The 112752-nt window shown below is 72.0% G+C and carries 105 protein-coding genes and 2 pseudogenes (1 of these 107 only partly in view); 47 read left to right on the top strand and 60 right to left on the bottom strand.

Translation table 11 applies throughout. The features are described 5' to 3' along the window. The 4 genes from OG393_RS31855 to OG393_RS31870 all read right to left on the bottom strand — a co-directional run. A protein-coding gene (locus tag OG393_RS31855; RefSeq protein WP_327378168.1) for a nitric oxide synthase oxygenase crosses the window boundary here: on the bottom strand, nt 1-680 show its 5' portion. Its footprint begins 526 nt before the window's first position; the window shows 680 of its 1206 coding nt (coding positions 1-680); its start codon is at nt 678-680; its stop codon lies off the left edge, out of view. Between the two features lie 209 nt (nt 681-889). Continuing rightward, on the bottom strand, nt 890-1660 hold the full coding sequence (locus OG393_RS31860) for an SDR family NAD(P)-dependent oxidoreductase (RefSeq protein WP_327378169.1): 771 nt from the start codon (nt 1658-1660) through the stop codon (nt 890-892). Further along, on the bottom strand, nt 1660-1905 hold the full coding sequence (locus tag OG393_RS31865; protein ID WP_327378170.1) for a DUF397 domain-containing protein: 246 nt from the start codon (nt 1903-1905) through the stop codon (nt 1660-1662). Before OG393_RS31865 ends, OG393_RS31860 begins: the two co-directional genes overlap by 1 nt. Next, a complete protein-coding gene (locus OG393_RS31870) occupies nt 1902-2735 on the bottom strand; it encodes a helix-turn-helix domain-containing protein (protein WP_442817384.1) in 834 nt (277 codons plus the stop codon). Before OG393_RS31870 ends, OG393_RS31865 begins: the two co-directional genes overlap by 4 nt. Before the next feature lie 126 nt (nt 2736-2861). Here OG393_RS31870 and OG393_RS31875 point away from each other — a divergent pair, with 126 nt between their 5' ends. Next, nucleotides 2862-3419 carry an ATP-binding protein gene (locus OG393_RS31875; RefSeq protein ID WP_327378171.1) on the top strand — a complete coding sequence of 186 codons (558 nt, stop codon included), beginning with the start codon at nt 2862-2864 and terminating at the stop codon, nt 3417-3419. Between the two features lie 139 nt (nt 3420-3558). Here the strand turns inward: OG393_RS31875 and OG393_RS31880 are convergent, their stop codons facing one another. Both OG393_RS31880 and OG393_RS31885 read right to left on the bottom strand, forming a co-directional pair. After that, complete coding sequence (locus OG393_RS31880; RefSeq protein ID WP_327378172.1) at nt 3559-3816, bottom strand: hypothetical protein; 258 nt, start codon at nt 3814-3816, stop codon at nt 3559-3561. After that, nucleotides 3803-4084, bottom strand: coding sequence for a DUF6400 family protein (locus tag OG393_RS31885; RefSeq protein WP_327378173.1), 282 nt, complete (start codon nt 4082-4084; stop codon nt 3803-3805). Before OG393_RS31885 ends, OG393_RS31880 begins: the two co-directional genes overlap by 14 nt. A gap of 212 nt (nt 4085-4296) precedes the next feature. On the opposite strand from OG393_RS31885, the gene OG393_RS31890 reads away from it, so the two are divergent. Further along, a complete protein-coding gene (locus OG393_RS31890) occupies nt 4297-4422 on the top strand; it encodes a hypothetical protein (protein ID WP_327378174.1) in 126 nt (41 codons plus the stop codon). 306 nt (nt 4423-4728) lie between these two features. Continuing rightward, a complete protein-coding gene (locus OG393_RS31895) occupies nt 4729-5304 on the top strand; it encodes a hypothetical protein (protein ID WP_327378175.1) in 576 nt (191 codons plus the stop codon). Between the two features lie 52 nt (nt 5305-5356). Here the strand turns inward: OG393_RS31895 and OG393_RS31900 are convergent, their stop codons facing one another. Further along, the gene (locus OG393_RS31900) at nt 5357-6916 is read right to left on the bottom strand and encodes a glycerol-3-phosphate dehydrogenase/oxidase (protein ID WP_327378176.1); all 1560 of its coding nucleotides are present in this window, start codon (nt 6914-6916) and stop codon (nt 5357-5359) included. Then, nucleotides 6913-7512, bottom strand: a complete 600-nt coding sequence (locus tag OG393_RS31905; RefSeq protein ID WP_327378177.1) for a TetR/AcrR family transcriptional regulator — start codon at nt 7510-7512, stop codon at nt 6913-6915. Before OG393_RS31905 ends, OG393_RS31900 begins: the two co-directional genes overlap by 4 nt. Nucleotides 7513-7587: 75 nt before the next feature. Here OG393_RS31905 and OG393_RS31910 point away from each other — a divergent pair, with 75 nt between their 5' ends. Both OG393_RS31910 and OG393_RS31915 read left to right on the top strand, forming a co-directional pair. Continuing rightward, on the top strand, nt 7588-9183 hold the full coding sequence (locus OG393_RS31910; protein ID WP_327378178.1) for an FAD-binding oxidoreductase: 1596 nt from the start codon (nt 7588-7590) through the stop codon (nt 9181-9183). 29 nt (nt 9184-9212) lie between these two features. Continuing rightward, nucleotides 9213-10094, top strand: a complete 882-nt coding sequence (locus OG393_RS31915; RefSeq protein WP_327378179.1) for a diacylglycerol/lipid kinase family protein — start codon at nt 9213-9215, stop codon at nt 10092-10094. An 87-nt stretch (nt 10095-10181) separates the two neighbouring features. On the opposite strand, the gene OG393_RS31920 is transcribed toward OG393_RS31915, so the two are convergent. Genes OG393_RS31920 through OG393_RS31955 form a run of 8 tightly spaced genes read right to left on the bottom strand, consistent with a single transcriptional unit; the run spans nt 10182 to nt 18337 of the window. Then, complete coding sequence (locus OG393_RS31920; protein ID WP_327378611.1) at nt 10182-11600, bottom strand: NADH-quinone oxidoreductase subunit N; 1419 nt, start codon at nt 11598-11600, stop codon at nt 10182-10184. A 5-nt stretch (nt 11601-11605) separates the two neighbouring features. Further along, nucleotides 11606-13111 (bottom strand): complex I subunit 4 family protein, encoded by a 1506-nt coding sequence (locus tag OG393_RS31925; RefSeq protein ID WP_327378180.1) that lies wholly within the window; start codon nt 13109-13111, stop codon nt 11606-11608. A gap of 3 nt (nt 13112-13114) precedes the next feature. Beyond that, nucleotides 13115-14974, bottom strand: a complete 1860-nt coding sequence (locus tag OG393_RS31930) for an NADH-quinone oxidoreductase subunit 5 family protein (protein WP_327378181.1) — start codon at nt 14972-14974, stop codon at nt 13115-13117. Next, complete coding sequence (locus OG393_RS31935) at nt 14971-15276, bottom strand: NADH-quinone oxidoreductase subunit NuoK (RefSeq protein ID WP_327378182.1); 306 nt, start codon at nt 15274-15276, stop codon at nt 14971-14973. The genes OG393_RS31930 and OG393_RS31935 overlap by 4 nt, the downstream gene beginning before the upstream one ends. Then, entirely contained in the window at nt 15273-15833 is a 561-nt protein-coding gene (locus tag OG393_RS31940; RefSeq protein WP_327378183.1) for an NADH-quinone oxidoreductase subunit J, read from the bottom strand. The genes OG393_RS31935 and OG393_RS31940 overlap by 4 nt, the downstream gene beginning before the upstream one ends. Then, complete coding sequence (locus OG393_RS31945; protein ID WP_327378184.1) at nt 15830-16717, bottom strand: NADH-quinone oxidoreductase subunit H; 888 nt, start codon at nt 16715-16717, stop codon at nt 15830-15832. The genes OG393_RS31940 and OG393_RS31945 overlap by 4 nt, the downstream gene beginning before the upstream one ends. Then, nucleotides 16710-17990, bottom strand: coding sequence for a hypothetical protein (locus tag OG393_RS31950; RefSeq protein ID WP_327378185.1), 1281 nt, complete (start codon nt 17988-17990; stop codon nt 16710-16712). The genes OG393_RS31945 and OG393_RS31950 overlap by 8 nt, the downstream gene beginning before the upstream one ends. After that, complete coding sequence (locus OG393_RS31955) at nt 17981-18337, bottom strand: NADH-quinone oxidoreductase subunit A (RefSeq protein WP_327378186.1); 357 nt, start codon at nt 18335-18337, stop codon at nt 17981-17983. The genes OG393_RS31950 and OG393_RS31955 overlap by 10 nt, the downstream gene beginning before the upstream one ends. Nucleotides 18338-18516: 179 nt before the next feature. On the opposite strand from OG393_RS31955, the gene OG393_RS31960 reads away from it, so the two are divergent. Continuing rightward, nucleotides 18517-19656, top strand: coding sequence for a winged helix DNA-binding domain-containing protein (locus tag OG393_RS31960; RefSeq protein ID WP_327378187.1), 1140 nt, complete (start codon nt 18517-18519; stop codon nt 19654-19656). A gap of 124 nt (nt 19657-19780) precedes the next feature. Here the strand turns inward: OG393_RS31960 and OG393_RS31965 are convergent, their stop codons facing one another. The 4 genes from OG393_RS31965 to OG393_RS31980 form a co-directional block, all read right to left on the bottom strand. Further along, nucleotides 19781-20197 carry a peptidase inhibitor family I36 protein gene (locus OG393_RS31965; RefSeq protein WP_327378188.1) on the bottom strand — a complete coding sequence of 139 codons (417 nt, stop codon included), beginning with the start codon at nt 20195-20197 and terminating at the stop codon, nt 19781-19783. Further along, nucleotides 20190-21149: a hypothetical protein gene (locus OG393_RS31970; protein ID WP_327378189.1), complete on the bottom strand. Its 960-nt coding sequence runs from the start codon at nt 21147-21149 to the stop codon at nt 20190-20192. The genes OG393_RS31965 and OG393_RS31970 overlap by 8 nt, the downstream gene beginning before the upstream one ends. 264 nt (nt 21150-21413) lie before the next feature. Next, nucleotides 21414-21569 (bottom strand): hypothetical protein, encoded by a 156-nt coding sequence (locus tag OG393_RS31975; RefSeq protein WP_327378190.1) that lies wholly within the window; start codon nt 21567-21569, stop codon nt 21414-21416. A gap of 138 nt (nt 21570-21707) precedes the next feature. After that, a complete protein-coding gene (locus tag OG393_RS31980; RefSeq protein WP_327378191.1) occupies nt 21708-22244 on the bottom strand; it encodes an ArsR/SmtB family transcription factor in 537 nt (178 codons plus the stop codon). Nucleotides 22245-22977: 733 nt separating this feature from the next. Between OG393_RS31980 and OG393_RS31985 the strand changes: the two genes are divergently transcribed. Together OG393_RS31985 and OG393_RS31990 are read left to right on the top strand one after the other, a co-directional pair. After that, nucleotides 22978-23724, top strand: a complete 747-nt coding sequence (locus OG393_RS31985) for a hypothetical protein (RefSeq protein ID WP_327378192.1) — start codon at nt 22978-22980, stop codon at nt 23722-23724. Between the two features lie 35 nt (nt 23725-23759). After that, nucleotides 23760-24095 (top strand): GntR family transcriptional regulator, encoded by a 336-nt coding sequence (locus tag OG393_RS31990; RefSeq protein ID WP_327378193.1) that lies wholly within the window; start codon nt 23760-23762, stop codon nt 24093-24095. A gap of 179 nt (nt 24096-24274) precedes the next feature. Here OG393_RS31990 and OG393_RS31995 read toward each other — a convergent pair whose 3' ends face one another. Next, nucleotides 24275-24685 carry a PPOX class F420-dependent oxidoreductase gene (locus OG393_RS31995; RefSeq protein WP_327378194.1) on the bottom strand — a complete coding sequence of 137 codons (411 nt, stop codon included), beginning with the start codon at nt 24683-24685 and terminating at the stop codon, nt 24275-24277. A gap of 162 nt (nt 24686-24847) precedes the next feature. Further along, complete coding sequence (locus OG393_RS32000; RefSeq protein WP_327378195.1) at nt 24848-26101, bottom strand: VanZ family protein; 1254 nt, start codon at nt 26099-26101, stop codon at nt 24848-24850. A gap of 663 nt (nt 26102-26764) precedes the next feature. On the opposite strand from OG393_RS32000, the gene OG393_RS32005 reads away from it, so the two are divergent. Beyond that, a complete protein-coding gene (locus OG393_RS32005) occupies nt 26765-27046 on the top strand; it encodes a hypothetical protein (RefSeq protein ID WP_327378196.1) in 282 nt (93 codons plus the stop codon). A gap of 144 nt (nt 27047-27190) precedes the next feature. On the opposite strand, the gene OG393_RS32010 is transcribed toward OG393_RS32005, so the two are convergent. Further along, nucleotides 27191-28000: an alpha/beta fold hydrolase gene (locus OG393_RS32010; RefSeq protein ID WP_327378197.1), complete on the bottom strand. Its 810-nt coding sequence runs from the start codon at nt 27998-28000 to the stop codon at nt 27191-27193. A gap of 138 nt (nt 28001-28138) precedes the next feature. Here OG393_RS32010 and OG393_RS32015 point away from each other — a divergent pair, with 138 nt between their 5' ends. Beyond that, on the top strand, nt 28139-28753 hold the full coding sequence (locus OG393_RS32015) for a TetR/AcrR family transcriptional regulator (protein ID WP_327378198.1): 615 nt from the start codon (nt 28139-28141) through the stop codon (nt 28751-28753). 346 nt (nt 28754-29099) lie between these two features. On the opposite strand, the gene OG393_RS32020 is transcribed toward OG393_RS32015, so the two are convergent. Then, complete coding sequence (locus OG393_RS32020) at nt 29100-29750, bottom strand: DUF4360 domain-containing protein (RefSeq protein ID WP_327378199.1); 651 nt, start codon at nt 29748-29750, stop codon at nt 29100-29102. A 450-nt stretch (nt 29751-30200) separates the two neighbouring features. Then, nucleotides 30201-30740 carry a dihydrofolate reductase family protein gene (locus OG393_RS32025; protein WP_327378200.1) on the bottom strand — a complete coding sequence of 180 codons (540 nt, stop codon included), beginning with the start codon at nt 30738-30740 and terminating at the stop codon, nt 30201-30203. 564 nt (nt 30741-31304) lie between these two features. Between OG393_RS32025 and OG393_RS32030 the strand changes: the two genes are divergently transcribed. From OG393_RS32030 to OG393_RS32050, 5 genes are all read left to right on the top strand, one after another. Continuing rightward, nucleotides 31305-32792 carry an aldehyde dehydrogenase family protein gene (locus OG393_RS32030; protein WP_327378201.1) on the top strand — a complete coding sequence of 496 codons (1488 nt, stop codon included), beginning with the start codon at nt 31305-31307 and terminating at the stop codon, nt 32790-32792. Between the two features lie 16 nt (nt 32793-32808). Beyond that, nucleotides 32809-34335 (top strand): GMC family oxidoreductase, encoded by a 1527-nt coding sequence (locus tag OG393_RS32035; RefSeq protein WP_327378202.1) that lies wholly within the window; start codon nt 32809-32811, stop codon nt 34333-34335. Continuing rightward, the gene (locus OG393_RS32040; protein WP_327378203.1) at nt 34335-35387 is read left to right on the top strand and encodes a quaternary amine ABC transporter ATP-binding protein; all 1053 of its coding nucleotides are present in this window, start codon (nt 34335-34337) and stop codon (nt 35385-35387) included. Before OG393_RS32035 ends, OG393_RS32040 begins: the two co-directional genes overlap by 1 nt. 52 nt (nt 35388-35439) lie before the next feature. Then, nucleotides 35440-37422 (top strand): ABC transporter permease, encoded by a 1983-nt coding sequence (locus OG393_RS32045; protein ID WP_327378204.1) that lies wholly within the window; start codon nt 35440-35442, stop codon nt 37420-37422. Between the two features lie 63 nt (nt 37423-37485). Next, nucleotides 37486-38454: an ABC transporter substrate-binding protein gene (locus OG393_RS32050; RefSeq protein WP_327378205.1), complete on the top strand. Its 969-nt coding sequence runs from the start codon at nt 37486-37488 to the stop codon at nt 38452-38454. A 133-nt stretch (nt 38455-38587) separates the two neighbouring features. Here OG393_RS32050 and OG393_RS32055 read toward each other — a convergent pair whose 3' ends face one another. Beyond that, nucleotides 38588-38860 (bottom strand): hypothetical protein, encoded by a 273-nt coding sequence (locus tag OG393_RS32055; protein WP_442817385.1) that lies wholly within the window; start codon nt 38858-38860, stop codon nt 38588-38590. A 218-nt stretch (nt 38861-39078) separates the two neighbouring features. Between OG393_RS32055 and OG393_RS32060 the strand changes: the two genes are divergently transcribed. The 8 genes from OG393_RS32060 (at nt 39079) to OG393_RS32100 (ending at nt 46292) form a co-directional block, all read left to right on the top strand. Beyond that, nucleotides 39079-39222 carry a hypothetical protein gene (locus OG393_RS32060; RefSeq protein ID WP_327378206.1) on the top strand — a complete coding sequence of 48 codons (144 nt, stop codon included), beginning with the start codon at nt 39079-39081 and terminating at the stop codon, nt 39220-39222. A gap of 9 nt (nt 39223-39231) precedes the next feature. Then, a complete protein-coding gene (locus OG393_RS32065) occupies nt 39232-40053 on the top strand; it encodes a DUF6042 family protein (RefSeq protein WP_327378207.1) in 822 nt (273 codons plus the stop codon). A 791-nt stretch (nt 40054-40844) separates the two neighbouring features. Continuing rightward, nucleotides 40845-41504, top strand: coding sequence for a DNA alkylation repair protein (locus tag OG393_RS32075; protein WP_327378612.1), 660 nt, complete (start codon nt 40845-40847; stop codon nt 41502-41504). Nucleotides 41505-41968: 464 nt separating this feature from the next. Further along, nucleotides 41969-43483: an ATP-binding protein gene (locus tag OG393_RS32080; protein ID WP_327378208.1), complete on the top strand. Its 1515-nt coding sequence runs from the start codon at nt 41969-41971 to the stop codon at nt 43481-43483. Between the two features lie 2 nt (nt 43484-43485). Next, complete coding sequence (locus tag OG393_RS32085; RefSeq protein ID WP_327378209.1) at nt 43486-43893, top strand: roadblock/LC7 domain-containing protein; 408 nt, start codon at nt 43486-43488, stop codon at nt 43891-43893. Beyond that, nucleotides 43890-44249, top strand: coding sequence for a DUF742 domain-containing protein (locus OG393_RS32090; RefSeq protein WP_327378210.1), 360 nt, complete (start codon nt 43890-43892; stop codon nt 44247-44249). Before OG393_RS32085 ends, OG393_RS32090 begins: the two co-directional genes overlap by 4 nt. Further along, nucleotides 44230-44847, top strand: a complete 618-nt coding sequence (locus OG393_RS32095) for a GTP-binding protein (protein WP_327378211.1) — start codon at nt 44230-44232, stop codon at nt 44845-44847. The genes OG393_RS32090 and OG393_RS32095 overlap by 20 nt, the downstream gene beginning before the upstream one ends. Continuing rightward, nucleotides 44844-46292, top strand: a complete 1449-nt coding sequence (locus OG393_RS32100) for a cytochrome P450 (RefSeq protein WP_327378212.1) — start codon at nt 44844-44846, stop codon at nt 46290-46292. The genes OG393_RS32095 and OG393_RS32100 overlap by 4 nt, the downstream gene beginning before the upstream one ends. Nucleotides 46293-46373: 81 nt before the next feature. Here the strand turns inward: OG393_RS32100 and OG393_RS32105 are convergent, their stop codons facing one another. Then, the gene (locus OG393_RS32105; protein WP_327378213.1) at nt 46374-47396 is read right to left on the bottom strand and encodes a terpene synthase family protein; all 1023 of its coding nucleotides are present in this window, start codon (nt 47394-47396) and stop codon (nt 46374-46376) included. A gap of 1020 nt (nt 47397-48416) precedes the next feature. Between OG393_RS32105 and OG393_RS32110 the strand changes: the two genes are divergently transcribed. Then, the gene (locus tag OG393_RS32110; protein ID WP_327378214.1) at nt 48417-49055 is read left to right on the top strand and encodes a hypothetical protein; all 639 of its coding nucleotides are present in this window, start codon (nt 48417-48419) and stop codon (nt 49053-49055) included. Between the two features lie 135 nt (nt 49056-49190). Further along, on the top strand, nt 49191-49865 hold the full coding sequence (locus OG393_RS32115; protein WP_327378215.1) for a class F sortase: 675 nt from the start codon (nt 49191-49193) through the stop codon (nt 49863-49865). A gap of 137 nt (nt 49866-50002) precedes the next feature. Here OG393_RS32115 and OG393_RS32120 read toward each other — a convergent pair whose 3' ends face one another. The 4 genes from OG393_RS32120 to OG393_RS32135 all read right to left on the bottom strand — a co-directional run bounded on the left by OG393_RS32120 (nt 50003) and on the right by OG393_RS32135 (nt 54974). After that, the gene (locus OG393_RS32120; protein ID WP_327378216.1) at nt 50003-50896 is read right to left on the bottom strand and encodes a hypothetical protein; all 894 of its coding nucleotides are present in this window, start codon (nt 50894-50896) and stop codon (nt 50003-50005) included. Between the two features lie 622 nt (nt 50897-51518). Then, nucleotides 51519-52526, bottom strand: a complete 1008-nt coding sequence (locus OG393_RS32125) for a hypothetical protein (RefSeq protein WP_327378217.1) — start codon at nt 52524-52526, stop codon at nt 51519-51521. A 679-nt stretch (nt 52527-53205) separates the two neighbouring features. Next, entirely contained in the window at nt 53206-53811 is a 606-nt protein-coding gene (locus tag OG393_RS32130) for a GNAT family N-acetyltransferase (protein WP_327378218.1), read from the bottom strand. After that, on the bottom strand, nt 53808-54974 hold the full coding sequence (locus OG393_RS32135; RefSeq protein WP_327378219.1) for a ThiF family adenylyltransferase: 1167 nt from the start codon (nt 54972-54974) through the stop codon (nt 53808-53810). The genes OG393_RS32130 and OG393_RS32135 overlap by 4 nt, the downstream gene beginning before the upstream one ends. Nucleotides 54975-55201: 227 nt before the next feature. On the opposite strand from OG393_RS32135, the gene OG393_RS32140 reads away from it, so the two are divergent. The 4 genes from OG393_RS32140 to OG393_RS32155 all read left to right on the top strand — a co-directional run bounded on the left by OG393_RS32140 (nt 55202) and on the right by OG393_RS32155 (nt 63093). Beyond that, on the top strand, nt 55202-55639 hold the full coding sequence (locus tag OG393_RS32140) for a hypothetical protein (protein ID WP_327378220.1): 438 nt from the start codon (nt 55202-55204) through the stop codon (nt 55637-55639). A gap of 113 nt (nt 55640-55752) precedes the next feature. Beyond that, the gene (locus OG393_RS32145) at nt 55753-55974 is read left to right on the top strand and encodes a hypothetical protein (protein WP_327378631.1); all 222 of its coding nucleotides are present in this window, start codon (nt 55753-55755) and stop codon (nt 55972-55974) included. Nucleotides 55975-56203: 229 nt separating this feature from the next. Then, nucleotides 56204-56800: a hypothetical protein gene (locus tag OG393_RS32150; protein ID WP_327378221.1), complete on the top strand. Its 597-nt coding sequence runs from the start codon at nt 56204-56206 to the stop codon at nt 56798-56800. Further along, nucleotides 56800-63093 (top strand): type IV secretory system conjugative DNA transfer family protein, encoded by a 6294-nt coding sequence (locus OG393_RS32155; protein WP_327378222.1) that lies wholly within the window; start codon nt 56800-56802, stop codon nt 63091-63093. Before OG393_RS32150 ends, OG393_RS32155 begins: the two co-directional genes overlap by 1 nt. Before the next feature lie 22 nt (nt 63094-63115). On the opposite strand, the gene OG393_RS32160 is transcribed toward OG393_RS32155, so the two are convergent. After that, the gene (locus tag OG393_RS32160) at nt 63116-63463 is read right to left on the bottom strand and encodes a trypco2 family protein (RefSeq protein ID WP_327378223.1); all 348 of its coding nucleotides are present in this window, start codon (nt 63461-63463) and stop codon (nt 63116-63118) included. Between the two features lie 412 nt (nt 63464-63875). On the opposite strand from OG393_RS32160, the gene OG393_RS32165 reads away from it, so the two are divergent. Both OG393_RS32165 and OG393_RS32170 read left to right on the top strand, forming a co-directional pair. Further along, complete coding sequence (locus tag OG393_RS32165; protein WP_327378613.1) at nt 63876-64451, top strand: AMIN-like domain-containing (lipo)protein; 576 nt, start codon at nt 63876-63878, stop codon at nt 64449-64451. 173 nt (nt 64452-64624) lie between these two features. Further along, nucleotides 64625-65719 carry a barstar family protein gene (locus tag OG393_RS32170; protein WP_327378224.1) on the top strand — a complete coding sequence of 365 codons (1095 nt, stop codon included), beginning with the start codon at nt 64625-64627 and terminating at the stop codon, nt 65717-65719. A gap of 133 nt (nt 65720-65852) precedes the next feature. Here the strand turns inward: OG393_RS32170 and OG393_RS32175 are convergent, their stop codons facing one another. The 5 genes from OG393_RS32175 to OG393_RS32195 form a co-directional block, all read right to left on the bottom strand. Next, on the bottom strand, nt 65853-66839 hold the full coding sequence (locus tag OG393_RS32175; RefSeq protein WP_442817386.1) for a carbohydrate ABC transporter permease: 987 nt from the start codon (nt 66837-66839) through the stop codon (nt 65853-65855). Continuing rightward, nucleotides 66836-68185, bottom strand: a complete 1350-nt coding sequence (locus tag OG393_RS32180; RefSeq protein ID WP_327378225.1) for an ABC transporter permease — start codon at nt 68183-68185, stop codon at nt 66836-66838. Before OG393_RS32180 ends, OG393_RS32175 begins: the two co-directional genes overlap by 4 nt. Before the next feature lie 10 nt (nt 68186-68195). Further along, the gene (locus OG393_RS32185) at nt 68196-69527 is read right to left on the bottom strand and encodes an ABC transporter substrate-binding protein (RefSeq protein WP_327378226.1); all 1332 of its coding nucleotides are present in this window, start codon (nt 69525-69527) and stop codon (nt 68196-68198) included. 93 nt (nt 69528-69620) lie between these two features. Continuing rightward, a complete protein-coding gene (locus OG393_RS32190; protein ID WP_327378227.1) occupies nt 69621-71324 on the bottom strand; it encodes a glycoside hydrolase family 13 protein in 1704 nt (567 codons plus the stop codon). Between the two features lie 213 nt (nt 71325-71537). Continuing rightward, on the bottom strand, nt 71538-72815 hold the full coding sequence (locus OG393_RS32195; RefSeq protein WP_327378228.1) for an ABC transporter substrate-binding protein: 1278 nt from the start codon (nt 72813-72815) through the stop codon (nt 71538-71540). A gap of 168 nt (nt 72816-72983) precedes the next feature. Here OG393_RS32195 and OG393_RS32200 point away from each other — a divergent pair, with 168 nt between their 5' ends. From OG393_RS32200 to OG393_RS32210, 3 genes are read left to right on the top strand one after another with little or no spacing between them, the layout of a single operon-like run. Then, nucleotides 72984-73490 carry a PadR family transcriptional regulator gene (locus OG393_RS32200; protein WP_327378229.1) on the top strand — a complete coding sequence of 169 codons (507 nt, stop codon included), beginning with the start codon at nt 72984-72986 and terminating at the stop codon, nt 73488-73490. Next, complete coding sequence (locus OG393_RS32205; protein WP_327378230.1) at nt 73487-74254, top strand: ABC transporter ATP-binding protein; 768 nt, start codon at nt 73487-73489, stop codon at nt 74252-74254. Before OG393_RS32200 ends, OG393_RS32205 begins: the two co-directional genes overlap by 4 nt. A 2-nt stretch (nt 74255-74256) precedes the next feature. Continuing rightward, nucleotides 74257-76617 carry an ABC transporter permease gene (locus tag OG393_RS32210; RefSeq protein ID WP_327378231.1) on the top strand — a complete coding sequence of 787 codons (2361 nt, stop codon included), beginning with the start codon at nt 74257-74259 and terminating at the stop codon, nt 76615-76617. Nucleotides 76618-76747: 130 nt separating this feature from the next. Here the strand turns inward: OG393_RS32210 and putP are convergent, their stop codons facing one another. The 3 genes and pseudogenes from putP to OG393_RS32225 all read right to left on the bottom strand — a co-directional run bounded on the left by putP (nt 76748) and on the right by OG393_RS32225 (nt 82630). After that, nucleotides 76748-80326, bottom strand: coding sequence for a sodium/proline symporter PutP (gene putP, locus OG393_RS32215; protein WP_327378615.1), 3579 nt, complete (start codon nt 80324-80326; stop codon nt 76748-76750). Between the two features lie 225 nt (nt 80327-80551). Continuing rightward, nucleotides 80552-80931 (bottom strand): annotated as a pseudogene (locus OG393_RS32220) (enoyl-CoA hydratase-related protein); the annotation flags it as partial. A gap of 100 nt (nt 80932-81031) precedes the next feature. Further along, on the bottom strand, nt 81032-82630 hold the full coding sequence (locus tag OG393_RS32225; protein ID WP_327378232.1) for an MDR family MFS transporter: 1599 nt from the start codon (nt 82628-82630) through the stop codon (nt 81032-81034). A gap of 217 nt (nt 82631-82847) precedes the next feature. Here OG393_RS32225 and OG393_RS32230 point away from each other — a divergent pair, with 217 nt between their 5' ends. After that, entirely contained in the window at nt 82848-84644 is a 1797-nt protein-coding gene (locus OG393_RS32230) for an AfsR/SARP family transcriptional regulator (RefSeq protein WP_327378233.1), read from the top strand. Nucleotides 84645-84750: 106 nt separating this feature from the next. On the opposite strand, the gene asnB is transcribed toward OG393_RS32230, so the two are convergent. Next, nucleotides 84751-86631 carry an asparagine synthase (glutamine-hydrolyzing) gene (asnB, locus tag OG393_RS32235; RefSeq protein ID WP_327378234.1) on the bottom strand — a complete coding sequence of 627 codons (1881 nt, stop codon included), beginning with the start codon at nt 86629-86631 and terminating at the stop codon, nt 84751-84753. Between the two features lie 107 nt (nt 86632-86738). Then, nucleotides 86739-87161 (bottom strand): DUF6069 family protein, encoded by a 423-nt coding sequence (locus OG393_RS32240; protein ID WP_327378235.1) that lies wholly within the window; start codon nt 87159-87161, stop codon nt 86739-86741. 216 nt (nt 87162-87377) lie between these two features. Here OG393_RS32240 and OG393_RS32245 point away from each other — a divergent pair, with 216 nt between their 5' ends. The 3 genes from OG393_RS32245 to OG393_RS32255 all read left to right on the top strand — a co-directional run bounded on the left by OG393_RS32245 (nt 87378) and on the right by OG393_RS32255 (nt 90210). Then, a complete protein-coding gene (locus OG393_RS32245) occupies nt 87378-87833 on the top strand; it encodes a MarR family winged helix-turn-helix transcriptional regulator (RefSeq protein ID WP_327378616.1) in 456 nt (151 codons plus the stop codon). A gap of 250 nt (nt 87834-88083) precedes the next feature. Then, nucleotides 88084-89124: a hypothetical protein gene (locus tag OG393_RS32250; protein WP_327378236.1), complete on the top strand. Its 1041-nt coding sequence runs from the start codon at nt 88084-88086 to the stop codon at nt 89122-89124. An 84-nt stretch (nt 89125-89208) separates the two neighbouring features. Then, nucleotides 89209-90210 carry a beta-ketoacyl-ACP synthase 3 gene (locus OG393_RS32255; RefSeq protein WP_327378617.1) on the top strand — a complete coding sequence of 334 codons (1002 nt, stop codon included), beginning with the start codon at nt 89209-89211 and terminating at the stop codon, nt 90208-90210. A gap of 394 nt (nt 90211-90604) precedes the next feature. On the opposite strand, the gene OG393_RS32260 is transcribed toward OG393_RS32255, so the two are convergent. Genes OG393_RS32260 through OG393_RS32280 form a run of 5 tightly spaced genes read right to left on the bottom strand, consistent with a single transcriptional unit; the run spans nt 90605 to nt 93592 of the window. Further along, entirely contained in the window at nt 90605-90922 is a 318-nt protein-coding gene (locus OG393_RS32260) for an antibiotic biosynthesis monooxygenase family protein (protein WP_327378237.1), read from the bottom strand. After that, on the bottom strand, nt 90919-91245 hold the full coding sequence (locus tag OG393_RS32265) for an antibiotic biosynthesis monooxygenase family protein (protein ID WP_327378238.1): 327 nt from the start codon (nt 91243-91245) through the stop codon (nt 90919-90921). The genes OG393_RS32260 and OG393_RS32265 overlap by 4 nt, the downstream gene beginning before the upstream one ends. Further along, the gene (locus OG393_RS32270; protein WP_327378239.1) at nt 91238-91987 is read right to left on the bottom strand and encodes an SDR family NAD(P)-dependent oxidoreductase; all 750 of its coding nucleotides are present in this window, start codon (nt 91985-91987) and stop codon (nt 91238-91240) included. The genes OG393_RS32265 and OG393_RS32270 overlap by 8 nt, the downstream gene beginning before the upstream one ends. 48 nt (nt 91988-92035) lie before the next feature. Beyond that, the gene (locus OG393_RS32275; RefSeq protein ID WP_327378618.1) at nt 92036-93082 is read right to left on the bottom strand and encodes a methyltransferase; all 1047 of its coding nucleotides are present in this window, start codon (nt 93080-93082) and stop codon (nt 92036-92038) included. A 54-nt stretch (nt 93083-93136) separates the two neighbouring features. Continuing rightward, nucleotides 93137-93592 carry a DUF1772 domain-containing protein gene (locus OG393_RS32280; protein WP_327378240.1) on the bottom strand — a complete coding sequence of 152 codons (456 nt, stop codon included), beginning with the start codon at nt 93590-93592 and terminating at the stop codon, nt 93137-93139. Between the two features lie 214 nt (nt 93593-93806). On the opposite strand from OG393_RS32280, the gene OG393_RS32285 reads away from it, so the two are divergent. Next, nucleotides 93807-94253 carry a DUF1772 domain-containing protein gene (locus OG393_RS32285; protein ID WP_327378241.1) on the top strand — a complete coding sequence of 149 codons (447 nt, stop codon included), beginning with the start codon at nt 93807-93809 and terminating at the stop codon, nt 94251-94253. Between the two features lie 31 nt (nt 94254-94284). Beyond that, on the top strand, nt 94285-95025 hold the full coding sequence (locus tag OG393_RS32290) for a SchA/CurD-like domain-containing protein (protein WP_327378242.1): 741 nt from the start codon (nt 94285-94287) through the stop codon (nt 95023-95025). 77 nt (nt 95026-95102) lie between these two features. Here the strand turns inward: OG393_RS32290 and OG393_RS32295 are convergent, their stop codons facing one another. The 10 genes from OG393_RS32295 to fabG all read right to left on the bottom strand — a co-directional run bounded on the left by OG393_RS32295 (nt 95103) and on the right by fabG (nt 102369). Next, nucleotides 95103-95537, bottom strand: a complete 435-nt coding sequence (locus OG393_RS32295) for an SCP2 sterol-binding domain-containing protein (protein WP_327378243.1) — start codon at nt 95535-95537, stop codon at nt 95103-95105. Nucleotides 95538-95568: 31 nt separating this feature from the next. Then, on the bottom strand, nt 95569-95901 hold the full coding sequence (locus OG393_RS32300; protein ID WP_327378244.1) for a putative quinol monooxygenase: 333 nt from the start codon (nt 95899-95901) through the stop codon (nt 95569-95571). After that, nucleotides 95898-96368, bottom strand: a complete 471-nt coding sequence (locus OG393_RS32305) for an SRPBCC family protein (RefSeq protein WP_327378246.1) — start codon at nt 96366-96368, stop codon at nt 95898-95900. The genes OG393_RS32300 and OG393_RS32305 overlap by 4 nt, the downstream gene beginning before the upstream one ends. Before the next feature lies 1 nt (nt 96369). Then, nucleotides 96370-96624: an acyl carrier protein gene (locus OG393_RS32310; RefSeq protein WP_327378247.1), complete on the bottom strand. Its 255-nt coding sequence runs from the start codon at nt 96622-96624 to the stop codon at nt 96370-96372. Between the two features lie 81 nt (nt 96625-96705). Continuing rightward, on the bottom strand, nt 96706-97929 hold the full coding sequence (locus OG393_RS32315) for a ketosynthase chain-length factor (RefSeq protein WP_327378248.1): 1224 nt from the start codon (nt 97927-97929) through the stop codon (nt 96706-96708). Beyond that, the gene (locus OG393_RS32320) at nt 97926-99191 is read right to left on the bottom strand and encodes a beta-ketoacyl-[acyl-carrier-protein] synthase family protein (protein WP_327378249.1); all 1266 of its coding nucleotides are present in this window, start codon (nt 99189-99191) and stop codon (nt 97926-97928) included. The genes OG393_RS32315 and OG393_RS32320 overlap by 4 nt, the downstream gene beginning before the upstream one ends. Further along, on the bottom strand, nt 99188-99613 hold the full coding sequence (locus tag OG393_RS32325; protein ID WP_327378250.1) for a cupin domain-containing protein: 426 nt from the start codon (nt 99611-99613) through the stop codon (nt 99188-99190). Before OG393_RS32325 ends, OG393_RS32320 begins: the two co-directional genes overlap by 4 nt. A 38-nt stretch (nt 99614-99651) precedes the next feature. Further along, on the bottom strand, nt 99652-99972 hold the full coding sequence (locus tag OG393_RS32330) for a TcmI family type II polyketide cyclase (RefSeq protein ID WP_327378251.1): 321 nt from the start codon (nt 99970-99972) through the stop codon (nt 99652-99654). Nucleotides 99973-100091: 119 nt separating this feature from the next. Beyond that, nucleotides 100092-101618, bottom strand: a complete 1527-nt coding sequence (locus tag OG393_RS32335) for a peptide MFS transporter (protein ID WP_327378252.1) — start codon at nt 101616-101618, stop codon at nt 100092-100094. A 10-nt stretch (nt 101619-101628) separates the two neighbouring features. Continuing rightward, nucleotides 101629-102369, bottom strand: a complete 741-nt coding sequence (gene fabG / locus OG393_RS32340) for a 3-oxoacyl-ACP reductase FabG (RefSeq protein ID WP_327378253.1) — start codon at nt 102367-102369, stop codon at nt 101629-101631. A 109-nt stretch (nt 102370-102478) separates the two neighbouring features. On the opposite strand from fabG, the gene OG393_RS32345 reads away from it, so the two are divergent. Beyond that, on the top strand, nt 102479-104866 hold the full coding sequence (locus tag OG393_RS32345) for a multicopper oxidase family protein (RefSeq protein ID WP_327378254.1): 2388 nt from the start codon (nt 102479-102481) through the stop codon (nt 104864-104866). Here the strand turns inward: OG393_RS32345 and OG393_RS32350 are convergent. Continuing rightward, on the bottom strand, nt 104827-105855 hold the full coding sequence (locus OG393_RS32350; RefSeq protein ID WP_327378255.1) for an acyltransferase domain-containing protein: 1029 nt from the start codon (nt 105853-105855) through the stop codon (nt 104827-104829). The genes OG393_RS32345 and OG393_RS32350 overlap by 40 nt on opposite strands. Nucleotides 105856-105952: 97 nt before the next feature. On the opposite strand from OG393_RS32350, the gene OG393_RS32355 reads away from it, so the two are divergent. The 3 genes from OG393_RS32355 to OG393_RS32365 all read left to right on the top strand — a co-directional run bounded on the left by OG393_RS32355 (nt 105953) and on the right by OG393_RS32365 (nt 108495). Then, nucleotides 105953-107569, top strand: a complete 1617-nt coding sequence (locus tag OG393_RS32355; protein WP_327378256.1) for an acyl-CoA carboxylase subunit beta — start codon at nt 105953-105955, stop codon at nt 107567-107569. Then, nucleotides 107566-107787, top strand: a complete 222-nt coding sequence (locus tag OG393_RS32360) for an acyl-CoA carboxylase epsilon subunit (protein WP_327378257.1) — start codon at nt 107566-107568, stop codon at nt 107785-107787. The genes OG393_RS32355 and OG393_RS32360 overlap by 4 nt, the downstream gene beginning before the upstream one ends. A gap of 516 nt (nt 107788-108303) precedes the next feature. Continuing rightward, nucleotides 108304-108495 carry a transposase gene (locus OG393_RS32365; RefSeq protein ID WP_327378258.1) on the top strand — a complete coding sequence of 64 codons (192 nt, stop codon included), beginning with the start codon at nt 108304-108306 and terminating at the stop codon, nt 108493-108495. Between the two features lie 101 nt (nt 108496-108596). On the opposite strand, the gene OG393_RS32370 is transcribed toward OG393_RS32365, so the two are convergent. Further along, on the bottom strand, nt 108597-108902 hold the full coding sequence (locus OG393_RS32370) for a hypothetical protein (protein ID WP_327378259.1): 306 nt from the start codon (nt 108900-108902) through the stop codon (nt 108597-108599). Between the two features lie 230 nt (nt 108903-109132). On the opposite strand from OG393_RS32370, the gene OG393_RS32375 reads away from it, so the two are divergent. The 3 genes and pseudogenes from OG393_RS32375 to OG393_RS32385 all read left to right on the top strand — a co-directional run bounded on the left by OG393_RS32375 (nt 109133) and on the right by OG393_RS32385 (nt 112406). Next, a complete protein-coding gene (locus OG393_RS32375) occupies nt 109133-110119 on the top strand; it encodes a S41 family peptidase (RefSeq protein WP_327378260.1) in 987 nt (328 codons plus the stop codon). A 173-nt stretch (nt 110120-110292) separates the two neighbouring features. After that, nucleotides 110293-111497 (top strand): annotated as a pseudogene (locus OG393_RS32380) (IS256 family transposase). A gap of 504 nt (nt 111498-112001) precedes the next feature. Beyond that, nucleotides 112002-112406: a hypothetical protein gene (locus tag OG393_RS32385; protein WP_327378261.1), complete on the top strand. Its 405-nt coding sequence runs from the start codon at nt 112002-112004 to the stop codon at nt 112404-112406. A gap of 73 nt (nt 112407-112479) precedes the next feature. Here OG393_RS32385 and OG393_RS32390 read toward each other — a convergent pair whose 3' ends face one another. Further along, complete coding sequence (locus OG393_RS32390) at nt 112480-112716, bottom strand: hypothetical protein (RefSeq protein WP_327378262.1); 237 nt, start codon at nt 112714-112716, stop codon at nt 112480-112482. Nucleotides 112717-112752 lie beyond the last annotated feature (36 nt).

A 112752-nucleotide genomic window follows, 5' to 3' on the forward strand; every position in this document is an offset into this window, starting at 1 on the left:
GGCAGCTCGTAGGGCTCCGGCCGCGCGCCGGGACGTTCCCGCACCATCAGCGGCAGGGGCTGGAAGGCGGCTTCGGACCGCTTCCAGCCCAGCGTGCGGGCGTACGCGGTCAGGGCGGCGCTGTGGGGGTCCCCGCACCAAGGGCCTTCGGGCGTGCGGTGTCCCGCGTAGCGGACCAGTTGGTCGTTGACGATCCTGGGCGCGGGCCGCTCGGGTCTGTCCGGCGCGAAGACCGAGATCACCGGACGGATCCGCCCGCCGTTCGCCGCTGTCCTCAAGTGCTCGAAGCACTGGGCCGCCACGCCGTCGGCGGAGGTGACGTGCCTCAGGTCGCGCACGACCAGACCGCGCCAGTAGAGCCGGCCTATGCAGCGGGCCGCGTTGCGCCAGGCGACGCGAGCGCCGAAGCGCAGTTCCTCCGGCGTGTGCTCGTACACACCGGTGCGGTCGATCGCGTCCCGTACGTCGCGGACTCTGTGCTCCACGTCTCCGGCGAGCGGCTGTTCGCGATGGAACTGGCGGATGAAACTCTCCGCCTGGTGCCGGTCCGTGAACTCCTGCGGTCGCGCGGGGCGGACGTCCGCCGCGGGGGCCGGGGTGTCGTGCGGGGCGCCGGACAGGGACGGGCACCCGCCGGGGGCGGGTGCGGACTTGCGGAAGCGGCTCAGATCGAAGACCACGATGTTCCTCCCGCGCCCATGAGTACCCGATGTGTGCGGGCGGGTGCGGAGAGTGGCGACTCTTCGTGTGGTGAGCGCGGCGCGCTGGTAAGGTGCCCGGCTTCAGGCGCTGTTATGGCGGTCACCGGCTTCTCGGAAAGCGGGCCGCGGGCCCGCGCTGTGCCCGCCCGGTCTTCCGGAGCGCCGGTCGGGCGGGCCGCACCCCGCGCTCAGTGCACCGAGAGCCCGCCGTCCACGAACAGCGCCTGCCCGGTGACGTAGCCGGAGGCCCGGCTCGCCAGGAACACCGCGGCCCCCTCGAAGTCCTCGGCCAGCCCGTTGCGTCCGACCATGGTGCGGGCGGCCAGCCCGGCGACCTGTGCCGGGTCGGACGCGAGGCGCTCGTTGAGCGGGGTCAGCACGAAGCCCGGCACGAGCGTGTTGACCGTCACCCCGCGCCCCGACCAGGCCTCGGCCTGCGAGCGGGCCAGCGACTCCAGGCCGCCCTTCGACACCCCGTACGCGCCCGACCGCACGAACGCCCGGTGCGCCTGCTGCGAGGTGACGTGGATGATCCGGCCGAAGCCGCGCTCGGCCATCCCGGGCCCGAAGCGCTGCCCGAGCAGGAACGGCGCCTCCAGGTTCACCGCCATCGTCCGGTCCCAGACCTCCTCGGAGAGCTCGGACAGCGGCGGACGCAGGTTGATCCCGGCGGAGTTGACGAGGATGTCCGGCTCGCCGTACACGGCGGCGGCCTCCTCGGCGGTGGCCCGCACGCCCGTACGGGTGCCGAGGTCGCCGCTGACCCAGGCCGCGGTGGCGCCGGCCTCGGTCAGCTCGTCGACGGCCGCCTTCAGCTCGGCCTCGCGCCGGGCGACGATCACGACCTTCGCCCCGGCCCGGGCCAGGGCGCGGGCGACGGCCTTGCCGATCCCCGAACTGCCGCCGGTGACCAGCGCGGTGCGCCCGGTCAGCGAGAACAGCTCGTCCAGATAGGCCATCAGATCCGCTCGCAGCGCGCGACGAACGCGCTCCAGGCGGCGGGCCCCAGCGCGAGCCGCGCGCCCTCGGGACGCTTCGAGTCGCGGACGTGCACGGTGCCGGGACAGGCGGCCACCTCGACGCAGTCGTCGCCGGAGCCGCCGCTGTAGCTCGACTTGTGCCAGGAGAGCGCCACTTCGACGCAGTCGTCGCCGTCGCCGCCGCTGTAGCTGCTCTTGAACCAGACCAGGTCGGTGCTGCTCATGTCGCTCCTCGCATCTGCCGCAACAGGCTCTGGGAGTCTTCCAGCGTAAGAGCCTGTGACCGCATCCTGGCATACCGCATCTGGAGGATGCCGACGTCTTTCGCCTCGGCGAGCAGCAGCCCGGCCCGCTGCCCCTCGCAGTACCCGTACCAGCGGTTCTCCTGGGTCTCCAGGAGGCGCATCGGCCCGTCCAGTCCCGCGTGGTGCCCCCGTCCCTGCGCCATCACCTGGATCTCGACGTTGCGCCGCTCGGACATCCGCAGCACGTGCTCCAGCTGGGCCCGGTGCACCTCGGGGCCGCCGGTCGGCCGGCGCAGCACGTGCTCCTCGATGATGAAGCTGTAGGCGGTGTTGGGGCGTTCGGTGAGCAGCTCCCGCCGCGCCGCGCGGGCCACCAGCTTCTCCTCGACCTCCGCGTCACCGAGCGGCGGTAACTGCTGCTCGAACAGCGTCCGCGCGTACGCGTCGATCTGCAGCAGCCCCGGCACGAGCCGGTTCTCGTACGTGTACAGGCACAGCGCCGCCGCCTCCAGGCGTGCCCAGCGCTGGAACCAGCTGGCCAGCCCCGGCTGCCGCGACAGGTGCTTCGCCGCCGCCCGCACCACCCCGAAGGCGTCGAGCAGCGCCTCCGCCCGCTCCACGAACGTGGGCGACGGGAAGCGCCGCCCCTGCTCCACCGAGGCGATCGTCTCCCGCGAATAGCGCACCTGCGCGGCGAACTCCTCCTGGGTCAGCCCCGCCCGCCTGCGGAACACCTTGACCACCTCCCCGAAGGCCCTCAGGCTGTCCGAGGTCTCCGGCTCCGCGACTCCGTCGGTCGTCGTCATCATGCGCACCTCCCACCCCGCATGCTCACGGACCGTGAGGAGTACTGTCCACCCTCCGGACTCGTACGCTCACGCAGCGTACGAGTTTCTGACCTGGGAACCCGCAGCCCGCCGCGCCACATTGGCCCCATGGCCACCCAGCAGACCCGCCAAGAGGCGGTTACCGTACGTGTGTTCACCCAGCGTTTCAGCTCCACCCCGCGCGGCGCCCGGCTGGCCCGGCGGCTCGCGCTCCACCAGCTCGACCGCTGGGGCCTCCCGCACGGCTGCCCGGTCTCCGACGCCGCCGCGCAGATCGTCGCCGAACTCGCCGCGAACGCCGTCACCCACGGGCGCGTGCCCGGCCGGGACTTCGAGCTGGCCCTCGCGTACCGGCCGGGCGAGCGCCTGCGCATCGACGTCTCCGACACACGCACCGAAGCCCGCCCCGGCCCGGTCCGGCCGACGGCCCCGCTCGCCGACGGCGGCCGGGGCCTGGCCCTCGTCGAGGCGCTCGTCGGCCGCTGGGAGGTTCTCCCACGCGTGCCCGTCGGCAAGACGGTCCGGGCGGAGCTGTACCTGGACGAGCGGGCGGCCTCGCCGGGCCGGACGCAATCGGGTGCGACGGCCTCGTGCCGAGCGGCGAGGGGTGTCCGCGACGAGGAGCCGGCAGGCCCGGAGGGTCAGCCGCTTGATGATCGATTCTGAGCGAGGAGCATGGGTCCGCTCTTGTGGCGCGTCCGTTCGCGGGGCGGCACGCGCTGCTCGGGCGGGTGGGCAGGACTCCCCGCGCGGACCGGTGGCCGCCCTCGCCGACGCCGTGGCCGTTCTCCGCACGGAACCGTGCTCAGCGGCGCGACCAGCCGCTGGTGACCCGGTCCCAGAGGGAGCGCGTGGCGCCGAAGCCGCTCTCGTGCACCCAGATGTGCGTGCACGCCGGGCACTGGAGGTGCAGCAGGCTGCCCGTGTTGGACAGCAGGTAGCGCCAGTGGTCGGAGCACGTCAGCCGCCGGCCGCAGGGTTCGCAGCCGTGCCCGTCGTCGCACGCGGGGCAGGCCACCCAGGCGCGGCGCCCCCGGTCCGCCTGCGGGTCAAGCGGCAGCATGCCCGCCCCCGCGCCGGGGGAGCACACCGGCCGCGACGAGCTCCTCGTAGAGGCGCCGCTGGTCCGCGTCGAGTCCGGAGTACAGCAGGTCGTACGCCGCCTCCTCGCCGCGCAGTACCTCGATCGGATCCCAGTCGGCGCCGACGGCGTCCAGGACGTGGACCTGTCGGAGCGCTTCCTGGGAGGTGAGGTCGAGGGTGAAGTCGACGAGCGAGAGGTCCGGGCGAGCGGACCCCTCAGGGTCGGGGGAAAGCGGAGAATGAGCCATATGGGCAACTTAGGTAACCCTTCATTCCCGCGGCAAGAGGGGGTGGGAGAAGTCACAGCCGCCACTTCACGCCCGGCGGAGGCCCCGAGGTCCCCGCGGGCGATTCAAACGCGCGCGGGCCGTCTTGTCGATGACACGCCTCGGCCGTTGTTCCGGCGCGTTCTCCTCGTTGTCATGACGACCGGCTTTTCCCTCGCCCGCCGGAGGCGTCGTTGAGCGTTCTCACCATCCTCGCCTGGGCCGCCGTCGTCCTCGCCTGCTGGCTCGCCGCCGGAGTGGCCGTCGTCGCCCTCTGGCACGTCTTCGTCCGCCGTCACAAGGACGGGGGCCCGCGCTGACCCGGTGGCTCCTGGCGACCTGACCAAGGACCCCGGCCGCGCCGGAGGCGGTCTCCCTCGCCGATCCGGTTCGGCCGGTCCAGGAAGACGGCGGGCCGCGGGTGCTGTCCGGCATCGGCGTGTGGCTCGACGGGGGCCGCGGCGCTGCTCGGCGCGCGGGCGTGGTCCCGCGGCAACCTTTCCCCGCCCGGCGGCAACGTGACGGTGCGGCGGAAGTCCGTCATGGCTCCGCCGGCCCTCCGCGCGCCCACCTGCCGGACCGGGAACGGATGCTCGCCCGGATCGAGCGGGGCATGGACGCCGCGGATGCCCCGCTTCGCGCGGCGCGTCCCGCACGCCCCGGCCCGTGGCCGCGGGTCCTCCTCCCGGGGCACGGCACCACACGGGACACCGCGGACCGCCCTCCAGCCCCCTCGCCTCCGGTCCGCCGCGGCCCCCCTCCGGCACGCCCCCCTCCTCCCCGGCGTCCCCGCCCGCAGCACGGCCACGCCGGCCGGGCGCACGAGCGGACCACTCTCCTCCGGTGGCTCCGTCAACCCCTACCGCAACGCCTACTGGGCGCAGAGCGACATCAGCGTCGAGACCGCGGCACCGTTGACCGCCCTCACCCTCGAGGTCGGCATCGCGCAGACCGGAGGGGTGGCCCTCACCGGCGCCTGGCGCACCCTGCCGGAGGAGGACTTCGCCTTCACCAGCGAGGAAGCCGGCGGCGTCCTGGTCTGCACATGGAGCCTCAAGGCGGGCCGCACCGTCCCGGCGGGGAAACACGTCTTCGCCGTCCAGTACGACCACGCCAGGGGCGGCCGGGACTCCGGCGGGGACACGTACACCGCGACGGGAGCCACCGCGGCAAAGGCGTACACCGTCGGCGGAGGCTTCTGAACCCGCTCGGTGCCCCGCGCCTCTCCCGGGCGCGCCGTTCCGGCGCCCGGGTCTACCGCCGGTCGGCCAGTGCCTCCCGGGCCGCGGCCTCGGCCGTGGCCCGGTCCGCCGCCACGAGACCGATGCGGGTGCGCCGGTCGAGGAGATCGGACGTGTCGAGCGCTCCCTCGTGGCGGACGGCCCACAGCAGTTCGGCCGCGGTGACGGGGTGGCCGGGGACGACGGGCCGGGCGAGCGCGGGGTCACCGAGGCCGAGGGCGTGCACGGCGGGAGCCTCGCTGCCGTAGCGGCGTACGAGACGCGCCGGGACGTCGAGCCGGGCGAGGGCGGCCGGCCGGGCGGCGCCGACCAGGGCGACGGAGGCGGTGCGGCAGGGGCCGGCGGTGAGCCGACGGCCGGCGACCACGGTGTCGACGGCGTCCTGGGCCATGCGCCGGTAGGTGGTGAGCTTGCCGCCCACGACGGTGACGATCCCGTCGGGCGAGGTGAGCACGGCGTGCCTGCGCGAGATGTCGGCGGTGCGGCCGCCCGGCCCGTCCGCGTCCAGCAGGGGGCGCAGCCCGGCGAAGGCCCCGATCACGTCGGCCCGCCGGACGGTGACGTCGAGGGCGGAGCCGAGCACGTCGAGGAGGAAGCCGATGTCGGTCTCGGGTACGTCGGGTACGTCGGGGACGTCTCCGTCGACGGGTTCGTCGGTGAGGCCCACGTAGACACGTCCGTCTCCCTGCGGCAGGACGAGGACGAAGCGGTTGGTCTCGCCCGGGATCGGGATGTGCAGGCCGGCGGAGAGCCGGCCGAGGTCCTCGGAACGCAGCACGAGGTGCGAGCCGCGGGAGGGGCGCAGCCGGACGTCCTCTACGAGGCCGCCCGCCCACACGCCGGTGGCGTTGACGACGGCGCGGGCCCGGATGCGCAGTTCCTGTCCGCTCGTCTCGTCGCGGACGAGCGCCCCGTCGCCGGTCAGTTCGAGGGCGCGCACGCGGGTGAGGACGTGCGCGCCGTGCGCGGCGGCGGTCCGGGCGATCGCGGTGACGAGCCGCGCGTCGTCGGTGAGCCGGCCGTCCCAGGAGAGCAGCCCGCCGCGCAGACCGGTGGGGCGCAGGGCCGGAGCCAGATGACGGGTCTCGACGGCGGACAGCGTGCGGGGTGCGGGCAGGGTGGAGCGGCGGGTGCGGGCGGAGGCGCGCAGCAGGTCGCCGGCGAGGAAGCCGGCTCGGGCGAGGGCGGCCTGGCCGCGGCTGACGAGAGGGGTGAGGGGCAGGACGAAGGGCTGGGCGCGGACCAGGTGGGGGGCGGTGCGTTCCATGAGGATGCCCCGCTCGACGGCGCTCTCGTGGGCGACGTCCAGCTGTCCGGTGGCGAGGTAGCGCAGGCCGCCGTGGACGAGTTTGGAACTCCAGCGGGATGTTCCGAAGGCCAGGTCGTGGGCGTCGACGGCGGCGACGCGGAGCCCGCGGGTGGCGGCGTCGAGTGCCACTCCCGCGCCGGTGGCGCCGAGACCGACGACCAGGACGTCGACCTCGGCGCCGTCGGCGAGCCGGGCCAGTTCGCGACCGCGGCGCGCGGCGTCGAGTGAGGAGCCGGGCAGGGCGGGGCTGCTCGTGGGGGTCATGGCGTGAGGGTCCTCTCCAGCAGGGTGCGCAGCTCGTCGAGGAAGGCGGCTTCGCTCAGTTCGGGATCGCTCTCGTCGGTCATGGTTCGCAGCGAGAGGGTGAAGGACTGGACGACGAGCAGGAGCGACCGGGCCTGCAGGTCGGTGCGCCCACGGCGTACCGACCCGTCCTCGTGACCCTCGTCGAGTGCCCCGGCGAGGAGCCCGAGAAGGGCCTCCTGGCTCGCGCCCCTGCGGTCGAGGATGTAGGGCAGCAGGAGTTCGGGGTCGACGTCGAGGATCTTGTGGAAGAGCGGGTGGGCGCGGAAGGCCGCGGCTCCCGCCACGAGCCCGTCGACGATCCGCGCCCGGACCGGCCGCTCCGGGTCGGCGCCGGGCATGGCGCCGGCGGCCACCGCGATCCATTCACGGGTCATCAGGTCGCCTACGAGGCTGCGCACGTCGGGCCAGCGGCGGTAGAGCGTCATCCGGGACACGCCCGCGCGCCGGGCGACGTCGGTCAGGGTCGTGCGCCGCACGCCGACGGCGAGCACGCAGTCGCGCGCGGCGTCGAGCACGGGATCTGCGTCCGAGTGGTTGTGACGAATGGGCGTCATCTGTCACAGTGTAATGCCAGTACGGGCCGAGCGGCAGCACCGTCCGTGAAACAAGACCGTGAGGAACTTCTCGAAGTGGACATGTTGTGGAGCGGCTGGGGAGACCCGGCCAAGGCAGCCCCGCTGCCCGACGCGGTGACCGGCCTCCTGCGCGACCTGCTCGGCGTCACCCCCCGCACGAGCGGCCCCTCGACCCTCGGCGACATCGAGGCACCCGCCCCGGCACTGCCGGACGAGGCCCGCGAGGCGCTCCGTGCCGTCCTCGCAGCCGAGGACGCCCTGTGCGACGACGCGGAGACCCGCATCCGGCACACCCGCGGCAAGTCGACCCCCGACCTGCTGCGCATACGGGCCGGTGAGATCGACGACATCCCGGCCGCCGTCCTGCTCCCGGGCAGCCACGACGAGGTGCTGGCCGTCCTGCGCGTCTGCGCCGGCCACGGTCTGGCCGCCGTTCCGTTCGGCGGCGGCACGTCGGTCGTGGGCGGGCTCGCGCCCGAGACGAAGCGGCCCTTCGTCGCCCTCGACCTGCGGCGCCTCGACCAGCTGCTCGCCGTCGACGAGGTGTCCCGTACCGCCACCCTGCAGCCCGGTCTCCGCGGGCCCCGCTGCGAGGCCCTGCTCAACGAGAGGGGCTGGACGCTCGGCCACTTCCCCCAGTCCTTCGAGTGGGCGTCCGTCGGCGGCTTCGCCGCGGCCCGTTCCAGTGGGCAGGCGTCCGCCGGGTACGGCCGCTTCGACGAGATGGTCCTCGCGCTGACCCTCGCCACTCCCGAGGGGACCCTCGAGACGGGACGGGCCCCCCGCTCGGCCGCCGGCCCGGACCTGCGCCAGCTGGTCCTCGGCTCCGAGGGCGCCCTCGGGGTGATCACCGCGGTGACCGTGCGCGTCCGCCCGCTGCCGCGCGAGCGGGTCTACGAGGGCTGGCACTTCGACTCCTTCGAGGCCGGTACCAGCGCACTGCGCCGGCTCGCGCAGGACGGCCCGCGGCCCACGGTGCTGCGGCTGTCGGACGAGACGGAGACCTTCATCGGACTCGCGCAGCCGGACGCCATCGGCGACGCCGACACCCCACCGGCCTCGGGCTGCATGGCGATCGCCGGCTACGAGGGCACCGAGGCGGAGACGGCCGCCCGGCGGGCCGCGGCCCGCGAGGTCCTGCTCGCCTGCGGCGGCCGGTACGTCGGCGAGGAACCGGGCGACCGCTGGGAGCACGGCCGCTACGACGCGCCGTACCTGCGCGACGCGCTCCTCGACGCCGGCGCGTTCGCCGAGACGCTGGAGACGGCCGGGTTCTGGTCCACGCTCCCGGAGCTGTACACGTCGGTGCGCGACGCCCTGACGTCGGCCCTCACCGAGGCCGGCACCCCGCCGCTCGTCATGTGCCACATCTCGCACACCTACGAGAACGGTGCCTCGCTCTACTTCACCGTCGTCTCCGCGCAGGGCGAGGACGCGGTCGCCCACTGGGAGCCGGTCAAGCGTGCCGCCAACGACGCGATCTTGGAGGCCGGCGGCACCATCAGCCACCACCACGGCGTGGGCACCGACCACCGGGACTGGTACGCCCGCGAGATCGGCCCCCTGGGAATCCGGATGCTGCAGGCTGTCAAGGCCGAGGTCGATCCGTCCGGGGTCCTCAGCCCCGGCGTCCTCATCCCCGTCCGCTGACCCCTTTCTGCCGTCCGGAGGCCCGATCCATGCGACAGTTCACCGCCGTCGTCAATCCCACCGCAGGGGGCTCCAGCGGGACGGCCGCCCTGCTCCCGCTGGCCCACCTGCTGCGGGAGGCGGGCGCGCGCCTCGACACCGTGTACAGCCGCAGCCTGGGCCACGCCCGCGAACTCGCCCAGCGGGCGGGGGAGCAGGGGCACGTCGTGCTCGCCGTGGGCGGTGACGGGATGGCCGGATGCGTCGGCGGAGCGCTCAGTGGCACCGGCACCCTGTTCGGCCTGGTGCCCGCGGGGCGCGGCAACGACTTCGCACGGGCCCTCGGGCTGCCGTCCGACGCCCCGCGCCTCGCCGAGCTGCTGCTCGAAGGCGAGCCGCGGGCCGTCGACACCATCGAGGTGGAATCGGCGACACACGACCGGGTCTCCGTCCTCGGCAGTGTGTACGCGGGCGTCGACGCCGTGGCCAACCGTCACGCGAACACCTCGCGTCTGCTGCGCGGCGCGGCCTCGTACTACGCGGGCGGGCTGCGGGCGGTCCTGGCCTGGAAGCCGGCCGCGTACCGGATCACCGTCGACGGGGTGCGGTACGAACGCGACGGCTACACGGTCGTCGCGGCCAACTCCGGCTTCTACGGCTTCGGACGGAACATCGCCCCGGGCGCGCTGCTCGACGACGGGCTGCTCGACGTCGTGGTGATCGGGGACGCTCCCAAGCGCCACTTCTTCGCGACGATGAACGAGCTGAAGACGGGTGCCCACGTGAACCGGCCGCAGGTCGAGATCCTCCGCGGCCGGGAGATCCGCATCGAGGCGGACCGTCCGCTCCCGTACGGGGCGGACGGGGAGGTCGACGCGACCGTCCCGGTGACGGTCCGGGTCCAGCCGGGGGCCCTCACCGTGCTGGCCTGACCCCCTTCCGGAGCCGGGCGGGCCCCACACCGCTCGGCTCCGGAAGAAGTGCCGGGGCCGGGCGGACGTCCGCCCGGCCCCGGGTACTCACGCCGCGGGTGAGACGGTGAGGACGGCCAGCACGGGTCCGGCCGCCAGGCCGAGTGCGAGGGAGGCCGCCGCGGCGCCGTGGGCGAGGCAACGGGCTCCGCGCTCCCCATCCGTGAGTGCCGCGTCGCCGCCCCGGGACAGGGCGGGCACGATCCAGCGCAGGTAGTAGAAGAGCGAGGCGACGGTGTTCACCGCAGCGAGGACGGCCAGCCAGGCGTAGCCACCGTCGAAGGCGGCGGCGAAGCTCTCCAGTTTGCCGACGAAGACGGCGGTCGGCGGGGTGCCCACCAGGCCGAGGAGGCACACGACGAGGCTGGCGGCGAGCAGCGGCCGACGACGGGCCAGGCCGCGGTAGTCGGCGAGCGCGGTCGCCCGCGGCAGGGCGCAGACCACGGCGAAGGCGCCCAGGTTGGTCACGGCGTACGCGGCCAGGTAGAAGAGCAGGGCGGGCCGGGCCAGCTCCGAGCGCCCGGCGACGACGACGGGCATCAGCAGGTATCCGGCCTGACTGACCGTCGAGTAGGCGAGCAGCCGTTTCGCCTCCGTCTGGAAGAAGGCGCCCAGATTCCCCAGCGTCATCGACGCGGAGGCGATCACGGCGACGAGCGGTGCCCACGGCACGGCGTCGTCCGTGAGGACCGCCTCGCCCAGCCGCAGCAGGGCGGCCAGCGCGCCGACCTTCGGAAGGGTGCTCAGGAACGCGGACACCGGAGAGGTGCTGCCCTGGATCACGTCCGGCACCCAGAAGTGCGCCGGCACGGCGCCCGCCTTGAACATCATGCCCGCGAGCAGTCCGAGCGCGCCGACGGCCACGAGGGCCCGTGGCGCCTCGGGCAGGGCGATGCCCAGCGGAGGGTAGCCGGTGGCCCGTCCGGAGGCGTACAACAGGGTGATTCCGGCCAGCATCAGGACGCCGAGGAGTGCGCCGACCACGTAGTACTTCAGCGCCGCCTCGGTCCCCGGCCCGTCCTTGCGGAAGCCGGCGAGCGTGTACGCGGGGATGCTCGCGAGCAGGTATCCCGCGGCGAGCAGCAACAGGTCCTGCGCGCCCGCCATGACGAGGACGCCGAGGCAGGAGAGCTGGAGCAGGACGTAGGTCTCGCTCTCCCGCGCGTGCCGGTGGAACGGCCCCGCGAAGAGGGCCAGCACGAGGAGGAGGCCGCCCAGGACGACGGCCCGCGCCGTGCCGGTGACCGGGTCGACGGTGAACGCCTCGCCGAACGCAGTCCGTTCGGGTCCGGCGGCGGCGACGGACGCCGAGACGATGCCCGCGCATGCCGCGGCCGCGGCCAGCAGCCCCACCAGCCACTGCCGGCCCCGCGGCAGCCAGGCTCCGAGGAGCAGGCCGGCGACGGCCGAGGCGGCGAGCAGCACCTCCGGCAGGAGAGCCTGCGGATCGGCGTTCATGTCGTTCATGGTGTTCATCGGGCGAGCTGCTCCAGGACCGTGCGGGAGGCCGGCTCGATGACGTCGAGGAGGAAGCGGGGGGCGACCCCGAGCAGGACCGTCAGCGCGAGGAGCGGCACGACGGCCGCGTTCTCGTGCGTCCGCAGGTCGGGGAAGACCCGCGCGGTGCCGGGCGCGTCCGGCAGTCGCAGCGGTCCCATCAGGATCCGGCGCAGCGCGCGCAGGAACAGCGCGGCCGTGAGAAGGATGCCGAGGACGGCCAGCGCGGTGGCCAGCGGACGCGGACCGAGGGCTCCGGTGAAGATCTGGAACTCCGCGACGAAGCCGGAGAACCCGGGGAGCCCGAGCGACGCGAAAGCGGCCACGCCCGTCAGGGCCGCGAAGACCGGTGCCGGTGCGGCGACGCCCCCGTAGGCGCCCATGTCGTACGTCCGTCCCCGCTCGTACAGCGCGCCGGCGAGGAGGAAGAGCGCCCCGGTGATCAGACCGTGGCTGACCATCTGCGTGACCGAGCCGGTGATCGCCAGGGAACGTGCCTGGGTCGAGGTGTCGGCCGTCGCGGCGGCCGCTCCCACCGCCAGGACGATGTACCCCATGTGGTTGACCGACGTGTACGCCACCATCCGCTTGAAGTCGGTCTGGGCGAGAGCCACCAGGGCGCCGTGCAGGACGGAGACGACCCCCACCACGACCAGGACCAGCGCGTACCGCCGCCACGCGCCGGGGAGCATCGGCATGGCGATCCGCAGGAAGCCGTAGGTGCCCATCTTCAGCAGCACCCCGGCGAGGATCGCCGAACCCGCCGCCGGGGCTTCGGTGTGCGCCGGGGGCAGCCAGGTGTGGAAGGGCACGGTCGGCGTCTTCACGGCGAGGCCGACGACGACGGCGAGCAGTACCAGGGAGGCGTAGGACGAGCGTCCCGCGAGAGGGTTCTGCCGCGTCAGTTCCACCATGTCGAAGGTGTGCGGGACGGCGGCCAGGTAAAGCCCGATAAATCCGAGCAGCAGCGCCAGCGACCCGACGAAGGTGTAGAGGAAGAACTTCAGCGCGGCCCGCTTGGCATCCCGGTGCCCCCAGCCGGCGATCACGAAGTACATCGCCACGATCGACAGGTCGAAGAAGACGAAGAACAGGATGAGGTCGAGCGAGACGAACAGGCCGAGACAGGTGGTCTGGAGGAAGAGGAAGAGAGCCGCGTAGGCGCGCGGACGGCGGCTCTCCCGCAGCGAGTACAGGGCGCAGGCGAGGAAGAGGACACAGGTCAGAGCGAGCAGCGGCAGTGAGAGGCCGTCGACGCCGAGGTGATAGCCGACGCCGGCGCTCGGGATCCACCGGGCCCGCACCTCGTACCCCGTCCCGCCCTTCGTGTCGTACCCCGCCCACACGGCTCCGGCCAGGGCGAGTTCGGCGGCGGTCGCGGCCACCCAGACGGCACGCGGCACCCCCGGGGGGACACGGGCGGGGAGGCACAGCAGCAGGACGGCGACCGCGGTCGGCGCGAACACGAGGACGGTGAGCAAGGGTTACCTCACGAGGACGAGCACGACGGCGAGGACGGTGAAGGCGGCGACCGCCTGGGCGAGGTACTGGTGCAGGAGGCCGGTCTGTGGCCTCCGGGCCCAGCCGCCGAGCCCTCTGGCCCCGGAGGCGACTTGCTCGGCCGCCCTGTCGTAGGCCCGCTCGAGTACGCGGTCGGTCCAGCGGGCACCCGCGAGCGTGGCCCGGGCCGAGGCGTCGACGGCCCGGTCCACGACGCGGTCGTCGAACGCCGCGGCGGCGTGCGAGACACGCAGCACGGGGGAGACGAGAAGGACGTGGGCGGCGTGTTCGAGACCGAGCCACCGCGCGCACGCGGACGCCGCCCAGCCGGGCAGCGGGACCGGCCGGACCCCGCGGACCCAGACGACGACCGCCGACGACAGCGCGAGCGCGGCGGAAAGGGCGAACTCCCAGACGTGGGGACCCCGCTGGTCCGAGGCGGCGAGATACCGGTCGAGCGCGTCCCGCAGCGGCGGGAACGCGACGGGGGTGAGGGCGAGGCATGCCAGGGCGGGCACAGCCAGCGGCGCGATCACCCCGCGGGGGACGCGGGACCGTCCCGTCGTCCGCGGGGGGGCGGGACGCCACACGAACCACAGGATCTTGACGCTGTAGACGGCGGAGACCACCGCCCCGGCGAGTCCGGTCATGTACAGCCACGTGTCGTCCCCCAGAGCTCCGGCGAGCAGCACGTCCTTCGCCGCCCACAGGGCCAGCGGAGGGATCCCGGCGAGCGACAGGGCGCCGACGGTGCAGAGCGTCCCGAGTACCCGGGACGACCGGGCCGCGCCGCGCAGTTCGGGGAGCTGCTGGGTGCCCCAGGACGCCAGCCAGGCGCCGGCCACCAGGAAGAGCAGGCTCTTCGCGGCGGCGTGGGCCATCAGCTGTAGCGTCGCCCCGGTCGTCGCCCCGGCCCCGGCGGCCAGCACGATGAACCCGATCTGCGCGCAGGTGGAGGCGGCGAGCAACTGTTTCAGGTCGCTCTGCGCGACAGCGACGAGTCCGAGCAGGACCGCTCCGGCGGCTCCTGTCCAGGCGGTCGCCGCCGCGCCCCACCCCGAGGCGTCGAGCAGCGGTCCGACCCGCACGAGCAGATACGCCCCCGCCACCACCATGGCGGCCGAGTGAAGGAGCGCTGACACGGGGCTGGGGCCTTGCATGGCGCGCGACAGCCAGAAACTGAAGGGGAGCTGTGCGGACTTTCCGAGGGCGGCGACGAGGAGGCCCGCCGTGACGAACGACAGCCACGGCTCGTCGGCGTCGGCCAGCCCGGACAGGGTGAGCGGGCCGGGCCGGGCCGCGAGGGCGGCGCCGGCCGCCAGGTAGAGTCCGAGATCGGCCGCGCGGGTGGTGAGGAAGGCGGTCTCGGCCGCGGCCGTACGGACGGGCTCCCGCCACCAGTAGCCGATCAGGGCCCACGAGGTGGCGCCCATCAGCTCCCAGCCCAGCAGCAGTGTCGGAAGGGTGGCGGCGGTGACCGTGACGAGCATGCCGCCCACGAAGAGGAGCATCAGTCCGAAGAAGCGGGACCGGGCCTCCTCCGGGCCGAACTCGGCCGCCGCGAAGAGCAGCACGACCAGGGCGACCGCGGTGACGGTGACCACGAGGACCCCGGACAGTCCGTCCACGGCGAGCCGGACGGGTAGGCCGTTCAGGAAAGGCGCCTCGACGGCCGGCCGGCGCGTCGCGGCGTCCGCCGCCAGCGCGACCGCCGGGCCGAGAGCCGCCGTCACGGCCCCGACGGCCGTGCCGGCGGCCCAGCGGTCCGTCCGGACTCCGGCCAGCGCGAGCAGGGTTCCGGATACGAGGGGCAGGAGCACCAGTGACCACAGCAGCGGGCTCACTCTCTCAACTCCGCGGCCATATCGGTCATGTCCACCTCGCGGGACCGGAACAGCGCGGTGACGACCGCGAAACCGATGGCCATCTCCAGGGCCATGGCGGTGATGGCGACGACGATCAGGACCTGGCCGTCGGCCGTGGCGGGAGCGATGTGGTGCCAGGCGGCGCCCGCCGCCAGGATCACCCCGCCGAGCATCAGCTCCAGGCCCATCATCAGCATGACGACCGACTGCTGGGTCAGCGCCCCGAACAGACCGGTGCAGAACAGCGCGGCGGCCAGGACCAGGAACAGCTCCAGGTTCACCGGCCGACCCCGCCCCGGACCGGGTCGTCGGGCCGCGTGGCCCGGAGGTCGTCCCCGTAGCGGTCGTAACGTCCGCGCCGGGTGGCCAGGACGACGCTCGACACGATTGTCGCGAACAGCGCCATGCCGAGCGTCGTCATGGTCAGCATGTGGGGCCCCATCAAGGAGAGGCCCAGGTCCGCGGTCGGATCCGGGGGTGCCGTGCCGCGTCGGGGCGGCCAGGGCACGAGGAGGACGCCGGTGACGAGCAGCGCGAACACCACGGCGCAGAGGAAGCCCGCGCCCCGGGTGTTGTGCGTCATCGTCATGGGCATGAGCCCCGCCGGGTTCATCATGAACATGATCATGAAGACGGCCATGATGGCCATCTCGATCGTCATCATCAGGACGGTCACGATCCCCAGGTAGTCCAGACCGAGCACGATCAGTTCCCCGCCCACGCACAGCAGCGAGGTCAGCAGCGAGAACGTGGCGCGCGCCATCGAGTCGAAACGGAAGACCAGTACCCCGCTCGTCACGGCGAGCACTCCCAGTACCCAGAACGCGACCACGCTCACCGGCCCAGCACCACCAGCGCCACCACCAGAGCCTGCGCCACCGCCAGCGGTGTCAGCACCACCCAGGCCACCTCCACGTACCGCTCCGTTCGGACGGTCGGCATCCGGCGCCGCACCCACAGCAGGAAGGCGAGCACGGCCGCCGTCTTGATCCCCGTCCACGCCCAGCCCGGCAGCAGCGGCCCGTTCCCGCCGCCCAGGAACAGCGGTACGGCGAAGGCCGCGGACACGACGAACAGCAGCCATCGCCCGCCCAGGAACAACAGCCGCTCCACCCCGCACAGCTCGACGGCCGCCCCGCCTGCCGTGTCCGTCCCCACCGGCTGGTCGAAGGGACCCCAGAACGCCATGGCGAGCGCGCTCGACAGATAGATCCCGAACGCCACCGGCATCCACAGCGCGAACCACACCCCGTCCTGCGCCTCCACCACCGCTCCCACCCGCAGGGACTCGCCGCCCAGCGCCGCCGTGGTGATCGCCAGCATGTGCGGGAGCTCGTAGGCGAGGCCCTGCGCGAGGAACCGGTACCCGCCGATCAGCGACAGCGTCGAGTTCGGGCCCCACCCCGTCAGCCACACGGCCGCCCAGGCCAGCGCCTCCATCGCGTTGAACCACACGATGCCGTCGGGCAGATCGCCGACCGCGCGGAAACCCAGAGGCACGACTGCGGCGGCGAGGACGGCGGCGACCGGCAGCAGTCCCGTTCCCAGTCTGACGAGCGGCACGTCCGACGCACGCACCATCCGCCGCTGCTGCACGAGCAGTGCCAGCGCGCGCCGGCCGCTTCCCGACGGCCCGGCGTCCACCGCGGCCACGGCCCACACGAGGACCGCAAGCCCGGCCGGGACGACGAGGACCACCCACAGCGGAGCGTCGTCAGCCATGCGCGCGACCCCCCGGGACGTCGGGCGCGGGCGGTTCGTCGAGATCGGGATCGACGCTCGCCACGATCAGCCGCGCGCAGGCGAACTCGGTGCCCCGCAACAGTCCGGGAAGCGCGTCCAGCGGCGTCCCGGACGCCCGGCCCCGCGGGTCGACGGGACCCCGTGGTCCGACCGGCGCCAGGCCGGAGAGCGGATCGCGGCTCCCGAGGTCCGCGAGGCCGCGCTCGACCGCGTCCAGCCAGAGGATCAGCCTCCGGTGCGCGTCCACCCCGCCCGGCTCCTCCCACGACGCGCCGACACCCGCGGTCAGCCACCGCAGCGTCCACGATCCGCGCAGCCGGCGTGCCAAGGGCGTGACACGACCGCGGAGTTCGTCCTCGCCCGCCCCGGCCAGCGCGCGATCGCGGGCCGTGCGGGCCCGGACCGCAGCGGTGCGCCAGCCGGCCACCCCGAGGAACCGGCCGAGACTGTCGAGATGCGCCGCGCACGTCCGCCGGGCGGCCTCGCCGACCGTCACCGGCTCACCCGCCAGGGCGCGGAGCCACGGCTCGTTCCAGAACGCGGGGCGTGCCGGAGAGGCCCCCGGGACGGTGTCGACCTCGGCCCCGCGCACCACATCACCCTGGAGCTCCAGGTACACCACCAGGCCCGCCGGCCATTCGGTCAGCGCCGGGCCGAGCGGTACGTGCAGCAGATCGAGCCGCAGTCCGTCGCGGTCGTCGCCCCGCTCGGCCAGGGGAAGACCGGCGACGCCCCCCATGGCGTGCGCGTGCCCCCCGGGGCCCGCGTCACCTGACCCCACCGACCGGTGCCCGCCTTGACGGTGGTCGGGGGGACCGCCGTGACCGCCGTCCGGGCCGTGCGCGTCGTCGCGACCGGGCCCGTCGTGGGGGCCGTGTCCGACCTCCCGGTCGGGGCGCCGCCCGGTCCGGCCGCCCCGGCCTCCGGAGCTCTGCCCGGCGGCGGCGAGGAGCAGCGCGTGCCCACGGTCCAGCGCGGCTCCCGCCCCCTCGGCCTCGGTGATCGTCACCCGGGCCTTCGGCCCCGGTACGGCCCGCCACACGCGTTCCGCCCAGTCCTCCCCGCCCAGCCGGCGCGGGGTACCGGCGAACACCAGGAGATTCGCCGAGGCCGGTGCGTCCGCCCGGGACCAGCCCCTGCGGCCGATCTCGGCCTCCACGGCCAGCCGCTCGCGAGTGGCCCCCGGACTCGCCGTCAGGAGCACTGCGGGCCGGGCCAGCGCGGCCCTCGCGACCCGTGCCCTCAGGTCCACCGCAACGCCCCCTCGCGCCAGGCGTAGACGACACCGGCGAGCAGCACGCCGAGGAACAGGAACATCTCGACGACCGCCGAGACCCCCACCTCCGGGACGATCTTCGTCCACGGATACATGAACAGCATCTCCATGTCGAAGGCGAGGAAGATCATCGTGACGGGGTACCAGCGCACGTGGAACCGCGAGACCGGATGCTCCCGTGGCTCCAGGCCCCCGCTGAACGGGCCGGTGCGCTGCACGTCACCGCCGCCGCGGACGACCGCCCCGATGCCGTACAGCAGGAACACGCCCACCAGGGCGACGGCGAGCAGGGCGATGACCGGCTGCCACTGCGCCGCTTCCACGTGATCCCCTTCCGGCGCGCGGACCGCGCGCCCGGCGTCGGCAGGCAGCATGTCAGCGGCCACTCCAAAACAAGCGGAGCAACACGGACAAAACCTGATGTTCGCGCTTTGGTGTGTGCCGCCCGGCCGCCGCGAGCCCCCGGCACGAGACGCCAGGGCGGGCGCCGGTACCGGCGCCCGTGACGCGTCCGCTTCGACGGCTCGCCCTGGCCACCCTGGACCGCCAGTTCCTGCTCGAGCGCCGGAAACTCGACATCGCGGAAGCGGTCCGCCGGGTCTGCGCCCTGCAGGCGCAGTCACCGGCATCGCCGTACCTCGCGATGTGGAACCGGCTGCGGGACTTCGCTCCCGAAGACCTCGACGCGGCGTTCGCGGACCGACGGCTCGTGAAGGCGAGCCTGATGCGGATCACGCTCCACGCCGTGCACGCCGAGGACTACGCGCCCTACCGCGCCGCCATGCTGGGCACGCTGCGGTCGGCCCGGCTGTACGACCGCCGCTTCACCGCCACCGGCCTGACCGTCGCCGAAGCCGACGCGCTGCTCCCCGAGCTCACCCGGTTCCTGGTACACCCCCGTACCGGCGCCGAGGTCCAGGACGAGATATCCCGCCGCTTCGGCGCCCACGCGCACCGCGTCTGGTGGGCACTGCGCACCTACGCGCCCGCACACCACGCGCCCACCGGCGGTCCCTGGTCCTTCACCGGGCCCCACGCCTACCTCGCCTCCTCGGCCGCCCCCGCTCCCGGCCCGCGGGAAACTGCCGCGGGCGTGCGACGACTGCTGCTCGCCTACCTCGGGGCGTTCGGCCCCGCCTCGGCCCGGGACTTCGCCCGCTTCACGCTGCTCACCCGCCCCGTGATCACCGGTGCGCTGAACGAACTCGACGACCGGCTGGTACGCGTGACCGGCCCCGACCGCGTCCCCCTCTACGACCTGGCGGAGGCCACGGTGCCACCCGAGGACACGCCCGCGCCGCCCCGGCTGCCGCCGATGTGGGACAGCACCCTGATGGCCCACGCCGGTCCCGGTCGCCTCGTCCCCGAGGAATACCGGCCCCTGGTCGTCCGGCGAGGCGGCGACACCCTGCCGTGCCTGCTCGTCGACGGGCAGGTCGCCGGAGTCTGGCGGGCGGGCGACGGCGGGCTCGAACTGACCGCCTTCCACAAGCTCGGCAAGGCCGCCTGGCAGGGTCTGACCGAGGAGGCGCGGAAGCTCTCCTCCCTGCTCAACCACCGTGACCCGGCGGTCTACCGGCGCTACGGACACTGGTGGGACAAGGGTCTTCCCGGTGTCGAGAGCGTCACCGTCACGGCCTGAGCCCACCACCGGCACCCCAGCCCACCACCGGCGCCGCTCGGTGCGCGCTCCTCGCCTAAGTGGCGCGGGTGTCCTCCCGACGGTGTCACCCCTCGGGAGGACACGACCGCCGGCCGGTGCGCGCTCAGTAGCCGCAGTTGGTGACCCACTTGTGCGACGAGATGCGGTCGTTCCACTCCCACGGGATGTTGCCCGAGCCGCCGTTGGGCGCGCAGGTCGAGGCACCGGTGTAACCGATGTTCTCGTAGACACGCACGTCGGCGTAGGCCCCGCCGTAGCCGGAGTTCCGCCAGGAGGAGGCCCGGTCGTTCATGTTGAACCGCCCGCCGAACCCGCAGGTGCGCCAGTCGCTGTCGTTGCCGGACCAGCCGCACTTGCTGCCGCCGAAGGCGGTGTGCTCCCACACCCAGTAGTTGCCGTCCGCGGCGGCGACGTCGGCCTCCGCCGTGGCGGCGGCGGCCGGGCCGGCCAGGACACCCGGCGCGGCCGACAGGGGCAGCGTCAGCGCGCAGGCGGCCAGGACGGAGCGAAGCCTATTCATGAGATCCTCCGGAGTTGTCGTGGTGTGCCGTGGATGGTGCGGTGTGCTGTGCCACGACGCGCCGCGCCAAGGGCAGCGCGCCTTTCTGGAACCGCCACCTGAGCCGGAGCTCGTCCCGATAGCGGGTACGCAGCTCCGCGCCGTAGGAGCGGTCCAGAGTTCGTGCGACGCGAGCCAGCGGGGTGCCGGTCGCGCAGGTCGCCTCGGCGACGGCCAGCGTGGCGGCGGCGGCGTCGGCCTCCCGTACGGGGAGACTGTCGGCGAGACCGGCGGCCGCCTGCCGACTGTGGTCGGGAGTCGGGTAGGGCCACCCCGCCGCCCGCATGCAGGCCGCCCAGCGGGACACCGCCCGCGTGTAGCGGGCGTCCTCGTGCACCCGGGTCTCCCGCAGGGGGCGCAGGTTCATGGTGATGACCTTGACGCGGAACCAGGCGGCCAGATCGCCGTAGAGGGCGCGCTGCGCGGCGGCGACGCAGCCCTTGTCGGACGCGGTGATGGTCGTTCCGGTGGGGGCCTCGGCGGACAGTCCCACGGGCGACGCCCCGATCAGGGCATCGCGCGCGGCGGCCCGCCGGGCGGCCGGAAGGCCGCGGAGCCGCCGCTGGTTGGGGTCCGCTTCCCGGGCCCGCTCGACGAGCCGCTCCTCGCGGGCGCCGTATCCGTGCGACCGGGCCCACGCGACGTCGTCCACCACGTAGGGAAACGACCGCTCGTCGACGTCCGGGGGCTCGGTGACGACGTACACGAACCCGTGCCCGGCCATGCAGTCGCTGATCAGCACCTGCTCGGCCCGGTCGAGCAGGCGCGTCTGCTGCGTGGTGGGCTCGACGGCCGGGGCGGTGGGGCCCGCGGGGCCGGTCAGGTCCTGCGCCGTCCGCACGGCCGGCCCGCATCCGCCGAACACCACGGCCGCCGCCGTCACACAGACCGTGGTCACCAGCTGTCGCCTCATCTCCGGTCCTTACTCCTTCGTGGAGTCGTCGGGGCCCGCCTCTTCCGTATCGCGGGTGACGCGGTCGGCGGTGCGCGGAAAAGGGAACGGCCGCACACGGGTGCCGTTTTCGCACGGTGAGCGGAAACACGGCTCCGGAGGGGCCGAGGCTGGTCTCCCCTTTTCCGTGAAGTCGTTCGCCAATCCCGGCGAGAATGTCCCGCGGGCCGTTCGAAACGTTCCGCTTCACGCGTCGGCGTCGTTCGGTGACGTGCGGCGCCGGTGTCATGACGGGCAGGCGGATTCGCCGAATTCGGGCACGTCGCACGTCGTGATCGTGGTGAAGCCGTCCCGGTTCTGATGACGGACCGTCATCCCGGTCGTCGATTCACGGAATTGTGCCGGCTGGAGGTCTTCTTCTCGTTTCGCCTTCTTGGGCATGTCCCGACTGTGCAGTGCGCGGAGGCGAGAGGGCAACCTATTCGAAGGGGATCGAAAAGCTTGACGAGGCCCGGCTCGCGGAGAATTCCCGTCGCGCGGTGCCACGCCGGCCACCAGTGGCTTGTCGAAGCCCCCGCCTCACGCCAGTGTGAGCCGGCGGCCGAGGGGTGTCGGCAGATGACTCACGCCGACGCCGGTCCGTTCGGTGCGGACCAGCCCCGCGGAGCGGAGGGCCGCCACATGGTGGCTGACGGTCGCCGGTGAGATTCCGAGCCGGCCGGCCAGGTCCGTCGTACCGCCCCGGTGCTCGGCGGCGATCGAGCGCAGGACCAGAGCCCGGGTGGCGCCGAGCAGCGGGGCCAGGCTGTCCCGGTCCGGCCGCGTGCCGGGATCCGGCGGCCGCCAGGCCGTCCCGTGCCCCATCGCGAACACGATTGTGCAGGGAAGGGTGGTGTCGGCGTACACCGTTGGAACCTCCGGACAGAAGTGCGAGGGCAGCAGGTGCACGCCCCGTCCGTCGAGGTGCACATCGTCGTCCTGGCCCGGCCTGTCCAGTTCGAGTACCGGGTCCCGCCAGTGGATGCGCTCGTGCAGGTTCCCGAGCAGGGCCTCCAGACCGCCCGTCAGGAGCCTGCCGACGGATGGTGCGACAGCCTGCTCGAAGGCGGCGCGCACGTGCCGGTCCAGGGGGGGCGATGACCGCGCCGTGGTAGGCGCGCAGGACATCACCCAGCTCGGCGAGCGCCCGCGCGCCGCCCTCGGCGAGGGCGCGTGTCAGCGGGGACGGCGGGTGATTCCGGGCGTCCGCCAGAAGCAGGCCCAGCTCCTCGCGGACGCGCCGCCGCGGGGTGCTCAGTACCGCGTCGATCCCGGCCTCCAGCTGCAGGCCGGTCTCCGGGGGCGTGAGCAGGTCGGGAAGATAGCCGACCGGTGGTACCAGGCTCCGCACCAGCCGGGTGGCGTGCCGGGCACGACCGTTCGCCCAGCGCTGCCGGTCGGACGGCGGGTCGCCCCGGCCCGGCCGCAGCGGTGCGCGGAGGCTCATCACCGTCTCCCACAGCGGCGCCGGGCCCTGAGCCAGCGTCACCCGTTTCAGGTCGTCCTCGGTGAGATGGATCCTCAGCCCCATGGAGTGCTCCCGCTTCTTCCGGAGTGTTCTCTCCTGACGTGCGGGAGGACGAGGAAGGGGCGGGCCGGGTGCCGGTATTTCCGGCCATCCGGGAGCTTTCGGAGGGACCGGGCGCCCCGGCGGAATCCGCGGGCGCGCGCGGGCTCTCCCGCGCGCGCGTCGTGCGCGACCGCACACCGGCGGTCCGACCCCCGACCACTTGTATCGAACATTTGACACAAGTGTGTTCCTGTCCGCACTCTGGTGTCTCGTCGTCCGTACAACAGGAGAGGGTGCTCCATGATCGACAGCGTGGAGACATCGCGCCGGCGCATGCTCGGGTACGCCGTGCGGTGGGCCGGACTCCTCGCCGGAGCCGCGCTCGCCTGGCCGGCCGGCACGCTCGGCCCACGGCTGGGCACCGGCTTCCTGACCGGCATCACCGCGTTCTGCGTCTGCGCCATGGCCGGGGTCCTGGCCGCGGACGGCCTGCGGGCCGGGCCGCAGGGCGCCGTGCGCAGAGCCACCCTGACGCCCCGTCGGGTACGCGACCAGCTGCCCCGCCGGACGACCGGCCTCCTGACCGTCCAGGCGGCCCTGCTCGTCGCCCTGCTCGCGGGTGCCTGGGCGGCCGGTTCCCCGGACGACGCGGGGCGTGCGGGCCGCGCGCTCACGGTCGCCTGCGCCGAGTACACCCTGACCAGGGGCCCGTGGCCCGGCGCCTACTACGGACTGCCCCTGCTGGGCCTGCTCGCCGCGGGCACCGTCCTGTGCGCCTGGACCCTGCGCCGCATCGTGCTGACGGCGGCCACCGACACCGAGGGTCTGCGGCATCGCGCCCGGACGGTCATCGCGGCCTGGGGCCTGTCGGTGACCGCCCCGCTGGCCGGCACCGCTCTCCTCATGTCCTCCGCGACGCGCGCGGCGGACTGCCTCGGAGCCCCCGCGCACGCCCTGGCCTGGACCCTGCTGCCGGTCGCCCTGCTCGCCGTCGTCAGCGCGGCCTGGTGCGTGGCCAACCTCGTCCCGCGCGGTCCGCGGCGATGACGGCACTCCGCGTCGATACCGGGAGCCCGGTCCCCGTGTACGAGCAGATTCGCGCCCAGCTCGCCGAACTCATCCTCTCCGGCACGCTGGCCGAGGGGGCTAGGCTTCCCTCGGTGCGTCAGCTCGCGGCGGACCTCGGCCTCGCGAACGGCACGGTCGTCCGCTCCTACCGCGAACTGGAAGCCGCCGGCCTCGTCCACAGCCGCCGTGGCGCCGGAACCAAAGTCGCCCCGCTGCCCCGGCCGACGGCTCCCTTCGCCGCCGCCCGCCTCGCCGACCACGCCCGCGCCTACGCCGACGCCGTCCGTCGCCTGGGCGTCGACCCGGACACAGCCGTGGAAGCCGCCCGCCGCGCCCTCACGGACGGGTGAGCGCGGCGGGGGCGGCACAGGCGCCGGCGGCCGACTCGACCTGCCCTGGCGGTGCGCCCGGGGCGGCGCTGGAGGCGGTCGGGTTCGCGGGCGAGCACCCTGCCGCCTGCGCGCGGAGCGGCGGTTCCCGGAATCCGCCGTGCCGTCCGTGCCTCGCGCACCCCGCTCGGGGCGCGCCGTCACGTCCCGGACGGATGCTCGAAGGGAAGGTGCTGGAGAATCACGCGGTCGGGCGTGATCAGCGAGACGACGGCACTGCGCACGGGGAAGTCCATGCCCACATAGCGCCGACTCATCCGGTCCGTGATCGCCAGGGCTTCCGGGCCGCCGACCTCCTCGGTGACGCGACCTCGGATCACCACACTCCGGTAGGGGTTGTGCTCGTCGCACACGGACAGGCCGACCCGGCCGTCTCGGCGCATGTTCCTCAGCTTGAGGTTCTCCTGCGCGGAGAACACCGCCAACCGGTCGCCCTCGACGGCGATCCACACCGGGGACACGTGCGGCGACCCGTCGCTCATGACGGTCGCGAGGTGAGCCATGTTCCGGTGAGTGAGCAGCTCGTGCACCTCTGGCGAGAACGCGTTCATGCCGTGCACGTTAACCGTCTGACGCCGCGTCGCACGGCTGACACGACGACCGACCGCCGCCCCGGACACCGTCACCCGACGGCCGGAGCCCGTGCTGCCCACGCTCCCGTCCCGCGGCCCGCGGCGGCACGGGGCCGCCGTGACGGACGGCGGCGACGCGCGTCACCCCGACCGCGGTGGACGCGGATCGTGGAGGGGGCCGTGCCCCGCCGAGTCCCCGGGCCCGTCGGCAGCCGGAGCCGGCGAGGGGATACCCGCGCGCTCCGCGGACAAGGGCCCCTCCGATCCGGAAGGCGCGTCCGGAGCGGGGAGGTTGACGGTGTCGGACCAGCGTTCGTAGGGGGCCCGGCGATCACGGCGCAGCACGACGGCGAGGGGCGGGGAACCCCAGACGACGGCCGCGCCCAGCAGCGCCGCGTACGGCATGAGCGGTCCCGCCGGGTCGGGAAGGGGGAGGGTCGCCGTGTGATGGGCGAGGACCATCCAGGCCAGGGCGAGGGGTGCGTACTGGACCCAGGTGCGTGCCGTGACGCGCAGCAGCCGAGGCCGGCGGCCGTCGGGCCGGGCGAGGCGGAGGAGGACGGCCCGACGGCCGGGAGTCGTGGCGAAGAGGGCGGGAAGGACCCAGAACCACAGCAGCCCGAGGGCCGCGCCCGCAGGCAGGGCGTAGCGTCGGCCGGTGGGCCAGTCCGTGGCGACGCCCAGCAGACCCGCGGTCAGGGTCCAGGTGACGAGCCAGCCTGCGAGGTCCGTCAGGAAGGCCAGCGCGCGGCGGGTCAGTGTCACGCGGTGGCCGTACCGGGTGCGCTCGAAGTCGGGTTCGTTGACGGGCAGCAGTCGGCTCAGGGGGCCGGCGACGAACCAGCCGACGACGGCGCCGGCGGTGTTGAGGGTCAGATCGTCGACGTTGAACTGCCGGTAAGGGCAGGCGTAGACGAACCAGAGCCCGGTGTACTGGGTGGTCTCGAAGAACAGCGACGTCGCGAACGCCAGGACCGTCGCCGGGAGGAGCCTCTGGCGGAGGTAGTAGCGCAGGTAGACGCCGAGGGGGAGGAGGAGTACGGCGTTGAGGACGGTCGTCCACGTGGAGGTGACTCCGGCCAGGGTGCCCACGGTCCAGTCCCCGTCGACGGTGGTGGCGATGCGGGCGTGGAAGGCGAACGGCTGCAGTTGCGGGCTCTCGGCGTACCGGACGGTCGCGCAGTGGGCGTCGGTGTCGGCCGGCAGCGGCATGACGGTCTGCAACACGGCGGCCAGGAGGTAGAACACGAAGCTGTAGAAGACGAGGACGGGCCAGCCGCCGGCGCGGCCGCGCCGACGGTACCCGTGGACGGCCGCGGGTCCCATGATCAGCAGGGCGATGAGCGGGAACAGCGTGACCGCGGCCTCGACGGGCAGCAGATAGGTCCGGAACACGGGGCGCGCCTTCTGCGGCCGAGTGCGCCGCGATCGGTGGGAGTGGGCCTCTTCGTACGGGGCACTGCGAGGTTCGCGGGGACAGTCGTGCGGGGGACAGTTTCCCGCACACCACCGCATGAGTCGAACGGCGCGGCACGGTCGGGACCGGCTCCGGCACCACGGCGCGGCACGGGTCGGGACCGGTGGCCGGGCAACGGACTCGAGACCGGCGGGCGGTGTCGGCCGGTCGGCTTCCGGCCGGAGACACGGTCGGTCACTCGGTCGGATTCCGGGCCGCGCGGGCGGCCCCGCGGGCACCCGCGCCGCTCCGGACGCCGAGGCACGGCGTGTGTTCCCGCCGCGCCGGGGGGCAGGGCCCGGCGGTCCGCCCGGACCGGGGGACCCGTCCCCCGTACGGGGCGCCAGGCAGGCGGCGTTGACGACCCGTCGAGGCCGGGCGGCGCCGTCGCGGACGGGAGCGCTGGGCGCCCCTCGGGAGCCGGGAGTCGCGATGCGGGAACAGGCGGCCGGGCGGTGCGAGTCGGACCCTGGGCGGCAGGGCGGGATGCCGCCACGGTCGGGTGCGACCGCCGTCCACCGCGCGGACGCGGCGTCGACCTCCGGCGTCGACTCATGCACACTCCTCGTGTGCGGGAGGCAGGGAGGGACCACGGTGAGGCAGTGGATGACGAGGACGAGCCGCTGCTGCGCAGGATCGTGCCGGTGGCCGCGGCCGTGGCCGTGCCCGCCGTGGGTACCGTCGGTGTGTGGGCGGGGCCGCTGGGGCGGGAGATCGCCGCCAGGGGAGGAACGTTGGTCCTGACGGCCCTGGTGCTGCTCCTGCTCGTCGCCTTCCTGTTCTGCGCGCTGGGGCTTCTGTGGGCCGTCGACCGTTTCTCCACCGCTCTGCGGTACCTGGTGAGAGGGCGCCGTGAGCCCGCGGACGGTGACGCCAGGCTCTGAGGTGTCCCGGCCGGCGGGGCGGCCCAGCGGAGGGCTCCCGCGCGCCGGGCGCCGTCACCGTCGAAGGGGCGGGGGGGACCGCCCCTTCGACGGGGCCCCGTGATGCTCCGTCATCGTTCCGGGGCGTCCGGGACCGCGACCCCGTCACGCCTCCCGGTGCGCGGCGAAGAACTCCGCCAGGACGGGGGCGAGGAACCCGGGTGCGATGTCGTGTTCCTGGCCCGGGAAGGTACGCAGGGTGAAGTGGTCTCCCAACGCCGCGAGTTCACGTGCGCCAGCCATCATGTGCGGGGCCCCCGCGTCCCCGCTGCCGACCAGGACGGGGATGGTCACCGACCGCCAGCGGTCCGCGGGCAGGGGGCGACCTGACATGGTGTCGCCCATGATCCGGCCGTCGTAGGGCAGGGTGCGGGCCGTCGCCTCCAACCCTCCCCAGAAGGGAGCCCGCCGCATCCCGGCGACGACCTCGGCGGGCATGCCCACCGCGGCGGTCATGAAGGAGGCCACGGCGTCGCCGTACGCCCCGCGCGCCAGCAGCCCCTCCAGGTGCGTGACGTAGTCGGACGGCAGCGGCGGCCGGCTGCCGTCCGTGATGAAAGGGGGTTCGTACAGGGCCAGCCGGGTCAGGGCGCTGCCCCGGGCGGCGGCCTCGAGTGCCAGAACGGCACCGGAGGACATGCCGAAGGCCATGGCCGTGCCGCCGGCACGGCCGATCACCGCGTCCAGGTCCTCCACCTCGCGCTGCACGTCGTACGCGGGCGCGTCCCCGCTGTCGCCTCGGCCCCGACGGTCGTACGTGACCACCGTGAAGCGACCGGCCAGGAGACCGGCGAGCCCGGCGGAATCGGCGCGTGTCATGAAAGCGCCGCCGACGAGCACCACCACGGGGCCCGTGCCCTGCCGCTCGAGAGCGATGGCCGTACCGTCGGCCGAGAACACCTTGTCCACGCCCATGGAAACCCCTTCGACGGGCGGCGCGGGGGCAGAGCACCGAGCCACTTGAGAACTGGACGGTACAGTACCCAGGTGGGTACTGATCGGTCCAGTACTCTGTGTCGGCGGGGTGGGACGGACCGAAGCGAGAGGGCTCTGATGACGGACGACCGGTCGGCACGCAAACATCAGGCGATCCTGGATGCCGCGACCACCGTGTTCCTGGCCAAGGGGTACGCGGGGACGAGCATGGACGACATCGCGAAGCTGGCCGCGGTGTCCAAGCAGACCGTCTACAAGCACTTCTCCGACAAGGAGAAGCTGTTCGCCGAGATCGTGCTGGGCACCACCGACCGGATCGACGCCATGGTCGACCTGGTCGCGGACATCCCCGCCGACGCCGACGCCCTCGAGGAGAACCTGACCCGTCTCGCCCGCCGGTTCCTCGGCGCGCTCACCCAGCCGCAGGTGATCCGGCTGCGCCGGCTCGTCATCGCCAACGCCGACGCTTTCCCCGAACTCGGCGCCACCTGGTACGAACGGGGCTTCGAGCGCGTCCTCGCCACCCTGGCGGCCACCTTCCGGGATCTCGCCGGCCAGGGGCTTCTCGACGTCGACGACGATTCCGTGCTGGCCGCCCACCACTTCGCCGGACTGCTCCTGTGGATTCCGGTGAACCAGGCCATGTTCCACGGCGGCGCCGACTTCGACGAGGCCGACCTCGAGCGCTATGCCGCCCGTGGCGTTCGCGTCTTCCTCGCCGCCTACGCCTGAGGGCCTGTCGGGTGGCCTTCGGCCGGCGGGCCGGCGCGGTCTGGTGCGTGCGATTCCCAGGCGCCGGAAGGTCGCTGTAGCGGAGCCACCGGGGCGTGTCGGTAACGCCGGCAGCGTGCGTGCCAGGGCGTGACCACCCGGTCAGAGGCCACCCGGCAGACTCTGAGGGCCGGTCGGGCCGTGGTGGCCGCCGGGGACCGCTCCTCCCGCACCAGGGTGACTCCCGGGGTGGCGCCCCGTTGGGGCCCCCGCGCCCTGATACGGCGCAGCCCGGACCGACGGCGGTGCCCCGCCGTCCGGCGGGAGGGTCCCCGGCCGGGGAGAGAGGTCCGACCGGGGCGCGACGTCAGCCCGCGGGGCACTCCTTCCAGGCCAGGTGGTAGACGGTGTTGATGTCGCCGTCGGTGGAGTCCATGGTCATGTAACTGGTGGCGGCCGGATTCGACGTGCCGGCGTTCACCCGGATCTCGGTGTTGATGTTGAAGTTCCGCTGCACACCGCAGGGCGCCCACACCAGCTGCGCCCAGTCCGTGTCGTCGGTGGCCTGCCAGTTGTCCTCGTGCGGGCCCTGGAAGGTGTGTGTCCGGGACTCGGTGTTCGGAGAGCCCTGGAAGTAGTAGGAGGCCTTCTCGGTGCTACTCGCGCCGGGTTGCAGCGACGCGTAGCCGCGGTAGTCGGCGCTGGCGATCGCGTAGGTGAATCCCTGGGGTACGTGCACCAGGAGGTTGAGCTGGCAGTTCTTGCGCGCTGCCGTGGGGGAGGAGTTGCCGCCCGCCTGCGCCAGGTAGTCGCTGTAGGTGACGGTAAAGGCGGTGTTGTCCTCGGACACGGCGATGGCGGCGGTGCCCTGGGGGCAGCCGGAGCCGTTCACCGTGGCGATGTCGATCACGATCCTGTCCGGGGGCGGGTCGGCGATCGACGACGGGGCCGCCTGTGTCGGCAGGGCCGAGGCGAACAGGGCGGCGATCGCTCCGCTCGCGAGCAGAGGGATTCTCATGTTTCTCCCATCCATTGCTTCGCTGCCGGGTGATCGCGGGAGCGCGGGCCTGCGTCCGGCCGCGGCCCGGGGCGCCGCCCGCCGAGGAGGCGGGCGGCACTCGCGGGGCCACCGCGGTGGACCGAGGCGCCGGCGCTGCGCAAGGGTGGTCCAACCGGCAACAGTTGAAATATCATGTGCATGCCAGGTCGTTCTCTGCTGCTCACCACCAGTGCGGGCGGCGGTGGTCGAATGCTAGGGGCCGGGGCGGGGGAGGGCAGGCGGGCGCCCGGCCAACAATTGCCCCGTGGAAGGCTCTTCTTTTGGCTCGGATCAGCCGATGGGACCTCACGAGCCCCCTGTGACCCTGGTTCCTCACGTGTCACGACTTGGTCGTAAAGGTGTCGGCGCGTCGACGCCCGTCGCGCGACGGCTTCGGGGAGCGGCCGACGAAGGCGGCCGAGGTCGCCGCTACGTGACGACGCGGAACCGCAGGACGGTCACGGCACCCGACCGGCTGGTCGAGAGCGGAGCCAGATCGATCCGGCCGAGTCCGGGGGAGGAGAACAGCCGGGTGCCGTCGCCGAGCAGCACCGGGAGCACGTAGACCAGGATCTCGTCCACCAGGCCCCGTCGCAGGCACTGACCGGCCAGGTCGGTGCCCAGGATCTCGACGTTCCTGCCGTCCGCGGCGCGCAACGCCTTGGCGACGGCTTCCTCGAGGTCGCCGGTGAGGAACGTGACCCGTGGGTCCGGCGTGTCCGGCGGCTCATGGGTCATGACGAACCGGGCGCCCCCGTCGTAGCTGTCGCCGGTCATGCGTCTGCCCACCTCGTAGGTACGCCGGCCGATGAGCATGGCGCCGGTGGCCGCCATGACCTCGGGGAAGTCGCCGGGCCCGAGGAACTCCATGATCCAGTCCATCGCGTCGCCGGGACCGGCGACGAACCCGTCGAGCGACATGCACCTGTTCATGACCACCCTGGAGTCGCCCACGTCCGGGTCGTTCACCGTCGTCCTCCTCGGGGCCGTCACGCGCCGTCGCCCCAGGCTGCCATGGACTCCCGGCCCGAGGGCGGACGCGAAGCCCCGCGGCTCCGGGTGTCGGACCCCGCCCGCGGGCGGGAGTGGTACTGGCGGGAGGGCGCGGCGGCGGCTCACGACCCTGACACGGGGCCGGGGTCCGGGCGAGCACGCCGTGCCGGTGGAGCCGGGTGGGGGCCACGGCCGGCCGTCATGCCGGTTCACGGCGACGATCGTCCCCACGCGGCGCCTACGTCACCCCGCGCAACGCTCCCGCGGCACCGGTCGACCCGTGTCGACGTCCGTCTCGCGCCCGGTACCGAAACGGCCGCCGTGGCCACCGGCCCGCCTGGGCCGGGTCCCGCGCGAGGGTGGGCCGACGGCGGGACGCGGATACCCGGCCGGACCGCGCGTGGGGCCGCCGCGAGACCGCCAAAGGTGAGCCGAGTCACTTTCGGTAATGCGTTGCGCATGGATTCCGCGGTTGTGGGCAGGCGGTCGAATCGCTGGGTCGGCAGACCGGCGGAGCAATCGGGACAGAGGGCGAGAGACGTGTCGGCAACGCAGAAGACCATCCATGTAGGCGGAGAGTGGCGGACGGCCGCCTCCGGCGCCACGCGGGAGATCATCGACCCCGTCGACGCGACGGTGTTCGCCGTGGTGGCGGAGGGTGGTCGGGCGGACACGGACGCCGCCGTCGCGGCGGCGCGGGACGCCTTCGACAACGGACCGTGGCCCTCGACCGCCGTCGCCGAGCGCGCGGCCCTGCTGCGACGGGTCGCGGCGCTACTGGAGCGGGACCGCGAGCGGATCGGCGCGCTCGAGAGCCAGGACGCGGGCAAGACCCTCGAAGAGGGGCGCGTCGACGTCGACTGCGTCCGCGACGCGTTCGTCTACTTCGCCGACCTCGTGATGAACGAGAGCGGTGGGCGGGTCGTCGACGCGGGGTCCGAGGACATCCACAGCGTGGTCGTCCACGAGCCGATCGGTGTGTGCGGCCTGATCACACCGTGGAACTATCCGCTCCTGCAGGCGAGCTGGAAGATCGCTCCGGCCCTCGCGGCGGGCAACACCTTCGTGATCAAGCCCAGCGAGATCACTCCGCTGACCACGGTCGCGCTGATCGAACTGCTGGTGGAGGCCGGACTGCCCGCCGGCGTCGCCAACATCGTCACCGGCGCCGGTGACCCGGTGGGTGCCAGGCTGGCCGACCACCCCGACGTGGATCTCGTGTCCTTCACCGGCGGCCTGGTCAGCGGCACCAAGGTCGCCCGAGCCGCCGCCGACAGCGTCAAGAAGGTCGCTCTCGAGCTCGGCGGGAAGAACCCCAACGTCGTGTTCGCCGACGCCTGCGGCACCGCGGAGGGCTTCGACACGGCTGTCGACCAGGCGCTGAACGCCGCCTTCATCCACAGCGGCCAGGTCTGCTCGGCCGGTTCCCGCCTCATCGTGGAGGAGTCGCTCCGCGAGCGGTTCGTCGCCGAGCTGGCCCGGCGGGCGGAGAAGATCCGCCTCGGCCGGGGCACCGACCACGGTGTCGAATGCGGCCCCCTCGTCTCCGCGGGCCAGCTGGCCAGGACCGAGGACTTCGTCGCCTCCGCTCTCGCCGAGGGCGCCGTCCTGCGCGCCGGCGGCGAACGGCCCGACGGCCCCGGCTACTTCTACCGGCCCACCGTCCTCGACCACTGCCACCGCTCCATGAGGGTGGTCCGGGAGGAGGTCTTCGGCCCCCTGCTCACGGTCGAGACCTTCCGTACGGAGGAAGAGGCCCTGGCTCTGGCCAACGACACCGAGTTCGGTCTGGCCGGCGCGGTCTGGACGGCCGACGCGGGACGCGCGCGGCGCATGGCACGCCGGATGCGGCACGGCACCGTCTGGATCAACGACTTCCACCCCTACCTGCCGCAGGCGGAATGGGGCGGCTTCGGCAAGTCCGGCAACGGACGCGAGCTGGGGCCCACCGGACTGGCCGAGTACCGCGAGGCCAAGCACATCTACCAGAACCTCGCCCCGCGCCCCGTGCGCTGGTTCGCGGGCTGAGTCAAGGAAACGCACCATGACCGACCAGATCCATGAGTACGACTACGTCGTCGTCGGCGGCGGCACCGCCGGCTCCGTCATCGCCTCCCGCCTCACCGAGGACCCCGACGTCACCGTCGCCGTTATCGAAGGCGGCCCGAGCGACGTCGGCCGTGACGACGTACTGACCCTGCGCCGCTGGATGGGACTCCTCGGCGGCGAGCTGGACTACGACTACCCGACCACCGAGCAGCCCCGCGGCAACTCGCACATCCGGCACAGCCGTGCCCGGGTCCTCGGCGGCTGTTCGTCCCACAACACCCTCATCGCCTTCAAGCCGCTGCCGTCCGACTGGGACGAGTGGGCGCAGGCGGGTGCCGACGGCTGGGACGCCGCCGCGATGGATCCGTACTTCGCGAAACTCCGCAACAACATCGTCCCCGTCGACGAGGCCGACCGGAACGCGATCGCGCGTGACTTCGTCGACGCCGCGCAGGGCGAGCTCGGCGTGCCACGCGTCGAGGGCTTCAACCGGCAGCCCTTCCACGAGGGAGTCGGCTTCTTCGACCTCGCCTACCACCCGGAGAACAACAAGCGTTCCTCCGCGTCGGTGGCCTACCTGCATCCCTTCCTGGACCGTCCGAACCTCCACATCGCGCTGGAGACCTGGGCCTACCGGCTGGAGCTGGAGGGCAAGCTGGCCAAGGGCGTGCACGTCCGTACCAAGGACGGCCGGGAACGGCTGGTCCGGGCACGCCGTGAGGTGCTGGTCTGCGCCGGCGCCGTCGACACCCCCCGGCTGCTGATGCACTCCGGCATCGGCCCGCGTGCCGACCTGGAGAACCTCGGCATCCCCGTCGTCCACGACCTGCCGGGAGTCGGCGAGAACCTCCTCGACCACCCCGAGTCCGTCATCGTCTGGGAGACCGACGGACCGATCCCCGAGAACTCCGCCATGGACAGCGACGCCGGGCTCTTCGTGCGCCGGGACCCCGTGTCCGAGGGCCCCGACCTGATGTTCCACTTCTACCAGATCCCCTTCACCGACAACCCCGAGCGGCTCGGCTACCGACGCCCCGCGCACGGCGTGTCGATGACTCCGAACATTCCCAAGCCCCGCAGCCGCGGACGGCTCTACCTGACCAGCGCCGACCCCGAGGTCAAGCCCGCGCTGGACTTCCGGTACTTCACCGACGAGGACGACTACGACGCGCGCACCCTCGTCGACGGCATCCGGATCGCCCGGCGGATCGCGGCCCGGCAGCCGCTGGCCGGCTGGCTGAAGCGTGAGGTCTGCCCGGGCCCCGAGGTCACCTCCGACGAGGACCTCAGCGAGTACGCGCGCAAGGTCGCGCACACCGTCTACCACCCGGCCGGAACCTGCCGGATGGGAGCCGAGGACGACACGCACGCCGTCGTCGCCCCCGACCTGAGGATTCGGGGCCTCGAAGGCATCCGGATCGCCGACGCGTCCGTCTTCCCGACGATGACGGCCGTCAACCCGATGATCACCGTACTGATGGTCGGGGAGAAGTGCGCGGACCTGCTGGGAGGCAAAGCCTGATGAGTACCCCACCGCCTGTCTTCTCGGTACGCGACCTGTGGAAGGTCTTCGGACCGAAGGCAGCCAAGATCCCGGCCGACCCCGCTCTCGCCGCCCTCACCCCCACGGAGCTGCGTGAACGCACCGGCTGCACCGCCGCCGTGCGTGACGTCTCCTTCGACGTCCGCAAGGGCGAGGTGTTCGTCGTCATGGGTCTGTCCGGCTCCGGCAAGTCGACGCTGGTGCGCTGTCTGACCCGACTCATCGAGCCGACGTCGGGCCGGATCGCCATCGACGGCGAGGACGTCCTGTCCATGGACACCACACGGCTGCGGGAACTGCGCCGCCACCGCGCCTCCATGGTCTTCCAGCACTTCGGTCTGCTGCCCCACCGCTCCGTCCTCGACAACGTCGCCTACGGCCTGGAGATCCAGGGCATGGGGAGGACCGCCCGCCGCGCACGGGCCTCCGACATCGTCGCCAAGGTCGGCCTGGAGGGCCTCGAACACCGCAGGCCCGGCCAGTTGTCCGGCGGGCAGCAACAGCGCGTCGGCCTGGCACGCGCGCTCGCCGTGGACCCCGAGGTGCTGCTCTTCGACGAACCGTTCAGCGCCCTCGATCCGCTCATCCGACGCGACATGCAGGAAGAGGTCGTCCGACTGCACCGCGAGGAGGGCCGCACCATGGTCTTCATCACGCACGACCTGAGCGAGGCCCTCAAGCTGGGCGACCGCATCGCCCTGATGCGCGACGGCCGGATCGTCCAGCTCGGCACTCCCGAGGAGATCGTGGGCAGCCCCGCCGACGACTACGTACGGGACTTCGTCCGCGACGTGCCGCGCGAACAGGTCATGACCGTGCGCACCGCCATGCGGCCCGCCGACGGCGAGGAGGCCGCCGACGGACCCACGCTCGCGCCCGGCGCGACCGTCTTCGAGGCGATCGAGGCCGTGGCCCGCACCGGGCGGACCGCACGCGTCGTGGAGGACGGCCGCACCCTGGGCGTGGTCGACCACACCGACCTGCTGCGGGTCGTCGCCGGCACGCCCGCCGTCACGGGAGCCGCCGCGTGATCCACAGACCTCACCCGGCACCGCACCGGCACGCCGACGCGAGGTGGTCGCGATGACCGCCGCCGTCTCCGCGCCCGCCACGCGGAAGAAGACCCCCGCCGTCCGGACGTTCCGTGACGCCCTGCGCCACCCGGTGAAGGGCAAGCTGTTCGTGCTCGCCGCCATCGCGGTCGTGCTCGTGCCCGTCGGCATCGCCCTCGGAGGCGGCGACTGGCCCTCCGCGCTGCACGTCGACATCTCCGGCCCGCTCGACGACGTCAACCGGTGGGTCATCGACAACCGGGACTCCCACCCGCTGTTCCTCTACTTCCTGCTGCACCTGTCGAACACCGCCACCGACGCCGTCGGCGGCGTGTACGACCTGCTGCACGCCATGGGCTGGCTGGGCGTGTTCGCCCTCGGCGTCCTCGTCGCCTGGCGCGCCGCCGGCCTGGGCCGCGGCGGCGCCAAGGTCGCCGGGACCGCCTTCGGCGCGTTCGCGCTGTGCGGGCTGCTGGGCATGTGGGACGCCACACTGCTGACGATCGCGCTGATGGTCGTCGCCGTGCTGCTGGCCGCGCTGCTCGGCGTCCTGATCGGTCTGGCCGCCGGCCTGTCCGACCGCGTCGACCGCGCGCTGCGGCCGGTACTCGACACCATGCAGGTCCTGCCGGCCTTCGCGTACCTGCTGCCGTTCGTCCTGGTCTTCGGCACCGGCACACCTGCCGCGCTGTTCTGCACCGTCATCTACGCCGCCCCGCCCATGGCCCGCCTCACGGCGCTCGGGCTGCGCGGCGCCGACCCCTCGGTACTGGAGGCGTCCACCTCGCTGGGCACCAGCCCGTGGCAGCGGCTGCGGACCGCGCGGCTGCCGCTCGCCCGCCGGCAGATGCTTCTCGGCCTGAACCAGACGATCATGATGGCGCTGTCGATGGTGGTCATCGCCGCCCTGGTCGGCGCCGGCGGGCTGGGCGAAGAGGTGTACTCGGCACTCTCCACCGTGGACGTGGGCAAGGCCCTCACCGCCGGCATCCCGATCGTGCTGATCGCCATCTGGCTGGATCGCACCACGGCCGCGGCCGGCGACCGTGTCGGCGGCGGCGCCCCGGGCAACGGACCGCTGCACGGCCGCGCCGGATGGGCCCTGGTCGGCGCGGGTGTCGCCGTCGCCGTCTGCGCCCGCTTCCTCATCGGCGGGGCGTGGCCCGAGGCGTGGACCTTCGACATCTCCACCCCGGTGAACAAGGCGCAGGGCTGGATCACCGAGCACTTCTCCTCCGGCATCCCCGTGCTCGGCGGCACCGAAGCCTGGTCGGAGAACTTCACGCTGTGGATCCTCAACCCGCTGAGGGACGGTCTGGTCTGGCTGCCCTGGTGGTCGGTGCTGCTGATCGTCGCGGCGCTGGCCTGGCTCGTCGGGTCGTGGGCGACCGCGCTGACGGCCACCCTGGCGATGTCGGCGATCGGCGTCCTCGGGGTGTGGACGAAGTCCCTGGACACCCTGTCCCAGGTGCTGGCCGCCCTGTTCGTCACCCTGGTCCTCGGCGTGTTCGCCGGTGTCGTCAGCGCCCGGATGGGCCGCCTCGAACGCTGGCTGCGGCCGGTGCTCGACGCCATGCAGACGATGCCACAGTTCGTCTATCTCATCCCGGTGGTGGCGCTCTTCGGCGTCACCAGGGCCTCGGCCATCATCGCCGCCGTCGTGTACGCGCTGCCGGCCGTCGTGCGGATCACCGCACAGGGCCTGCGCGAGGTCGACCCCGCGGCCATGGAGGCGGCGCGCTCACTGGGCGCGTCGACGCGGCAGCAGCTCTTCCAGGTACAGCTGCCACTCGCCCGGCCGGCCCTCCAGCTCGCCGTCAACCAAGGCGTCGTGCTGGTCCTCGCCGTGGTCGTCGTCGGTGCGCTCGTCGGTGGCGGGGCGCTCGGGTACGACGTCGTCAAGGGCCTGTCCCGCGGCGAGATGGGCCTCGGCATGACCGCGGGCCTGGCGATCGTCTGCCTCGGCCTCGTACTCGACAGGGTCACCCAGCCCGCCGCCCGTAAACGTCCCTGACCCCCCGTGCACCACCCCGAACCAACCCGCGACATCCCCGTCACGAACAGCAGGAGCACCCTCATGCGCAACCGCACCAGAGCCATCCGTACCGCCACCGCCGTCGTCGGCGCCCTCGGCGTCCTGTCCCTCAGCGCCTGTGGCGCCGCGGAGACCGGCAAGAACCAGGACGCGGGCAACGGTGACAAGACCGTGAAGCTGACCGTTCCGTCCTGGGTCGGCGCGCAGGCCAACACGGCCGTCGCCGAGTACATCCTGGAGAAGGAGCTCGGCTACACCGTCAAGTCCCAGCAGATGGGCGAGGTCCTCGCCTGGGACGCGCTCGCCAAGGGCGACGCAGACGCGATCCTGGAGGACTGGGGCCACCCCAAGGAGGAGAAGCGGTACGTCGAGGAGAAGAAGACCGTCGTCAAGGGCGGCGACCTCGGTGTCACCGGCCACATCGGCTGGTTCGTGCCGAAGTACTTCGCCGACGCGCACCCCGACGTGACGGACTGGAAGAACCTCAACAAGTACGCCAAGGACTTCGCGACCGCCGAGAGCGGCGGCAAGGGCGAGATCCTCGAAGGCTCGCCGGACTACGTCACCAACGACGACTCGATCATCAAGAACCTCGGCCTGGACCTGAAGACCAACTACGCGGGTTCCGAGGCGGCACAGATCACCGCCATCAAGAAGTACGTGAAGGACGAGAAGCCGTTCCTCACCTACTGGTGGACGCCGCAGTGGCTGAACGCCGAGGTCGAGCTCGTCGAGGTCAAGCTGCCCGAGTACAAGGAAGGCTGCGACGCGGACCCGAAGAAGATCGCCTGCGCGTACCCGAACACGCCGCTGCAGAAGTTCCTCAACGCGGACTTCGCCGAGAACGGCGGCGACGCCGCCGAGTTCCTGAAGAACTTCACCTGGACGACCGAGCAGCAGAACGAGGTCGCGCAGATGATCGCCGGGGAGAAGATGTCCCCCGAGGCCGCCGCCGAGAAGTGGGTCAAGGCCAACGAGTCGACCTGGAAGGCATGGCTGCCGAAGAAGTGACGCGCCCGGCGGGGAATCCCCGGCCCTGACGCCGCCCCGCTCCGACTCCGCCCCGCCCCCGGCTCCCGCCGGGCGCGGGGCCGGCGTCTTCCGCCCCCGGCCCGAGGCGGCGCGGGGGAGAGGGGCCGACCGGCTATTCGGCGCCGCGCGCCGACTCGACCGCCTGCGCCCCCTGCGCCAGAGCCACCGCCGACAGCAGACTCAGGCCGGCGCGTCGCAGCGCCCGCAGGAGGGAGGCGGTCTTCAGTACGTCCTCCCGGCCGGCGGGTTCCGTGGCGTCGATCCGCGCGAGCAGCTCGCGCTCCGCGGCGATGCGTGCGCGGGTCTGACGGATGAGGTCATCGACGAGCGCCGAGGGTACGAAGGCGGGGCCGTCGAGCGCGCGCCCGACCTCGCGCAGCGACAACCCCAGCGATCGCGGGCTCTCACCCGTGTGCCGGCCGTCTCGACGAGCGCGCCTCGATCGCCTGCGGCAGGCGCCACGCCGGCACGAGGAGATCCTGATGACCCCCATTGCCCCCTGAGTGCCCGCCGTCAATGGTCTTACGGTGCCGATCACTCGATGAGGTGACGAAAGAGCGGACAGTCACCCGAGGTTCGGCGCCGGTGGCCAGACTCGCGGTCGTGACCCACCCGAACGCTCCCGCGCCCGCCGGGCTGCCCGTCGTGCGCGACGACCGGCCGCACGAGAACGGACCACTCGCCCACGTCCGGGTCACACGGATCGCGAACCTCCCCACGATTCCCCGTCCCCAGCATCGCCCGTAAAGGAGACCCATGTCCGTCGTCCAGAAGACGAAGCAGGCCGGCCGCGACCGTGATCTGGCCCTGCACACCGGCTGGTTCCCCAGCGGCTGGCCCGAGTACCTGCCCCAGCACCAGGCGATGATGCTGTGCATGCTCTTCGGTACCGCCACGCTCCGGGAGCTGCGCGGCGACGTCGATGACGTCCTGCGGCAGCTCCTCGACGGCCGGCCCAGCGCCTTCTTCGGCAGGGACGGGGACACGCTCGACTCTCCCGTCATGTGGCTGGACCCGGACGAACTCGACTACGCGGAGACCGACAAGGAGAGGGAGCGGCTCCGGGCGGACGCCGAAGCCCGCCGGGTCAGGTGCGCCGACCTGTTCCGCGGCGCGGGACTGCCGGTCCCGACGACGATCCGCGAGCTCGCGGACACCATGCTCGCGCTGGGCATCGCCACCGTGCGGGACGGCGTGTGGTCCATGCCCGATGTCCTCCCCGGACCCGAGGACGTTCTGCCGCTGACCGACGCCGAGCGAGCCGACATCGAGAACATGCGGCGCGTCTGGGATATCGGGTCCGCGGAGAACGCGCTGATCGGGTACCTCACCGACGAGTTGGACCGCCCGGACGAACTCTTCACCTCCGTCGACCGACTGGCCAACGCGACGGGCCTCGACGAGGACGACGTCCGGCAGGTGCTGGGGCACATGATCACGGAAGGCGAGGTCCGGCTCGAGCGCGGCCAGGCCCGCGAGCAGGTGGCCCTCGACTGTCTCAAGGGCCACACGCGGTTCCATCTCGTGACGGATTGGCAGCACTTCGACGAGAACCGCGTCGTCATCGACCGAGGCTGAACCTCACCACCTTTACCGCGAGCCGGGGTCCACCCGACAGGCTCTCGGAGCCTGTCGGGTGGGCTCTGGCCGTGCGGCCTGGCAGGGAGCCGGGGCCCGGATCCGCACGGCCGCCCCCTCCGGTTTTCTTCTCCCGCGTCAGACGTGGGATCTCGGAGCACTGGCAGGCCGGGACGGCCCACGTCGCCTCGTCGTGTCGGTCCGAAGCAGAGGCCGCCCCCGGTCGTCTGGGTGCCGTTGGCGGCGATGCACGTACGCCGTCGTCCAGAGTGCCTGGGGATCGGACAACCGCGTCGGGCGAACACGTCCCCCCCCTATTGCGCAGCCGCAGTCCGGGGCGCTGCGGCACCGCGAACCCGCGGGCCGCGAGTAGCGGCCTCACCTCTGCCACCGCCCGGCCGGTCGTCGACCTGCCCAGCTGGTGGATACGCCCAGTGCCTCATGGGCGAGCCCGGGGACCTGTCCCCGAGTGGTGGACACCTCTGAGCCCGGCCCCGCCAGGGGCCGGAGAGGAGGGTTCTCTTATGGTGATGAAGGTCTACTCGCCCGAGTTCGAGGCGGACGCGGTCGCGCTGTGCCTGTCGGACCCGAGCCACACCTTCGACGGCATCCGGCATCCGGGGCCCGGCCGGATTCCCCCGGGCCCGCGGCGCGACGGTTGCCGGACGTCGTCCACGGGCCGCCACGTCGTCTCAGCGGAGGCCGGTTTGCTCACGGGAGCCCGGTGACCGGTAGGTTCGGCTCGGGGAAGGCCGACTGGGCGAAGCGTGCGGAGGCTGAGGTCCGTGACGATGGTGGACGAGGTGATGGCCGAGCTGGCCGGACTCGAGGACCCGAAGACACGCGCGGTCAACGAGAAGCACGGTGACGATCACGGCGTGAATCTCGGCGAGCTGCGCGCGCTCGCGAAGCGCCTGAAGACGCACCAGGAACTCGCGTGCCGGCTCTGGGCGACGGGCGACACCGCGGCGAGACTGCTGGCGATCCTGATCTGCCGGCCGAAGGCTTTCGAGCGCGACGAGTTGGACGTCATGATGCGCGAGGCGCGATTCCCCAAAGTGCACGACTGGCTCCTGAACTACGTGGTGAAGAAGAGCCCGCACTCGGAAGAGCTGCGCCTGACCTGGTTCGCCGATCCGGATCCCGTGGTCGCGAGTGCCGGTTGGTCGCTGACCACGGAACGGGTGGCGAAGAACCCGGCAAGCCTCGACCTCGCGGGACTCCTCGACGTCATCGAGAGGGAGATGAGGGACGCCCCCGATCGTCTTCAGTGGGCGATGAACCACTGCCTGGCTCAGATCGGGATCGAGCACGCCGAGTACCGCGCCCGTGCCCTCGCCATCGGCGAGCGCCTGGAGGTACTCAAGGACTACCCGACTGCTCCCGGCTGCACGTCGCCGTTCGCGCCCCTCTGGATCACCGAGATGGTGCGCCGACGGCACGACGAGTAGGAGCCGGCCGGAGCGGACGTGGGCCGGCCCGGCTGGTGAGTACGCCGGGCCTCCCCGCAGTTGGTCAGCTCTCCCGGTGCCGGCGATGCGGCCCCGGAAGGCGCACGACGCACCAAGGCCGGAATGTGATCGATTTCTTGCTCTTGGGGACCGATTTGAAGTCGGTTTATGTCCGTGTAGTGACCAGCGGGGCCTGGCCTTCGGGCTGGGGCACATGGGAGACCCGAACTGGCTATGCTCCGCGATGTGTTGCACCGCGCTCACAGCGAGTCATGGACGCTGGGATGCGGGTGGACGGAGCGGGCCGCACGAGGGAGCAATGATCGAACGTGATCTCGATGCGACCCTCGGAGACCTCGTGAGAGCACACGTATCCGCTCTGCCCGAACGAAATCCGCCCCGTTCCTGTCGGCGCACCACCTTGCCCCCGGTCCGCTCGTTCCAGAATGATTAGGGACCCTTTGATGGTTAGTGCAGGTTCGACATCCAGAACCCGGTCGGCTCCGGTCGCCCGAGTATGGCTGCTCCCCTCGGGAGTTCTGGCCGGGGCCTCCGCCATAGCGCTGCTCCTCTCCCCTGCACAGATACGGGTCACGGTGGCCTGGTGCGGTCTCGCCGCCGTCGCCCTGACGGTCGTCGCCTCGGCCGTGGCCGCGCGTGGTATGCGCACGGCGGAGTCGACCCGCCGCGCCCGGCTGAGAGCCGAGGCGGAGGCATACTACGCGCAACGCGAGGCCGCGCTGATGGGGCGGATCGCCGACCAGCGGTCCACCACCGTCTGGCTCGCCGAAGAACTCCTTCCCGCGGCCGTCGCCCGGCTGAAGAAGGGCGATCCCTCCTCGGAGATCCTGCAGGCCGTCGCCTTCGGGGAACACCTCGACGCCGACTTCGGCGAGGCGCTCAAAGGGGCGCTGCAGACCCTCCTGGAGGCCGTGGAGGCCGAGGAGCACACCCGCGACGCCTCCCAGCGGACCCTGGTGGCCGTCGCACGCCGGGTCCAGGCCATCGTCCACCAGCTCGCCAAGGACCTGCGGGCCATGCAGATCCTGCACGGCAACGACGTGGTGGTCTCCCGCGGCCTGCAGGACATCGACCACCGGAACGCCCTGATCGGCCGTCTCGCGGCCAGCATCGCGGTCCTGGGCGACGCGCGGCCGGGACGCCAGTGGTCCAAGGCGATCCCGCTCTACGACATCCTCCGCGGCGCCATGTCGCGCATCGTGGACTATCCTCGCGTCAAGCTGCAGTCGGTGGCTGAGGTGGCGGTGACAGGCCCGGGTGCCGAACCGCTGATCCACCTGCTCGCCGAACTCCTCGACAACGCGACGACGTTCTCCCCGCCGCAGACCCCGGTGGAAGTCACCGCGAGCGAAGTGCCCTCCGGCATCGCCATCGAGATCGAGGACCGCGGCGTCGGTCTCACCGAGGAGGTCCGGCAGCGCGTAGAGCGCGTCATGTCGAACGCGCAGTCCGGGATCCAGCTCGCCGGCCTGGGCGAGGTGACGCAGCTCGGCCTGACCGTCGTCGGCAGACTCGCCCACGAGCACGACTGCCAGGTACACCTGCGCACCTCCGCCTACGGCGGCGTACGAGCCGTCGTACTCGTCCCCCGGCGCCTGATCACCACGATGCCCCAGCCGCCGGTACGCACCAGGGAGCCGGTACGGCGACGCCCGAGCGGCCCGGTACCGCCCGGTACGACACCGCCACCGACGCTCCTGCGTGACGCTCTCGCGGACAGTGGCGAGAAACCGAAGACCCCCAACGGGCTTCCGCAGCGCCGACGGGAGTCGCCCGTCCCCAGGCCGGTGGTGTCGGCATCGCCCACCCCGGCGCGGCCCGACACCCCGGCAGGCTCGCTCGGCACCTCCGGAACGACCCGTCAGCCCGGCCTGATGTGGGAGGCGTTCAACGGCGACAAGAGGCCGGGCGCCGCATCTTCCCCTTCCCCCAGCGAACCGTCGGATGAGGTCGAGTAATCATGCAGCCACTGCCCAACATGGACTGGATGCTCACGGAGCTCGTGGGCAGCGTGCCGCACGTGCGGCACGTGGTCGTGCTGTCGTCCGACGGCCTGAGCATCGGGCAGGCGAACACGGCGCCCGACACGGCGGACGCCATCGCCGCCGCCTGTTCCGGGATCCAGAGCCTGGCGCGGGCCATCGCCCAGATGTTCCCGCACGGTGACGGCTCCACGCGCATGGTCGGCATCGAGGCCGACGGCGGATACTTCTGCCTGATGGCCGCCGGCCCCGGCGCCTACCTGGCCGTGCTCGCCGACGAGGAGGTGGACGCCGGACTGCTCGGTGACCGCATGCGCACCCTGGTGGTCCGGATCGGCCGGCACATGACCAGTCCGCCCCGTGAGGACGTCGGGCAGGCGATGTGACATCAGAGAACACGGACCCTCCCTGGGATGAAGGCACCCCCGTACCGCTCTACGTCATCACCGGTGGCTCCGGCCCCTCGCCCAAGGCCTTCGACCTGGTCACGCTCATCGCGGCGAGGGATTCGCCCGAACCGTCCATGCAGCCCGAACAGGCAGCCATCCTCACCCTGTGCGCCTACCCCCTCTCGGTGGCCGAGCTCTCGGCGTACCTCACCCTCCCGTTCAGCGTCGTCACCGTCCTGCTGTCCCGGCTGGTGGAGGAGGAACGCGTCGAGGCCATCGCACCCGTGCCCGTCACGGCATACCCCCAACGCGAACTGCTGGAGGCGGTGATCCATGGATTACGGAAACTCTGACCCGCGCGCCGTCAGCCGGCACGACACGCCGCTGCTGCACGGCGCCAAAGGCGTCAAGGTGGTCATCGTCGGCGGCTTCGGAGTCGGCAAGACGACCATGGTCGGTGCGGTGAGCGAGATCCCGCCCCTGACCACCGAGGAGACCATGACACAGGCCGGCGCCGGGATCGACGACAACCCCGGTGCCCACGGCAAGAACACCACGACCGTCGCGATGGACTTCGGACGGATCAGTATCAACCGTGAACTGGTGCTCTACCTCTTCGGTACTCCGGGACAGGAACGCTTCTGGTTCCTGTGGAACGGCATCTTCGAGGGCGCGCTCGGTGCCGTGGTTCTCGTCGACACCCGCCGGATCGAGGTCTGCTTCGAGGCCATCACCCGTCTCGAGGACCGCCGGGTCCCCTTCGTGGTGGCCGTCAACGCCTTCCCCGACGCCCCGCAGTACCCCCCGTCGGATCTGCGCGCAGCCCTGGCCCTCGGCGAATCCGTCCCCATCGTCACCTGCGACGCACGGGACCGGGCGTCCTGCCGCGACGCCCTGCTCGCGCTGATGGCCTACCTGTACACCCTCGCCGCCGCCCAGGAGACCGCATGACCGTGCCACCCGCCGAACCCGACACCGCGGCACCGGGGCCGCTCCCGCCCCCGGGCTGCCCGGCCCACAACGCCACGGGGCCCGGAGGAACCACCCGGCTCTACGGACCCGCGGCGGAGACCGACCCGATGGGCCTCTACGAGCGGCTGCGGGCCGCCCACGGTCCGGTGGCGCCCGTCCTGCTCGACGGCGACGTGCGCGCCTGGCTCGTCCTGGGCTACCCGGAGAACCGCGACGTTGCCAGCCGGCCCACCCAGTTCTCCCGCGACCCCCGCGTCTGGCACGGCTGGACGAGCGGGGAGATCGACCCCGCCACCTCCCCCCTCGTACCGATGATCGGCTGGCGCCCCGACTGCGTCTGCGCGGACGGCGAGGAACACCAGCGGCTCCGCGGCGCGGTCACGGCCGGCCTCAGCCAGTTCGACCACCGGGGTGTGCGCCACCACATCACCCGCTTCGCCCATCAGCTCATCGACACCTTCTGCGAGCGCGGCGAGGCCGAACTCGTGGGGCAGTTCACCGAGCACCTCCCCATGCTCACCCTTACCCATCTGCTCGGGATGGCGGACGAGGACGGCCTCGGACTCGTGCACGCCGCCCGCGACCTCTTCAAGGCCACCGAGACCTCGCTCGCCAGCAACGCCCGCATCCTGGAGGCCCTCGACGAACTCGTCGTCGCCAAACGCGCCCGCCCCGGGCACGACATCGCCTCCGCACTGATGGCGCATCCCGCCGGCCTCACCGACGAGGAGGTGAAGCACCACCTGCGCCTCATCCTGCTCGCCGGCTACGAGACCACCGCCAACCTGATGTCCAACGTGCTGCGCATGGTCGTCACCGACCCCAGGTTCCGGGGCTCGCTCGCCGGCGGCCAGATGACCCTGCCCGAAGCGGTCGAGCAGGTCCTGTGGGACGAGCCGCCGCTCATGGTGTGCCCCGGCCGCTGGGCCAACGGCGACACCACGCTGGGCGGTCAGCAGATCAGGGCGGGCGACATGCTCCTGCTGGGCCTGGCCGCGGGAAACGTCGACCAGGCGATCCGGCCCGACCCCACGACCCCGGTGCACCACAACCGCGCCCACCTGTCGTTCAGCGCCGGCACCCACGAGTGCCCCGGCCAGGACATCGGCCGCATCATCGCCGACACGGGCATCGACATCCTGCTCACCAGGCTGCCCGACATCGCCCTGGCCGTGCCGGAGGAGAGCCTCGCCTGGCGCTCCTCCACCTGGGCCCGGCATCTGACGGCGCTGCCCGTGCGGTTCGCGGCACGCTCCCCGCGGCACCACGAACTGATCGAGCCACTCCCGGCGCCGCCCGCACCGAGCGAGGGGCGGCCGACCGCACCGCTCCGCCCGGAGAGCACACCCGATCCGTTGCGGCGATCCCCGAAGCGGAGTCCGCGCTGGCGGACACTGCTCGGGCGCCTGCTGGGCCGCCCCTGACGACCGGGCCCGCCCTCTGTCCGGGACGAGGGCGGGCGAGCGGGTCCGACGGCTCTTCGCCGCGAGGCCCTGCTCTGCCCGCTACTCCCGGTCCGTCGGGCTCGCCGCGGTGTAGCGAGGCGCACCGGTGTACCAGGCGTGGAGGCCGGAGAGGAATCCGCAGGCGCCGCGGAGCCAGGTGTCCAGCCGGTCCCGCTCGTCGGCGTCCAGACCGGACCGCTCCACGAGCGGAGGGATTTCGTCGCGTCTCAGGTGCTCGAAGTCCCGCAGCCGGGTGTTCACCAGAGTGAGCGCGGCGGGCACGGCGTCGTGGAGAGCGATGCCCAGGGAGGTGCCGATGACCAGGACCAGATTGTTGACGTCGCGCTCCTCGTGCACCTCCCGCTCGTAGGAGGCGATGTCGTTCGCCAGCCCCATGTAGTCCATGAAGGCGTCGAGTAGGGCGCGGACGGTCCGGCTGTCCCGGATCCGCTCGGGTATGCGAGCGCCTGTCGCCAGTTCGACGGAGTACGGGGACGTGGGGGCGGCGAAACTGTCGCGCCGGAACACGACGTAGTCGATCAGATGGGGGACCCGGCCGCTGCGACTGTTGGCCAGCTCCTCGACTCCCGCGTCGATGTACCGGGTCAGAGCTTGGTTGAAGTCCTTTCTCCAATGTGCGAGTTCGGGAGGGAAGAGCTGTTCCTGTAGATCCGCGATGCCGCGTTCCACGGCGTTCGCGGGCACCGGCAGCCGAGCCCCGGGCTCGGTCGGCAGGAAGGCGTGCAGCCGGTCGGTGAAGACCAGCGCGCCGGGGAGGTCGCCGGCCCGCTTGAAGGTGGTGGCGAAGTAGTCGTCCCACGCCAGCGCCCAGACGTTGAACCGGTGGTTCAGGCGCAGCCGCGCGAGAGAGGCGTCAGGCAGGGTCCAGGCGGTCAGCTGGTCGACGGTCATGGCGTGGAAGGCCGGCCTCGTCCAGATACCGCGGTGGTCCGGGTAGGCGTCCAGCATGCCCATCTCGCGGGCCCAGTTCTCGCTCTCCCGGCGCAGGGTCGGCAGATGCGGATTCACCCGCAGCGGATGGGGCATCCAGAGCTGCGGAAGCTCGACGGCACGCACTGTCATGGGACCGGCCTCCTCCTCGTCCTCGGCCCGCGTCGGAGCGCGGACCACCGTCGGGGCGTCATGCAGGCGCGGGAAAGCGGCCCACCCGTCGTTCCCGCCGCGCCACCGGGAGCCCGGACACGGTTCCGGACGGCACACCGCCGGATGCCTCCGACACGGCGGGGCACACCGTGTCCCCCACGTCCAGTGACGGCCGCCGTCGCGGCGGGGCCGACCAATTCCCGCCACGGGCCTCTGCAAACCTGCCCGCCCCGAACGATCGGCAATCCCGCGATCGTCTTCCATCGACGATCAGCAGCCGTCGCCGCGCTCCGAGGCGCAGGCGCGGTCGATCAGGAAGAACCAGCCAGAACGCCTCCGCCGAGTCCGCCCAAGAAGACGGCGCTCGACAGCGACGTCGGTGCGTGGCGCGCGATCCCGGGGCGGAGTATCCGCCACAGGCGGCGGACCGGTTGCTCCACCGGCTCGGCGACCGCAGGCGGCGGACCGACGCTTCCCGGCCGTGGAGCCGGATGAGCGCCGAGGCGATCCCCGCCGCCCCGGCCCCGCTGGGCTACCCGGCCGCGGTTCCCGCGGTGGTGGACACGCTCGGCGCCGCGGTGCGCCATGAGCAGCGGCATGATGCTGAACAGGTACTCCGGACCGGCCAGGGTTCGGGGAAGCGTCAAGCACTTCACAGCCGCGGTCGGGAGGGGCAGGAAGACCTGGGGAGGAAGCCCCACCTTCTGGCCGCCGTCAGACAGAGCAGCGGCGCCCGTCGTCTCCGGAATCAGTTGTTCCCACGGAAAGCGTCCGTCGAAGCGGGAGCACGCACGCATCCGCCGGCCCGTCAAACATGCCCTCGGCGTGGCGTGCCGCCCAACGGATGACGGTCGGGCAGGTGTCACTCATTGAGCCCTGCGAGTCCGGCTCCCCGGTGGCGCGACCGCGTGCGGGATCTGACGGTGGTGCAGTCGCCACCGCGTAGGGAAATAGCCGACGGACGGTCAGCTGACGCCGCTGGCGACGGAAGGAAGCATCATGCGCTCTGCCCGCATTCTTCTCGCCGCAGCCATCGCGACGGCTGCGCTCACGGTCGGCGGTTCCACGGCGACCGCCGCCACATACGCCGACTGGGACAAGGACGACTCGACCCACTCCAAGGACCACGACAAGGGCGGGAAGCACTCCAAGGAGCATGGCAAGCCGCACGGTGGTGTCCACACCGGTGGTGGTGCGCTGGGTCTGGTGTCCGGCGACGAGTGGGACAAGGACCACGACAAGGGCGGCAAGTACTCCAAGGAGCATGGCAAGCCGCACGGTGGTGTCCACACCGGTGGTGGTGCGCTGGGTCTGGTGTCCGGCGACGAGTGGGACAAGGACCACGACAAGGGCGGCAAGTACTCCAAGGAGCATGGCAAGCCGCACGGTGGTGTCCACACCGGTGGTGGTGCGCTCTCGCTCGTGAACGACGCGGACTGGAACAAGGACCACGACAAGAGCGAATCGTCCGCCGCCGACAAGAAGGAGCACGACAAGCCCCGTGGCGGCATGCACACCGGCGGTGGCGGTCTCGCCGACTCCGGCACCAGCCTGGCCGGCGCGAGCGTGCTGCTCCTCGGCGGGCTCGGAGCCGGCGCCTACATGCTGCGCCGCCGGCGGGCCGGCGTGGCCGCCTGAGCCCAGGCCCGAGAGGAATCCCCTGCGGTGAGCAGGGGCAGGCGGTGGCCGCCGTCCGGTTGGCGGCCACCGCGTCATGGGGCGGCGGGCGCCACGTACGCCTATCGACGGTGACTTGCTATGCGGAGGTGGCACATGGCCTCGGAACCGGACTTCCACGGCGAGAAGCGTGGTCGTCGACGAAGGATCGCGATCTTCCTGTGGACCCTGGCTCTGGGGGCCGTCGCCGTCCTGCTGCTCGGGAGACTGCCACAGGAGGAGACGGCCCCAGGGCAGGGGACGGCGTATGCCCGTGTACCCCCCGCGGTTCCGAGCCCGACCACGCAGCCTGCGAAGCGACCGCTTTCCCTGTCGAGGTCGGCACCCGTGCGGATCGTGATCCCGCGGATCGGCGTGGACGCTCCGTTCACCGACCTGGCGATCGGCGAAGGAGGCCACCTCGACGCCCCTCCGCCGAACGACACCAATCTCGTCGGATGGCACGCCGACGGACCGAGCCCCGGAGAGATCGGTACAGCCATCGTCGCGGGCCACGTCGACACCAAGACGTCCGCCGCGGTGTTCGCCGGACTCAGCAGACTCACCCCCGGTGACCGCTTCGACATCCGCCGCGCCGACGGCCGCACCGCCACCTTCGCCGTCGACACCCTTGAGACCTTCTCGAAGGAGGACTTTCCGAACGACCGCGTCTACGCCGATACAGACCGGCCGCTCATCCGCCTCATCACCTGTGCCGGCGTCTACGACAAGAAGGTCCGCGACTACAAGGACAACCTGGTCGTCTTCGCCCATCTCGCTGACGCCACGTGATGCCGGCTGACAGCGCCGCTGCGCGCCGTTCATCCTCTGCGCGAGCCCACCGGATGCTCGAGGGGTGCGGAAGGCAGGGCCTGGGCCGCGGTGTTCCCACCGCGTGACGATGCACCGGCGGTCGGTCCGGCTTCAGTTCAGGCCCGTTCGGCCGTGACGCCGCTCGGCGTGCCCTGTCCGTTCTTCAGGGTGAGGCGGTCGTCCGTGATGATCCGTAGGACGTCGTTGGCGAGCTGCAGCGGGTGGGCCTCCTGCCAGATCGTGCTCAGGGCCTCCTGGGTGCCGTAGAACATGTACCCGTCCGACTGCTCCACGCCGTCCGACTCCCTGACGACCATCCATCGCGAGTCGCCGCGGTAGAAGCTGTACTCCTCGGCGTTGGCCAGGATGGTGACGTCACAGCCGCACCCGCACCCTGCGTCGGACGAGGGGGCGTACTCGCCGTCCTCATGGCGTCGGTTCAGTGTCACCGTCTCGTCGAGCCGCTCGCTGAGCAGCGCCGCTACCGCTGTCAGGGTCTCATGGGCGTTGGGAGTCACCGGTGCCGAGGTCGGGGCTTCGTACAGGGCGCGTACGGCGGGAGGGGCGTGACGGGCGATCAGACCGTGGATCTGTTCGCGCACCGAGCGTAGCGAGGCGAGCGCGTCGGCGAGGTTCGCCGGTTGCCCGGCACCGGCCGGAGCGGGCATCGGTGTCTCCCCGCGGTCGGCGATCCGCTCGACTGCCTGCCCGGTTGCCTGGAGCGCGTCCGCTGTCCGCTGCAGCTGGACGAAGAGCACCGATGCGACCGTCGCGGCGTCCTGCGGGGTGTAGAGGGCCCAGGGACTCGACAGGGCCGTCATCACGGCCTCGGTGGTCCCGGCCGCCGCGCATGCCATATCCACTGAGTCCCGGGGGTTGTGCATGCCGTCGTGGATCATGGCGGACACCTCTCCGAGGAGGTCGCTCGGTTCCTCGGCGGCCCGCTTGTACAGGACACCGAAGGATGCGCTGTCGTCGGGTCCGGACAGTTGAGCCTTGTTGTTGTGCATGGTCGGAATCCTCCCAGATTGCGGCGGTGTCACGGGCGAGATTGCGAAGGTTTGCTCCGGGAGCGGCCCGACCCGGCCGCTCCCGGAGCCGTACCCGGATCACAGTGAGCCGTCCCGTGGTGGCCGGCGCCCGACTCCCTCCCCGTCAATACCGCCGCACCCGGACGCCGCGGGTACGGTCGCGGCCGGCCGTCACGAGGGTGGGGGTGGCCCCCTCGGCATCGGTCAGCCACACATCCAGCGGCCCGGACCGGGGCTCCCCGTGCAGGGGTCGGACTGGTGCCTGATCGTGGAGACATCGGTCCCCGGAGAGGGAGGCGAGGCAGCGGAGTTAGTCCGGCCGCGTCGAGGTGATGCCGGTCCACGGTGGGACCCCGTTCGCGGTTCATGTGGGCGGGACGGTCAGGGCAGTACGCGCAGAAGCGGACCCGGACACCGGCCGCCTCGTGCGGGAGGTCACCTTCGACTCCGGCCGGGTCCGGTGCGAGACCTGGTCCGGGAACCTCCGCCTGTCCGTGTCGTGACCAGCGCGAGGCGGGCACCAGGCGGCGCTGATGCCCCTCCCGCGCGGACCGCTTCCACCGCTCCGTCGCGTCGCACCCACAAGCCGTCCGATGCCGGTTCAGTCACCCGGCTCCGTCACTCGGAGCTGCCGCAACAGGCCGCCGTAGTCCTCGTCGTCGTCACTGATGAAGATCGGAAATGAGCCGGAGACCAACGCGACGCCTTCGACCTTGAGCCCCGAGCTCCGGGCGAGCATCTGCGGAGGTTCGACCGGAAGAAGTCTCGCGCCGAGGGGCCCGCCCCGCTGAACCGTGGCCGCGCGGTACACGGCGCTGTCGAAGGGACCGAGGTCACCGGGGTCGTACGCGGACGAGAGGTAGAGATTGCCCTTCGTGTCGATGTCGAGGCCCGAGGCAGGGCGCGCGCCCGGCGGCTCGGGCGCGGTGAAGGAGACTGACACCCATTTCCCGCCGAACGTGATCTCACCGCGCCCGCTGACCGTCAGGCGCGTCATGTTGATGCGCGTGGTGTCGCTTCCCTGCGCCCGCTCGGCGTACACGAAGTAGTCTTGCCCGCCGACCGTCGCGACGGCCGTCGCCTCGACGTTGGTGAGCGGCTCGGGTGTCCTCGGCCACGGTACCGAGCCGGCGATCTCGATGTGGAGGCTCCTGTTCCACCGTGCGAGATAGATGGTGGGGTCGGGGTCACTGCCGTCGGCGGCGCTCTCCACCAGCAGCGCTTCGTTGCGGCCGGGCAGCCGGGCGATGCTTTCGAGGTCGTTCGGCAGACTGGGAAAGTCCACGCGAAGCTCTTCGACGGCGATCCCGTCGGGGTCGACGGGTGTCCGTACGATCGCGAGGCGAGGCAGGTCGCGTTCGGCGTCGTTGTCCCTCGCGTCGTGGCAGACCAGGAAGACCTCTCGCGGCTCCGCGTCGCCCCGGGGGCCGGTGAACCCGCGCTCGGTGGCGAGCCAGGCGATGCCGCTGAACTCGCGCGGTGCCCTGACCCGGTCCCTTCCGGGGGACGAGACGTCGGTGGATCGCTCGACGCCGCACGCGGCCAGAACGAGGAGGTTCAGTCCGACGACAGCAGACGACAGAACCCGTGCCAGAAGCCGACGTCCCATCCTGTGTCCTTCCGTTGCGCGGTGTGCACTGCCACGGACCGCGGCCCGCTCGGGACGCTAGGACAGGGAACATCCGATTTCCGCCAGGCACCGCCGGAATGTCACCAGTCCGGCGGTGATCCGTCCGTGGACGGCTCCGTTATCCCGAAGCGACGCGGCGTGACATGGAGCTCTCCGCGGCAGAGCTCGGGTGTGCAAGAGAGCTCGGTGCGCAAGAGAGCGCCGACGGCCATGCTGCCGGGCGGCTGCCCGCGTCGTGATACGGACGGCCCCCGCTCACGGTCATCCGGTCCGGCTTGTCGAAGTGCGGCGTCGGCCGGTCGTGGTGGAGTTCGCGGTAGTCGACCACGAGCCGGTGGCCCGGGCAGCAGGCGTCGACCGGCGACTTCGCCGGCCGGCCGCTCACCTCGGGTTCCCCGGCAGCCCGTCGCACGTCTGCTGCGTCAGCGCTGCTTCGCCGAGGACCCGGTGGCGCAGGCCGACGACGTACGCTTCGTCACTGTCGTCTCTTGTTCCGATGACCAGGCATCCTCCCGCCAGGGACCGTCAGAGCCGTGCGGCGTCCCGGTCACCGCGCAGCAGGTGAGGCCGACATCCACCGGCGGGGGAGCGTCGCCGGCCGCCTCACCAACCGACGCGAACGGGCGATCGTCTTCCGGTCCCGGGTGACGGCGAGGACTCAGACGCGCTCGGGCCGGGGCGCGCCGTCGAGAATGGCCCGTTCGGTCTCGGTGGCCTGGCGTTTCCACTCGGGGGCTACGGCGGCGTAGGTGGTGACATCGTGCCAGCAGCCCTGGGTGCGGAAAAGCTGGCGGAGCGTGGCTTCGGGACGCAGGCCGGCGGCGTGCATCACCTGGGCCATGCGGTGGTGGTCGCTGCGGTGGCCGGCCCAGATGCGGTGCAGGCCCAGGTGCCCGAAGCCGTACGCCATCAGCAGGCGGCCTGCCTCGTGCCCGTGGCCGCTCACGGAGGCGCCCGGCAAGAGGACCAGGCTGGTGAGCATGGCGTTGCTGCCGTAGTCCTCGACGAGAAGTCCCATGGTGCCGATGAGGGTGTCGTCGTCCGGGGCGCAGACGGCGAGGGTGTACCTGCGGCGCGGGTGGGTGTGGGGCTGGGCGAGGTTCTGGGCGAAGGTGTCGTGGGCCTGGGCGGCGGCCATGCGGTCGACGCCCAGGTAGCGGGTGAGGACGCGGTGGGTGAGGATCCGGGCGAAGACGTCGTGGTCGCCTGCGTGTAGTTCCCGCAGTCGCAGGTGGTCGCCTCGGAGTTCGGGGATGCGGTTCACAGGGTGGCTCCGTGCGGTGCGGGCACGACAGGCATGGTGGGGACAAGCCTCTCGAGGTCGATGGAGTGGCGGCCCGAGGGCAGAGCTTCGCCGAGCAGGATGCGGCGGGCGGTGTCGGTGATGAGGGCGGCGCCGAGCATGACGCCGCTGGCCAGCTGCGGCCAGCTGGAGAGGGTGTGGCCGACACGGGTGAGGGCGTCGCTCATGGCGGGGCTCAGCCGCTGTTCGTCGACGACCCTGAGCAGGAAGCGGATGGCCTCCTCCCGGTCCAGGCCCGCGACGTCGGCGGCTGTCGTCGCCCCGATGCGGCCGTGGAAGAGTGGGCGGTCCTCTTCGAGGTCGAAGCGCTCGATGTCGAGTACGCCACGGTCGTTGGTGTCCATCAGGACGGGGACCCGCAGGCGGCGCGCGTGCTCGCGTGCGGCGACCTTCACCCACGGGGTGTCGCACTCCTCGACGAGCAGGTCCAGGCCGTGGGCCCGGTCGCCGAAGAAGTCCCCGACGTTCTCCTCGTTCACTCCTCCCCGGTGGACCTCGATGTCCAGGTAGGGATCGAGCTCGTACATGCGCCGGGCGCACAACACGCTTTTCTCCAGGCCGAGTTCGTGCACGCCGGCACGGAGCCGGTTCAGGTTCGACAGGCTGAGGCAGTCGAAGTCCGCCAGCCGGAAGGCACCGCCGACGCCTTCCATGGCGCAGGCCAGAGCGGCGCTGCTGCCCACCGACAGGCCGATGACGCCGATCCGGCGCCGCAACAGGCATTGTTGCTGCGCACGGGTGATCTTGTCGCGGTTGCGGTCGGTGCGGACCAGGCGGAACTCCGCCTCGGGCAGCACGTGGACCAGGCGCCCGGACCAGGGGTACCAGGCCCACCTGCCGTACGTGTCCGGCCGGCCCGATACGACCTGCTCGACCTCCCGGTCAAGGTCCTGGGGGCCGAAGCTCTCGCCAGGTGCCCGACAACGCACGAGTTCGGCGACCTGGTCCTCGATGCGGCCGTGCACCTCGCGCAGGACGGTCGAGCCACGCAGCGCCGACAGAGCCTGGGCGTCGGCAGGCCGCGACGGGTCCAGCAGCACAGGTCGAAACGATTCCTCGGCCTGGCGCGGCGAAGGAAGGACGAAGGAGTCCGGCTCCAGGCCGGAAGACAGCGACTGAGACACGACGGCGACGCTAACAATCCAAGATCACTGAAGCGGGCAGGTCACCCGTGGGGGCGCACTCGAATTGATCTTCTAGCTGAATGCGCCCCCTGCGGACTCGGGGCGGTGCAGGCCGGGTTGGCCGGGGGCGCGGTCACCGCGCAAGCCCCCCGAACGGGTGACTGTGGGCGCCCAGTCGATCTCGTTGGTCCCGGGCGCGTCAACAGCATCCCTGGACCGGAGGAATCGTGGATCGAAGCACCGGAAGCACCGTCCGCCGGCTGCGCAGACATGGTTTCGTGGCCTCGTTGGTCGCGCTCTTCACGCTGCTCGTCCCGGCCGTGGCGCACGCCGGCGCCAACGCGAACGTGCGCTACACCTCGCCCCCGTACGACGCGGCCATCCACGAGATCAGGGAGTCCCGCAGCCGGCAGTGCCTGTTCATCCGCGGCGCGTCCACCAATACCGGGGCAGTCATCCAGACGTTCGACCGCAAGGGCCGGCACCACCAGCGCTTCGATTCACCGGCCTCGTCCCGGCCACCGCCGGCCGCAGCGTCGTCGCCGCGGCGACCAGGGGTGTGCCGAAGACACCCACGAACTCCCCCTCACGGCCGGGGGCGCTTCCCGGCGGGCGCGACTGTACCGAGCCACATCCCCGGCACCCAGGTCCACATCCGTGGGTGACGCGGAGTCGACGCTCGGTCTGGTGACGCGGTGGTCCGGGTCAGGACCGTCGGGGCCCACCGTGAGCAACTCCCGGGTGAGCTGTTCAACTCTTGTGCTGAAAGGAACCGTTGATGACCGGCATCCAGGCCGGGGGGCGCTGTGAGTGGGCGGGCGCCGTGGATGACGGGCGGGTCGCCGAGCCGGTGGCCCAGGCTCAGGCCGGTGGGCTCCTCCCGCACCACCACGGGCGGACCGATGGCATCGGCGTCGGCACCCGCGCCAGACGGATCACGAGGCAGACGCCCGGCCGTGCGGGCTTCGACCTCCTCCGCCACCGCACCCTCCTGCACTGACCGTCACCCCTCGTGGGCTCGTTCCGCTGTGACGGAACGTCTGGTGTGTCCCGGCCCGCTTGTCGCGGACCCCGTGAGCAATCGATGACAACCCCGTACGCAGGAGGCGTCGTTGTGCTTGCATGGTGATCGAGGACACACCGAGGCGTCGAGCCGGGGGGCGGTGAGTTCGCTGCGACTGTGGGCAGCGTGGTCATGGAGTCAGGCGGGGTCGATCATCTTGGCGGCGATGGCCGTCGTCGCCGTCGTCCTTCTGTACCGTGCGCTACGCCGGGCCCGGCGGACGTCGGCCGCGACCGTGGACCGGCTCCGGAAGGCGGGCGACGCGGTGGTGGCGGGTGCCGAGTCCTTGACGGCGCTGTCCCGCAGCCTTGAGGCGATCACCGAGGAGTTCCGCTCGCGACGCGAACAGGACGCGTCCGCGCAGGCCCGGAGGGTCGGGTTCAGCAAGGGCGAAGTCTTCGCGGGGGAGGCGTCCTCCGGCGTCGGGGGGATCGCCATGGTCGTCGTCAGGAATCTCAGCAGTGAGATCATCTACGACCTGCAGGTCACCCCTCTCGCCGCGGGCCGCGACGATCCGGACCTCGAGCAGCGGGGCGCGGATGTGCTCGATCCGGGTCAGCTGCTCAACCTCGCCTTCCCACTGAACACCCACGACGGCTCCTCCCAGGGGGACAGGGAGTTCTCGCTGCTGTTCACCGACGCCTGGGGCCGGCCCTGGCGGCGGCTCACCTCTGACCCGGTCCCGTACCGGGCGGACGCCGATCCCGGCACCGACCGGTCTTCTGCCTCGGTGCGCGACCCGGCCGAGGAGGGAGGAGCCTGATGACGGCGCGTGACCGTCGGCTGGTTGAGATCACCTGTGGTGCGGGGACCGCGCTCTCACGGGGCACCGGGTATGTGGTGAGCGCGGGCGTCGTGCTGACCGCCGCCCACGTGGTCGTCGACTCGTGCGACAAGCCGCACGAGATCCGCCTGCGCAGGGCGCCGGACACCGGCCCCGAGGACTGGTTCTCGCCGACCGCTGTCGTGCTCGGCGGAGAGGCGACGGACGCGGCGCTACTGCTCTTCGCAGCCGGGCACGGTGAACCGAGCGACGTCCCCCCATGGGTCGTCCATCTGGACATCGACCAGCCTCTGCCGTTCCACGCTCCCGGATTCCCACGTGTCCAGCGGGAGGGGGAGGAGCGGGACATCGAGGTGGTGCGCGGGCTGACGGCCCAGGGGACCACCGCCCGGCGTGGCGCGCTCTCCCTGAACATCGATTCGGCGACCCCTCCCGGCGTCCCCGCCGCCCGACCCGGTACGGCCGAGACGGATGCGGCACCGTCCCCGTGGGCGGGACACTCGGGCGCACCGGTCCTTACCCTCGGTGGGTCGCTGGTCGGCATGGTCGTGGAACACCATCAGGGCTTCGGCGGTTCTCGGCTGGAGGCCCTCGCGGTGACCGAGATCCGCGACGACCCCGCCTTCGACGGAATCCTGCCCGACGCCTGGTCCGGGAGCCGGCTCCGCCCCGCCAGCAGCCTGGTCTCCTTCGCCATCGGTGACACCCGCATCCGGGTCGATCCCCCGTTTCAGAGCCTGGGGGAACAGGAACGCGCGATGCTTCAGCGTTCCACCGCCCTGCCCCTGCGGGCGCGATACCGCGTCGTACCCTTCACCGGCTCCGACCGCGGACTGGCGGAGCTCGCGCGGTGGTGCACCGGCGACACGAGCTCGGGCCACCCGGCGGGTTCCGGAAGCGTCGGGTACGCGCTGGTCTCGGGCGCCGGCGGTAGCGGCAAGTCCCGGCTGGCAGCGGAGGTGTGCCGCCTGGCCCTCGAGGCGGGGCTGGTGGCCGGTACGGCCACGGAGATCACCGGGACGGCAGGGACGTCCGGGATGGCCGAGCTCACCGAGCTCGGTGCTCGGGCACTACTGGTCTTCGACTACGTCGACTACCGCGCGGAGTTCGTCGCCACCGTCCTCGACGACTGCCGAGCCCGGGGCGCCGATGTCAGGCTGCTGGTACTCGCCCGGGACGGCGAGACGTTCCGCCGTCACCTCGACGCCCAGCTCGGGCTCGGCATGCTGAAACCGGATGTGGACATCACTCTGGACGACGGTGATCTCACACCGGAACTGCGCAGCGCGCACTACACGGCGGCGGCCGCCGCGTACCGGCGCCTGCACGCACCGGCGCAGCAGCGGGTCGAGCTCCCGGCCTCCGCAGCCGTCGACGCCTCCCCTGCGTTGGACAGTTGCACGACCCCGTTGCTGGTGCACGCCCGCGCCCTGCTCGACGTCCTGGGCGAGGCCGCAGGCCCCGACGCAGAGGACGACGACCCGCAGACGCCCGTGCGGACGCCCGGCGCCGAAGGTGTTCTGGCCGCCGTCGTCCACCGGGAGGCACGGCACTTCTGGGCTCCCGCCACCGAAGGACTCGGGCTCGGTCTTGAGACGCTGCACGACCTGATGGCCGTCACCACCCTGGCCGGGGCCGATACGCGCCTTGACGCCCTGGAGCTTCTGCGGGCGGTGCCGGAACTGGCCGACACCTCAGCAGACCGGCGCACGCGTGTCCTCAACGCCGTGCAGGGGATCTACCCGGGTTCCGCGGTGGTGCCCCTGGTCGAGCCGGACCTCCTGGGCGAGTACCTCGTTGCGACACGGCTGCTCCTGGCCGGGCCGTTGCCCGAGGTCTTCCGCCGGGCCGCAGCGCCCGCCCAGCGCTCCCGCATGCTCGAAGTGCTGCTGCGCATGGGTGACTCCCCGTTCCCGGCCGTGCGATCCGCGGTAGCCGTGGCGATCCGCGACCGCCTGGACGAGGTGCTGCCCGACCTGGTGGTGCAGGCCGACGAAGCGGCGGCCCGGACCGGGACGCCGGACGAGCGGCTGCTGCCCGCTCGTCTCGCCGCCGCCCTCGCCATCACCGACGTTCCCTCCGCGGCTGCCCGTGCCGAGGAGCGGCACCCGGAGTTCTCCACCAGCAGCGCCGTGCAGCCCTTGGCTGCCATTCTCTACCGGCAGGCCGCCGCGCACTGGCAGGCGCAGGGCGACGAAGGCCGGGCCGTGCGGTTGCTCTCCGCCGCGAGCCAGGCCCTGGTACGCCTCAACCGGCCCGACGCCGCGTTCGGGTTGCTCGATGAGGCGACCTCGGTCCTCTCCCGCACCCCGGACTTCAGCACCAGCCCCCAGCTCGGCCGGATTCTCAGCACCAGTGCTCTGGCCCGCCTGGAGACCGGCAACCACGAGTGGGCGATCAGTGCCGCCCGAGACGCGGTCGGCATCGCCCGCGGCGCCGCGGAGAGGGAACCCGCGGTCCATCAGGAGCAGTACACGGAGGCGCTGGTCAGCCTGTTGCTGGCGGAGTTGAGCGCTGCCGATCACACCGGTGCGCTGGGGACGGCAGTCGAACTCGTCCAGGCAGTCGCGGAGCTGGGTCCCCAGCGCCGAGCCACGGCCCTTCTGCTGCAGTGCCAGGTGCAGCTCGCCGGCGGCGACACCGAGGCGGCCGAGCAGGCGATGTCCACCGCCGAAGCTCTGCTGAGCGAGCTTCCCGACGAGGCGGCGCCCCGCGAACTGGCAGCCGCTCAAGCCGCCTTGTCCCTTGTCCTCGGTGCCTCCCCCGACGGCCTGCCGGCCGCGCGCGACCTGGCCCGCTCGGCTCTCGAACTGGCGGACCGGTTGCCCGACCCCGGTCACGAACAGTCCCGCCTCACGCGGGGGACCGTGCGCTTGCAGGTCGCCATGGTCCTGGAGCCCGACGACGGACTCCAGACGGTGGAAGAGGCCCATCGGCTCTTCGTCGGCCTCCGCGAGGAATACCCGGATATCTACGAGTTCTATCCCACCATCACGGCCTTGATGCGCGCCGAGCTGACCGCCGCCCAGGGCGACCTGGGCCGTGCGGCCCGGCTCGCCCAGCGCGCGGAGCGGGACGTGGCCGCCCTCTACCGAGTGAGGCCGAAACAGTACTACCCCTGGACCGCGGTGGCCGCGCTCACCTCGGCCTCGATCCTGTCCACGGCGGGTCGCACCGGCGAAGCCGTCGCTTCTCTGGAACAGGCGGTCCAGCGCTTCGAGCGACTGGGCGCCGAATCGGCGCTTCCTCTGCTCGCCAGGTTACGCACCGCTCGCTCCGTGGTGCTCATCGACGCCGGCCGACACGCGGAGGGAGCCGAGGCCGCACGCGAGGCGGTGGCCGACTACGAGTCTCTGGCCGAGCGCTCCGGTACCTGGCTGCCCGATCTCCTCGGCGCGCACCTCGTCAACATGGTCGGCCTGGTCTGCTGTGGCCAGGAGGAGGCCGCCCGCGCGGCGGGGGACGAAGCGGTGCGGATCGTACGCCGTGACGCCGAGGAGCACGACACCCCGGACACGCGCAGACTACTGGCCAGGGTTCTCGCCGCACGTGGCCAGTGGCTCCGGGAGATGCGCCGCTTCGCCGACGCCCTGGAGTCGTTCCGGGAGAGCAGCCGTGTCTACGGCACGTTCCGGCACACCAGGGAGGACGAGGCGGACCTGATGCTGCTGAGCGTGTGGACCGAGGAGTGCCGGGCGGAGATCGGCACCGGAACGGCGATGCCGGGGGTCGCCGACGCTCCTTCGCTTGATTCCCTGACCCTGGACCCCGCGTCTGACGCGATGACCGCGGCCCCGTCCGAGGCCGTGTCCGGAGCCGAGACGGAGGCCACGCCGCACAACGCCCGGTGGCGTATCGTCCTCGGACGGCGCGGCGGCAAGTTGGTGGCAGCCGCGCCCTTTCGTCCGGTGCTGGTCCTGGGGCCACAGCGTAGCCGCAAGACCACCGGCGTGGTGATTCCCTCCCTCCTGGAGTGGGACGGACCCGCCCTCGTCACCTCGGTCCGCACAGATGTCCTGGCCGGCACCGCCACCCGCCGCCGCGGCATGGGCGACATCTCGGTGTTCGAACCGACCGGCCGCCTGCACACCCACGGCGAACCGACCACGACCTGGAACCCGTTGGAGGTGTGCGACACCTGGGACGGCGCGGTCGCCACCGCCCGGTCACTCGCGGAGACGGCACAGCTCACCGGCGACAACAGGCGACTGAACGACCAGTTCTGGACGACGATGGCCGAACAGCTCCTCCAGTCCCTCACGTTCGCGGCCGGAGCCACCGGACAGACCATGGAGAAGGTCAGCCAGTGGGTGAAGTCGATGGACTCCGCGGAGGTCCGGGCACGCCTCAGCGTCGCCGGAAGCGCTGAGGCCATCCGGACCTTCCAGGGGATGCGGCAGCTGGCCGACGTCACCCTCTCCAGCGTCTACGCGACAGCCGGCACCCTCCTGCGCGCCTATGACTCGGCCGAGGTCCGGGCCCGTTCGGTGTCCGGCTTCCAGGTCGACGACTTCTTCAACGGCGCAGCCAACACGCTCTACCTGTGTGCGCCGCCCGAACAGCAGGAGCTGATGGCCCCGATCTTCACCGCACTCATCCGGCGAGTGATCAATGAGGCGTATCGGCGCCACGAGGCGGGAGAACGGACCCGACTGCTTCTGCTGCTCGACGAGGCGGGCAACATCGCGAAGATCGAGAATCTCGACACCCTCGCCACCACGGCCGCCGGTACCGAGATCCAGCTGGTCACGGTTTTCCACGACGTGGCCCAGGTCGAGGCGCTGTACGGGGCCCAGCGAGCACAGAGCATCATCAACAACCACTCGGCGATGCTCATTCTGCCCGGCAACCGGGACCCGCGCACCGGACAGCTCGTCCGGGACCTCCTCACCGGCGAACCCGTGCACGCCCTCAACCGCCGCCCGGTACGCCGGCTGCAGCCGGGGACCGCGCTCTGCGTCTACGAACACCTGCCCGCGGAGGTGATCGCCCTCCGGTCGGCCACCCACGACCAGGACCTCCTGGACATCGCCGCCCTCCCCGGCCCCGGCCCCCGAGTACCTCCTGCCGCTCCGCCGTCGGACTCCGTCACGACACTGGTCCTGCTCGCGGAGAAGCACGCCGCCGCCGGGCGCCTGGAAGAGGCGCTGGCCGCCGCCGACCGGGCCGTGGAGCTCGCCCCCGACGACACGATGGCGCGCCTGCGCCGCTCCAGCACCCGACTCTCCGCGCAGCGCCCGGGTGACGCCGCCGCCGACATCGACCACGTGCTCGCGAACAGCCCCCACGCCGCACTGGAGCTCGTCCTCGTCGCGGCGACCCTGCACCGTTGCGCGGGGGAGGACGAGAAGGCGCTGAGCGGCTACGCGCGCGCCCTGGAAGCCGACCCCGACAACCAGGAGGCGCTGATCGGACGCGCCACGGTCCTCTACTCGAACAACCAGAGGGAGCAGGCCCTCGCCGACCTCGACCGGGTCCTTCACCTCGCTCCCGAGAACGCCGAGGCATTGGCCGCTCGCGGTGAGATCCACCGAGTCGACGGGCGCCTCGAGCCGGCACTGGCGGACCTCGACCACGCCCTGAGACTGGAGCCCGACAACGCCTTCGCCCTGCGCGGTCGCGCAGACGTGCACCACCTGGCCGGGCGGTATGAGGAAGCCGTCGCGGACTTCGACGGTGCCCTGCGTCTGGAGCGCGACAACGTCTTCGCGCTGACGCGTCGGGGGGAGAGTCACCGTATGGTCGGGCGGTATGAGGAAGCCGTCGCGGACTTCGACGGTGCCCTGCGTCTGGAGCGCGACAACGTCTTCGCGCTGACGCGTCGGGGGGAGAGTCACCGTATGGTCGGGCGGTATGAGGAAGCCGTCGCGGACTTCGACGGTGCCCTGCGTCTGGAGCGCGACAACGTCTTCGCGCTGACGCGTCGGGGGGAGAGTCACCGTATGGTCGGGCGGTATGAGGAAGCCGTCGCGGACTTCGACGGTGCCCTGCGTCTGGAGCCCGACAACGTCTTCGCGCTGAGCAGCCGCGGTGAGCTCCACCGTGAGCGGGGGCGACTGGAGGAAGCGTTGACCGACTTGAATCACGCGCTGCGTCTGGAGCCCGAGCACGCCTTCGCGTTGGGCGTCCGTGGCCGCGTGCACCGGAGCGCGCAACGCTACGCGGAGGCCCGGGCCGATCTGGAACGCGCCCTGGAACTGAGCCCCGGATTCCAGTGGGTGCGGCGCGAACTCAACCGCGTTCCCCGGGGTTCGAAGAAGCGCCGCCCCTGACGCCCGAGCCTCCGCCCCGGCCTCACCCGCGGTCGGCGACCCGCACCCGCCTCCTGGGAGCCGGGCTCTGGGAGTCCTCGTGGTTCGCGGAGTTCTCGACGAACTGCGGCTCCAGCGTGAGCGTGACCCGATGCGTGGCGGCCGAGGCCCGCTCCGCACCCCCGCCCAGGGATACCACGTTCCACAGAGCGACCTTCGCCTCGCCCTTGAGCGCGGTGGTCACGGTCAGTTGCAGCTCCACCTGTATCGACTGCACATCGAAGACCAGGTCCTTCCCCTCGGCGGTTGCCACAGCCTCCCTGATCTGTTTCCGCAGACTCGCCAATGCGTCGGGAATACTCAGCCCCGACTCAGGGTCAATTTCTGGCATACCGTGACCTTCCTCCGTCTGTCGGTAGTCTTCTCTCGCGGCCTACCCCCTTGGGCGCCACCATGCACCCGAGGGGCTTCACCAGTCGGCGCTCGGCCGGCTCCTCGGCCGGTTCGGCCAAGCCGCGGACGGCCTGGTGGCCGAGGATCGGCGACGAGCCCTTGCCGGCGCGATCTCCCGCTCCGACTCGGTGGCCGCTCCGCGATCAGTGCCTCCGGCCCCGTCGAGCGGGCCGCGCCGAGCGCCGCCGCTCTTTGGGCGCGTGGGACGTGTGACCGGGGCGCGTGTGAGCGGGTGGAAGGGGACGGCGCCATTCCCCATATGCCCTCGTATGGCATGCAACCGTCCGGTGCGGTGAGTTGTCTCATCTGGTATCAGAGTTACGCGACCAGGAGCGAACAAAGGGGACATGATGCGGCGTATCGGAGCGGCGGTGGCGGTGCTCGTGCTCGCGGGCGGCACGCTGGGGATGGCGGGGAGTGCCGCGGGCGCGGCCCCGGCGGAGGGATCGCGTGGGGCGGCGGCCTGCCCGACGGGCTGGGGCAGCGGTGCCAAAGGCGGTGCCGCCATGGGGGCCGATCATCTGGTGGACATCAGGACCGGACGGCACGACTGCTACGACCGCATCGTGTTCGACGTGCCCGGCGGCGGTGACCGGATCGGCTACCAGGTCCAGTACGTGGACCGGTTCCACTCGGACCCCGTGGGCGAGGACATACCGGTCGCCGGCGGGGCGATCCTCGACATCCGCGTCGGCGCGTGGAGCTACGACCTGGAGGCCGGCGCGCCGACCTACCCGGGCGAGGTGGGTGAGCCCCTGCCCGGTGTGAACGTCAGCGGGTACAGCACCTTCCGGGACACTCGGTTCGGTGGCACTTTCGAGGGCCAGACGCAGGTCGGTCTCGGTGTGCGCGCCCGGCTGCCGTTCCGTGTGATCCAGTTGGACGACCGGGTCGTGGTCGACGTGGCCCACAGCTGGGCGAGCTGAGGGCCGGCAGACCACCTGTGTGTCGACCCGGCCCACCCGGCCGAACCAGGTAGCGCGCTCGGGCGGGGGTCAGGACGTCCCACAGCCGGTCGCAGTGGTCTGTGACCGCGCTTCCGGAGGTACCACGACGGGCCTCAAGGGAAATGACTTCGTCGTGGGGGCCTGGTAAGGGCATGATTACCACCGTGCTCGATGACGAGGACCATCGCGGGCGAACGCGGTACGCGCTGGCCGAGACGGAGCACGGGCATGCCTGGGGCGTCTGCGTCGAGGTGGAGGGGTTGTTCGGGGAACCCCGGCGCGGGATCTACGAGCTGTTCGGCTGGGTTCCGCGAGCAGAGGTGGGCGGCTGGGTCGGCAACCGGGTTTGGCTGGTGCCGGACGACGAGACACTCGACCCCTGGCTGCTGGAGGACGCGGAGAGCCCGGGGCAGCCCCTCGGGACAGGCAGTCTCGTGCTCACCGGCCTGGATGACCACGAAGGCCCGCCCGAGGGCCACAGGGGCCGTGTTCGGGTGCATGACGGGCACCGATGGCTGGGCGCCTGCCGGGAATTCGCCCGTGTACTGCCGTCCAATCGGCCGACGCCCCCGCTCGTCCTGCGGGGGCTAGCCGAGAGCGTTCAGCTGCGGTCGGCACGGGCGAAGGGCACCCGGCGGACACCCGTCCAGGAGCAGGCCGCACTGGAGATACGGGATGACCGGGGCGAGCTGCTTGCCGAACGCCTGCTCTGGGCCAGAGTCACTGCCTCGCGCCCCTCCTCCTACGGGACGGACCTGATCGACCTGGAGCTCGATGGAGAGCTCTTCACTCCCATTCCTGAGTACGCCCGGTCCATCTGGGAGCGGTGGCTCGCCGGGCCGCCGGACACCCTGGGTGCCTGGGCCGGCCTCGACAGCCGACGCCGCTGGGCCTGGCACGATCTCGTCCGAGACCGAGCTGCCTATCGTGCCCGCTGTGACCGGCCGCCCGGTCACGCCTACGAGCTCGACGGCCGGTACGTCACCGATGAACCGGGCCTCTATCTGGCGCTCGGTGAGGCGGTGAACGGGCCGGGTGGCTATTTCGGCGGCTGTCTGAACGCCCTCGATGACTGCCTGGGTGGCACCTTCGGCTGCACCGCTCCCGCAACTCTGCTCTGGCGGGACGCTGCCATCGCACGCGAGCACCTGTCCCAGGTCCTGACACCGGACGGCCGGCCTTACGACCTGTTCGGTGTGGTCCTCAAGGTCCTGGCCGAGGGCGGCATGCACGTCACCCTGGCGTGAGCCGCGGTCCGCCGGCCGGGGACAGGTCCCGCTTCGACAGGGGGTGGACAGCCATACCGGGCCCGGAGGCCAGGCACCCCGTTTCGGGGCCACGGAAATGGTGTCGGGGCGATGCCGTGCCGCACCCGTGACGCTATTTCACGGAGCCCGCCATCACCCCTTGGACGAAGTGCCGTTGGAACGCGAAGAAGACGACCAGCGGGACCACCAGTGACAGGAACGCCCCCGGTGCGAGGACGCCGATGTTGCTTCCGAACTGCCTCATCTGGGACTGCAGGGCGACGGTGAGCGGCTGCGACCCGGTGTCCGCGAAGAGCAGTGCCACGAGCATGTCGTTCCAGACCCAGAGGAACTGGAAGATGGCCAGGCTGGCGATGGCCGGACGGCCGAGTGGCAGGACGAGCCGGGAGAAGATCCGCCACTCGCTGCCGCCGTCCATCCGGGCGGCCTCCAGCATCTCGCGCGGGATCTCGGCGAAGTAGTTGCGCAGGAGGAAGACCGCGAACGGCAGTCCGTAGGCGACATGGAAGAGGACGACGCCCGCGACCGTCCCGAACAGGCCCACCGCGCCGAAGAGTTTGGCGACGGGCAGCAGCCCGATCTGCACAGGCACCACGAGGAGCCCGACGACGACGAGGAAGATGACGTCCCGGCCGGGAAACTCCAGCCAGGCGAAGGCGTAGCCGGCGAGGGCCGCGATGACCACCACCAGGACGGTGGTCGGCACGGAGATCAGGACGGTGTTCCAGAAGGCCGTCCCGATCCCGGAATCCTCCAGCAGCGCGCTGTAGTTGTCCAGGGACAGCTGCGAGGGATCGGTGAGCGCGGTCCACCAACCGTCCGTGGCGTTGTCCTGCTCGGAGCGCATGGAGGACAGGAGCAGGCCCGCCAGCGGCGTGATCCAGACGAGGGCGACCAGGATCAGGACGCCTTGGACGACGGAGCTGCTCAGCAGGCGCGAGATCCCGCCCACGCGCCGCGGCCCGGGTGCGGATCCGCGAGGCGTCGCGGAAGGCGGCGACGAGGAGGACGGGGACGAGGACGGGGATGAGGCGGCGGGCGGGACCGTCGCCGTCCGCCGGGACGGGTCGTGCCGCTGGACGGTGCTGTGGCCGCTCATGCTCCACTCCTTCGGAAACGCCGGACGTTGAAGACCATCGCCGGGACGACGAGCAGCAGGAGCACCATGCTGAGCGCGCTGCCGAGCCCTTGGTCGTTGCCGCCGCCGAAGGAGACCATCCACATACGGGTGGCCAGTACGTTCGCCTCTTCCTGCACCGGTCCGGGCGCGATGATCCAGACCAGGTCGAAGACCTTCATCACGTTGATCACCAGGGTCACGAAGACCACGGTGAGCACCGGTGCGAGCAGCGGCACGGTGATCTTGCGGAAGATCTGGCCCTCGGTGGCGCCGTCCATGCGCGCGGCCTCCAGGGCGTCGCGCGGGATGGCGGCGAGGCCGGCGCCGATCAGGACCATGGAGAAGCCGGTCCATACCCAGAGGTAGGCGCCGATGATCGCGGGCGTCACCAGCGCGGGACCGAGCCAGTTCACGCCCGGGTAGGGGGCGTCGAAGTTGGCCGCGGGCAGCCGGACGGCGTAGTCACCGTCGGGCAGCCCGGCGAAACGGAACGAGCCGTCAGCCGCCGTGGTGGCGGTCGCGGTCACCCGGCCGTCGCGTACGGCCTCGACCGTCATGCCGGGCAGTCCCTTCTCGCCCGGGTCGACCCTGCCCGGGGTGCCCGCGCCACCGGGGGCGAAGTCGAGGTAGACGACGCCCCCGATCGCGTCGCTGCCGGGCGTCGCGCCGCCCGGGGCGGCCGCGTCGGACGCGGGCTTCGCACCGGCCGGTATCGCGTCGGGTGCGACCCCGATGAACCCGAGGCTGAGCGAGTCCCCGGGCCGTACCGTCGCCGCCGTGCTGTACGGGCCGCCCGCACCGCCCGTCAGGCCGTGGCCCTCCCGGGCGCGGGCCGTCGGATACGCGGCGGCGTCGTCGAAGCTGTCGTGGACGGCGACGACGGCGGCGTTGAGCACGCCCCGGTCCGGGTCCTGTTCGTAGGCGAGCCGGAAGATGATGCCCGCGGCGAGGAAGGACACGGCCATCGGCAGGAACAGCACCAGCTTGAACGCGGTCGCCCAGCGCACCTTCTCGGTGAGCACGGCGAGCAGCAGCCCGAGTCCGGTGAGCAGGGTGGGGGCGACGACGACCCAGACGGCGCTGTTGCGGATCGCCTTGAGGGTGGCCGGGTCCCGCACGATGGCCGCGTAGTTCGCGGCTCCGACGAACCGGTCGCCGTCGGCGTCGAACAGGCTGCGGCCGAAGGAGAAGAGGACGGGATAGACGACCAGCGCGCCGAGCAGCAGCAGCGCGGGCAGGACGAAGACGACCGCGAGGCAGCGCTTCTTGCGCTGGGCCCGGCGCCGCCCGTCGGCCGCCGACCGGACGGTGATGGTGTCAGCCATGGCGGTCGCCTCAGTTCCGGTAGGCCTTGGCGGCCTCGGTCTCGAGCTTCGCGGCGGTCCCCCGCGGGTTCGAGGGGTCGCGCAGGAAGTCCTGGAGGAGTTTCCACTCGCCCGCGCCCTTGGTGCCGCCGAACGCGGCCGGGGCCTGGTCGGACATGTCGAAGCGGATCGAGTTGCCCGCCGCGATCAGAGAGCCGGCGGTGCTGCGCGTGGTGTCGTCGCCGTACGAGGCGAAGTCGACGTCCTTGTTCGGGGAGAGGAAGCCGCCCGCGCCGGCCCAGACCTCGGCTGCCTCGGAACTCGCCAGGAACTCGACCAGCTTCATGCCGGCCTCGCCGTTCTTGCCCTCCTTCAGGACGACCGCCGCGTCACCGCCGCTGACCACCGGCGCCCGGCCGCCGTCGACCGGGGGGAAGGGGAAGAACTTGGCGTCCTGCCCGAGCGTCCTGCCGAACTGCCCCTGGGCGATGCCGCCGACGAAGTCACCCTCGTAGACCATCCCCGCCTTGGGCTCCGGGCCGAAGACCTGCGCGACCGAGGAGGGGAAGTCGGTGCCCAGTGCCGCCTGCGCGCCACCGGCGACGAGCTGCTTGTCCTTGAACAGTTCCCCGAGGGTGGTCAGTGACCGCACGACGCTCTCGTCGGTCCACTTCAGCTCGTGCTGGGCGAGTCGGTCGTACTTCTCGGGTCCGGCCTGGGAGAGGTAGATGTTCTCGAACCAGTCGGTGAGGGTCCAGCCGTCCTCGCCGGCTATGGCGAACGCCGGGCGGCCGGAGTCCGCGAGGGTGCGGCCGGTCTTCAGCATGTCGCTGTAGCTCTTGGGCTCGCCGACGCCGGCCTGGGCGAAGGCATCGGGGGAGTACCAGACGGTCGACTTGTGGGCGGCCTTGAAGTAGAGGCCGTAGTACGTGCCGTCGACGGTGCCGTAGTTCTTCCACACCGGGGCGAGGGAGGACCCGGCGGTCTGGGCGGTCTGGGCGGACAACGGCTGGAGCCAGCCCTCCTTCGCGAACTGCTGGAGCACGCCCACCTGGGGAACCATCACCACGTCGGGCGCGTTGCCGCCTTCGATCTTGCTGCCGACGAAGGTGGAGACGTTGTCGCCGGACGGTACGAAGACGGTCTTGGCGCCGGTCTTCTGGGTGAAGGCGTCGAGGACCTTCTTGAAGCTCTGCTGCTCGGCGCCGGTCCAGACGCCCGCCACGGTGACGGTCTGGCCGCTGAGCTCGCCGCCGCTCGTGGGTCCGGTGGCGCTGCCGCAGGCTGTGGTGCCGAGGGCGAGGAGGAGGGCTGCCGTCGCGGTGGAGGCACTTCGGCGGGTCGCCTTGCCGGGTCGTCGCATGAGGAGTCCTTTCGGGGATGTCCGGGGCTGGGGAGGGGATGTCCGGAGCTGCGGGTGGGGAGACTGCGGCTGGAGGCCGCGGGACCTAGGGGGCTACGGCTGCCGGACCGCCGGGTCGGGAGCCGGGTACTCGCCCGCCCACCAGGCCGCGGTCGCCGCGGGGAGCACACCGTCGGGACAGGGGCCGCTGGCGAGCAGCGGAGTACCGGCGACCGGCGCGGGCACCGGTTCCGTGCCGAAGTTCACCGCGCAGATCAGGCCCTCGCCGCGGGCCATGGTCAGGACCTGCGCGGGCGCGTCCAGCCAGCGCAGGGCGCCTTCGCCGAGTTGCGGCAGGGTGCGCCGCAGCTGGAGACCGTCGCGGTAGAGGTGCCAGAAGGAACGGGTGTCGGCCAGGGCGCGGTCCGTCGCGTGCTCGGCGAACCACTCGGGCTGCGGCAGCCACGGTTTGACGCCGGCCGTCTCCTGGCTGAAGCCGAAGGGGGAGGCGTGCCCGGACCAGGGCAAGGGCACGCGGCAGCCGTCCCGTACGTGCTTGCGGCTGCCCGTACGGCGGAAGATCGGGTCGGTGAGGACCTCGTCGGGCAGGTCGAGTACCTCGGGCAGGCCGAGCTCCTCGCCCTGGTACACGTAGGCGGCGCCGGGAAGGGCGAGCATCAGGAGGGCCGCGGCGCGGGCGCGGGCGGCTCCCAGCCCGCTGCCCTCGATGCCGGGCTCGCCCGCGTAGCGGGTGACCGTGCGGACCTGATCGTGATTGTTGAGGACCCAGGTGACGGTCGAGCCTGTGCCGGCGATGTCGCGTATCGCCTCGGTGATCGTCGCACGGAATGCCTCGGCGTCCCAGGGCGCGCTGAGCAGGTCGAAGAAGAACGCCTGGTGGAGTTCGTCGGGGCGGACGTACTCGGCGTGCTCGCGTGCGGTAGGCACGGACACCTCGCCGACCAGCAGCCGCTCGTGACCGTCCTGGGCGGTGTACTCCTCGCAGACCGAGCGCCAACGGCGCCACACCTCGTGTACTTCGGGCTGGTTCCAGGCCAACTGGTTGACGGCGTCGCGGGCCCGTTCGTCCGCCCCGGGGTCGTCCGAGTCGGGCAGCTCGGGGTGCTTGAACAGCCCGGCGGCGACGTCGATGCGGAATCCGTCGACGCCTCGGTCGAGCCAGAAGCGCAGCACGCGCTCGAAGTCGTCGCCCACGGCGGGGTCGCGCCAGTTCAGGTCCGGCTGCTCGGGCGTGAACAGGTGCAGGTACCACTCCCCGGGGGCGCCGTCGGCCCCGGTGGTCCGGCTCCAGGCCGGGCCGCCGAACATGGCGCGCCAGTTGTTGGGCGGCTCCTCGCCGTCCGGACCGCGTCCCGGCGCGAAGTGGAAGCGGGAGCGCGGCGCGCTGCCAGGCGCCGCGTCGAGCGCCTCGCGGAACCACGGGTGCTCGCTGGAGCAGTGGTTGGGGACGATGTCGAGCAGCAGCTTGAGCCCGAGCCGGTGCGCGTCGGACACCAGCCGGCCGAACTCCGCGAGGTCGCCGTAGACCGGGTCGACGCCGCAGTAGTCGGCGACGTCGTAGCCGTGGTCGTGCTGCGGCGACGGGTAGAAGGGGCTGAGCCAGATGCCGTCGACACCGAGCTTCCTGAGGTAGGGGAGCCCGGCGCGCACGCCGGCGAGGTCGCCGACGCCGTCCCCGGTGCTGTCGAGGAAGCTGCGGACGTAGACCTGGTAGATCACCGCGTCGCGCCACCAGGGGGCGGAAGGGGCGGCACTGGGGGAGGGGTGACCGGTAGCGGCCGGAAGGGTGCTGAGCATCTCGCGTCGACCTGTCTGCTGAATGCGAGAGCGCCCTGGAGCAGGTGCGCTGTTATGCATGCATGTTAAGTAGCAGCGACGGGAAGATGTCAACGATGGGTCCAGAAACAGGCAAAAGCTGGGGTTGTTTATCCCTTAAAGTCCGATACATGCCAGAGGGCCTCTACTTAACATGTAAGTAGAGGCCCTCTGGGAGAGATGAGAGAAGTACGCTCAGTCCTTGCGGGACACGGCTCCGAGCTCGCGCGAGAGCCGCGCCACCGCTTCATCCGGCCCCTGGCGCAGCGCCATCAGGTCCTGCCCCACGGCCTGCACGGCGAGGCTCACCTGGTCGTAACGCGGGCTCTTGGGGCGCGGCACCGCCGACAACACGCTCTCGCGCAGGGTGGACAGGTACGGATACGCCCGTACCAGCTCGGGATCCTCGTACAGCGCGGCCCGCACCGGGGGCAGCGAGCCCTCGGTGAGGACCCGCCGCTGCACCTGTTCACTGGTGAGGTATGAGATCAGATCGGCCGCCGACTCCGGGTGCCGCGCGTGGCTGCTGACGGCGAGGTTCGAGCCGCCCAGCACGCTGCTGCCGGGCCCGTCGGCTCCCGGCAGCGGCACCGCGCCGAACCTGCCCGCGACCTTCGAGCCGGCCGCGCTCGCGGCCTCGTACACGTAGGGCCAGTTCCGCAGGAAGAGCAGCCGGCCGTCCTGGAACGCCTTCCGGGACTCCTCCTCCTTGTAGTCGAGCGCCTCGCGGGAGATCCAGCCGTCCCGCACGCCGTCCGCGAGGAACCGCAGGCCGGTGCGCGCCCCGTCGGAGTCCACGGTGACGCGGGCGCCGTCGTCGCCCAGGATCGAACCGCCGGCCGAGTGCACCGCCTCGGTGATGTTGACGGTGAGCCCCTCGTAGGGGAGGAACTGCCCGGCGTAGCCGTCCAGCCCGTGCTCCGGGGCGATCACGCGTGCCTGACGGGCCAGCTCGGACCAGGTCCGCGGCGGCTGCTCGCCCTCCAGGTCCAGGATGTCCTTGCGGTAGTACAGCAGGCCGGCGTTGGTGACGTACGGGACCGCGTACAGCCGGCCGTCGAAGGTCGCGGTGTCCACGACCGGCCGCAGGAAGGCATCCAACGGGAAACGGTCCCGTTCGAGCCGGGAGATCCATCCGGCGGCCGCGAACTCGGACGTCCAGGCGACGTCGATGTTCAGGACGTCGAACCGGTCGCGACCCGAGCGCAGTTCGCTGATCATCTGGGCCCGGGTCTCGTCGGCCGAGTCGGGCAGCTCGACGAGGGTGACGCGTTCGTCGGGACGGCTCTGGTTCCAGTCGTCGAGGAGAGGGCCGAGGTAGTCGGTCAGGTCGCCCGCCGTCACCAGCGTCAGAGGACCGCGGGCGTCAGAGGCGGCGGCGCCCCCGCCGGGGCGTACGCCGAGACCGGCGTACCCCGCCAGCAAGACCGCCACCACCAGGAGAGCCCTACCCGCGGCACGCATCCACCGCATAGATTCCTCCCAGGTGCACGATCCGGCTGCGCCGCCGACCATCGTGGCCTATATATACCCGTTAGGCATGGGCGATACTAGACGTCCAGGCAGACAGGACGGACCTCGGCGACATCCGGCCGTGTGTCAGTGAACGGTTGACTACTGAGCGGGAAGGAGGGGGAGCGAGTGCGGCTGGCGCTCCTTGCGCTCCTCACCCGTAGCCCTGCGCACGGTTACGAGCTCAAGCAGGACCTTGAGAAGCTCCTGGGCACCGCGTACCCTCAGCCCAACGTAGGCCAGATCTACGTCACCCTCGGCCGGCTGGAGAAGAGCGGCCTGATCGAGGGCGAGGACGTCGAACAGTCAGGCCGGCCCAACAAGCGCACGTACAAGCTCACGGACGCCGGGCGCGAGGCCGTCCTGGCCTGGTTCGAGAACACCGCGGAGGAACCCCGGGTACGGGACGAGTTCTTCATGAAACTGGCGCTCGCACCGCAGTCCGGTCTGGCCGATCCGATCGCCCTGATCAACAAGCAGCGGCGCCAGTACCTCAACACCATGCGGGACCTGTCGAAGCTGGCCGCGGCAGAGGACCGCGACAACAAGATCTCGCAACTGCTGATCGAGGGCGCCATGCTGCACCTGCAGGCCGACCTCGACTGGCTGGAACGCTGTCAGGAGGAGCTGGAATGAGCGACGACGCCACCGCCGCTCCAGCCGTGCCCATCGTCCGCGCCGAGGGCCTGAACAAGACGCATCGCGGCGAGGGCGCGCCAGTGCCCGCCGTCCGCGGCGTGGACCTGTCCGTCCAGCCCGGCGAGTTCGTCGCGGTCACCGGACCCTCCGGAGCCGGCAAGTCCACCCTGCTGCACCTGATCGGCGGCCTTCAGCGGCCCGACAGCGGCAGGCTGTGGCTCGACGGGGAGCGGGTCGACCAATACCGGGAGGCGCGCTGGGCCGTCCTCAGACGCCGCAGCATCGGCGTCGTCTTCCAGTTCTTCAACCTCGTCTCCAACCTCACCGTCGCCGACAACGTCGAACTGCCCGCCCTGCTCGCCGGCGTCTCCCCGAAGGCCGCCCGCGACTCCCGCGCCGAACTGCTCGCCGAACTCGGCCTCGAGGGCCGTGAACGGTCCATGCCCGGAGAGCTGTCCGGCGGCGAACAGCAGCGGGTCGCGCTCGCCCGCGCCCTGGTCAACCACCCCGCACTGCTGCTCGCCGACGAACCGGCCGGCAGCCTGGACAGCAAGGGCACCCGTGACGTGCTGCGGCTGCTCACGCGGTTCCACCAGCGCGGCCAGACGATCGTGATGGTCACCCACGATGCCCGGATGGCCAGCGCCGCCGACCGCGTCATCAGCTTCTTCGACGGCCGCATAGCCGACGACGCACAGCTCGACGGCGGACGCGCCGGGCCGGCCGGCGGTGTCTCCGGCGTCCTCGAACTGAAGGAGTGACCGTGCGGGCCACCCTGCGCTGGGCGCAGGCCGATTTCCGCGCACACCGCGGCGAAGCGCTCTTCGTCGTCCTGGCCAGCGCCGGGGTCATCGCCTCGCTCCTGCTGGCCGGCGCCCTTTTCGGCTACGCAGCGAACCCCTGGCAGCGGGTCTTCAACCAGTCTCACGGCGCGCACATCTGGTTGCACACCCGCGCCGGTGCGGACACGGACGCCCTGTCGGGCGTGGACGGGGTCGCTGCGCTGTCCGGCCCCTACCGCACGGCCGCGACCACGGTCGAGTCCCGGGGCGCGCGGGCCGGGGTGACGCTCCGCGCCGCCCCGGTGGAGCCCCCGCAGACCGGACGCCCGCTCATCGGCGCCGGCAGCTGGCTCGCCGCGCCGGATGGCGATGGCGCCAACGGGACGGGCTCCGGGACGGCCACCGGCACCGGCACGGGCTCCGTCGTGCTGGAGACCTCGGTCGCACGAGCCCTCTGGGCGGAGCCCGGCGACACCGTACGCGTCACCGGGCCGGACGGCGTCACACACCAGCTGCGGGTGAGCGGGACAGCCGACGCGGCCGAACCCCGCTACCAGCCGGGCGGCGCCGCGGGCATCGGCTGGGTCCTCCCCGCCACACTCGACGAGATAGCCCGCGGAGACTCAGGACAGAGTGTGGGGCTGCGTCTGGAGGACCCGGAGGACACGGACTTCATCGTCCAGCGCGCGGTCACCGTACTCGGCGCCGACCGTGTGGCCGAGGTCACCAAGTGGCAGCAGGCACGCGCCGACGCGGGCGGCGACGACCGGCTGCTCGGCGCGATGTTCGCCGTCTTCGGCCTCGGAGCCCTGCTCGCGGCGGCCCTGGCCGCCTCCGGCGCGATCGGCGCCCGCGTCCGGGGCCAGCTGCGGGACATCGCCATCCTGAAGGCGATCGGCTTCACTCCTGGCCAGGTCACCCGCGGCTTCCTCGTACAGCACCTGGCCTTCGCGTTCCTCGGCGTGGCCCTCGGCACGACGGCGATCGCACTGCTCGGTGCCCGGATACCCGGGCGGATCGGGGATGCCGCCGCCCTGTGGCAGGACCTGCCCGGTCACACCGCCCTGATGATCGGCATCCCCGTCGGGGCGGTACTGCTGATCGCCGCCTCCACCGGGCTGTCGGCCTGGAGGGCCGGCCGGGTGCCACCGGTACCGGTGGCCCGGGGCGCGCTGCCTTCCGCCGCGCCGATGACCGCGTTCGGCAGGCGGGCACTCGGCGTACGGGTGCCTCCCGCTCTCGTCCTGGGGTGGCGCGCGGCGTTCCCCCGACGTGGCCGGACGCTCGTACCGGTGGCCCGCCTCGCGCTGCCGCTGGTCCTCATCACGGTCGCTCTGGTCGCCTGGTCGACCCTGGACCAGTTCCGCAGTCGGCCCGCGCAGGTGGGACTGGCCGCGGCACTGACCGTACGGGCCGAGCGGCCCGCCGGAGTGTCGGACGCGGAGTTGGGGAAGACCCTCGCGACGGTCCGGGACATCGCGGCCGTCCATCCGGGCGTGGAGATGGCGGCGCTCGTGCCCGGACAGACCGGAACCATCACGCTGCGCGGACTCGGCACGGTCCGGCAGCCGTACCCCTCCGCGGTGGTGGAAGGACGCGCGATCGCCGGAGCGGACGAGGCGGTGGCGGGGCAGGGACTGCTGGACCTCCTCGGCGTCCGGGTCGGCGACTGGGTGCGGATGACGGTCGGTGGACGACCGCAGATCCTGCATCTGGTCGGCCGCACCATCGAGCCCGAATCGGGCGGCCGGGTGATCACCACGACCCTGGACGCACTGCGCGAGCGCGACCCGCAGCTCCGACCCGCCTACCACGCGCTGGAACTGCGCGAGGGGGCCGACCCCCGGGCTGTGAGAGACGCCCTCGCGACGCGGGCCGGCGGAACCCTCGAGATCCGTGAAACGCCCAACCCGGCCGACCGGCTGGAACCGGCACGCGGGGTGATCGGCGCACTGATCGCCGTACTGGCCCTCATCGGGCTGATCGAACTGCTGACCTTGATCGGCACGGGAGTTCGTGACCGGGGTCGTGACCTGCTCGCCCTGAAGGCGATAGGGCTGACGCCCCGGCAGATCGGGGCGATGATCGTGACGGCCGTCGGGCTGACCACGCTCGTCGCCGCACTGGCGGGGACGGCGGTGGGCGTCCTGTCCGGGACCTGGCTCGTGGATACGCAGGGGGCATCGAGCGGGATCGGGGCGGGCATCGCGCGACTGCCTCCGCCACAGGCGCTGTTGACGGTGATTGCCGGGGCGGTGCTGGGCGCGGTATCGGCGGCGGCGCTCCCCGCGACCCGGGCGGCACGACGGAGGCTCGCGGACTCGCTCAGCGAAACACTCTGATACGTGAGACGTGCCGGCACACCGATCGCGGGGTCTCGCCCGCGGACGGCCGCCGCCGGTCGGCCAGGCGCCCGCACTCCGTCGGGGGGGACGGCGTTCCGGCGGGTGTTCGCCGGCGCGGGTCGCTCACTCACACCGGCGGGTCGGGGACTGCCTGCTCGGTCCAGATGATCTTTCCCGTCTTGGTATAGCGCGTGCCCCAGCGCCGGGCGAGCTGTGCGACGATCAGCAGACCCCGCCCTCCCTCGTCCATGGTCCGGGCATGGCGCAGGCGGGGCGAGGTGTTGCTGGCGTCGGACACCTCGCAGATCAGGGCGCGGTCCCGGATCAGCCGCAGGACGATCGGGCCGGTGGCGTGACGGATGGCGTTGGTGACCAGCTCGCTGACGATCAGCTCCGTGGTGAAGGTCAGGTCTTCCAGGCCCCATGCCGACAGTTGCCGCGCGGCGACGCTACGGGCGTCCGCGACGGTGGCGGGGTCCGAGAGGAGGTCCCAGGACGCGACCCGGTCGGATCCCAGCAGGCGGGTCCGGGCGAGGAGCAGGGCGGCGTCGTCACGCGGCGGGACAGCCAGCAGCGCGTCAACGACGTTGTCGCCAGTCTCCCGCAGCGACGGGCGGGGCGCCCTGAGCCCTTCCTTCAGCCGGGAGAGGCCGACGTCGATGTCCCGGTCCGCGGCCTGGATAAGGCCGTCGGTGTAGAGCCCGATCAGGCTGCCCTCGGCCAGTTCCAGTTCCACGGACTCGAAAGGCAGGGAGCCGAGGCCGATCGGCGGTCCGGCGGGCAGGTCCAGGAACTCGACGGTGCCGTCGGGGCGGACGATCACTGGCGGGAGGTGACCGGCCCTGGCCATGCTGCACATCCCGGCGACCGGGTCGTACACGGCGTACAGGCAGGTGGCACCCAGCATCGCGGCGCTCACGCTCTCGTGATCGGCCGACGTCGCCCCTTCGCTGCCGGGCGACTCCATGAGGCCGATGACCAGGTCGTCCAGGTGGGCCAACAGTTCGTCAGGGGGAAGGTCCAGATTGGCGAGCGTGCGCACCGCCGTGCGGAGGCGCCCCATCGTCGCCGCGGAGTTGATGCCGTGCCCGACCACGTCCCCGACGACCAACGCCACCCGTGCTCCGGACAGGGGGATCACGTCGAACCAGTCGCCGCCGACGCCGGTCGGCGCATCCGCCGGGCAATACCACGACGCCACGTCCAGCGCCGATCCGCCGGTCACTTCCTGCGGCAGTAGATAGCGCTGCATCGACCGGGCAGCGGTTCGCTCACGGGTGAAGCGGCGCGCGTTGTCGACGGACACGGCGGCGCGGGAGACGAGTTCCTCCGCGAGACGTACGTCGTCCTCCCCGAAGGGCCATGCGCGGCGCCCGGACCGGACGAACGTCGCCGCGCCCAGCGTGACGCCACGGGCCCGTACCGGCACCACCATCACCGAGCGGAGGTCGAACCGGCGGATGGCGGGGCCCAGCGACGGATCCATGGCCACCCATGCCTCGGGTGAGTGCTCCAGGTCCTCCACCAGAGTCCGGCTCTCCAGAAGGCAGCGGGCGACGGGCGAGGACGGGGCGCGCTGGACCACTTCCCCCACGGCCAGCCGCGCCTCCGGGTTGCCCTTGCGGACGGACCTCTGCCCCGCGCGGCGGATGACCGGACCGAGGTCGACCGGCCCGGGAGCGGGCTCCTCGCCGCTTATCACCGAATCCAGCAGGTCGACGGCGACGAAGTCGGCGAGAGCGGGCACGGTGTTGTCGGCCAGTTCCTGCGCGGTCAGCTGCACATCCAGCACGCTGCCGATGCGCGCGCTCGCCTCGTTCAGCAGGGCGAGCCGCTCCTGTGCCCGTCGGCGCTCAGTGACGTCGATGATCATGTACCAGACACCCACCTGACGGCCGCGCCGGTCCTTCATGCCGAAGAACGAGGCCGAGTACGCCCGATCCCGGTAGGGCGCGCGATGACCGACGGAGCGGAACTCGTGGTCCATCACCGGAGCCCCGGTCCGCAGGACGCGCCGCATCCTCTCCTCGAAAGCCTCTGCCTCGGGCTTCGGCAGCACCTCCCTCACCTGGCGACCCAGCCTTCGGTCCTCAGGGATCAGCCGCCCCAGCACCTTGTTCACCCAGACGTAGCGCAGGTCGGTGTCGAGGACCGCCACACCGACCGGAGCGTCGGACAGGAACGGTACGAGCAGCAGCTGACTGACCCCACCCCCCGGCATCCGCCAGAAGGCTCGTTGCGGCGGCCGGCCGACAAACCTGCCGAAGACGAGGGCGGCGAGCGTGGCGACGAGCACGCCCGGAACCATCTCGTAGATGTCCGACTCGAGCGGCCCCAGCAGTGGATTGATCCTGTCCCACAGGAGCACCGTGGCCGCGCCCGACACGATCGAGGCCATGGCCCCCGCCCAGGTCATCCGCGGCCAGTACAGCGACAGCAAGACGACCGGCCCGAACGCGGCGCCGAAACCGGCCCAGGCGTAGGCCACGATATTCAGTACCCCGCCTCCCCCGAGCGCGATCACGCAGGCGACGACGATCACCACCACCACGGCCCCGCGCCCCACCCACAGCAGCGTCCGGTCGGACGCGCGCCGGTTGAGGAACGCGCGGTAGAAGTCCTCCGTGAGGGCGACGGACGACACCAGCAGCTGACTGTCCGCCGTCGACATGATCGCGGCCAGTACGGCGACCAGCATCAGCCCGGCGACCCAGGGGTTGAGCAGGGTCTCGCTCAGGACGATGAACACCGTCTCCGGGTTGTTCAGAGGCGTGTCGAGCTGAGCGATCCCCACAAGGCCGACGAGGGTGGCACCGGCGAGCACGACCACCACCCAGAGTGTTCCGATGCGCCGGGCCGCCGGGACCGCCCGGGTACTGCGGATGCCCATGAAGCGGGCCAGGATGTGCGGCTGGCCGAAGTAGCCGAGGCCCCAGGCAAGCAGCGACACGATCGCCACTGCGCCGAGCGACCCGCCCGCCGTCCACCGGCCGTCGACGAAACCGGCCTCCGCCCCGACGTCCAGCAGGCTCGGCGTCTTGCCGTCGAGGGATTCCTTCAGGGAACCGAAGCCCCCGAGCGCCGCGACGCCGACCAGGGGGAGCACCAGCAGGGCGACGAACATCAGAATGCCCTGCATGACGTGCGTCAGGCTGACGGCGAGGAAGCCGCCGAGACACGCGTAGACCACTATGACCAGGGCAGTCAGCACCACCCCGAGTCCGAAGGGGACATCGAAGACCTGCTCGAACAGTAGTCCTCCGGCCACCAGACCGCTGGCGACGTAGACGGTGAAGAACACGACGGTCACGGCGGCCGAGACCATCCGCAGGCTCCGGGTGCGGTCCTCGAAACGCTCCTCCAGATAGGCCGACAGGCTGACAGCGTTGCCGGCCCGCTCGGTATACGTACGCAGTCTCGGGGCGACGAGCAGCCAGTTCAGGTAAGTTCCGGCCGCCAGGCCCACGGCGATCCATCCCGCGCCGATGCCGGCCGCGTAGACGGCTCCGGGGAGGGCGAGGAACAGCCAGCCGGACATGTCGCTCGCACCGGCGGAGAGCGCCGCGACCGGCGCGCTGAGCCTGCGGCCGCCCAGCGCGAAGTCGGCGAAGCTTCGGGTCCGAGCGTACGCCCACACTCCCACCGCGACCAGGGCCATCACATAGACGATGAACGTGGCCAGGACCGGCGCGATCAGATCGGGCATGTCTCCCTCGATCAGGAGGCGAATGACCACAGGCAGCGTTGTCACCTGAGACTGCGGCTCCTCCTTGTATAAATGTACCGACTTCGGGCCCGCGAGGGCTGCTGGGGAGAATGCCCGAGTGGAACCCTCGATGTCGTGCGTCCCGTGGCGATGCACGACATCGGGTGGAGCCCGCTCGGTGCACTGGCTCCGCCGCGGTGCGGGAATGGAGCCTCACAGTCTCGATCACTGTCCGGTGAAGGTGGGTTCTTGCTTGTGTAGGAAGGGCATGCATGCCTTCCTGCTGGTCCTGCGTGGAGAGGAGTGCGTGGAAGGTGCGGCGTTCGAACAGCAGGCCGTCCTGGAGGCCGGTTTCCAGCGCGCGGTTGACGGCTTCGCGGGCGGCGAGGACGGCCGGTTGCCGTGGGAGGCGCTGGTGCGGCCGGTGACGATCACGTCCATGGCCCGGGCTTTGCCGATGGGGCGGGTCAGGCGTTGGGCGCCTCCGATGCCGGGGATGACGCCGAGTCTGATCTCGGGCCGGCCGATACGGCGTTGTCGACGGCGATGATGAGCTCGCACATCATGGCGAGTTCGCAGCCGTCTCCCAGTGCGTAGCCGGCCACGGTGAGGGGGCGTCGGTCCGCGTGGGGCGCCTCCGGCGCCCGGCCGCATGTCTCCCGCCGGTGTCCCGGCGCCGAGGCGTGTCCCGGCGCCGGGCGGCGGTCAGGCGCGCTCCGCCGCCTTCGTGTCCGGGTCGGTTTCGGGGCCGGGCCTGGGTCCGCCCGGCCCGCGGGCCTCCAGCCGGGTGTCCTTCAGTAGCAGGGCCAGGACCAGCCCGACCACGAGCACCGGGACCGCCGAGGCGAAGACCGTACCCAGGGCGTCGCCGTACGCCTGGGCGACCGCGTCGACCGTCTCGGGTGGGAAGGAGTCGACCTTCGCCGGGTCCCAGTCGCCCTCGGTCACGCTCCGCGCCGTGTCCGCGGGCAGCAGTCGGGCGGCCTCTGCGGCGAGCCGGGTGTTGAGGATCGAGCCGAAGACCGTCGCGCCGAAGGCGGTGCCGAGGTTGCGGGCCAGGCCGACCGTGGAGGTGCTGACGCCGATGTGCTCGCGAGGGGCGGTGCTCTGCGCGACCAGTGTCGTGACCTGGGAGGAGAGGCCGACCCCGATGCCCATGAGGGCCAGCAGCAGCGCCACCGTGGTGGGGCCGGTGCCGACCGGGTCGAGTGACAGGGCGCCCGCGGCGACCGCGGCCAGTGCCGTGCTCGCCACCGGGAACCACTTGTAGCGGCCGGTCTTGCCGATGACCTGGCCGGCCACCACGGTCGCCACGGCCAGGCCGATCATCGCGGGCAGGAAGAGCAGTCCGGTCCGCGAGGCGCTCACGCCGTCCACCGTGTGCAGGTACAGCGGAACGAAGTTGACGCAGCCGAAGAAGGCGAAGCTCACCGCGAACGCCACCGCCACGCAGATGGTGAAGGTGCGGTCGGCGAACAGGCCCAGCGGCACGACGGGCTCGGGCGCGGACCGCTCGCGCAGTACCCACGCCATGGCCAGCAGCACGGCCGCCACGCCGAACCCGATCACCAGGGGGTCGCTCCAGCCGCTGCGGCCGGCGAGGTCGGTCGACAGGACCAGGGCGGCGATGAGCAACGTGAGCAGTACGATGCCGAGGTGGTCCAGGCGCGGCCGGGCCGCCGCGCGGTCGTCGGCGGGCAGAAGCGCGCGGATTCCCATGAGGGCTGCCAGGCCGAGCGGGATGTTGACGTAGAAGATCCACCGCCAGCCGAGCTGGTCGGTGAGCACCCCGCCGACCAGCGGTCCGGCCAGGTTGGCCAGCACCATCACCCCCGCGAACCATCCCTGGTACTTGGCTCGTTGCCGGGGCGGCATGAGGTCGCCGAGGACCGAGAAGGCGCTGACCTGGAGTCCGCCGCCGCCGAGGCCCTGGAGCGCCCGGAAGACGATCAGCTGGCTCATCGAGTCGGCCGCACCGCACGCGATCGAGCCCGCCAGGAAGATGGCGATCGCGGTGAGGTAGACCGTCCGGCGACCGAAAAGGTCGCCGAGTTTGCCGTAAATCGGCATGGCGACGCTGAAGCTGAGCATGTACGCGGTGAAGGTCCAGCTGTACAGGTCGAGGGCGCCCAGCTCGGCGGTGATCCGGGGGCCCGCGGTCGCGACGATCGACTGGTCGAGCATCGACATCGCGCTGGTCAGCAGAAGCGCGGCGAGGAGCAGGGGGAAGCGTGGTGGCAGGGGGTGCTCGGTCGCGGCGGCGGGAGTCCGCCCCCGGGGGCCGTCCGCGCGGGGTCCGAACATCGTCGTTCCTCCATATAGGTAGGTCGCATGTAGGGTTGTTTATCAATTACATGCTTTTCTCATATGATTGCCCTGTGTAGCGTAACCTCGAAACCGGCTCCATGGGGAGGTTTCGGAAGTTCCCTGGTGGGTGGCGCTTGTTGAGTGCACCTCAAGCGAAGTTCAAGTGATCCACCTCACGCTCACGAAGCGCATCAGGCCGTAGGAGATGCAAGCCATGGGAGGGACAGTGCTGCAGATCGGGTTGCTGGGCACCCTGCAAGTCGTGCACGACGGCGTGAATGTCACGCCCTCCGCTCCAAAGGTTCGTCAGGTACTCGCGCTGCTCGCACTGCGGGCCAACAGCACCGTTCCACTGCATCAGCTGGTCGAGGAGCTCTGGGAGGAACGACCGCCTTCCAGTGCGGCCACCACGCTGCAGACCTACATCTACCAACTGCGCAAGCTGCCCGGCCTCAGTCTGGAGACGACGCCCGGCGGCTACCGCCTCGCGCTGCCCCCGGGATGCCTGGACAGCCTGCGTTTCACCAAGCTCGCCGCGCTCGGTCGCAAGGCCATGGAGGAAGGAGCCGTCGGCGAGGCCGCCGACCTGCTGCACCAGGCGCTCGACGTCTGGCGGGGCCCTGCCCTCAGTGACCTGACCCCCGGGCCGGTCGTGGGCATCGACGCGCTGCGCCTCGCGGAGCAGCGGTACGAGGTTCTGGAAGAACGCCTGGACGCCGATCTGCTGCTCGGCCGACACCACCGCCTGATCAGCGAACTGACCGCCCTGGCGGCGGACAACCCCACCCGGGAGGGCCTGCACGCCAAGCTGATGCTCTCGCTCTACCGGGCCGGCCGGCGGCCGGACGCCCTGGAGGCGTTCCAGCGCATCCGCCGGGTCCTCATCCGGGAACTGGGCCTGGAGCCCTGTTCCGAACTCCAGTGGCTGCACCAGCAGGTGCTCGCCGGTGACCGTGGCCTGGACCTGCCCACCGGGCGGGTCGCCGCGCAGGCTTCGCCGGCCGGTCGCTCGCCGGTGCCGCTTCCCGCGGACACGCCGCTGATCGGCCGCGAGGCCGACCTCGCCCGCGTGGGGCGGATGCTGGCGGAGCCCGCCGTCCAGGGCCCGAGGTGCGTCTGTGTGGCCGGCGAGCCCGGCGTGGGCACCACCGCCTTCACTGTCGCCCTCGCGCACCGGCTCGCCGACACCTTCCCCGACGGCCGGTTCTACGTCTCGTTCGGCGACCCCGCCGCCTCACGCCCGGTCGAGGAGGTGCTCGCGGACCTGTTAGAGGCGGTCGGGCACGCGCGGGCCACGCTGCCGGCCGACCGCGCTGAGCGGGCCGCGCTGTTCCGCGGCTGGACCGCGGGCCGACGGGTCCTCCTGGTCGTCGACGATGTGGCGGCGGCACACCAAGTGACCGACCTGCTCCCGGAGGGCACCGGTTCGGCCGTCCTGGTGGCCGGCTACCGACGCCTGTACGGCGGCCAGTTCGGAGCTCCGGTCGACCTGGCCCCGATCGGGCCCGAGCAGTCGCTGGAGCTGTTCCTCGGGGCCCTCGACCGGGACCGGCTGCTCGGCGAGGGGTCCTCGCGCGCCCTGCTCGACCTGTTCGGCGGCCTGCCGGGACCGATGGCCGAGGCGGTGGGACTGCTCGAACTGCGCCCGCACTGGTCGGTGCGGCAGCTCGTCGACTGGATGAGCCGCGACCGGCCGGCCGCACCCGCCCACGAGCGCCCGCACCCCTTCCACCACGTGCGCCGCCGCTGCGGCGGACTCGCCCTGCGGGGCAGCGACGCCCTCGCCAAGCTGGCCGGTGAGGGCGAGGAGGTGGTGACGGTGGAGCGGGCGGCCCGGATCCTCGGTCTCGGCCCGGACGCCACCGAGGAACTCCTGGAGGAGCTGGTCGAGTTCTTCCTGCTGCAGGTGGACCCGGTGCGCGACGACTCCTCCGAGCGCTTCTTCCAGTACCGGATGCCGCCGTTGCTGCGCATGGCGCTCCGCACGGCGCCGGTGGGGGTGCTGGTCTGATCCGGCGCCGCTGATCCGGTCGGGCGCCTGGCCGGTCCGCCCCCTCGGCCGGGGCGGACGGGCCCCGTGGGGCCGGGGCGCCCCGGCCAAGGGCGCCCCCTCCCGTTCACAGGTCCACGTTCTCCCCGTGCTCCGTGAGCCAGGTGTTCACCTGCAGGGCCATCTCGATGTTCATCCGGTGCAGCCAGTCCTGTGCGGTGGCCTGGCCCTCGGGACCGACCACCGCGCGCGCCTTCCCCAGGTCGAGCAGCGGCAGCACGGGGGACGAGGGGTCCGCGAGCACCTCGGCGAACTCCGCGTGCAGCGCCTTGGTGTACGTCGCGTCCTGGCTCACCGGGAAGGGGGCTTTGGGGCGTTCCAGGACCTGCTCGGGCAGCAGGTCGGCCACGGCCGCCCGCAGCAGGGACTTCTCCCGGCCGTCGAAGGTCTTCAGCTTCCAGGGGATGTCGTACGCGTACTGCACCAGGCGGTGGTCGCAGAACGGCACCCGGACCTCCAGGCCGGAGATCATGCTGAGCCGGTCGTTGCGTTCCAGCAGGCGCGGCAGCCAGTGCGTCAGGTGGAGGTGGCAGATCTCCCGGGCGCGGCGGGCCTCCGGCGGCTCTCCGGGCAGCCGCGGGATGTCCGCCATCGCCTGGGAGTAGCGCTCGGCGTAGTAGGCGGGCATGTCCAGCCGGGCGGCGAACGCCGGCGAGAGTAGGCCCTGCCCCAGTCCGTCGCGGGTGCCGGGGTGCCACTGCTCGAAGGCGACCCAGGGGAAGTGGTTCTCCTCGGCGAGGTCCGGGATGTGCACCCAGCTGTAGCCGCCGAAGATCTCGTCGGCGCTCTCGCCGGTCAGCGCCACCTTGGAGTGTCGGCTCACCCCGGCGAAGGCCCGGTAGGTCGAGGTGTCCATGTCGCCGAAGGGCGCGGGCACGTCCTGGGCCCGTAGCACGCTGCGGCGGGCCGCCGGATCGATGAGGTCGGCCGTGGTGAGCTCGACCTCCAGGTGGTCCGCCCCGATGTGCTCGGCCACCGCGCGGGCGTAGGGGGCGTCGGGTGCGCTGCGCACCAGGTCGGGTCGGAAGTCGTCGCTGTAGCCGCTGTAGGTGACGGTGGTGGTCCGGATGGGCTCGCCGCCCGAGAGGCGGCGGGCGCGGGCGGCCAGCGCGGCGACGGCACTGGAGTCCAGGCCGCCGGAGAGCAGGACGCTGAGCGGAACGTCGGCGACCAGCTCACGGGTGACGCTGCTCTCCAGCAGTTCCCGCACGGTCCGTACGGTCGTGTCGAGATCGTCCTCGTGCGGGTGGGCCTCCAGCCGCCAGTACCGGCGCACGGAGAGCCCGCCGTCGGGGCGGTAGGTCAGGGTGTGGCCGGGCGGCAGGTCGCGGATGTCGCGGTAGACGCTCTCGCCCGGGGCACGGGCCATCGAGAACAGCACCCGCAGGCCGTCGAGGTCGACGGCGGGCCGCACCGCCGGGTGGGCGAGCAGTGTCTTGGGCTCGGAGCCGAAGACCAGGCCCTCCGCGGTCGCGGCGTAGTACAGGGGTTTGATGCCGAAGCGGTCCCGGGCCAGGAACAGGGTGCGCCGGCGCGGGTCCCACAGGGCGAAGGCGAACATGCCCTCCAGGTGCTCCACGCATGCCTCGCCCCACTCCAGGTAGGCGCGGAGTACCACCTCAGTGTCGCACCGGGTGCGGAACCGGTGTCCGCGGCCGGTCAGTTCGGAGCGCAGCTGCGGGAAGTTGTAGACCTCGCCGTTGTACGTGAGGACCGCGGGATCCGCGTCCTCGGAGGCCCCGGGGGGCGGTGCGGCCATCGGCTGGATGCCGCCGGGGACGTCGATCACCGCCAGCCTGGTCTGGATGAGGGTGGCCGGACCGGCCACCCTGACGCCTTGCCCGTCCGGACCGCGGCAGGCCATGGTGTGCGCCATCCTCTTCGCGAGCCCGGGATCCTCCGTGACCGGGCCGCCCTCGCGGCGGACCCAGCCTGCGATACCGCACATGCGGTGCTCCTTCCGTGGCTTTCGGTTGACCTCGGCCCCAAGTTCCCGGGGGGCGCTCGAAGTCGTGTGGAGCGGCGCTGGACCGCCGGGGGGTGCCCCGGCCTTGCTCAGGCGGTCGCGGTGCTCCGGCGGAAGGCCGGGACGAGGATCGCGCCGACCGTCAGATGCAGCAGCACCAGGGTGATCTTGTTGCCCGTGGTCAGGCCCGCGCCGAACAGCGGCGCGAACAGCGAGAGCGCCAGGACCACCAGGGCCACGACGGTCCAGACCGTCCGGGCGCGTCCGGCGGTGAACTTCTCCAGGAGTGAGAGCAGGCCCCAGCCGAGCAGGGCCACCACGCCGGAGCCGATGACGACGGCCGGGAGGTAGAGCGGGCTGCTGGTGGTGGTTCCCGGACCATCCGGGATCCGCAGGTCGATGTCGAGGGCGGAGTGGGCGAGCAGCCAGATCAGCGAGTCGACCACCACGGCGGCCACGACGGCGAGCGCACGGACGCGCGTCGGGCTCTGGGGGCTGGATGTCGTGTTCATCTCGAAGCCTCCTGGGCGTCTCGGACGCCAGTAGTTGATTGACGGAAATATATGCGTGACTTACGCACATGATGTTCTCACGTCAAAGAATGTCTCGTCCAGTCACATGCAGGTAACCTGGAAGTCGTGAGCGCTCCGGAGACGATCGACGAGACCCACCCCGAGCGGGGGACCGAGCACGGCGGCGCCGCGGGCGCGTCCGCGGTCGAAGTCACGGTGCTCGACGCCGTGGAGTCCGCGATGATCCGCATCCGCCGCAGGCAGTCCCGCCGCAGCCTGGCCAGACCCGTCGTCATGGGCCTGGCCGAGCCGGTCGACCTCAACACCCTCGCGGTCGTCGACGTCGTCGACGAGGGCGCCGGCGAAGGAGGCCGCGACGTCACGGTCGGCTTCGTCGCCGACCGCCTGGCCATAGACCCGTCCCGGGCCAGCCGGATCGTCGCCGAGGCGGTCCGCTCCGGATTCGTCCGCCGGGTCGCCTCCCAGGAGGACGGGCGCCGCAGCTGCCTGGAGCTCACCGGGCTCGGACACGAGGCGGTGTCCGCCGCCCACCGCACCCGGCAGGGTTTCTACTCGGTCGTGCTCGGCGACTGGGGTCCCGAGGAGCAGCGGGACTTCGCCCGGCTCCTCACCAAGTTCGTCCGCTCCCTGGACGACGCCGAGCGCCGCTGACGGCCGCCGCGTCCCCAGGCCCCTGAGCCCGTCCTTCCCCAGGCGTCTGCGCCTGTGCTTCCTCGGCCCCCGGGGCTCGGCAACCCCCTCGGGCCCCCGCGTCCGTACCCCCTCGGGGCCGTCCACCGGCCTTCGAGGGGCCTTCGAGCCGCCCCGGTGACGCTGGGCCCACCAGAACCCCGCAACCGACGGCGCTCCGAAGCCCCCGCAGCCGTGGGGAGCCCGCGCCTGTCTTGAAGGAGGCGCGACGGTGAGTACCACCGACCGGACAGACCAGCGATCCCCGGCCGGACCGGGCGGCGGGGAACCTACCCCCGCCCGCGCGGGGGCGACCGGGGACCCCGCGGCGCCGCCCCGTCCCCCGGCCGCCGTCGGTTGGGCCTACGCCATGGTGATCGTGGCCACCCTCGCGGCGATCGCCAGCAACGTCTTCGAGATCGCCCACCAGGTGGAGACCGGCGTCGCCGGCGCGGCGACCACCGGTGACCTGGCCCTCACGATCGCCTTCTGCGCCCTGTTCGGCTTCTTCGCCGAGATGCTGCGGGCCGGCCGCCAGTGGGGACGGGTGCTGCTGACCGTCTTCACCGCGCTCGGGCTGCTCTTCACCGGCCTCGGACTCGCCGGACTCGGCGGCCGGCCCCTGGTCGGACCGCTGCAGGCGAGTCTCGCGGTGGCCAGCCTCATCCCCTCCGTCATCGGCCTCGTCCTGCTCTTCGTTCCCTCGGTCAACGCCTGGATGTCCGAGGTGCGGGAGAGCAGCCGGATAATCTCCCAGCGCCTGCGGAAGCTGGTCCTCACCTGCCACGTGGCCATCTCGGTCGGCTGGCTCGGACTGGTCACCGGCATGTTCGCCATGTCGGTGGCGGGCGCCACCACCGGCGACGCCGAACAGCAGGCCGCGATGTACCGCACCATGTCCATGCTCGACGAGATCTTCCTCGGCATGACCAGCATGTTCGCCCTGATCACCGGCATCGTCGTCGGTGCTGGCACCAAGTGGGGCCTGCTGCGGCGCCGTTGGGTCGCGGTGAAGTTCTACTGGACGATGGGCGTGATGGTGCTCGGCTTCTCCGTCATCCACCAGCTCATCCTCCAGGCCAATGAACTCGTCGACGCGGGCGCGCCGGTGCGCGGCGGCGAACTCGACACCGTCGGCTGGTCCATGGCCGGCTCGGCCGCCCTCGCCGTGCTCAGCCTCGTCTTCATGACGGCCGTCTCCACCTACAAGCCCTGGGGCCTCACCCGCCGCGGCCGCGCGGCCGCCCCCGCCGCTCGCGGCGCGGCCCGCTGACGCCCCGTGCCCGGACCGGTTCCCGCGCCCCGAGCGCCCCGCATGCCCGCAAGCCCGAAAGGACCAACGGCCACCATGACCAGCATCCCCGCCATCCGGGACACCCAGGAACTGCGACACAGCCGCCTGTGGGGCCTCGGTGTGTACCGGCCCGAACGGTCGGTGCCCAACACCGAGATAGCCGAGCGGACCGGACTCGACCCGGCCTGGATCGAGAGCCGCTCCGGGATCCGCTCCCGCAGATACGCCTCACCCGAGGAGACCCTGCCGACCATGGCGGCCACGGCCGCCGAGAAGGCGCTCGCCGCGGCGGGCATCGGCGCCGACCGGATCGGCACCGTCATCGTCGCGACCATCACCTCCATGGAGCAGATGCCCGCGGTGGCCGTCGAGGTCGCCCACCGGATCGGCGCCCGACAGGCCACCGCCTTCGACGTCTCGGCCGCCTGCGCCGGGTTCTGCCACGCCCTCGCGCTCGCGAACGACCTGGTCCGGCTCGGCCGCTCCGACTACGTTCTGGTGATCGGCGCGGAGCGGATGACGGACATCCTGGACCACTCGGACCCGGACACCGCCTTCCTGTTCGCGGACGGCGCCGGCGCGGTGGTCGTCGGTCCCGGGGACGAGGCGGGCATCGGCCCGGTGGTGTGGCAGGCCGACGGCTCCCGCAACGCGGCCCTGAAGATGACCAACCCCTGGCACGACGGCACCGGGGAGCGCCCGGACGACCGGCCCGCCATCACGATGGCCGGCTGGAAGGTCTACCGCTGGGCCACCAACGAACTGGTCCCCGCCGCCCGCCGGATGCTCGACGCTGCGGGCGTCACCGTGGAGCAGCTCGACGCGTTCGTCCCACACCAGGCCAACATGCTCATCACCGACGTCGTCGTCGAACAGCTCGGTCTGACCGAGCGGACCGCGGTCGCCCGGGACATCGTCACCAGCGGCAACAGCTCCGCGGCCTCCATCCCGCTGGCGATGGAGGAACTGCTCTCCTCCGGTCGCGCGTCGAGCGGCGACCTCGCCCTGCTGATCGGCTTCGGCGCCGGTCTCGTCCACGCGGGCCAGGTGGTCCGGCTGCCCTGACCCGGTCGGCTGCCCCGAAGCGGCGGGCGCCCGGAGCCACTCGGCTCCGGGCGCCCGCCGCTTCGCTCCGGCGGCACCCGGCGGGGTGGCCCGCCGTGAGGTCCGCCCCCTTCGGCCGGCCCGGACCGAAGGCGCCGCCGCCCTCGGCCGCCGCCCTCGGCCGCCGCCCTCGGCCGCCGCCCTCGGCCGCCGGCCCCCCCGTACGCCGCCCGCCGCCCCGGGACCGCTCCTGGGCCGTTCCCCCGCCCCTGGTCCGGAGGCGACGCCCACGCTGCCCATCCCGGTACCCGCCCGCCGGAGCCGGTGGCCGGGCAGCGGCCCAGGAGCCTCGCGCACACGCGGAGGCGCCGTGGGAGCCCGGCGGCTCACCACGGCGCCTCGTCCGGCCTCCGGCTCAGTACGTCGCGACCACCTCGAACAGGGAGAAGGGACTGGGGCGTTCGGTGTCCTGGTACGGCCGCAGCGGGGAAGTCGTCCCCCGATGGGCCGAGCCGGCCTCCCAGTCCCGGAAGGCGGCCATGCTCTCCCACTCGCTGAGCACCGCGTAGGCGCCCTCGTCGGTGATCACGCGCAGCAGCTCGTTGCCCAGCAGACCCGGCGTGCCGTCCAGGTCCTTGCTGATCCGGTGGTACGCCTCCGCGACCGCCGCGTCCTCGCCGGGAGTCGGCCGCAGGTGCAGCATGACGCGTACCCCGCCCGCGGCCCCGCTCATCCGGCGACCTCCACCAGGCACATCATCGCCAGCGAACCGCCGGTCCGGTACGGGTGCAGCTTCTCGCGGTGCGCCACGTGCTCCGGGCTGCGCTCGAAGGTCAGGAAGGACTCCTGGTCCGTCCAGTCGCTCACCACGTAGTACACCGACTCCTCGCCGGGCTTCGCGCTGCGCGCCAGGGTGTGCCCGAGGTTCGCCGCCTGCGCGGTGACCTCCTTGCTGCCCTCCGTCCACACGCGTTCGAAGTCGGCCTCCATGCCCGGCGTCACCTGGACGGTCAGCAGCACCCGGAACGACCCGGCCCGCGCCCCCACCTCAGACACCACCGTCGACGTGCAGCGTCTCGCCGTTGACGTACGTGGACAGGTCGCTGGCCAGGAACAGCACCGCGCCCGCGATCTCCTCCGGGCGGCCGAACCGGCCCAGCGCCATCATCCGCAGGTAGCGCTCGTTGTACGCCGCCCGCTGCTCCTCGGTCAGCTCGTCCGGCTCCGAGGTGTCGATCACGCCGGGCGCGACCACGTTGAAACGGATGCCCTTGCCGCCGAGCTCCTTGCACAGCGAGCGGGTCAGGCCGACCAGACCGGCCTTGGAGGCGGTGTAGTGGCCGCGCAGCGGGATGCCGGCCATCGCGCCCCGGGAGCCGATGTTGATCACCGAGGAGCCCTCGCGGAGCAGTGGGAGCGCCTTGCTGATCACCATGAAGGGGCCGGTGAGGTTGGTGGTGACGATCCGCTCCCACTCCTCGAACGGCAGCTGCGCGAACGGGACCTGGCTGATCACCCCGGCGTTGTTGACCAGGATGTCCAGCGTCTCGAAGCGGTCGCGGCAGGCCTGCAGCACGAGCTCCACGCCCTCCGCGGTGCCGACGTCCGCGCGGACCAGGGCGTGGTCGCCGCCGATCTCCTTCAGCTCCCGGGCGAGGCTGTCCACGGCCTCGCCCTCCTGCCGGTAGCAGGTCACCACCGTGGCGCCGGCCTTCGCCAGGGCCAGCACCGTGGCCCGGCCGATGCCCCGGCTGCCGCCGGTGACCAGTGCGTTCTTGCCGACCAGTCGCAGTTCCATGTCGTCTTCTCCGTCCTCGCGCGACCGTGGCCGCAGGGGTTCAGGGACTCAGCGGGCCGCCGGCGCGGGGCGGCACTCCAGGACCGCCCAGCGTCCGGCGACCGGTTCGTTCACGAGCTCGAGGCCCGCGGTCGCAAGCAGCGCGCGCCACTGCTGCTCGGAGCGTTCGCGTCCGCCGAAGCGGACCAGCATGTCCAGGTCGAGGAGCTTGCCCCGGTCCCATTCGTTGGCCGGGCCGACCAGGAACTCGCAGATCAGGAGGGTGCCGTCGGTGCCGAGCGCCTCGCGGACCCGGCCGAGGATCGCCGCCGCCTTCGCGTCGTCCCAGTCGTGCAGGACGGCCTTGAGGACGTACGCGTCCGCGCCCTGGGGCAGCTCCTCGAAGAAGTCGCCCGCCACCGCCTCCGCACGGTCCTCCACGCCCGCCTCGCGGAAGGTCTTGTCCGCCTCCGCCACCACCGAGGGACGGTCGACGAGCGTGCCGCACACCTCCGGGTGCCGGGCCAGCAGCTCGGCGAGGAACAGTCCGCGGCCGCCGCCGACGTCCGTGATCAGACCGAACCGCCCGAAGTCGTAACTGTCCAACAGCATCTGCGCGGTGGCCCGGCTCATCCCGGTCATCGCCCGGTCGAACAGCGCGCCCGCCCGCGGGTCCTGCTCCAGGTGTTCGAAGAAGGTGTGGCCGTAGGCGGCCTCGAAGGCCGGCTCGCCGGTCCTCACGGTGTGCATCAGCCGCCCGTACGAGCGCCACAGCATCTCGTCGCCGTTGTAGAGCACCATGTCCCGCTGGCTGCCCGGCACGCCCGACCGCAGACAGGCGCCCATCTCACCGAGCGCGTAGCGCCCGTCGGCCTCCTCGGTGAACACCCCGAACGCCGAGGCGACCCGCAGCACCCGGCCGAGCGCGTCCGCGTGCGCGTCGGTCCGCGCGGCCAGCTCGGCGACGGTGAGCGGGCCGTCCGACAGTTCGTCGGCGACGCCCAGCTCGGCGAGCACGTGCAGCACCCGGGATATCCGTTTGCCGTCGGTCAGCAGCAGCAGCCGTACGTGGGGCGGCAACGCGGCGGTCATCGCCGGGCCGACCACACCGGTCATGGTGTCCACACCTTCTCCTCGGTCCAGGGGCAGTGCTGGGGGTGGTAGCGGGGGTCAGATCAGTACGGCGGCCACGCCGACGTTCGCCAGCAGCGCGGTGACGGCCAGCGCGCCCCGCACCCGGTTCCAGCGGATCCAGCGCTCGCGCGGGTCGCGCCGCTCGAAGTCCGCGGGCAGCGCCTGCGGGTCGAGCGTCGAGAGCCAGCGGTTGATCGGCACGTTCTTGGTCAGCGACACCGTCACCGCGGCGGCCAGCAGCACCGCGCCGGAGCCGGCGAGCACCCGCACCGCGGCCGTCGGCCCGGTAGCCACCAGACCCAGGTCGCACAGCAGGCAGCTCAACAGCGAGATCGGCATGAACGGGTCGAAGCGGGTGACGAGCCCCTTGTGCACCGGGACGTACATGCCGGTGGGCAGGGTGGTGAAGAGGGGTGCCGCGAGCACCGAGATGGCGAGACCGCCGGCCGCGAGACCGCCGGCCAGCAGCGCCAGGGGCACCAGTATCCGCATCGGCTCCACCACACATCACCCTTCCGGAGCTGCCGCCGCGCCGCACGGCGGGACCACTGCGACGACTCTCGGTTCCGCAGGTCGAAGCCGACTCGAAGACGGCTCGACGGGCGCAGGCCGGGCCGTGAAGGACCGCCGTCGAGCACCGCTCCACAGCGATTCGAGCAGGTGGCAGAAGGGTGTCCGGGACATCAACCGTGAGCCGGGAGTCGTGATGCTTGAGGAAGTACTGAGCGGGGTCGTGCTGATCGGGACGGGGATCGTCACGGGAATCTTCGTGGCTGTCCTGGTCAGCGTGGTTCCCGCCATGTCGGCCATGGGACGCGCCGACTACCTCCGCGCCCATGTCCTGCTGGGCCGGGGCTACCACCCGCTGATGCCGATCCTGGTCAACCTGGTGACCGTCAGCGGGTTCGTGCTCGGCTGGCTCGCCGAGTCGCCGGGCAACGCGCTGTTCCCCCTGGTGGCCGTGCTGCTCATCGGCGTGCAGGCGGTCTCGCACCTCGGCAACGTGCCGATCAACCGCTCCCTGAGCGGACTTTCCGAGGACGGCCCCTGGGACGACCCGCGGCCGCTCTGGCGGGCCTGGCACCGCCTGCGCACGACGCTCGCCGCGCTCGCGCTGACGGCCGCCACCGTCGCGGTGCTCGCCGCCCCCTGAATCACCTCAAGCCCGAGGAGAAGGAACCGCCATGCCACTCGACGCCATTACCTACCGGGTCCGTCCCGGATGCGAGGAGGACCTGCAGGAGGTCTTCTCGCCGCACAACTTCACCCGGATCGACTCGCCCGTCATCAAGGACGACGAGGGCACGACCGTCGGAATGCTGCTCGGCACCGGCCTGTTCGTGCAGGGCGAGACGGTGATCCGGGTGATCCACCACGACGGGGTCAGCGCAGCCCGGGTCGCCCGGCACATGTCCGTGCAGAAAGGGGTCCACGAGGCCGAACGGGCGATCCTGCCGTTCCTCGTCGAGCCGCGTGACACCGAGACCCCCCAGGGTTTCCGGCAGCACTTCCACCGCAGCCTGATGACCGCCCTGGAACAGCACAGCCCCGACGAGCGGCCCGCGGCCGGCACCGTGGCGCTGCGCCACCAACTGCGCAAGGGTGCTGGACTCGCGCTGGAACGGGAGCGCGGGACGGTCAACCGCAAGGCGTCGCTGCTGCTCTCCCCGGACCACCCGACGATCATCCGCACGGCGCTCTTCCTGCACGAGGACACCCTCGTCCGGGTTGTCCAGTACGACGGGCACCCGTACGACGTCGTCGGCTACCTGACCGACCGCGGCTTCGGACAGGATGCCGACGCCTGGCTCGAGCCCTACGTGGAGGACTCCAAGCGGCCCGACCACCCGGACGCCTACCTGGCCCTCGTGCACGAGCAGGCCATGCTGTCCGTCGCGCACATGTCCGTGCTCGGCGTGGACTGACCGGCGGGCACCACCAGAGGACGAAACCGCCGCCGGGACAGGTCCCGGCGGCGGTTTCGTCGCTGTGTGCCGTCCTGTCACACCTCGGGGTGGTCGAACCACTCGCCTAGCTTGGTGCCCATCAGCGGGCTGCCGCGCAGCTTCAGCTTGCCGGTCAGGAACGCCTTCGCACCGGGCAGCTTGCCGACGCCCATCGCCAGCATGTCGGGGAACTTGATCCCGATGGTGATGTCCGGGCTGTCGTGCCGCCCCTTGTCGGTGCGGCACTCACCCGCCTCGACCTCGACGTAGTGGAGCTTCTGGCCCTCCGAGGAGGCGATGTCGAACTGGAAGACGCCCTTCTGTCCGGCCGCCTTCTCCGGGTTGAACTCCGAGACGAGGAGCTCGAAGATCAGCGTCAGTGCCGCGTCCAGACCGCCGTCCCGTTCGACGACGGCCGCCTCCAGCTGCTTGGCGGGCACCGACTCGACGAGCTCGATCAGCTCGGTCACCTGTTCCTGCTGCACACTCACCGGTTCCTCCTGGAACTCGAGGTCTGGGGACTCACGGTCCGGCCGCGACGGCCGGCGCGCTTTCGTGGAGGGGTTCGAGCAGGTGCATCTCGCCGCCCTCCCGCATCGGCCACAGCCGCTGCAGATAGGTCTGCTGCTCCGGGCTCTTCTCGAACGCCCGGAAGGCGGGCTCGTCGGTCCAGTCGGTCAGCACGGTGAAGCCGCCCGGCTCGCCGCTCTCCCGCAGCAGCTGCTGGCCGTGGTTGTCGGGGAAGGTCCGGACGGTTTGGGAGTGCGCGAGCCACAGCTCCTCGAACTCCGCCTCGTGCCCGGGCTTGATCCGGATCCGGAGCAGCACCCGCAGCCCCGGCCCCGGGCGGGTCACGGGCGCACCGCTTCCGGCCGGCCGGCCGCCGCCTGCTCCACCAGCCCCTTGATCCGGGCCATCTCCCGGCGGGTGTTGGTGTTCAGACGCTCGGCCATCTCCACGTCGCCGAACGGCAGGCCCGGGTGGACCGTGAACTCCTGCCGCCAGCACATCTCGACGCCGGCCTCGGTCTGCTCGTACGACCAGTACAGGTCCATGAACTCGAACGGCCCGGTCTCGATCCGGCGGGCCCGCACGGTCCGGGTCGCCGGATCGGGGGTGCGCTCGGAGACCCAGCTCCAGACCTGGCCGTTCTCGTCCGGGCGGAGTGTGAGCCGGAAGCGCAGGGTGGCGCCGTCCCGCTCCAGGATCTCGGCCGCGGCGTACTCGGAGAACAGCTCGGGCCACGACTCCACGTCGTTCGTCATGTCCCACACCAGGTCCATCGGCGCCGCGATGACGATGCTGTTGTCGATGACGGTCATGTCAGGCCGCCGCGAGGCTGTTGTTGACGTAGTCGATCACGGCCTGCGGCGAGTTCATCTCCTCGATGGCCTCGTCCGGGATGTGCAGGCCGTACTCGCGCTGGATCTGGCTGGCGATCTCCAGCACCGCGAGGGAGTCGTAGCCGATGTCGGTGAAGTCGGTCGCCAGGTGCTCCTCGGAGAGTTCCTCGGTGTCACCGGTGCACCGGCTCATAATCTCCTTGAGGTCGCCGAAGGTCATGGTGGTGCTGCTCATCTGTTCCTCCTGGGGACGGGGATGCTGCTGTGCGAGCGGTGGGCAGAGGGAAAGGAAGAGGGAACGGGCGCAGGCCGGTCCTCAGACGGAGCGCAGGACCAGCGCGGCGTTGAAACCGCCGTAGCCGCGGCTGAGGACCAGAGCGGTGCGCAGCCGCGCCTCGCGCGGCCAGTCGGTGACCAGGTCGAGCCGGTGGGCCCGGTCCGGGCGGGTGTGCACCGACGGGGGGATGACCTGGTCGCGCAGGGCCAGCGCGGCCGCCGCCGCGTCGAGCGCCGCGCCTCCGGCGTACAGCCGCCCGGTCATCGTCTTCGGCACGCTCACCGGCACCCCGGCCGGACCGAAGACCGAGGTGATCGCCTCGGCCTCCTCCCGGTCGAGCTCCGGGACGCCGTAACCGTCCGCGAAGACCACGTCGACGTCGCCGGGCGCCGCGCCCGCCTCGGCGAGCGCCAGCTCGGCCGCCCGTCGCAGCCCCGGCGGCCGGCCCGAGCCCGGCCGCGGGTCCATGGTGGCCGCGTAGCCGGCGATCTCGGCGTACAGCCGCGGGGCCCCGCGGCGCTCCGCCTCGGCCCGGCTCTCCACGGTGAGGATCGCGCCGCCCTCGCCCGGCACGTATCCGGCGGCCGAGGGGTCGAAGGGCAGGAAGGCCCGGTCAGGCCGCTCCTCCACACTGAGCCGCCCGTTGCTGATCTGGCACACCAGCCCGTACGGGGACAGCGAGGCGTCCGTGCCGCCGGAGACCACCAGTCGGGTGCCCTTGGCCAGCACCCGGCGGGCCTGCGCCAGCGCGTCCAGTCCGCCGGCCTGCTCCGAGCAGACCACACTGCACGGACCGCGCATGCCGTGCCGGATGGAGAGCTGTCCGGTCGTCGCCGCGTAGAACCAGGCGATGGCCATGTACGCGCCGACCGCCTGCGGTCCCTCCGCGTAGAGCTTCTGCAGCTCGCGCTGGCCGAACTCGACGCCGCCGGAGGAGTTGGCGGTGATGACCGCCGTGTCCAGGTCGGCGAAGGCCGTGGTGTCCACGCCCGCGTCGGCCAGCGCCTCGTTGGTCGCCGCGAAGGCGTACTGGGTCATCGCGTCGGTCTCGCTGACCAGCCGCTGCGGCGCGTGGTCCGCCGGTTCGAAGCCGTCCGCCTCGCCGGCCACCCGCACCGGGTAGCGCGCCGGGTCGAAGCGGGTGATGGGGCCGATGCCGGACTTGCCGTCCAGGGTGGCCTGCCACCACGCCTCCCGGTCCAAGCCGTTGGGCGCGACGACGCCGAGCCCGGTGATGACGGGGGAGCTCGTCTCTGCGGTCACTGGGCCCTCCGCGGTGAGGTGAGGACGACGGCGCTCTGGAAGCCGCCGAAGCCGCTGCCGACGCTCAGCACCACGTCGAGCTCCGCCTCGCGCGCGGTGCCCGGCACGTAGTCCAGGTCGCACTCGGGGTCCGGCTCCTCGTAGTTGGCGGTCGGCGGGATCGCGCCCCGGTCCATGGCGAGCGCACTCGCCGCGATCTCGATCGAGCCGATCGAGCCGAGCGAGTGCCCGACCATCGACTTGATCGAGCTGACCGGGATCCCGTACGCGTGGTGACCGAGGCTGCGCTTGTAGGCGGCCGTCTCGTGCCGGTCGTTCTGCTTGGTGCCGCTGCCGTGGGCGTTGGCGTAGTCGATCTCCTCCGGGTTGATCCGGGCCTCGTCGAGCGCGGCGGTGATCGCCTCGCCCATCTCCCGGCCGTCCGGACGCAGCCCGGTCATGTGGTAGCCGTTGGCGCGGGCCGCGTAGCCGGCCACCTCGCAGTAGATCCGGGCGCCGCGGCGCAGCGCGCGCTCGCGCTCCTCGATCACGAAGACCGCCGAGCCCTCGCCCAGCACCAGGCCGTTGCGCCGCCGGTCGAACGGCCGGCAGGCGTGCTCCGGGTCGTCGTTGCTGGTGGAGGAGGCGCGCAGGGTGTCGAAGCAGGACACGGTGATCGGGTAGATCGGGGCGTCGGTGGCGCCGGCCACCATCACGTCCGCCGAGCCCTCGCGGATCAGGTCCACCGCGTACCCGACGGCGTCGATGCCCGCGCAGCAGCCGGAGCTGACCACCGTCGCCGGACCCTCGGCGCCCGCCGCCCAGGCCACCTCCGTGGCAAGCGAGCTGGACATCACGTACGAGTACAGGTGCGGCTTCATGTAGCCCTGGTCGACCAGCCACTGGCGCCCGTTGTCGCTGACCGTGCGGTACTCCTGCTCCATCGAGATGGCGTTGCCGACGCCGTTGCCGACGCTGACGCCGACCCGGTGCGGGTTTTCCGCCGCCATGTCGATCCCGCTGTCGGCGAGTGCCTCCCGGGTGGCGACCAGCGCGAACTGGCCGGCCCGGTCGGTGCGCCGGATCTCCTGGTAGGACAGCCCGGACACCTCGGGGTCGAAGTCGCACTCCGCCCCGATCCGGCTGCGGAACGGCGCCGGGTCGAACAGGGTGATCCGCCGGGTCGCCGTACGCCCCTTGACGATCATCTCCCAGAATGCCTCGCGGCCCGGCTGCCCCGGGGCCACGACGCCTATCCCGGTGATGACTGCTCTGCCCGTCATCCGGCGCCCCCCACCTCGGGCAGGGTGCCCTCGCCGGGCAGCGGCTCGCAGTCGACGTGCCCGAGTTCGGGACGCGGGGCGAGCGGGCTGAGGAAGAAGGCGACGAACGCCTGTTCGTCCCCCGGGTTCTCGATCCGGTGCCGCACGCCGATCGGTACCATGAAGGACTCGCCCGGCTTCAGGACCAGCTCCTCGCCGTCGACCCGGAGCAGGATCCGGCCCCGGATCGTGTGGAAGAACTCCTCGGAGTACGGGTGGTAGTGCTCGGAGACGAACTCCCCGGGCTCCAGCGTGCCGACGCCCATGAACCCCGAGGTCGCGCCACAGGTCTTCGGGCTGAGCAGGACACGCAGATCGCCGCCGCGCTTGCGGTTGGGCGGCACGTCGTCGATGGCGACCTTGATGAGGTCGGTGGTCTGCATTGGGTGCTCCACAGATGGGGGACGGTGCGGCGGACTGCTCAGGGGGTCCAGGTGTAGAAGGCCTCGGCCATCGAGTCCTTCGGCTCCCGCCAGTCGGGGGAGTAGGGCGTCATGAACTCCTGGAGGCGCGTGTTGATGTCCTCGTAGAGCGGGTGGCTGCGGGCCCGGTAGAGGTTGCCGTTGATCGGCTGCTCCGCCTCGACCAGGTGGAAGTAGAGTCCGTGGAAGCGGAAGAGGGTGCGTCGCTGGACCCCGATCATGTGCGGGAGGTCGGTCGCGTCGGACTCGGCGAACAGCGCGGCCACCTTCTCCGCGTCGTCGTGGTCCATGCGCGCGACGATGAGGGTGCGATGAGACACGGGCACTCCTTGTGAATGTCGCCCGGAGCGGTCGGGCTTGCGGTGGCCGTGAGCGGTGCGGCCTGCCGAGAGAGATGATTCAGGCGGCGGCTTGAGACGGTGTCCAGCCCAACTCGACGTCATATTCGAGCCGTTCCGGGTCCGGAAGCGAGTGGCGCGGCGCCCGGCCCGCGCCGGTCCTCGCGCGGCAGCAGTACGGCCGTCACGGCGGCCACGACGGCGAAACCCGCCAGGTAGCTCCACAGCGGCAGCACCCCCACCAGCCGGGAGAGCTGGCCGCCCAGGCCCGCGCCCAGCGCGGCCCCGAGGTAGAACAGGCCCATCATCCGGCCGCGGTGGCCCTCCGGCGCGGTCTCCGCCGTGGTGCTCAGACCCACCGGCCCGAAGACCAGCTCGCCGCAGGCCACCCAGAGGAACGCGGTCAGCAGCCAGACCGGGGAGACCGGCCCGTCGTCGGCCGCCAGCCAGGCCCCGGTGGCGAGCACCGAGAAGCCGACCGCCGCGAATCCCAGGCCCACCGCGAACTTCCGCCCCCCGTCCGTACGCGCGCCCATCCGCAGCCACAGCCAGGCGAACCCCGGGGCGAGCAGCAGCAGGAACAGGGGGTGAGCCGACTGGAACCAGCTCGCCGGCACCAGGAAGCCGCCGATCCCGCGGTCGGTGTGTTCCCGGGCGAACAGGCTGAACACCGAACCGAGCTGCCCGAACATCGCCCAGAACAGCACCGACGGCACGAACACCCGCAGATAGCCGCGGACCCGTACCCGCTCGGCGGTCCCGAGCTCACCGCCCCGCAGCAGCCGCCGGAAGTACCAGACGGGAGCGATCAGCGAGCCCAGGCCGCACAGCGCGAGGACCGGGTGCAGCGCCGCCCCGCCGACCGCCAGCGCCCCGGCGGCGAGCAGGACCGCGAGGGCCAGTCCGGCCCAGGCCCCGCGCACCAGCCGGCGCATCGCCTCGGGCGGCAGCGGGCGGCTGGGGCCGGTCCGGGCGCCGCGCAGGCTCGGCGCGCCGTGCAGGTACTGCAGCACGCCGATGACCATGCCGACGGCCGCCGCCCCGAAGCCCAGGTGCCAGGCCACCCGCTCCCCGAGCGCACCGGTGACCAGCGGCCCGAGCAGGGCGCTCACCTGGACGCTCATGTAGAAGAGGGAGAACGCCGCCTGCCGTTGCGCGCTCGAGGCCCCCGGGTTCATCTGGTCGAAGATCACCGGAAGGTTCGGCTTCAGCATCCCGGTGCCGCAGGCCACCAGCATCAGCCCGCAGTAGAAGGAGGTCTGCGCGGGTACCGCCATGCAGGCGTGCCCGGCCGCGATCACCAGTGCGCCGCTCAGCATCGCCCGGTGCGTACCGAGCACTCGGTCGCCCAGCCAGCCACCGGGCATCGCCGCCAGGAAGGAGGCCGAGACGTACAGGCCGAAGAGGGCGCCCGCGGTGCCGTCCGACAGGCCGAGGCCGCCCTCCGACCGGGGCGCGGTCGCGTACAGGAAGAGCAGTGCCTGCATGCCGTAGAAGCTGAACCGCTCCCACATGTCGGTCAGGAACAGCGTGCTGAACCAGCGTTCGCGGAACATCGCCCGCAGCGGCCGCTCCGGACCGTCGGGCGGCCGCTCCGGGGCGTCGGCGGCGGTGCCGTGTGCGCTCATGGCCGTCCCCTCACAGCGCTATGCCGCCGTCGATCTGGACGACCTGCCCGGTGATGTAGTCGGCGGCGTCGGACAGCAGGAAGGCGACCAGTTCGGCCACGGACCCGGCGCTGCCGAAGCGGCCCATGGCCACCTTCCCCAGCGCCGCCTCCCGGGCCTTGGGCGACATCCCGTCGAGCATGTCCGTCTCGATGAACCCCGGCGCCACGGCGTTGACCCGCACCCCGTAGGGGGCGACCTCCTTGGCCAGCGCACGGGTGAGCCCGTTCAGACCGGCCTTGGCGGTGGCGTAGTTCGTCTGTCCCGGATTGCCGTACACCCCGATCACCGACGAGACGTTCACGATCGCGCCCGCCCTGCGGGTGATCAGCCCGCGCACCACCGCGCGGGTCGTGTGGAACGCGCCGTCCAGGCTGGTGCCGACCACCGTGTGCCAGTCCAGGGCCGACATCAGTGCCATCGGGCGGTCCTTCAGGACCCCGGCCGAGTTGACCACGGCGTACGGCGCGCCCAGCTTCTCCTCCACCTCCGTGACGAAGGCGGCGACCGCCTCCTGGTCGGTGACGTCGCAGACCACGTGGTGCACCGCCGCTCCCTCCTCGGCGACCAGACGGGCCGTCTCCAGGGCCGCCTCGTCCGCCGAGCGGGAGCAGAACCCGATGTCGTGGCCCGCCTGTGCGAGCCGGACCGCGACGGCCCGGCCGATGCCCCGCGAGCCGCCGGTCACCAGCGCAACGCGCCTTTCGGTCATCTTCACGTTCCCTTCGCGCAGCCGCGGCCGGGGCGGCTGCCGCGGCCGGCGGCGAGCATCGTCCAGTGGCCTCGAGGCAGACTCGAATGCCTCCCGCCACGCTGGCCGCATGGTGGAGAACCTCTTCGAACAGAACCTGTTGTGGGCCGTGCTGGCCGCGGTCTTCTGGGGCTTCGCGGCCCGCGGCGCCCGGACCCTGGCGACCCGGCGCACCACGCGCTCGCTCCGGCGCCGTGCGCGTCTCGGTCTCGTGCTGGTGTCCGTGTGCCTGCTGCTCCTCGCCCTGCGGGTGGGCCTCGCCGTCGCGCTGGGCGGTGCGGCCGAGTGGCGGGCCGCCGCCGACTTCCTCCTGTTCGCGGCCGTGCCGCTGACCCTCGCGGGCAGCGCCGTGGCGGCGTTGGCACTGCCCGCGTACCTGCGCGTCGTCCGCCTGGCGGTCCGGCCGGGACCCGCGCCGGCGGCCGCCGGGCGCGGGCCGCTCACGGACGCCGCGGGCGCGCGGCCGGTGCCGGTCGCGGCCGGCCGGGAGGCGGCGTCGGCCACGGCCGGGGCGTCCCCGCCCGCTGCCGGACCGTCGGTGCCGCCTGTGGCCGGCCGCGAACCCGGACCGGCCGCCGGCGGGCCGGCCGCGCCCGCCGCGTTGCGGCAGGCCGCCGCCGACCCCCGGCTGGTCGTGCCGGTACGGGCCTGCTTCGCCGTGACCGTCGTCACCGGCGCGCTCACCCTCCACCCGCCCGCCCCCTCGTGGACCGGCCCGTTCCTCCTCGAACTCGCCCTGCTCGCCGTGGTGGCGGGCGCGCTGCTCCTCTTCCAGCAGCGACGCCGCACCGACCTCGCCGCCCCCGGCTGGAAGCGGCCGTCCTGGCCACGCCGGGCGGTGCGCCCGACCGCGCTGCTCGGCGCGGTCGTCCTGCTGTGCACCGCGGGTGGCGCCGTGATGCAGCGGGAGAGCCGGCTGCCCGCCACCCTCGCCCACCACCAGCACCGCTACGACACCGGCGGCGGCCCGGACGCCGGCCGGGCCCCCGCCCGGGACCTCACCACCCTCGCCGGGCCGCGCGACGAACGCCCGGCCCAGCGGATCACGCTCACCGCCACGAGCCGCACCATGACCCTGACCTCCGGCGAGAAGGTGCACGCCCTCGCCTTCAACGGCTCGCTGCCCGGACCCGAACTACACCTGGTACGCGGCGAGCTGACCGAGGTCGTGCTGGTCAACGAGAACGTCGATGACGGTGTCACGCTGCACTGGCACGGCGTCGACGTCCCGAACGCCGAGGACGGCGTCGCGGGCGTCACCCAGGACGCCGTCAGACCCGGCGGGCGGCACGTCTACCGGATCCGTCCGACCCGCGCCGGCACCTTCTGGTACCACTCCCACCAGCAGTCCAGCACCGTCGTCGTCCGCGGCCTGTTCGGCGCGCTCGTCGTCGAGGAGCCCGGCGCCCGGCCCGCGGGTGTCGACCGCACGGTCGTCGCCCACGCCTGGCCCGTCGCCGACACCGACACCGACGGCGGGGAGCGGACGGCGGGCGGACCGCCCCGGGGCTCCGGTGGCGCGCTCAGCGGCCGGAACGGCCTCGGCGGCCTGCTGCGCACGGCGTTCGGCGACGACACGCGTCGCCGGACCGAGCGGGTCGCCGCGGGCACGCCGGTGCGGCTGCGCCTGGTCAACGCCGACAACTGTCCCCGAACCTACTCGCTGGCCGGTACCCCGTTCCGGGTCGCCGCGATCGACGGCAACGAGGTGAACCGCCCCACCGAACTCACCGGCCGCCAGGTGCGCGTCGCCGGCGGCGGCCGGATCGACCTCGCCTTCGTACAGCCCGCCGCACCGGTGCACCTGACCGTCGTCGGCGACGCCAACGCCTCCGCGGGCAGCCACGGCTTCGAGGGCTGCGGCGAGGACGGCGCCTACGGGGCCGGCCGCGTCGAGACCGCCTCACTGCTGCTTGTCCCGCCCGGGGTTCCCGCCACCGAAGCCCCGGCCGCGGACGGGCCGCTGTTCGACCCGCTGCACTACGGCACGCCCGCCGCGGCGCCGTTCGGCCCCGACACCCGCTACGACCGGGAGTTCCACCTCGTCCTCGGCAACAGCGTCGGCTTCTTCGACGGTCGCCCGATGATGCTGTGGACCATCAACAACGCGGTCTACCCGGACATCCCGGCCCTGCTGGTGGCCGAGGGCGACACGGTGCGCACCACCTTCGTCAACCGCAGCCTCGACGACCATCCGATGCACCTGCACGGGCATCGCATCCTGGTGCTCTCCCGCGACGGCGAGCGGGCCACCGGCAGCCCCTGGTGGACCGACACCCTCAACGTCGCGCCCGGCGAGCGCTACGAGGTCGCCTTCCGGGCCGACAACCCCGGGGTCTGGATGGACCACTGCCACAACCTCGACCACGCCCGCGACGGCATGGTGCTGCACCTCGCCTACGACGGGGTGACCAGCCCCTACCGGGCCGGCAGGTCGACGGGCAACGTGCCCGAGTGACCGCCGGCGTCCGCCGTACCGAGCAGCCGGTCCCGCGCCGCGCGCACGCTCCGCCGGTCCTCCTCGGGCCCCGCGGCCCGGGCGGGCAGCGTCGGCAGGACCACGCTGCGGCCCGCGCGCACCGCTTCGTGCGCGCGGGCCAGCACCGTCAGGCTCTGTGACGGGCCGGCCTCCACAAGGACCCGGTCCCGGTCGGCGAGGAGCCGGTCCAGGGTCGCCCAGAACAGCACCGGAGCGGTCGGCTGCCCGGCCCAGAACTCCGCGGACACCGCCTCCGCCGGGTCCAGCGGCCCGGTGGTGTACGCCGAGTGCAGCGGCGTCCGGGGAGCGCGTAGCCGCATCGTGCGCAGCAGCTCCGCCGTCGGCGCGACGAGCGGCGCGAGCGCGGGGCTGTGGTACGGGGTGCGCGAGGCCAGCTTCCGGAAGGTACGCCCGTCCGCCGCCAGGCGCCGCGCGACCGCTTCCAGCGGTGTGTCCGGCCCGGACAGCACCGTGTGCCGGGGCGCGTTCACCGCGGCCACCACCACGCCGGAACCGAGGTAGCCCGCCAGCTCCGGCGGGGCGGCGGCGACCGCGAGCATCCCGCCGCGCGGGGTGCCGCGCTGCAGCCGTACCCGTTCCCACAGCAGCCGCACCGCGTCCGGCAGTGGGAACACCCCCGCCAGCACGGCGGCCGCGAACTCCCCCATGCTGTGGCCGAGATAGGCGTCCGGGCGCACCCCCCAGCTCTCCACCAGCCGTCCCATGGCGTAGTCGACCGCGAAGAGCAGCGGGGCGGAGCGGGCGTCGGCCTCCATCGACACCGCCGGGTGCGTCGCCAGCCAGTCCGCGCGGGCGTCCGCGCCCTCCGGACCGAGCAGGGCGAGCACCTCGTCCAGTGCCGCGGTGAAGACCGGCTCGCGCCGGTAGAGCCCGGCCGCCATCCGGGCGTGCTGCGCGCCGGTCCCGGGGAACATCAGGACGACGGATCGGCGGTGAGGAAGAGTCATGCCGCCCAGCGTGGTCCGCACCGATCGAGCCGTTCTCCAGTGCCCCGTGGAGAAGCGTTCGAGCCCGCCTTGAGCAGGGCGGCGCATCCTGCACCGCATGACCGTTGTCGAGGAAACGCCCCCGAGACCAGGGAACACCACCGGCGCCGTGACCTCCGCGGACGGCTGTCTGCGCGACCGGGCGGCGGAGCTCGCCGTCCTGCACGAACGGGTGCGCCGGGGTCCCGGTGAACGGGCCACCGAAGCACAGCACGCCAAGGGGAAACTGACCGCGCGCGAGCGCATCGCCCTGCTCTTCGACGAGGGAACCTTCTCCGAGATCGAGGAACTGCGCCGGCACCGGGCGACCGGTTTCGGCCTGGAGGACCGCCGCCCGCACACCGACGGCGTCGTCACCGGCTGGGGCAAGGTGCACGGCCGCACCGTGTTCGCCTACGCCCACGACTTCCGGATCTTCGGCGGCGCCCTCGGCGAGGCGCACGCCCAGAAGATCCACAAAGTGATGGACCTGGCCGAGGCCGCCGGCGCGCCGATCGTCGGTCTGTGCGACGGCGCCGGCGCCCGCATCCAGGAGGGCGTCACCGCCCTCGCCGGCTACGGCGGCATCTTCACCCGCAACGTGCGCAACTCCGGGGTGATCCCGCAGATCAGCGTGATCCTGGGGCCGTGCGCCGGCGGCGCCGCCTACTCGCCCGCGCTCACCGACTTCGTGTTCATGGTGCGCGGCACGGCCCAGATGTTCATCACCGGACCCGACGTGGTGCAGGCCGTCACCGGCGAGGTCATCACCCACGACGCGCTGGGCGGCGCCGACGCCCACGCCCAGGTCTCCGGTGTCGCGCACTTCGCCTGCGACGACGAGGAGTCCTGCCTGGAGGACGTGCGCCACCTGCTGTCGATGCTGCCGGCGAACAACCGCGAGCTGCCGCCGGAACTGCCCTGCGACGATCTGCCGGACCGGCGCGCCGAGGCGCTGCTGGACCTGGTGCCGGCCGAGCCGGGGCGCGCCTACGACATGCGTGCGGTGATCGAGGAGATCGTCGACGACGGCGACTTCCTGGAGATCCAGGAGGGCTGGGCGACGAACATCGTGTGTGCCCTGGCCCGGCTCGACGGCCGGGTGGTGGGCGTGGTGGCCAACCAGCCGTCCGCGTTCGCCGGGGTCCTGGACATCCACGCCTCGGAGAAGGCGGCCCGGTTCGTGCAGACCTGCGACGCCTTCAACATCCCGCTGGTCACCCTGGTCGACGTGCCGGGCTTCCTGCCGGGCGTCGACCAGGAGCACGGCGGCATCATCCGGCACGGCGCCAAGCTGCTGTACGCGTACTGCAACGCGACCGTGCCGCGGGTGCAGCTGATCCTGCGCAAGGCGTACGGAGGCGCCTACATCGTGATGGACTCGCGCTCCATCGGCACGGACGTCTCGCTGGCCTGGCCGAGCAACGAGATCGCGGTGATGGGCGCGGAGGGCGCGGCGAACGTGGTCTTCCGGCGCGAGATCGCGGCGGCGGCCGACCCGGAGACGACCCGGGCCCGGCTGGTGAAGGAGTACCGAACCGAGCTCATGCACCCGTACTACGCGGCCGAGCGCGGCCTGGTCGACAGCGTCATCGACCCGGCCGACAGCCGGGCCCGGCTGATCGACGCGCTGGCCATGCTGCGGGCCAAGCACGCGCCGCTGCCGAGCCGCAAGCACGGGAACCAGCCGCAGTGAGCGGGGACGTGATCCGGGTGCTGCGGGGGGCACCGACGCCGGAGGAACTGGCCGCCTGCGTGCTCGTCCTCCAGACGCTGGTCGCCCGGCGGGGCGGCGCGGGACCGGGCGACGGCGGCGGTCCGTCCGCGGCGGGCTGGCCCCGGGCGGCCGAGCCGCTCGCCGTTCCCGCGCCGTCCTGGTCGTCCCGGCGGCCGCCTGCCTGGCGGGGCGCGTGAGGGCGGAACCTCGGCGTCGGGGAGGCCCTCAGGGGCTTTCCCCAAGGCCGGGTGGTTAGCGTTTTCGCAGGTTACGCCAGGGGGGGGGGCCGTTTCCTGTGTGACTGACGCGTAGCGTCCCGTACGGACCCTCTTGATCATTCCTTTCTCGGTCCAGCGGGCGAGTTGTCGGTGGGCGGCGGTGAGGGTGACGTCGCCGAGGCGTTCGGCGATCTCCCTTGAGCGCCGGAGCGGTTCGGGTTCTGCCTGCAGGATGGCCAGGAGGCGTGTCATGCGGTTGCTGGTCTGGCCGGGGCCGGCGTACTGGGGGATCGTGGTCGTGGGCCGTGCGGGCTCCGGTGCCGGCGGCGGCAGGAGAGTGATCACCGTCGAGGTCACGGCCTTGCTGGCGTCGGGGCGGCCGTCCCGTTTCCTTTCCGCGTAGCGGGAGATGGGGGACTTCACCTTGTGAGGCCCCCTGTGACCTGGACGGCCTGATACTGGGACGGATGGTCCCGGAGGAAGTAGTCACAGGTAGTGAGCCGGAAGAGCAACACGAGTAAGCGGTACACGGCCGAGTTCAAGCGGGACGCGGTCGCGCCGGCGCTGCCGTCGGACAAGACCGTCACCGAGGTTGCCCGGGACCTGGGCGTGAGCCCGGAGGGCCTGCGGAACTGGGTCAAGCAGGCGAAGAGGTGCGCCACGAACGCGGGAGGCCGCAATGGGTAGTTGAGCGGCTGAACGCGATGCTCTGCGAGTGATGAAGGAAGGCCCTTCGGAGCCGCCCCGCAGGGCAGGGTCATTGCGTGAAGTGATCTTGTCCGGGTTCGTCAGGTGAGGCCGAGGGTGGTCAGGGGGCGACGGTAGTCGCGGGCGGCCTGGCGGAGGGCGGCGGCCATGTTGGTCTGGCCGTTCTGGTGGTGGACGCCGACGGCGAGGTTTCGCAGGGAGGGCATGGTGCGGGGCAGGTGGCCGGTGCGGATCTTGGAGTCGTCCTCGCGGAAGGTCCGGTCACGGACGTGGTGCAGGAGGTTTTCGATGCCCCAGTGCCTTCTGGTCCAGGAGGCGAGTTCGGTGCGGTCGCGGGAGGGAGAACGTCTGGTGTCCGGTGCCCCTGAACCTCGACCATCTGCCACTGAAGTTTGACCAGAGACCGCCGGTGCCACCGCGGGCGCGACTACCGTCTTGTGCGGGCGGTTCTTGAAGGTTGGCCTCGCGCCACCTGATTGATCTATAAATGCCTGGAGCGGGGCGCGGGTGGTCCTGCGGCAAAGATCTCTAGCGGGTGGGATCGATCGGGCGTGCGTCACCACTATCAGATCAGGAACGTGCCATGAGAGTGCCGACAAGAGGCCGGATATCCGGTTTGACCAAGGCTGCACTCATTTGCGCCGCACTGGCGGTGGCGGGATGCACCGCCGAAGGTGATGTCGAGACGGTAAGCGGGATGACGCCGAAGGCAAGCGCCTACCTGACTTCCGCGCTGGATGTGATGGAGAAGCACTCCCTCGTCACAGCAGACGTGGACTGGCCGAAGGTCCGTCGGAACGCCGTTGCTCGTGCCCGGAAAGCGCAGACACCTGCCGAGACCTATGGAGCGATCCGGCAGGCGCTGAGAGACCTAGACGACCGGCACAGCACCTTTTTCGACCCCCAGGAAGCGTCCCAAGCCCTGAATGCGCCGGCTGACGACCTGATGCTCCCCGAAGGCCGCCACCTCGCGGGCGCCATCGGCTATCTGACGCTCCCACCAGTCCCGTCCGACCGTGTTGCAGCCCCGTACGTCCGCGCGGCACGTTCGACCGTCAGCGCGCTCGACGAACAGGGCACCTGCGGCTGGGTCATCGACATGCGGAGCAACAGTGGCGGAGACATGTGGGGGCCGCTCGCCGCCGTGGGGCCTATCCTCGGCGACGGGACGGTCGGCGAAGCTGTCTACGCGGACGGCGAGAAGGCTCCATGGGTGATCGAGAACGGCACCCCCCGCCAGTACATTGACGAATGGGGCTCCACTCCGTCTCTCGCACGGCCGATGCCGCCGGTGGCCGTGCTGACCAGCCGGAGGACTGCGAGCGCCGCGGAGGCAGTCACCATCGCGTTCCAAGGTCGGCCCAACACCCGCACGTTCGGGCAGCCGACCGCCGGTGTCCCTACCGCGAACGCCCCGTACCAGCTCTCCGACGGCGCGCTGGTCATCCTGACCGTGGCCCGCGAGGCTGACCGGAATGGGTACCTTTACAACGGTCCCATCGCCCCCGACGTGAATGTCCCGATTACGCACGGACACGACCAAGTGTTGACGACGGCCACGGACTGGCTCAGAACTCAAGACGGCTGCCGCAAGGCTCCGTGACTACCGGGTGCTGGGCCTTGACCCCGGCTTCAGCGCCAGGTGAGGGAGTGTTCAATGATCGGCGGATCCGATGATCAAGGAGACGCCAGATGAGCGACACGACCATCGAGCAGATACCGGGCAGCGAGCCGACGGCGGGGGCCGTGGCGGCGAGTGACGAGCAGTTGGTTGCGATGCTGGTGGATCGGGCCCGGTCGGAGGGTCTGCAGCTGACTGGGGAGGGTGGGCTGCTGCAGCAGCTGACCAAGCGGGTGCTGGAGTCCGCCCTGGAGGGCGAGATCACCGATCACCTCGGATACGAGAAGCATGACGCCGAAGGTCGGGGCAGTGGCAACAGCCGCAACGGGACGCGGGCGAAGACGGTGCTGACCGATGTCGGCCCGGTCGAGGTCAAGGTCCCCCGGGACGTGGCGGGCACGTTCGAGCCGGCCATCGTCAAGAAGCGGCAGCGGCGCCTGTCCGGGGTGGACGAGATGGTGCTGTCGCTGTCCGCGAAGGGACTGACGCACGGTGAGATCTCCGCGCACCTGGCCGAGGTCTACGGGGCGAGCGTGTCCAAGGCGACCATCTCCACGATCACCGACAGGGTGATGGACGGGATGGCGGAATGGTCCAACCGCCCCCTGGACCGCGTCTATCCGGTGCTGTTCGTGGATGCGATCAACGTGAAGATCCGGGATGGTCAGGTGGCGAACCGTCCGATCTACGTCGTCATGGCCGTGACCGCCGAGGGACACCGCGACATCCTGGGGATCTGGGCCGGTGACGGTGGCGAGGGCGCGAAGTACTGGCTGAGCGTGTTCACGGACCTGAAGAACAGGGGCTTGATGATGTCCTGATGCTGGTCTGCGACGGGCTGAAGGGCCTGCCCGAGGCGGTGGAGGCCGTCTGGCCTCGAACGATTGTGCAGACCTGTGTCGTTCATCTGCTGCGGAACTCCTTCCGGCACGCGGCCCGACAGGACTGGGACAAGATCGCCAAGGCGTTGAAGCCCGTCTACACGGCGCCGAACGAAGCCGCCGCGACCGAGCGGTTCGGCGAGTTCCAGGAAGCCTGGGGCAAGAAGTACCCGGCGGTCATCCGGCTCTGGGAGAACGCCTGGGCCGAGTTCGTGCCCTTCCTCTCCTTCGACGTCGAGATCCGCAAGGTCATCTGCTCGACGAACGCGATCGAGTCCGTCAACGCCCGCATCCGCAAGGCCGTACGTGCCCGCGGCCATTTCCCCAGCGAGGCCGCGGCCATGAAGTGCGTCTACATGGCCCTCATGTCGCTGGACCCGACCGGCAAGGGCCGCAAGCGGTGGACCATGCGCTGGAAGGCGCCCCTGAACGCCTTCCAGATCGCCTTCGAAGGCCGGCTCACCCCGGCCGCCAACTGACCCCTACAAAAACTGGATCAGCCGTCTACTGGACACACCCGACCCACGGCTACTCGATCTGGCCACGGTCAGACCGCGGACAAGGGGGGCCGTGCACGCTGCTCCTTCGCCCCGACTACCCCGGCTGGGGCAGCGAAGGAGACCAGACGATGACGAGCACTCACCCGAGGGCCGGGCAGCGGCACCGCTCGGGCCGATCCTCCTGGAAGGCCGGCCCGCGTTGGGCAAGCCCAAGGGGCCTCCCTGGGTGCCCCCTTTGGAGGGCCCTTGGGAACTCCCTTTGGTGCCCGGCACCCGAGGCCGGAGGAAAACCCCCCTTGTCAGGGCCGCAATCGGCGCGAAAACTGCGCCGTCACAACCCTCTTCTCTCCTCTACATGTCCGTGGTGGAGGAGAGCATCGGGTTCCGGGGGGCCCGGACGCCCTCCCAGGCCGGGCGCGGCCAGCGCCCGCAGCGGCGCCGGTCGGCCGGCGGCCGGTCGCGAGCAACGAGGGAGCAGAGCTGGTGGCGGGGAAGCGGAAGACCAACCCGGCGGGGTCGACGAACAACTACCGCGGCGACGTGCTGCGCGTGCTCGGAGCGCTGAAGGTCGCGACAACGGATCAGATCCAGCGGATCGGCGCTCCGCACCTGACGTTCCGGCACGCCGACAAGGAGACCCCGTCGAAGCAGAAGCAGGCCCGTACCGCCTCGCACACGGCCGCGCTCTCCGACCAGCGGGGGCACGGCCTGTCCGAGAACGGCGGCTCCACCGAGACCGGCGAGACCCTGCGCAACCTGACCCCCAGGGGGCCTGCAGGCCGCCTCCTACGAGCTGAACCGGCCGGCGGGGGAGAGAGATGGGCTCCACCGCGCGCGGCGCGGGCTCGTCAGGGGCCTCCGACCCGATGGCCGTCAACGAGACGGTGATCGCGATGCTGCGCCCGAAGCCGAACATGGCCAGGCTCACCGTCGACCCGCCGCACGTCCAGGCCGCCGTCGACTATCCGGACGGCATCGGCACGATCGCCTCGCTCTGGACCGAGGTCCCGCTCCCGGCGACCGGCACGTGGAACGCGCCCGGCAAGGGCGGCGCCCAGGCCGACATCGTGCTCACCGCCCCGCAGGACGAGGTGCCGCTGCTGTTCATCGAGGTCGACAACTGCCACGAGACCGCCGAGGAACTCGCCGACAAGCTGGAGAAGTACGCCCGCTTCTTCAACCGGAAGGTGAAGGACACCGACGGCCGCGAGCGCCCGATGTGGCGTACGCGCTG

Source organism: Streptomyces sp. NBC_01216, assembly GCF_035994945.1.
GTDB lineage: Bacteria > Actinomycetota > Actinomycetes > Streptomycetales > Streptomycetaceae > Streptomyces.

Excerpts from the sequence above, each read along its gene's own strand:
- OG393_RS31860 (WP_327378169.1), bottom strand. The coding sequence starts at position 1,660 with ATGGCCTATCTGGACGAGCTGTTCTCGCTGACCGGGCGCACCGCGCTG.
- OG393_RS31865 (WP_327378170.1), bottom strand. The coding sequence starts at position 1,905 with ATGAGCAGCACCGACCTGGTCTGGTTCAAGAGCAGCTACAGCGGCGGC.
- OG393_RS31870 (WP_442817384.1), bottom strand. The coding sequence starts at position 2,735 with ATGATGACGACGACCGACGGAGTCGCGGAGCCGGAGACCTCGGACAGC.
- OG393_RS31875 (WP_327378171.1), top strand. The coding sequence starts at position 2,862 with ATGGCCACCCAGCAGACCCGCCAAGAGGCGGTTACCGTACGTGTGTTC.
- OG393_RS31880 (WP_327378172.1), bottom strand. The coding sequence starts at position 3,816 with ATGCTGCCGCTTGACCCGCAGGCGGACCGGGGGCGCCGCGCCTGGGTG.
- OG393_RS31885 (WP_327378173.1), bottom strand. The coding sequence starts at position 4,084 with ATGGCTCATTCTCCGCTTTCCCCCGACCCTGAGGGGTCCGCTCGCCCG.
- OG393_RS31895 (WP_327378175.1), top strand. The coding sequence starts at position 4,729 with ATGCCCCGCTTCGCGCGGCGCGTCCCGCACGCCCCGGCCCGTGGCCGC.
- OG393_RS31900 (WP_327378176.1), bottom strand. The coding sequence starts at position 6,916 with ATGACCCCCACGAGCAGCCCCGCCCTGCCCGGCTCCTCACTCGACGCC.
- OG393_RS31905 (WP_327378177.1), bottom strand. The coding sequence starts at position 7,512 with ATGACGCCCATTCGTCACAACCACTCGGACGCAGATCCCGTGCTCGAC.
- OG393_RS31915 (WP_327378179.1), top strand. The coding sequence starts at position 9,213 with ATGCGACAGTTCACCGCCGTCGTCAATCCCACCGCAGGGGGCTCCAGC.
- OG393_RS31920 (WP_327378611.1), bottom strand. The coding sequence starts at position 11,600 with ATGAACGACATGAACGCCGATCCGCAGGCTCTCCTGCCGGAGGTGCTG.
- OG393_RS31945 (WP_327378184.1), bottom strand. The coding sequence starts at position 16,717 with ATGGCTGACGACGCTCCGCTGTGGGTGGTCCTCGTCGTCCCGGCCGGG.
- OG393_RS31965 (WP_327378188.1), bottom strand. The coding sequence starts at position 20,197 with ATGAATAGGCTTCGCTCCGTCCTGGCCGCCTGCGCGCTGACGCTGCCC.
- OG393_RS31970 (WP_327378189.1), bottom strand. The coding sequence starts at position 21,149 with ATGAGGCGACAGCTGGTGACCACGGTCTGTGTGACGGCGGCGGCCGTG.
- OG393_RS31975 (WP_327378190.1), bottom strand. The coding sequence starts at position 21,569 with ATGCCCAAGAAGGCGAAACGAGAAGAAGACCTCCAGCCGGCACAATTC.
- OG393_RS31985 (WP_327378192.1), top strand. The coding sequence starts at position 22,978 with ATGATCGACAGCGTGGAGACATCGCGCCGGCGCATGCTCGGGTACGCC.
- OG393_RS31995 (WP_327378194.1), bottom strand. The coding sequence starts at position 24,685 with ATGAACGCGTTCTCGCCAGAGGTGCACGAGCTGCTCACTCACCGGAAC.
- OG393_RS32010 (WP_327378197.1), bottom strand. The coding sequence starts at position 28,000 with ATGGGCGTGGACAAGGTGTTCTCGGCCGACGGTACGGCCATCGCTCTC.
- OG393_RS32015 (WP_327378198.1), top strand. The coding sequence starts at position 28,139 with ATGACGGACGACCGGTCGGCACGCAAACATCAGGCGATCCTGGATGCC.
- OG393_RS32020 (WP_327378199.1), bottom strand. The coding sequence starts at position 29,750 with ATGAGAATCCCTCTGCTCGCGAGCGGAGCGATCGCCGCCCTGTTCGCC.
- OG393_RS32035 (WP_327378202.1), top strand. The coding sequence starts at position 32,809 with ATGACCGACCAGATCCATGAGTACGACTACGTCGTCGTCGGCGGCGGC.
- OG393_RS32040 (WP_327378203.1), top strand. The coding sequence starts at position 34,335 with ATGAGTACCCCACCGCCTGTCTTCTCGGTACGCGACCTGTGGAAGGTC.
- OG393_RS32045 (WP_327378204.1), top strand. The coding sequence starts at position 35,440 with ATGACCGCCGCCGTCTCCGCGCCCGCCACGCGGAAGAAGACCCCCGCC.
- OG393_RS32050 (WP_327378205.1), top strand. The coding sequence starts at position 37,486 with ATGCGCAACCGCACCAGAGCCATCCGTACCGCCACCGCCGTCGTCGGC.
- OG393_RS32065 (WP_327378207.1), top strand. The coding sequence starts at position 39,232 with ATGTCCGTCGTCCAGAAGACGAAGCAGGCCGGCCGCGACCGTGATCTG.
- OG393_RS32075 (WP_327378612.1), top strand. The coding sequence starts at position 40,845 with ATGGTGGACGAGGTGATGGCCGAGCTGGCCGGACTCGAGGACCCGAAG.
- OG393_RS32080 (WP_327378208.1), top strand. The coding sequence starts at position 41,969 with ATGGTTAGTGCAGGTTCGACATCCAGAACCCGGTCGGCTCCGGTCGCC.
- OG393_RS32085 (WP_327378209.1), top strand. The coding sequence starts at position 43,486 with ATGCAGCCACTGCCCAACATGGACTGGATGCTCACGGAGCTCGTGGGC.
- OG393_RS32095 (WP_327378211.1), top strand. The coding sequence starts at position 44,230 with ATGGATTACGGAAACTCTGACCCGCGCGCCGTCAGCCGGCACGACACG.
- OG393_RS32100 (WP_327378212.1), top strand. The coding sequence starts at position 44,844 with ATGACCGTGCCACCCGCCGAACCCGACACCGCGGCACCGGGGCCGCTC.
- OG393_RS32105 (WP_327378213.1), bottom strand. The coding sequence starts at position 47,396 with ATGACAGTGCGTGCCGTCGAGCTTCCGCAGCTCTGGATGCCCCATCCG.
- OG393_RS32110 (WP_327378214.1), top strand. The coding sequence starts at position 48,417 with ATGCGCTCTGCCCGCATTCTTCTCGCCGCAGCCATCGCGACGGCTGCG.
- OG393_RS32115 (WP_327378215.1), top strand. The coding sequence starts at position 49,191 with ATGGCCTCGGAACCGGACTTCCACGGCGAGAAGCGTGGTCGTCGACGA.
- OG393_RS32120 (WP_327378216.1), bottom strand. The coding sequence starts at position 50,896 with ATGCACAACAACAAGGCTCAACTGTCCGGACCCGACGACAGCGCATCC.
- OG393_RS32125 (WP_327378217.1), bottom strand. The coding sequence starts at position 52,526 with ATGGGACGTCGGCTTCTGGCACGGGTTCTGTCGTCTGCTGTCGTCGGA.
- OG393_RS32145 (WP_327378631.1), top strand. The coding sequence starts at position 55,753 with ATGACCGGCATCCAGGCCGGGGGGCGCTGTGAGTGGGCGGGCGCCGTG.
- OG393_RS32150 (WP_327378221.1), top strand. The coding sequence starts at position 56,204 with ATGGCCGTCGTCGCCGTCGTCCTTCTGTACCGTGCGCTACGCCGGGCC.
- OG393_RS32155 (WP_327378222.1), top strand. The coding sequence starts at position 56,800 with ATGACGGCGCGTGACCGTCGGCTGGTTGAGATCACCTGTGGTGCGGGG.
- OG393_RS32160 (WP_327378223.1), bottom strand. The coding sequence starts at position 63,463 with ATGCCAGAAATTGACCCTGAGTCGGGGCTGAGTATTCCCGACGCATTG.
- OG393_RS32165 (WP_327378613.1), top strand. The coding sequence starts at position 63,876 with ATGCGGCGTATCGGAGCGGCGGTGGCGGTGCTCGTGCTCGCGGGCGGC.
- OG393_RS32170 (WP_327378224.1), top strand. The coding sequence starts at position 64,625 with ATGATTACCACCGTGCTCGATGACGAGGACCATCGCGGGCGAACGCGG.
- OG393_RS32175 (WP_442817386.1), bottom strand. The coding sequence starts at position 66,839 with ATGAGCGGCCACAGCACCGTCCAGCGGCACGACCCGTCCCGGCGGACG.
- OG393_RS32180 (WP_327378225.1), bottom strand. The coding sequence starts at position 68,185 with ATGGCTGACACCATCACCGTCCGGTCGGCGGCCGACGGGCGGCGCCGG.
- OG393_RS32185 (WP_327378226.1), bottom strand. The coding sequence starts at position 69,527 with ATGCGACGACCCGGCAAGGCGACCCGCCGAAGTGCCTCCACCGCGACG.
- OG393_RS32190 (WP_327378227.1), bottom strand. The coding sequence starts at position 71,324 with ATGCTCAGCACCCTTCCGGCCGCTACCGGTCACCCCTCCCCCAGTGCC.
- OG393_RS32195 (WP_327378228.1), bottom strand. The coding sequence starts at position 72,815 with ATGCGGTGGATGCGTGCCGCGGGTAGGGCTCTCCTGGTGGTGGCGGTC.
- OG393_RS32205 (WP_327378230.1), top strand. The coding sequence starts at position 73,487 with ATGAGCGACGACGCCACCGCCGCTCCAGCCGTGCCCATCGTCCGCGCC.
- putP (WP_327378615.1), bottom strand. The coding sequence starts at position 80,326 with ATGCCCGATCTGATCGCGCCGGTCCTGGCCACGTTCATCGTCTATGTG.
- OG393_RS32225 (WP_327378232.1), bottom strand. The coding sequence starts at position 82,630 with ATGTTCGGACCCCGCGCGGACGGCCCCCGGGGGCGGACTCCCGCCGCC.
- OG393_RS32230 (WP_327378233.1), top strand. The coding sequence starts at position 82,848 with ATGGGAGGGACAGTGCTGCAGATCGGGTTGCTGGGCACCCTGCAAGTC.
- asnB (WP_327378234.1), bottom strand. The coding sequence starts at position 86,631 with ATGTGCGGTATCGCAGGCTGGGTCCGCCGCGAGGGCGGCCCGGTCACG.
- OG393_RS32240 (WP_327378235.1), bottom strand. The coding sequence starts at position 87,161 with ATGAACACGACATCCAGCCCCCAGAGCCCGACGCGCGTCCGTGCGCTC.
- OG393_RS32260 (WP_327378237.1), bottom strand. The coding sequence starts at position 90,922 with ATGAGCGGGGCCGCGGGCGGGGTACGCGTCATGCTGCACCTGCGGCCG.
- OG393_RS32270 (WP_327378239.1), bottom strand. The coding sequence starts at position 91,987 with ATGGAACTGCGACTGGTCGGCAAGAACGCACTGGTCACCGGCGGCAGC.
- OG393_RS32275 (WP_327378618.1), bottom strand. The coding sequence starts at position 93,082 with ATGACCGGTGTGGTCGGCCCGGCGATGACCGCCGCGTTGCCGCCCCAC.
- OG393_RS32280 (WP_327378240.1), bottom strand. The coding sequence starts at position 93,592 with ATGCGGATACTGGTGCCCCTGGCGCTGCTGGCCGGCGGTCTCGCGGCC.
- OG393_RS32285 (WP_327378241.1), top strand. The coding sequence starts at position 93,807 with ATGCTTGAGGAAGTACTGAGCGGGGTCGTGCTGATCGGGACGGGGATC.
- OG393_RS32290 (WP_327378242.1), top strand. The coding sequence starts at position 94,285 with ATGCCACTCGACGCCATTACCTACCGGGTCCGTCCCGGATGCGAGGAG.
- OG393_RS32305 (WP_327378246.1), bottom strand. The coding sequence starts at position 96,368 with ATGACCGTCATCGACAACAGCATCGTCATCGCGGCGCCGATGGACCTG.
- OG393_RS32310 (WP_327378247.1), bottom strand. The coding sequence starts at position 96,624 with ATGAGCAGCACCACCATGACCTTCGGCGACCTCAAGGAGATTATGAGC.
- OG393_RS32320 (WP_327378249.1), bottom strand. The coding sequence starts at position 99,191 with ATGACGGGCAGAGCAGTCATCACCGGGATAGGCGTCGTGGCCCCGGGG.
- OG393_RS32325 (WP_327378250.1), bottom strand. The coding sequence starts at position 99,613 with ATGCAGACCACCGACCTCATCAAGGTCGCCATCGACGACGTGCCGCCC.
- OG393_RS32335 (WP_327378252.1), bottom strand. The coding sequence starts at position 101,618 with ATGAGCGCACACGGCACCGCCGCCGACGCCCCGGAGCGGCCGCCCGAC.
- fabG (WP_327378253.1), bottom strand. The coding sequence starts at position 102,369 with ATGACCGAAAGGCGCGTTGCGCTGGTGACCGGCGGCTCGCGGGGCATC.
- OG393_RS32345 (WP_327378254.1), top strand. The coding sequence starts at position 102,479 with ATGGTGGAGAACCTCTTCGAACAGAACCTGTTGTGGGCCGTGCTGGCC.
- OG393_RS32350 (WP_327378255.1), bottom strand. The coding sequence starts at position 105,855 with ATGACTCTTCCTCACCGCCGATCCGTCGTCCTGATGTTCCCCGGGACC.
- OG393_RS32355 (WP_327378256.1), top strand. The coding sequence starts at position 105,953 with ATGACCGTTGTCGAGGAAACGCCCCCGAGACCAGGGAACACCACCGGC.